We start from the raw sequence: 115343 nt of genomic DNA on the forward strand, positions 1-115343 counted from the left end.
TAATAATCTGAGTTTTGATGAAGATTTTTAAAATCTGAATGTAAAAAATATAATTGGATATGCGATGTGGTTACCGGTGTGCGTTAACGGTAATAGTCAAATATCTAAATCTGTAGAGGAGTTGTTCTAACCTTAAATCACCAACCAACTTTCTACTCTTAACTGTTCACATTAACGCAATAGATTCAGTGGCTTATTCAAAAGCCCAAAACACGTATTTTTCAAACTAAATCAAAAAAATCCCTTTACACTATGTACGTAATTAAACGAGATGGAAAACAAGAAAGCGTAAAATTCGACAAGATTACTGCGCGAATTGAAAAGCTTTGTTACAAACTAAATCCACAGCATGTAAATGCACTAACGGTAGCCCAAAAAGTTATCGAAGGCTTGTACGATGGTGTTACCACTACTGAGTTGGATAATCTTGCTGCCGAAACTGCAGCCACCCTTACGGTGCGTCATCCAGATTATGCTCAGCTTGCCTCCCGCATTGCTGTAAGCAATCTGCATAAGAATACGCTAAAATCATTTAGCGAAACCATGCGTTTGCTGTATGAATACATTGATCCAAAGACCGGAAAAAAAGCACCCTTGCTTGCTGATGATGTGTGGCAGATAGTGGTAAGAAATGCTGACTTGCTCGACAGCACGATTATCTATGACCGTGATTTTGGATACGATTACTTCGGATTTAAGACACTCGAAAAATCCTATCTTCTAAAAATAAACAATAAAGTTGTAGAGCGCCCACAACATATGTTAATGCGTGTGTCCATCGGCATACACAAAGAAGATATAGAGAGCGCCATTAAAACCTATGCCTATATGAGTGAGCGTTGGTTTACCCACGCAACTCCTACCTTGTTCAATGCAGGTACACCAAAGCCTCAGCTATCATCTTGCTTTTTACTTACCATGAACTCGGATAGTATCGATGGTATTTATCAAACACTGCATCAGTGTGCCAAGATATCGCAGAGTGCCGGAGGCATTGGATTAAGTATACACGACATACGTGCTACCGGCAGTTACATACGCGGTACCAATGGCACAAGCAATGGCATTGTTCCTATGTTAAAGGTATTTAATGATACTGCACGCTATGTTGATCAGGGTGGTGGTAAGCGCAAAGGCTCTTTTGCAATCTATCTTGAACCATGGCATAGCGATATTTTTGATTTTCTTGATTTAAAGAAGAATCAGGGTAAAGACGAGATTCGTGCGCGTGATTTATTTTATGCCTTGTGGATACCTGATTTGTTTATGAAACGGATTAAGGAAGAAGGCACCTGGAGTTTATTTTGTCCTAACGAGGCTCCGGGCCTTAGCGATTGCTGGGGTGCTGAGTTCGAACAATTGTTTGAACGATATGAAAGCGAAGGTCGTGCACGTAAAACCATTCCTGCCCGCGAGTTGTGGATGAAGATACTCGAGAGCCAAATGGAAACAGGCACGCCTTACATATTGTATAAGGATGCTGCCAATGGCAAGAGCAATCAACAAAATTTAGGAACTATAAAGAGCAGCAACCTGTGCACCGAAATTATTGAATACACTTCGCCCGATGAAATTGCTGTTTGCAACCTAGCTTCTCTTGCACTCCCACGTTTTGTTATCGATGGCAAATTTGATCACAACAAATTGTTTGAAGTAACGTATGAAGCTACCAAAAACCTGAACAAGATAATTGATGTAAATTATTACCCGGTTCCTGAAGCACTTACTAGTAACATGCGTCACCGCCCTATAGGCCTTGGTGTGCAAGGTTTGGCCGATGCCTTTATCTTATTGCGTTATCCGTTTGAAAGCGAAGATGCACGTCTGCTCAATCGCGAGATATTTGAAACCATGTACTATGCCGCGCTTACAGCAAGTAAAGATTTGGCAAAGCGCGATGGTGCCTACGAAACATATGCAGGCAGCCCGGTAAGCAAAGGCGTGCTGCAGTTTGATATGTGGAATGTAAAACCAACCGACCGTTGGGAGTGGAGTGTACTTCGTGATGAAATTGCCAAATACGGTGTTCGCAATTCCTTGTTAATGGCACCAATGCCTACCGCTAGCACATCGCAAATATTGGGCAATAACGAATGCTTTGAACCATACACAAGCAATATCTATGTAAGACGTGTATTAAGTGGCGAATTTATCATAGTAAACAAGCACCTGCTAAACGACCTTATCAGCCTTGGCTTGTGGAACAGTGATATGAAAAATAAACTTGTAGCAGCTAATGGTAGCATACAACACCTAAAAGAAATTCCGCAGGAAATACGTGACTTATATAAAACCGTATGGGAAATTAAACAGCGCACCATAATTGATATGGCTGCTGAACGCGGTGCGTATATCGATCAAAGTCAAAGTATGAATGTATTTATACAAGACGTTAACTTTGCCAAGCTTACAAGCATGCATTTTTATGCATGGGAAAAAGGGCTTAAAACCGGCATGTACTACTTGCGTACCAAAGCGGCAACCGATGCCATAAAATTTACGGTAGAGAAGAAATACATGGACGAGGCTCCCAATTCCTATCCTACTGCAGAAGCCATTGTACCTAAAGCGGTTGTCGCACATACCGACACCGTTACACATGCCGCTACCGAAACTATTGTTGCCACCGATGTTGATGCACAAATAAGTTGTTCGCTTGACGATCCGGACGGGTGCTTGTATTGTGGCTCGTAATGCAACTTTCATTTAACATCTATACAAAACGCAGGAGTTAACTTCTGCGTTTTTTTTTCGCCTTTATGATAATGGCATCTTACCTTCTTTTGCTTTAATCTTCTTACGATTTAGAACACAAACAATATAATACGTTATTGTCGAAAACCAAGATAACGATGAAACATCAAAATAATTAAGCCATGCAAATAAGCAGATCAACTCAATTTGCCGTTACGGCAAATCTTATTTTATAGGCACCATTAATTACAACGGTATAAACTCCTGGTTTAATAAAACTCACGTCTACTTTGCCTGCGTTGGCTTTTGATTCGTGCACCAATCTTCCATCAATGCTATAAATGCGTAATGTACTTGCAAAGTGCTGTTGCCCTACATACAACATTTGCTCATCGGCATTATAACGTATGCCTGAGTTTTTATAGTCAGGCACATCGTCAATGCCTATTGTAATACCTATTGTAGCCGAAGGCACCTGACAGCCGTTACTATCGCTAATAAGCACAAAATAATTTCCTGCTACCGCAGGCACAAACCATTGGTTTGTGCCAAGCACCTGAGTTGCATTATTTACATTATACCATTGATAACTGAATGCAGTAGAAGAAAACAAGGTATCAAAGTTTGTAGTAAGAACAGGTTGCTGAGGCAATTGAAACTCAGTGATAAATGCTGGTAAGAAAATACTATCGCACCCATTGGCATTGCAAGCCACCAGGGCTACATCAAAACTTCCGTAATTATTATAACAAATATTTTGGGGATGCTGATCGGTAGAAGTAGTGGGCGATGCACCTGCAAAATACCATTGCCACTGTGTAGGAACAAATTGCGACATATCAGAAAAATTAATGCAGTTTTTGTCGCACCATGTGGTATCGCTGCTGCTAAGTGCCGCAATAGGCGGCAGACCACCACAGTTGGTAAATGATAGCACAACACTATCAGTGAGGCTACCACAGGAATTGTTGGACACACTAACCCAATACGTGCCGGGCGTTGTTACCACTATGCTTGCATCGGTACTGCCATTACTCCATAAGTAAGTGTTATAATAGGTACCCGCTTGTAAAGTAATGGTATCGCCATTGCAATAAGTGGTATCGTTACCTAATGCTAGAGTGCTTACCACTTGACTATTGGTAGCAGCAGTATCTATTAGCATTTCAAAAATATTATGCATCAAATTCAAATCATCGATATCAGCAGTGCGAATCCAATCCTGATCGCTGGTTGTTGCTATATTACCAATGCCTGATGCAGCGGGCATAAACATGAAACCCAAATCTTGCCCCAGATGAGCTAATATAGGCGATTCATCTACTCCAGCGCAACCCTTTATACCATACCAAAAATAATTAAGTGGATTTACTACATTTGGTGTAGTGGCAAAGGTGCTGTATGCAATAGTTGGAAAAAGATCGCCCGACAATTCTTGAATCCAACTAAAACTACCACCGTTATTATTTACAATGTATTGATAGGCTTGCGAAGTAGAATATGCCATTTGATATTCTGACTGCAGGTAAACACTTTTTCCACTCAACAGGAAATCTTGAATGGTGGCAACCCTGTTAGCCGGTAAAGTAATTATACCGGATGCTACAATTAGCACATCGGTAGTTGCAAAAAAAGAATTGTTATCAAGAATAGTTTGCGGAGAAATCGTTACGGTATGCCCTAAACTTGTTAGCAACGAATTCCATACGGTATCCATTACATGGCCCGCATACGATTGGCTTTCAACCACAACAACATTCAAACTGTAGGCTTGAATAAAATTGCCAAAAAGCAACACGAAGAATAGATGCAAAAATCTTTTTTTGAAAATGTTTTTCATAAGCGACATCATTAAGAGACTGTTAAAGTTTTAATTTTCGTAAAGCTATAAAATAAAATTTAGCCAACTTAAATGGCCTTAAACTTTTTTCTTAATTTTATCTCTTTCGTTGAGTCACCATTTTATGCGTAATAGTAAATATGAAAAAAAAATTTACTTAGAGCCTGTTGAATGCTGTTTTGGTTGACTCATGATGACAATAAGGGCAATAGAATTTTTTTATTTTTAAAATATTTAGTGTAATGATATTGATAAATTTTCCAATACGCGATTTTCTTATTCTCACCATTTCATTTCCACATCTATTGCAGGTAACACTTTCAATTCTTGCTGCACTATAAAATATTAAAATTGACATTTTATTTTTTTTTCAAAACTACTTACAGGGTATTATTACAAGATGAAACCAATATTATCTTTATACTATTGGTTTTACATTTTAACTTCTTTGCAAATTAATTTTGCAATTCCTAAAATTTCTCATGTATTACGAATTTAATAATTTCACTTGATAAGGTTTTGGTAATCCTAGTATATTATTGATTTAATGTCGCAGTAATACTAACGTAATATCCACAGTGCATTTTTGCGGCATCTTTTAAAAATCAAAAAAAAAATTATGAGAAAAAATTTCGCATTCATCGCTACTGCCATTTTATTAATAATGGCAAATTGGGTACACGCAGCTTTAGTAGGTGTTTCAGCAAACATTACGAGCAACACTACCTGGACAAGTAATAACACTTACTTGCTTCAGGGAAAAATCTTTGTGAAGAACAACGCCATTCTAACAATTCAACCTGGAACAATTATCGTTGGAGAAAATGCTACACAAGGTTCGTTGATTATTACACGAGGTTCACAAATCATCGCAAATGGAACTGCAGGAAGTCCTATCGTTTTCACATCAGAGCAATCTCCGGGATCGCGTTCATACGGTGATTGGGGTGGTTTAATTATATTGGGAAATGCCCCACTAAACAGTCCGGGGGGTACAGCCATTATTGAAGGCGGATTTACAGCTCCAGATGGAGAATATGGTGGAAACAACCCTACAGACAATAGCGGCATATTACGTTATGTTCGTATTGAGTTTGCAGGTATAGCCTTTCAACCAAATAGCGAAATAAACGGACTAACATGCGGTGGTGTTGGCTCGGGAACCATCATCGATTATGTAATGGTGTCTTTTTGTGGTGATGATTCGTATGAATTTTTTGGTGGCACTGTAAATGCAAAACACTTAATTGCATATCGTGGACTAGACGATGATTTTGACACCGACTTAGGTTACAACGGCTTAGTTCAATTTGCAGTTGGGTTGCGCGATCCTAATGCGGCTGATGTAAGCGGCTCTCATGCTTTCGAAAGTGATAATGATGCTACTGGATCTACCAACAGTCCGTTGACTAGCGCACGTTTTTCAAATGTTACACTATGTGGACCTTACCCCACAACAGGCGGCACTGCCAATGCGAATTATAAGGCTGGTGCTCGTCTTAGAAGAAATACAAATCAAAAAATATATAATTCATTGGTGATGGGATGGAATTTTGGTCTGTGGGTAGATGGCACATCATGTGAAAACAATGCAAACAACGGAGCTTTGGAGTGGCAAAATGTTTTAACGTCAGGAGTGCCCAATGCAACTACACATACGCAGAATCCAGGAAGCAGCTTTAATACAACCACTTGGGCAGCGACCGGCAGTTATAATAACCTAACCTATACCAACAACAGCGATATTATGTTGACTGATGCATTCAATCTGGTTAATCCCAATTTTTTACCAATGGTAAACTCTCCGGCTTTAAATAGCGCTGCGTTTACAAACGGAAATTTAAGTGACCCATTCTTTGAAGTAGTCAACTATTGTGGTGCCTTTGGAAATAGCGATTGGACAAAATGCTGGGCAAACTTTGATTGTCAAAATACAGATTACGAAAACTTATATACTAATGCAGGTGTAGGTATTAACAATGCACCAACGGTAACTATTAGTTCTCCTTCACCATTACAATTTTGTAAATCGAAATTGATAACAAGCAGCACCTCTCCTGTAATAGCCTATCAGTGGTTTAATGGCGCCACTCCTTTACTTAATGCAAATGCAGCTACCTACACTGCTACAGCTACAGGCGGCTATAAACTTCAAGTAACCAATGCCGCAGGTTGCAGCAGACTATCTAACAATATCAACCTTACTCGCAAACCAGATCCTGCTACTCCGCAGGTAGGAGCATCATGTTTAAATAACGTAACAAGTTTGGGTGTTACAATTGCATTTCCTGCTTATCAATGGAAGCGGAATGGATTTAATATTAGCAATAGCAACACTAGAACTATTACTCCAACACTTGCAGGAAATTATAATGTAGTGGTTACAGGAAATAATGGTTGCACATCTTCTAGTGTTGCCAAAACCTTTCCGGTAAGTATAACTCCTACGCAATTAACTGCTGCTAAGTGCAATAAGAATTATTCTGCTACCACAGGCTCATTAGCATGCGTTGCAGTAACAGGCACCAATAAGGTGCTTTACGAATTTAGGAACGCCAACAACCCTACCGTAGTGTATGCAACTAAAGTTGGTAATTTAACTGGATTTGTGTTGAGCAATGTTTCTCCTGCATTACAAGTAGGCCAAACATATAATGTAAGTGTTAGAACCATAATTGGCAGAGATACAGCCTGTTTTGGAGCTTCTTGTCCTATAAATATAACTACTGCACGCGAGTCAAACGACTTAAGCTTGCAACTAAACGCTCCAATGTCGGTATATCCTAACCGGGCAACAAACAACGCTAATATTGAGTTCGAGCTAAATGCAGATGCAATGGTAAAGGTTGAGGTAGTAGATCAACTTGGAAAAGTAATAATGTTGAATGCAGATCAAATGCATAATGCAGGCAATAGCTTAATTAATATAACTACTAGTGAATTGCCAAATGGTATTTATACCATTAAAATGTATATCAATGGTGAATTAAACAGCACCAACCTGCTATCCATTGTAAAGTAAGTTTTTTTCTATTTTTAGTTTGGGGGAGCAAAGGCTCCCCCTTTTTTATTTCTTCAATATTAGTATAACCTATGCAATAACAATTTGGTTATTTATTAGTAATCTACATATAACATACCATAAGGTAAATAGGTAAACATTTGCAATCTCTAAAAAACCTAATTAAAAAAGAAAAAACAAAAAAAATGAAAAAAACATTTATTCTAGTATTCACTTTATTCTGCGCATATGTTAATGCTCAAGTACCAAACAATGACTTTGAAGTTTGGACAAATAATGAACCAAGTGATTGGTACACGAGTATTCAAAATGGTTACGATAGTACCATTTATCAATCGGCAAATGCTCATGGAGGTCAATCCTGCGTTCACGGTGTTGTTGCCATAAATAGTAATGGGCAAATAGGCGGACCACAATTAACTTCAGCAACGCTATCAAATAATTTTCTAGGATTTCCAGTAAGTTCGAATTATGATAGTGTACGATATTTTTTTAAGTTTAATCCGGTAGGAGGCGACATGCTCATTATATCTATTGGAATTCATGATGCAAACACACTATCAGATATTTGGCTTGACCAGGAAATTATTACAACCCCTATTTCGAGTTGGACAGAAGTAGCAAAGAAAATTGATTACTCGCAAGGTGGAAACGCCACCAATTTTTATCGATTTCTCTATAGTTGATTATTTAGAGCCTATGACTCACTCCACATAGGTACAGATTTTTATATAGATGATGTTATATTATTTAACACAACAGCTGCTTTATCGGCTGAAACCAACATGGGCAATGTTAAAGTATATCCTAATCCATGCACCGACTTGATTAATGTTACTTTGGATCATGCAAATGAGAATGCTACATATATGTTATATGATTTAAGTGGCAACAGTGTAAATACCCAATATAGCCGCCAAAACCAATCGCTTATAATAAACACATTGGGCCTGCCTAATGGTTTTTATTTTTTGAGCGTATCTACTGACAATAGCATTCAACATATTAAAATTCTAAAAACCAACTAACCCTGTTTTACATTTTGTTCACAAATTGTACATGCGTAAAAGCATGTGCAATTTGTTGTCATAATAATGACTTACCCACTTTTTGTTTTTTATTAATCACCAACTTATTCAATAAAATAAATGAAGTATTTATACTTAGTTTCATTGTTGTTTTTTTTTCTTTTACTTAGTCAAAGTACCTTGGCTCAAGGTACCAAAATTGAAGGTATCGTTATAGACAAGTCAACCAAAGAGTTGCTAATTGGTGCAAGTGTTGTAATAGAAGGAACTACCACAGGCAGTATTTCAGACCTAAATGGCAAGTATTCCATTATTTGTGATTCTACGCAAAAAAAGGTGAACCTAGTTGTTACCTATTTGGGATATAAAAGCACAAAAATTTCTGGCATTGAAACAAAAAATAAATCAACAACCATTGTTTATATTGAAATGGAAGTTGCAGGCGAAGAAATAGCTACCGTAGAGGTTTCTGCAGAAGCAAACAAAAGCTCAACCATGTATCTAGTCAACTTGTTACAAAACAGCATTAGTATGTCTACTGCTTTGGGTCAAGATGCGATTAAAAAATCACCTGATAAAAATGTTGGCGAAGCACTTAAACGATTGAGTGGAGTAAGCGTAGTTGAAAATCGTTATGTAGTAGTGCGTGGCTTAATAGATCGCTACAATTATGCCATGCTCAATAATATGCCATTATCAAGTTCAGAACCCGATCGCAAAGCATTTAGTTTCGACTTACTGCCTTCTAGTTTAATTGACAATGTGATTGTTTCAAAAACGGCCTCTCCGGAAATGCCTGGCGAATTTGCTGGGGGATTAATTCAAGTTAATACTCGTGATGTTAACAATGAAAATTTTATACAAGTCTCAGGCAGTGTTGGTGGCAACACTCAAACCACCTTTCAATCTGCAGTGCAATACGCTGGCAGCAAAAAAAACTGGCTTGGTTATGATAATGGTGATCGCAATTTACCAGAAGATTTTCCGGATGCACTATCATACAAAAAACTATCGTTAACAAATCAAGCATTACAAAGTAAAAGAATAAATAATGATTGGTTGCTTGAAACAAAAGATAAAGTTCCCCTCAATCAAAGTTTTCAAATAGCTACTTCTCTTAGTTTTAATTTATTTAAAAACAAAGGAGGAATATTGCTTAGTGGGTTTCGTACATTAAACAATCGCATGATAATTGCCGAAGAACGCAACGATTTCGATTTGCAAGGCAAATTATTCAGCTTCACCGACACAATTTATCAACAGCAACACAATTCCGGGTTACTTTCTGGTATAACCTATAAGATACGTACTCACGGAAAATTATCTGTAAAATTATTGCTAGGGGGCAACGCTACCGAACGAAACCTGATGCGCGAAGGAATCAGTTATACAGCATCAAGGCTTGAAAGAGCAAACTCAAATGAATATGTAATTACCAATTTTGCCTCAGGACTTTTACAATATGAGCAAGAAATAAAACCATTAAATGCTAAATTGACCTTAGGGTATTCGGTCACTAATCTCTATCGCAGTATTCCCAATTTAAGAAAAATGTTATTTACCACTTCAGACTTGATTGATACCACCACCTATTTTGCACAAGTGCCATTTGGCAGCAGCAATCCCGCCTTAGCCGGTAAATTTTTCAGCACATTAAATGATATTACGAATACGTATAAAGTGGATTACTCCATGCCATTAAATCTTAAAAATAAGAATCAACTTATTAAAGCAGGTTACCTTCAAATTGACCGCGAAAGAAGTTTTGGTGCACGCGTGCTAGGATACGTATTGGGCAACCCACTTAACTATAACCTTACACTTTTGCCTCAGGATTCGCTTTTTTTAGCAGAAAATATAGATGCAAAAAAATTCAGACTGGTTGATATTACAAACGATATTGCCCAATACAAAGCCACTTCGGCAAACAATGCAGGATACTTAATGCTTGATAATACAATATTTAAATCAATTACGTTAAGATATGGAGTGCGTTACGAAAAAAAGTCACAGACCTTGTGTACAACTGTAAATCAAAAAGATTCGGTTGCCACCACAACTTTTAAGAATTGGCTACCTTCAGTCAATGTAATAATAAATACAAGCGCCAAAACGAAAATTCGTTTGGCTTATAGTAATACTGTGGCGCGGCCTGAGTTTAGAGAGCTGGCACCTTTTGCCTTTTATGACTTTATCGAAGTATCATCCGTACGTGGCAACTCGAACTTAAAGTCTACTACTATTTACAATTATGATTTGCGCTTTGATTTCTATCCAACTAATGGTCAGTTTGTTTCTGCCTCGCTGTTTTACAAAAATTTTATCAGTCCTATCGAAGTAGTTTATGATAACTCGTCAGGCGGAGGTTCGCGTATTTTCACCTATGCTAACCTAACCAGTGCGGAGTGTTACGGCATCGAATTCGAAACCAGAATAAAACTCGCGAGTCAAGGTTTTTTAGAGAATAGTAAGTTTTTCAACAACCTTTTTTTGGTTTCTAATATGACCTTTTTACAAAGTAATCTGGATTTATCATCCATACCTAATTCTTATGAGAGCGAAAGGGCACTGCAAGGACAGTCGCCTTATGTGATTAATGCAGGGTTGGATTACCGAACAACTAAATCAGGACTAGGAATCACTATTTTATACAATAAGATAGGACGTAGGGTAATCGTTACCGGAAGCGATAATTTTCCTGACATTATGCAAGCACCCCGCGAGCTGGTTGACATTTCTATATCAAAAACGATTTCAAAATTTGGTGAAATACGATTCACGCTAAGTGATATACTGAATCAACCCGATACCTATTATCAAGACGTAGATAAATCAAAAACATTTATTGCAGAAAATGATAACCTTATGCGTAAATTTATTTATGGCAGCGGTGGAAGTTTGCAGTTAACTTTACGCTGGTAGTAAGTTACCTTGTTGATTTGATTTATGGGTTTCATACAATGCATGCACTATGCCATCGGCCAAACCAATTTCGGGCACCACAAGATAATTGATGCCTGTATGTTCCATTATGGTAATAAATATTTTTAATGCAGGTTCTATTACATCTGCCCTGTCAGGTTTTAGCCCCAAAACTTCGATGCGATCGTTAAGGCTGTAACTTTTTATGTTATCATTTATTTCATGAAGTTTTGCAAGTGTAAGTGGCTTGTTTTGCTTTTTTGCCATCTTTATAATCTTATTGATGTTGCCACCGCTACCAATGCCTACTAGTGCTTTGTAGTCCGCTGTTAATTCTCTTATCTGACTTTTGAATTCTGAAAAATATTCTTTGCTTACCTTGTTTTGCAACATGCGGATGGTACCAATATTATAGGAGCGCGAAAAAATTGTTTTACCATTATAGAATAGGGTGCACTCGGTGCTGCCGCCACCCACATCAATATATAAATAGCCAATGTTGGGTTCGAGCTCTTCTGCAATGTGATTAGCATAAATAAGTTGAGCCTCGGTGCTACCGTCTATCACTTCAACATTAATCCCTGTTATTTTTTTTATCTCCTCTAAAATTTGCTGCCCATTTGCTGCTTCGCGCATGGCAGCTGTTGCACAGGCGCGGTATGAAATTACCTGACCAACATCAATTAACAAAGAAAAAGCATGCACAATTTTTATCAGGCGTTCTTTCTTTTCATCAGATATGTAACCTTTTGAAAAAACATCTTCGCCCAACCTTATAGGAACACGGAACAGCTCTTCCTTTTTAAAAACTATTTCTTTTTCTCTTTCAAAAACATTGCAAAACAGCAGCCTTGCAGCGTTACTTCCTATATCAATTGCAGCAAATTTCATGATTGAAGTTTAATCAATTTTTATTAATGTAATAAAGGCCTCTATGCCTTACTATTTTTAAGACAAAGACAGTTTATTAAGTCTGTAAAATTAGCAGTTAGATAGTTTTGCCGTCTGTAATAAAAATTTGTTTTCAACAACAGGACTTGTAGCTCAACATAATTTTTAATTGAATTCCCTTCAAGCTTTAAGCCGTTGTTTGCATCCGCTATAGACCTTAAGCCTGTGTAGAAAATTTTAATTGCTGATACTGCCATTCCTGATAGTTCAACTTTTTAGCACCGACTTGGTTTGTTTGCAGACGATATTGATTTAATGTAGCAATATTTAGCGACCTTGCCTTTACCTTATCCTGCCATTGCATTTCTAAATTCGAAATAATAAATTTTTTAATTTCTTCATCAAGTATTGGAATTGCTACCTCGGAGCGGTTATCTAAATTTCGCGACATCATGTCGGCCGATGAAATGTACACTTTAGGGTCGCCCTTATTTCTAAAACAGTACACGCGGGCATGTTCCAAATATCGGCCTACCAGACTCATGGCTTCTATGTTATCACTTATCCCCGGTATTTTGCATTGTATAGAGCAAATGCCTCTTACGATTAGCCTGATTTTTACACCCTTTTGTGATGCTTCGTATAATTGCTTTATTATTGATTCGTCAGTAATGCTATTGGCTTTAATAATTATTTCTGCTTCCATTCCCTTTTCGGCAATTTCAATTTCGGTTTTAATAAATTTTTCAAGCTTTGGGCGCATGCTATGAGGAGCAACCAATAGCTGTTGAAATGAATGACGCTTGATATTGTCCATGTAATAACCAAACTGTGATGCAATTTCAGATGTTATTTTAGAATTTTTGGTAAACAGACCATAGTCGCTGTAGATGCGAGCGGTGTCTTCGTTAAAATTTCCGGTACTAATATAAGCGTATCTGCTTAGCTGCTTATCCTCAAGCCGTGTAATAAGCAACAGTTTGCTGTGCACTTTATACCCGGGAACACCATAGATTACATTTGCTCCTTCTTCAATTAATTGTGCTGCTTGCTTTATATTATTCTCCTCATCGAAACGAGCTGTAACTTCAATAATGCATGTCACCTTTTTTCCATTCTTAAGTGCGTGTATTAATGCATTTACAATTTTGCTATTGCGTGCAACGCGATATAAGGTGATAAAAATCTCTTTGGTATTTATATCCAACGATGCTTCAATTATAAACTCGAGTACATGATTAAAGGTGTTATATGGATAATAAAGTAAAACATCCCTTTTCGAAATTAGGTTAAAAATACTCGATTTTAGTGGCATCATGGCATGTCGCACAGGATCGTTTGTGTGAAAACGTAATGCTGCCTTCCCAATATTCGGGAACTTAATAAAGTCTCTGAAATTATGATAAATGCCACCCGGCAGCACATTGTCGCTTTTCATTAGTTGCAAGCCCTTCATCAGCATGTTCAGAATATAGTTTGGCATATTGTCATCATACGCCAGGCGGGTAGGCCTGCCTGTTTTTCGTTTCTTAACACTGTCTGAAATTTTTTTGACAATGCTTTTTTCCAAATCATTATCAATAGTTAGCTCGGCATCACGTGTAATCTTAAATGTATAGGCGTTAATTTCTTCGTAATCCTGGTGATAAAAGATATCTTCCAGGCAATGCCTGATAACATCATCTAGTAGGATAACATATTTATTTTCGGGGGGCAATACAATAAATCTGGAATGCGATGCGGTAACAATTTCAATAATATAAACAGAACGTTTTCCGGCTTTCGAAAAAATTTCTACCGCAAGGTAAGCAGTGCGGTCTTTGATATGAGGAAATTTATTCTGCGAATTTAAAAACACAGGAGCAATGTGCGTGCTAATTTCAGTCTGGAATAATTGCTTAATATAGCTTGATTGTGTTTTAGATAATTGCTTATTGTTAATGATGAAAATGCTATTGAGCACTAGTTCTTTTAATATTTGGGTATAGGTTTCTTCAAACTGCTCGCTTAACTCAAGTACCTTTTCTTGAATTTGATCGAGCAAAAAAGTTGGATCAACAGGTATGTGCAATTTTTTTAAAGTAGTTTTATCGAGGCGCTCCAAGCGTTTATAGAAGGCTACACGTACACGATAAAACTCGTCCTGATTATTAGAGTAAATTCCCAGAAAGCGAAGACGCTCAAGCAATGGGACACTCTTATCTTGTGCTTCCTGCAACACACGCTCGTTAAAAGAAAGCCAGCTTAATTCGCGGTTTATAATTGGAACATCAGCACTCATACCAAGGGTAAATAATGTCTCAACTCAGCTGTATCAAAAAACTTGCTCCACGTTGCTGCTTTTGATTGCAACACCATGGCATCGCCCTTTTGCATGCTATACATTTCCTTAAATTGCAGGGAGGCTATCACCTCATCCAGGCAAGGATTATGACCTACCAAACACATCCTTTGCTGCTTATTATCAAACTTACCTACAACTTGCAGTAGTGTTTTTGAGTCGCACATGTACAACTCTGGAAGAAAGTGGATGCGGCTAAAATCCATATTAAACTCAGTTGCTAAAACCAAGGCGGTATCGTAACATCTTGCTGCAGGGCTTGAGTAAATATGACTAAAGGAAACCTTCTGATTATGTAACTGGGCACTTGTTCTTATAATTTCAGCAACACCAGTTTTCTTAAGGGGCCTGCAAATATCGCCAAAGCTCCCACCCTTTACTGCTGTTCCATGCCTTATTAACACTAGCTGCTTCATATACGTTTTGTTTTTATTCCGGTAAAAATGCCAAATATTAACATAGAAAGCATACTGGTTAATTAAAAACAATAATTAAGTAACGAATACTTAATAATTATTTCACATATACTAATGCCATAATAAACTGCAAGCTAATCTCCAATGCTTGCTTAACCTATTTTTATACACACTAAAAATGAAGTCAGTGTTTATTGGCAACTGCTTTCTACCCATACTGCAACTTGAAACGCTATGCTTGCCGCTATACACATTTTTGTAATAAGTTCGAATTTAACGTAACAATTAAATACCAAGACAATTGAATGCGATTAGGTGGGTAGCGATTTCAATTTAGATTACCCTTCGCTGTAACAATAACCATATACGTTAGGGTACACTTTGCATAAACTAAGTGTAATTAAAAATTTTAATCCTGTTCTTTTAAATAAATGGGTGTTATTTTTTTTAAAATGCACAGTGAGGTAAGTCAAACAAAAATATATGCTTATTGCACGTACATTTGCTGCCAAGATAAAATATGCAGATTGTAAAAATTATTTTTGGTAACCTTTGGCGTTGGTGGTTTTTTCTGGTTGGAATATGCCTCTTTTTACTGTGGTATCCGGTGTTGTATATTTTGTTAAGCAATCCAAAATACTTTCACATTGGCTTTAGGCTCATGCGTTTCAATGCTAACTTGCTATTTGTGCTGTCGGGCATTCGAAAAAAAATTTCGTTTACGGTGCCATTAGATAAGAAAAAAACTTATGTGTTTTGCATCAATCATTCATCCTATCTTGATATTGCAACAAGCTACGTGGCTATCAATCATTACTTCCACATCATGGGCAAGGCAGAATTAACTGCCATTCCGCTTTTCAATATTTTTTTTAAAAAGATGAATATCCCTGTAAACCGAAACAGCATGAAAGAGTCGCATGGCTCATACAAGCGCGCCAATCACGATCTGCAAAAAAATATTTCAATTGTCATCTTTCCCGAAGGCACCATTCCGGTTCATACACCTGAGTTGGGTAATTTTAAGAACGGAGCTTTTCGCCTCGCGCTTGAAAACAAGGTAGATATTGTTCCGGTAATATTTTTAGATAATCATCAACTAATGCCTGACAACCGCACCATGCGCAAGTTTGGCGGCAGGCCGGGCCTTTGCCGCATACACTTTGAAGCGCCTGTGAGCTCCTCCCATTTGCAAAACAGCGATGTAAGCCAATTGCGTCAGCACACATTTAATGCAATTAATAAACACCTTACCCATAAGTAAGATTAATATTTAAACTATTTTTGCATCTCGCAAAATCTTACATGGCAAAGAAAGATACGCTTACCCGTAAGCAAGCATATAACAAAGAAGAGTATAATTTTACATTGCTCGGCATCAATACACCTATGCGCGACTATCGCTTATGTCATGAGATAAACCGCGTACTCGATATAAGCCTCGAAAAAGTGGATGATCATTGCATTAGCTTTGGCCTCAAAATGGCTCCGGTTGGTTTTAGTAAATATGTTTTTACAGATACTTCCAATTTTCAAACCATACTGATACAAAACAAAAGCAACGAACACCGCCTTATTCCCGAAATGCAACTGGCAGATTACTTTATGATTTTTTTGCCTTACTACCCGGGCAATATTGAACCCTTGCATAAGAGTTTGTTTTCGATAAAAAATGTACAAATGGTTTTTGATATCGTTGCCTTAAAACTTCAACACCGCGATAATTTACTATTTTAATAACTAGCAATAACAAAAAGAGATTCTTGATAAATGATAATGAATAAAACAAAAATAATAGCAACCATAGGTCCGGCATCGCAATCGCCAGCGGTGTTGGAACAACTCATATTGGCCGGTGCCAATGTATTGCGAATTAATGCTTCGCATGGTAAGCGCGAAGATCAGAAGCAAATTATTGATGATTTGCGCAAACTGAATGACAAGCTGAAAACCAATGTGGCCATCCTCTTTGATTTGCAAGGCCCCAAAATCAGGATTGGTGAAATTGACAGTGCACACGCAGAACTAACTAATGGCCAAGAAGTTGCATTGACCACCAAAGAAAGCATTGGCAACAACAAGCGCATCTATGTAAAATATCCTTCTTTTATAAAAGACGTCAAAGCAGGGGATAGAATATTGATAGATGATGGAAATATTGAACTCAAGGTACTTAGCAATAACAATCTGGACGAAGTAAAAGCACTGGTGGTTGATGGGGGCATACTCTCAAGTAAAAAAGGATTAAATCTTCCTAACACAAAAATTTCGCTTCCATCATTAACCCCTAAGGATAAAGAAGATCTGGAATTTGCACTGGACAATGATGTAGAATGGATAGGCCTTTCCTTTATCAGAAGTGCGCGCGACTTAGAAGCATTAAAAAGTGTAATACGGTATAAGAATAAAACCAGCAAAACAATAGCCAAGATAGAAAAACCTGAAGCGGTTGCTGATATAGACCAGATAATAGCTGTAGCTGATGGTGTAATGGTAGCCCGTGGCGACCTTGGCGTTGAGATTCCGTTGGAAGAAGTGCCACTTATTCAAAAAATGATTGTGCAAAAGTGCATAGAAGCGGGCAAGCCAGTAATTATAGCAACCCAAATGATGGAAAGCATGATAAGCAATCAGCGCCCAACCCGGGCCGAGGTAAACGATGTGGGCAACAGTGTGATTGATGGAGCCGATGCGGTTATGCTTAGTGCCGAAACATCGGTAGGCAGAGACCCTGTAAATGTGGTGCAGCACATGCTACGTATTATTATGACTGTGCAGAAAAACGAAGGAATTTATTACCACAACCACGCCCCCAACCGGGAGTCGCGCACTTTTATTAGCGACAGCACTACCTATAATGCCTGTGTTATAGCACAACAATGCAATGCAAGCGCCATTGTAACCATGACCCACAGTGGCTATAGCGCGCAGCGCATAGCAGCCCAACGACCCAAAGCCAACATCTATGTGTTTACTGACAATCATTTGCTTCTTACCCAATTCAGCCTTGTGTGGGGCATACAGGGCTTCTTTTACGATAAATACCACCACACCGATGAAAACATTACAGACATAAAAGAATTTATCGAAGAAAAAAAATATGTAAACAAGGGGGATATAGTCATACACATTTTCAGCACTCCGTTGCAAGCGCGCGGCCGTGCCAACACCATAAAGATTAATGCTATTGATTAAATCCTGATTTTAAGACCTCCCGTAATTTTTTATTTCCGTTTTTAAAATAAATCATTACATTTGCACCACGATAATGAAAGGATAAGGGGAACGAAAGTCCCCTTTTTTGTTAGCTATGAATGTGAACGATATAAGCAGCCGGGTGGCATCATTATTAAAAGATGATCAGTTTTTAGTAGAGGTAAAAATGAGCCTCGGCAAAGTAGCTGTAAGCATAGATAAACCTGCCGGTATTACCATCGAAGAATGCAGCGCCCTAAGCAGGGCATTGTACGATCAAATGGAAGCCGTGGGGCTAACCCTTACGCACGAACTGGAAGTAGGTTCTCCGGGCATGGATACCCCATTAAAGGTACCTGCGCAATACTTGCGAAGAATAAATCGCGAAGTGCGTGTATTAGATGCCGATGGAAAAGAATACCGGGGCATACTCAAAAGCGCTAATAATCAAGGATTCAGTGTTGAAGTACAAAGAAAGGTAAAAGAGCAAAACAAAAAAATTACCTTAACCGAAGTTGTCAATTTTGAATACGAAAAGATAAAAGAAACTAAACTGATATTGAATTTTTAAAAAAAACAAAACGCAGGATAACCTTACCAATGCCTGCATAAAAAAGAAACAGCAATGGACCACAAGATTTTAATTGAATCGTTTGCCGAGTTTAAAGAGTTTAAAAACATTGATCGTGCTACCATGATGAACATTTTGAAAGAAGTGTTTTCAGCCATGATACGCAAGAAATATAACTCAGACGAAAATTTTGACATCATTGTAAACCCCGATAAAGGTGACCTTGAGATATATTGGAATCGCGAAGTAGTAGATGATGAATTTGCCGAAGACAGTTTTGACTATGATGAAAATAAACACATCAGTCTGATAGAGGCCAAAAAAGTGGACGATGACTTTGAACTTGGCGATACAGTAACTACAGAGGTAACACTCGACTCGTTTGGGCGCAGGTCAGTGCTTAATGCACGCCAAAATCTTAAAAGCCGAATTCTGGATCTTGAAAAGGAAACCATCTACCAAAAGTACAAAGACCGAGTGGGCGATATTATTATTGGAGAAGTATATCAGATTTGGAAAAAAGAAATTTTGCTTAAAGATGATGAAGGCAATGAATTAATACTTCCAAAAGGAGAACAAATACCAACCGATTTTTATAAAAAAGGAGACAATGTACGAGCAGTTATTTTACGCGTTGAAATGACAAGTGGCACACCAAAAATTATTTTAAGTCGCACCGCTCCTGAATTTCTTGAGCGTTTGTTCGAGTTAGAAGTTCCCGAAGTAGGCGATGGATTAATTACCATAAAGAAAATTGTACGTGAACCGGGAGAGCGCGCCAAAGTTGCTGTTGAATCCTATGACGACCGCATTGATCCGGTAGGAGCCTGTGTTGGTATGAAAGGATCACGCATACATGGAATAGTGCGTGAGTTGCGAAATGAAAACATTGATGTAATCAATTTTACCAACAACATTAATCTACTTATATCTCGAGCCCTAAGCCCGGCAAAAATTTCAGAAATTAAACTTGACGAAAATTCGAAACGGGCTTCGGTATTTATGAAACCCGATCAGGTAAGCCTTGCTATAGGCAAAGGCGGCCATAACATACGCCTGGCAGGAAAACTTACCGGTTACGAAATTGATGTGTATCGCGAAGGCGAAGACGAATCCGAAGATGTAGATTTAGATGAATTTACAGATGAAATAGATCAATGGATACTTGAAGAATTTAAAAAGATTGGTTGCGATACCGCAAAAAATGTACTGTCATTGTCCTTTGATGATTTAGTAAAGCGCACTGATTTGGAAGAAGAAACTATCCGCGAGGTAGTAAAAATATTAAGATCTGAATTTGAATAAAAGGAAGATTCATTTTCAGGAAAAAAGAAGTCATACCACTAAAACATATTAATGTCGGAAGAAAAAAGCATACGATTTAGCCAGGCACTGAAAGAGTTCAACATTGCCAAAGATCATGCAATAGAAATATTGAGCAGAATAGGCTTTGTATTGGACAAAGGCCCCAATACCAAACTGAGTGCTGATGCCTATCAGTTGCTCGAAAAAGAATTTGCGGGCGACCGCAAAGTACGGGAGGCGGCCGACAACCTTGCTAAAGATAAGGGTCGCAGAGAAAATGTTGTAATCGACATTAAGTCGAAAGCTAGCGGCACAGGTCAGCGTCAGGAATCAGACGAAGGTGATGAACTGGACCTTAAGGATATGCTTGATAAGATTAAAGAAGATAGTGTAAAGACTCCAGGTAAAAATGTTATAAATACAAAAGAGGAAACACCCAAGGAAGAGCCAGTAGCCGTGGTGCCGGAAGCACCGGCCGAAAAAGAAGTCGTGCAGGAATTGGAAGTTGTAAAGGCCAAGATTACCAAGAAAGCGCCCAAGGTGCTTGATAAAATTGACTTGGATGAGGTAACACCTTCAAAGAAAAAATCTACGGGCACCAAAGCAGAAGAGACCGCAGAAGCAAAAAAAGAAACCAAAGGCAAGAGTACAAAGAAAACAGAAACCAAAGTTGAATACCCAGTGAGCCTGCAGTAGCTGATAAGGCTGTGGTTGAAGAAGTAATAACACCTGCAGCCCCACCTCCACCGGCAATAATTATTGAGGAAAAGAAAGAGCCGGATGTTATTCGTGCTACCGACCGTGTAGAAAAATCACTCGGGCCAAACGTTATCAGTAGAATCACTCCGGAAGAACTGGCAAAAATAAACGCCAAGCCTATTGGCAACGTTCCTCCCAAAAAATTAGATGACAAAGGATTAAAGAAAAAAAGAAAACGTACCGGTCGCGAAGCTTCGTCCAGCGATACTACGTTTGACAAATACCGCAATAGCGACCAAAGGCCTGCTGGCACAGGAACCGGCCCTACAGGCGGAACCGGCCCAAGACCTCCATTTAATAAGCCACATCCAGGTGGGGGTGCCAAAGGAAGATTTGATAAAAATCGTAAGCCAGAAACTGAGAAGAAAGAAATTACCTCGCAAGAAATTTCGGAACAGCTAAAGCGCGTGCAACAAGCCATGCGTGGCAAGCAAAGTGGTGCCGACAAACGCAGACGTGAAGAAAAAGAACGCGTAAGGGCACAACAATCGGAAGAGGTTGTTATAGACAAGAAAATTCAGGTAACCGAATTTGTAAGTGCCGATAACCTTGCAAAAATGATGGATGTTTCTGTTACCAAAATTATTTCTGCGTGTATGAGCCTTGGTATGTTTGTGTCTATTAACCAACGCCTCGATGCCGAAACTATTACCGTAGTTGCCGGAGAGTTTGGCTATGAAGTAGAATTTGTTTCTGCCGAAGTTCAGGAAGCCATTAAAGAAAAAGAAGATTCTGCTGAAGATTTAATATCACGCGCACCTATAGTAACCGTTATGGGACACGTAGATCATGGTAAAACAAGTTTACTTGACCACGTGCGAAGTGCCAATGTTATAGCAGGTGAAGCAGGAGGAATTACACAGCACATAGGAGCATATGAAGTAACATTAGAGAGCGGCAAGAAAATTTGTTTTCTTGATACTCCCGGCCACGAAGCTTTTACAGCCATGCGTGCACGTGGAGCAAAAGTAACCGATGTGGCAATTATTGTAATCGCAGCTGATGATAGTGTAATGCCTCAAACCATAGAAGCCATTAACCATGCCTCTGCTGCAGGTGTTCCCATTGTATTTGCCATCAATAAGATTGATAAGCCCGGAGCTAATTCAACCAAGATATACGAACAACTATCTGCCATGAATTACCTTGTTGAAGAATGGGGAGGCAAATTTCAAAGCCAGGAAATTTCGGCAAAGAAAGGCTTGAATATAGAAAAGCTGTTGGATAAGGTATTGCTTGAAGCGGAGATGCTTGAATTAAAAGCAAATCCAAATCGTAATGCAAAAGGAACCGTAATTGAAGCAACTCTTGACAAAGGACGCGGATATGTTGCGACCATGTTAGTACAAACCGGCACCATGCAAATTGGTGATGTAGTATTAGCAGGATGTCACAGTGGTCGTATAAAAGCGATGTATGACGAACGTGGGCATCGTTTAAAAAGTGCAGGCCCATCTACTCCGGTAATGTTGCTTGGTCTTAGTGGTGCGCCACAAGCAGGCGATCAATTTAACGTCATGGATGATGAACGCGAAGCACGTGAAATTGCCAATCGCAGAGCACAATTACAACGCGAACAAGGTATTCGTTCTCATAAACATATTACTCTTGACGAAATTGGAAGACGTCTTGCAATAGGTAACTTTAAAGAATTAAATCTGATTGTTAAAGGAGATGTGGATGGATCGGTAGAAGCTCTAAGCGATTCGTTATTGAAACTAAGCACCGGAGAGATTCAGGTAAATGTGATACATAAGTCAGTAGGACAAATCTCCGAATCAGATGTATTACTAGCCTCCGCATCCGAAGCAATTATTGTTGGTTTCCAGGTACGCCCAAGTCCGGCCGCGCGCAAGCTTGCCGAAACGGAAGAAATAGACATTCGCTTATACAGCGTTATTTATGATGCCATCAATGAAGTAAAAGCCGCTATGGAAGGCTTATTGGCACCTGAATACGAAGAAAAGATTATCTGCAATATTGAAATTCGCGAAACATTTAAGATTCCGAAAGTTGGAACCATTGCAGGATGTATGGTACTTGATGGAAAAATAACGCGAAATACTAAAGTCAGAATAATTCGCGATGGTATTGTAGTATTTACAGGCGAACTGGCATCGCTTAAGCGTTTCAAAGATGATGTTAAGGAAGTTTCATCAGGCTATGAATGCGGTTTAAATATTGCGAACTTTAACGATATCAAAGTTGGTGACATTGTAGAAGGTTATGAAAGTGTTGCAGTAAAACGCACCTTGTAACCAAGCATATATACGAAGTATAAAGCCGGAGTTTGTAACTCCGGCTTTTTTTTGTTGCCTTAAAACAACCAATTTGTTAAATTTAAAAAGTATGAGAAAGCATTCAAAAATATATGTAACTTCCATCCGTTTATATTAACATAGCCTTGTTAGTTAAGGGCATCAAGTAGTGCAAACATAAGCTGATATATAGTCTATTATTGCATACCAATGAAGATGACAAAGAACATATCACCAATCTATACCATGCAGATATTTGCATGGCTAATGTTGTTTTGCCTAAACCTAAATGCGCAAGTAGAAGTACCCCAAGAAGGTAACGATTGTGAAGACGAACCCGAATTCATTGCCTTAGACGACACCACCCTCTCTCTCGTACGCGAGGCTTCTGACTACGATTCAAGTTTTATATATACCATTAACGACTCGCTGGTAAAAGACGAAAATCTTATTAGAGCAGGTTTACTGTATGACCTTGAATCAAACACCATTGTTTGGGAGAAGGAAATGAATACAGCCTACCCAATTGCTTCTGTAACTAAAATTATGGTAGCATTAATTATCATAGAGGATATTGAAGCAGGTCGTTTAAAATGGACCGATAAAATTACTACCACACACTACAAGTACGTAGGAAAAAGGAAACGCAAACGTAAAGTATACTTTCACAACACCTACTCGCTGCGCGATATGCTAAAGATGGTAATGATAGAAAGTAATAACTATGCTGCTGAGTTAGTTGCTACACATGCAGGTAATGGCAGTATGTATAACTTTATTAAACGGATGAATACCAAAGCTGCTGAGTTGGGTATGTTAAATACTCAATACTCCAACCCTTCGGGTTTGCCCGCACGTACAGCTGATAAAGATAATCATGCTTCACCTCACGACTTATTACTTCTTGCTAAAGTTGCTTTAAAAAACAAAGCCCTGATGGAGATTGCAAATATGGGCTATGCCGAAGTATACAACGGACGTAACCATTATTGCATACGCAATCACAATGGACTTACTCGTGATTTTGTTAACGAGGTAGATGGTATTAAAACCGGATTTACCACCCGTGCAGGATTTTGTCTTGTTAGTAGTATGCGTAGATATAACCATCGACTTATAGCCATCGTACTTGGTGCACACAGTTCATATAGTCGTAATGCTTTTATCGCCAATATGGCAAGCAACTATTACGAATCAATTAAACTGGGGCCTCTCGGAATTAAATTAAATGACAGTTGCCTGGCTGCAGTAAAGCCAAATTTAAATAATGCTGATTTTAATTACCCTTCTATTCGAATTAACCCTTACTATATGCCACAGTCAGCTCCTATAGACAACACACTGGTAACTTTTAAAACCGTTTATGTGCAGGCCAAGAAATACCATAAAGTAAAATATGGTGAAACGTTAAGTGGCATTGCCGACAAGTATAATGTTGGCATGTCGCAACTCAAGAGCTGGAATAAACTTCGCTCAACTAATATTCGTTCAGGGCAACGATTAGCAATAGTTACTACGATTAAGAAGCAAATTCCGGTAGCCTCACAAGACATGAGCAATTCAACTGCCGGTGTTGTTAACGACACTGAGCCTAATGACAATAATGAAAATACACTAACAGGGACCAATGTGGCCAAGCATACGAAGACTGCTGTTGAATCAAAGGTCGTAGGAAGTGTAAAAGGCCCAAAAGAGGATTCTAATTCAGTTCTAAAAACAGGTGCTATTGCTACTGAAAAAAAATATTCGGTTAAACCCAAAGATGGCCTTTTTGCAATTGCCAAAAAGTATAACTGTACCGTTACACAACTTAAAGAATGGAACAACCTGAAGTCGGAGAATATTGAGGTTGGGCAAGTACTGGTTGTAGCCCCGGGTAACAATACCAACGATAATCTTGCATCAAATTCTTTGGGCGACACGACTAACACTAAAATTACAGCAGAAAAAAAACTGACAAATACAAAGTCGCAAAAAATTAAATTCGTTTATCATACTGTACAACCAGGAGATACCCTTTGGACAATTGCTCAAAAATATGCCGGTGTAACCGTATCAGAAATAAAAAAATTAAACGGAATAAGAAATCACAAATCGCTATTACCGGGTACTAAAGTAAAAGTTCCACTTACGTAAATAATTATTATCCAAATGAACAGATTGCTTATAATTATATTGTTGACATTCGTATGCATGCAGGTAAATGCGCAAAGCAAACCAGAAACAGAGATGCCGATAGATGAGACAACCAAATTGGTTACCTACACCAATGTGATTGAGATGCCTGATAATGATAAAGGAAAAGTTTATGACAAAGCCTTGGCCTGGGCTAATGCATTTTATAAAAACCCTACAGATGTAATCAGAGATAAAGATGTGGCTAGTGGCATCATCATTTGTAAAGCGCGGTTCAAAATTATGAATGTGCCTAAAAAACGTAGTGACATAACAACCGATGCAGGCATGGTACAATATACTTTAAAGATTGAAATGAAAGACAATCGATATAAGTACACACTAACCGACATTAATTGGAAACAGGTTTCTTACTATGCCATTGAGCGCTGGATGGATACACGCGCACCAGGGTATAGTGATAGCTATGCCGACTACTTAAATCAAACCAATCAGGAGTGTAAAAAAATTATTGCTGATTTGGTTTCTACGATGGTCAAAAAAGATGCAGCCAAATCAACTAATGATTGGTAAAAATTTGAAAATACTACTTACATTGTTTAAACTCAATTACTACAAAAACCTTTTTAATATATATTTTTAAAACACTATCAGTTTTACAACACTACGCAAAGTGTGCGCACATTGCTCAGGCTATATTTTTCAGGCTCACAAAATAAATCAAAACCACACAAATTGTAGTTATAAAATTACCATAAGCTTAGCAAAATTTTGATCTTGAAAAAATAACTTGCATTAGAAATTGAAATCCATTTTGGGATATGCTATCTTCGGTAACATTTTTCTTACAAAACTCGTAACCATGTCAAAACAATGTTTATTATTGTGTTGAATTTTACAAGATGGATAATTTTTGACTGCCACACATGAGAATAAAGACAAGCAACACTTACATCAGATTAGCCTAGAGAAAATAGTTTACCGGCCGCAGCCAAAGATTATTTGTACTGAATCTCAAATTTGATTTTTATAATCTAATTATATTTTAGTCTAACAATTTAATACTCTTAAAATGAAAAAGCCTGAAACTGTTTTAAATTCTGCCGCATTGTTTTTTTGTGTGAAGAATAATGCTAAATGCGCTGTGTCTGCTGCTGCCCCCCCCCCCCCGGGTAAGTTCACTTATAATAAAGTTATTAATTTTAGTGATGGCATTATTTCAATTTTCAATTTGTAAAAATTTAAATGCTCAAATCTACAATGACCCTGATGGCAACGCACATGACTCTGTGCTCATATTTGATAGATTTGGAAATACCTACGATATACGAGAGCTACAAATACCAGATAATGCTGCTCTAATAAGCATGTTTAATCCTTGCAACGCAGGTATATTTCGATTAGACTTTATGGATATAGGAAATACAGGTTTCAATAATACTACAGATGGGGCTGCATATAGAGCAGTTGCTTGTCAAGTCTTTACTGATTTATCTGAATTATTAATCGCAGCAAACAACCCCTATACTAATTTGCCTAATCCACCACCATTTGTTGACATCAGTCTCCGCGCACATACTGCGAGTACTGCAGTTGGCATTGGTTCCAGTTTTTATAATGAACAATTTAATAATGTACTATGGAATAACACAACCAATAGAGGTTTACTTGATGGAGAGGTATGGAAAACTATTAATGGAGGTATCAATTCCTTTAATTCAATCAATTTACTAGTGCCATCAAATGTATTTCATGGCTTCATCGAGTTGAATTTCACTTCAGGATTTACATTGAATACTAACTTTAATATTGCTACTCCGCCCGGACAATTGGATGTTTATGAAATTATATTACATGAAGCATTACACATGCTTGGTATTACTTCATTCATTAATAGTGCTGGAAATAGCATTCTTGCGGGTTCAAATTTTTATACAAGATTCGATTCACATTTGTTTTTAAACAATGCAAGCACTCCATTATTGAACCAAGTAAATTCTTGTGGCAATCAGACTTATTCAAATGCAAATTTAACCCCAGGTTTATGTAATATCAGATTCATAGATGGAGGGCTTAATCTGCCTGTTTTTTCACCTGCAATATTCGGACAGGGGCAAAGTCTTTCTCACTTAGATGGAACCTGCGCCCCTGTAACGTCTTATGTTATTAACAATGGAGGCGGTGGTTTTGGCTCTAATAGAAGGCATCCTACACAACAGGAAGTAGATGTATTGTGCGCTTTAGGTTATCATTGCTCAAGTGAATATGGAATTGCAGGCTCTGGTTTTGAAAACCATTTCGACACTTACACAGCATGCGGCAGTAGAATTGCCGGAGTTGATGACTGGTTTCATTTTAACACCACAAATCCATATGTTTATTTACAAGGCAATCCGCCACTACTACTTGATGATTTTTTATTAAATGACGAAGATGAGAGTTCGCCCGATAACAATCCTCATGCTTATGAATGCCCAACTATTATTTACGGAGCCGGTAACATAACGAACCCACTAGCTACATCCTTTGAATTTCAACCACCAGCTAATTATTCTGGATTGGCAGTTATAAGATATATTCCATTGGATGCAAATGGAAGAAAAGGCAATTTTGCTTATATTTTTGTTCAAGTGAATGATCTTACACCCGATGAAGCTTGTGGAAACACTGGTTGTAACATTGTAATTGATGGGTGCCTAGAACAAATACCCCCCTTAGGGCCACCTGCAATGCATTATTTTATAAACACGCACAACCTACAAAGCAATGCCTTTACAATAAATGGAAGTACGACTAATTCACCAGACCGCTATGGATGGGATGGATTTACTTGGTCAAGGTATCCACCTGCTGGTGTCACTATGCAAGGACTTGGCTGCGATGGAAATAATATTATAACAATAGCTCAATCGCATAACGGCCAACCTGCAAATAATTTTTATGCTGGATTGATTAACGCAGGTGCTAATCAAGAAGGGCTTTTCTTTCAATTGAATGCACCATTACAAACCGGAGTTACTTATTCCGGTTCATTTTGGGCATCTAGAAAAGATAGCTGTCCCACAGTTGTTGAAATATACAGCACAATAGGTATTCCAGGTAATGTTAACACGGCAACATTAAATCTAATTAGTTCTAATTCTGTGGTTGCTACCTATAATACCTGGGATAATTATGCATTTAGTTATACTCATAATGTTGTTGGGCCTGCACATGAATATTTAATTGTTCGTGTGGTTCCTACTCAAGGAAACAATTACCCTTATGTATTTTTTGATGACCTTTATATTGAGGCAGAGTTAAATGTTACAGCGAATCTCAATCATCCCTGCACGGGCCAAAATAATGGTAGCATTGATTTAACGGTAATTACACCTGGAGGTCCTTATACTTTCTTATGGAGCAACAGTTCCACCAATGAAGACATTACGAATTTAGCAGCAGGAACATATACAGTATCAGTTACAGATAATCACAATTGCACACATACTTATACTTATATACTTAATGATGGTGGATGCGACCCCGTTTCCATTATCAAAACAGTGCAACCAACTACTACTTATGCAGGAGATCCGGTAACATATGCTATAACAATTTGTAATAACACCACTGCGCCTATAACAGGTACTTTTAGCGATATTTTTGGTAACCCTGCAAATTTTTCAATCAATTGTAATGGCACTGCGAATCCATTCGACCCTCCGATCCCGTTTATTTTGCAGCCGGGATGTACCACTTTAACTTTTACAGGATGCTTTGTAGAAATAGGAAATGACCAATGTAACCTTGCCGTATTTACATATAATGGCAATACAATAAGTTCCGAAGCATGCGTAGATGTATTGGTTGGTTGCCCTATGATAGTTTCTGGTTTTGGGGATTGTGCACCAGGTTCAAAATTAAATATTTGCTATGGATTACATACTGTGGTAAGTAATGTAAATGGTTTTGATGGTATAATAATTTATCCCGATTTTCTAACTCCAACAGCCACTTTAGCAAGCACTTCAATACCTACAAGCTTAGGTGTTATTTCAAATGTTACATTTACAAATGTTGGCGCCTTGTCAACATATACTGATCCATTAAATTGTCCGGGTTGTGTGTATAGAAGCATGCAAGTTCAGTTGGATTATACCGGACCACAAACTTTTACAGCTTGGCCTTATACTTTAGGATGTTTCGAATTTGAGATAACTGGTACAGTACCACTTGGCCACAATCATTTTATACTAAGTTGCCAAGACCCTACTACACTTGTACTCAATAACACACAGCTAAACACCCAAGCTGGCCCGCTGCATTATTGGACACAATCGGGTCATTTATTATTAAACGGATGCCCGGGCATGCCTGCTTTACCTGACGCTGGCTTTAATATCGATAAACTAAGTTGTACCGGCCAGGTGACCGTCACCGCTACAAATACTTCTTCTACTGCAATACATAAATGGGAGTTTGGAGATAATAGAACAACACCTGTTCTTGGTGCCAATCCATATACTTACGACTATTTTGCACCAATTACCCATAGCAGTAACGGTGCAATCATACCACCTATAGACCCAGCGCCTCCGGGCACTTACACAATAACACATACAGTTTTTGATGGAGGGCTATACAATCAATCAACCCAAACAATAGATTTGTATCCTACTTGTTGCCCTGCAGATGTAATGATAAAAAGTGGCGAATCATCGAGCATGTATGGTTCATCAATTCTTGCTAATACCATTGATATTGAAGGTGTATTTAATAGAGATTAATTCAAAAAACTCCCTCCCCCCTCCCCGGGCCCCCCCGCCCCCCCCCCCCCCGCCCCCCCCCCCCCGGGTTTCCCTTTTTTCCCCCGGGGCCCCCCCCGCCCCCCCCGGGGGGGGGCTTTGCCCCCCCCCCCGGGGGCCCCCCCGGCCCCCCCCCCCCGGGGCGGGTTCCTCCCCCCCCCCCCCCCCCCGGCGCCCCCCCCCCCCCGCCGGCGGGCCCGGGCCCCCCCCCCCCCCCGCGCCCCCCCCCGCGCCCCCCCCCCCGCCCGGGCCCCCCCGCCCCCCCCCCCCCCCCGCGCGCCCCCCCCCCCCCGCCCCCCCCCAATATTGACAATAATTTTTCTTTCAATAATAATCAAATTGTTTACATGGAGCCTAAAGCTGAAATATTTGTAAAAGCGGGTGCTACTTTAGAGATTAATAGTGCTATACTTAATAAATGCACATATATGTGGCGAGGAATAACGGTAGAGAGTGGCGGAAATATACAGGTATATAACAATGGCGTTATTGCAGATGCCGAAAAAGCTATGACTATGGAAGATGAAACATCATTTACGCTCGATAATGCCAATTTAGTAAATAATGTAACAGGTGTATTTGTGCCTCAAAATCCGGTAGATGCAATGTGGAACATTAACGGATACTGTGCAGCTTCTTATTTTGCACTTACAGGTCCCTTGGCTTCACCCTATCCCGGGCAAACGCCATTTGGCAAAATACCTTATGCAGGTATGGATATAAGCAATGTGTATATGACCATTGGAGATAATTCAAAAATGTATAATACTTTTGGTGAGTTGAACCTTGGGATATTAACACGTTCTTCTTTTCTCGAAGTACGCAATAGTTTTTTTGCTACCATATTCAAAGACCTTGCTTATGGAAACAACAAACATGATGGCAGTTGCATTGCTGCTTTTGGTGGACATGGTACTTCATTCAGATTAGATGTTTACCCAATTTCTCCACTTGCACAATTTCCTCCACCTACAATGACACAAGCAGACCGCGGAGTTTATTCGAAATTCATAAATACAAAAATTGCAGGAGTAAAAATGAATTCGATGAAGACGGGTGTTGAAACCGAATTATGCACAAACGGTATGGAAACAAAAGTGTTTGATTGTGAAATAAATGCGCGAGATTATGGCATCAATTGGTACAATAATGCAGGGTCGTCAAATATGCTTGCAGCAAATAATAACATAAGGGTACACGGCAACAAGTTCGGTGCATGTGTGCGCATTGCCGAACTTAACCAATTTGCAAACTATAAGATTACCGACAATGATTTGTATGCAGTAGAAATACTAAATGGAATAGTAAGCACTGCTGTAGTGAAACCGCAAATTACTTATAACAGGGTTTATCAAAATACGTTGGGAGTGAATAAGCCTTCGTCAGATGGGATTACCATTAATGGCGGCTTTGGTGCTATGCTTACTTGCAATAATGTATATACCAACTACCCATACTTAGGTAATACAAGAGGCTATGTAATTAATGGCAGCCAATCTTACCTGATTGAATGTAACCATTGCTATGGTCATGTTACCGGCTTTTATTTTGGAGGAGATTGCAGCAATTCGCAAGATGCATTTAGAGGCAACAGCATGAGCAATTGTTTAGAAGGGCTTTACTTGAATAATACCGCATTAATAAGTACTCAAACACTGCGTGGTAACCAGTGGCTCGGTAATGCAGGACCTTACGGTGCAGAGAATCAGAATACTGGATTCTTAAATGCTTCCAAATTTGAAGTAAATAACACGCCAATCCAATTTCCAAACACTCCTACATTTATGCCTAATAATATTGGATGGTTTTCAATAAATCCATTAAGTGTATATGATTGCGCAACCAATTCTACTTGCATTGCACAGGCACAAGATGGCGATGATGATGCAGCCTTTCGATACCAGGTAGCACATGATAGTACAATAACTGCAGCATATATACCCGAAGCAAAAAATATTGCACAGCAAAATTTGTATGATGCATTAATGTCTGTTAGTACAACTATATACAGCGATAGTGTGATGTATAATTTTTATATCAATAATGCTAACGGCAACATAGGAAAGTTATATGAAGCAAAGCAAAAGTTTTATGCTAGCAACGAGCCTAATCCATATAAATTAATGCTGTTAAAGACCTGTGACAGCCTTATACTTGTAAAGAAGGACAGCATTGAACTGATAGATAGCCTAAATAACAATGCAGCATTAATTGGATATGAAACATTGCGCGAAAATTTAATTAACAGTATCAGTTCGATTGTTCAATCACAAGCTATAATTTCTGCACAAATAAAACAAGATGCTGATAATGCAATTAGCATAATGGAAACTGAAAATAGCGCAGTACAAGCAACTGAAGTGCCCGAAACTAACGAGAAATATATTAACGAAATACATGTGTTATATAATGACCAAGGATTAGACGGAATAAAGACACATTATAACGATATACTTGCTATTGCCCAACAATGCCCATACAGTGGTGGCAATGCAGTGTACATTGCCCGCAACTACATAGCTCTGTTGGGTGATACGATTGTTTATGACGATGCAGCTATTTGCTTACTGCAAGGAATATTCCGAAATGCAAGTACCAATACAAATGCAATTGAAATCTATTTAAAACCAAACCCGGCAAATGATTATGTAGAATTGTTTATAGCCAACAACACCGGTACAAATTGTAGTGTAAGTATATCAGATGCAATAGGAAAAGAGCATTTATCAATAAAGGTTGATTGCAAACTGAAAGCTGTAAAAATTAATACACAAAAATTGGCTATCGGATTATATACTGTTTCATTTAGTGCAGAAGGCTTAGTTCTGAAAACTCAAAAATTAATTATTGAGCGATGAGTAAGTTTTTTGCTTTTATTTTTGTCTTGATGGTTTTGCCTTGTGCCTTAAAAGCACAAGGCAAAACGCACCATTGGTTGTTAGGCTATTTACCTGTATTAGTGGATTCAAATACAACATCCACCAAAGCGAGGTTTTTAATAGACAGCATTTCGTTAACAGTAGTACCCGAAAGCCGCAAAATGCCTTTTGGCAGCACACAAGCAACTATGAGTGACGAAAATGGCAATTTAATTATTGCAACCAATGGTTGTTGGATTGCTGATGCAACAGGTGATACTATGTTGAATGGGGGAGGCTTGAATCCAAGTTATATAACAAACGGTGGCTGGTGTAATAGTACGAGTGGTCTTGGAACATCTCATGGCAATATTATCCTTCCATTCCCAAATGATAGTAATAAATTTATTTTATTTCATCATACTTGGGACACTGTTGTAAATAGTTATTATCGGGCATTACGTTTATATTTAACTTCGATTGAAATGAGTTTGAACGGTGGCTTAGGAGCCGTGCCTTTTGGTCAAAAAAATAAAATTGTAATAAATGATACATTAGGTGAGGGATTAGCAGCGTGTAAACATAGTAATGGTAGGGATTGGTGGATAATTGCAACGAAAGATAGTACAGATATTATCTTTCAAATGCTGTTAACTCCTAATGGAATTGATACCATTTTTACCACACATCTTAATGTTCCAGTTGCTTATGTTAATCAATGGCAACCGCAATTTTCACCCGATGGTAAAAAGTTTGCCTATGCTTTTACATATCCTATTCCTTTACCAGGTCCCTGGTATGCAGATGTAAGAATATTTGATTTTGATAGGTGTACAGGGATTTTCAGTAATCCTCACGTAATTGATATTTCTGATACATACCCAGGTATGGGAATACAATTTTCCTCAAATTCAGAATATTTATATTGCGCCACACAACAACATTTACATCAAATAGATATAGCAACACAAACCAAAACATTGGTAGCAACCAACGATGGTTATTATTCTCCATATTTTCCATTTCAAACAGATTTTTGGGCAATGTATCGCGCTGCAAATGGCAAGATTTATATTTCATCGGGTAACAGTGTAATTGATATGCATGTGATAAATGAGCCTGATAGTGCAGGGCTATCCTGCGATGTGCAATTGCATAGTTTGCATTTACCTTGCTTTCAATTTCGCGCAAATGTTTACCACCCAAATTATTATTTAGGGTGCGATACTACGCTGGGCTGCCCATGCCTCTCGGCAACTGGCATACAAGAGTTTACAAAACATGATTTTAAATTTTCGGTTGCTCCTAATCCAACTAATGGTTCCATTAAAATTATATATTTATTGCCGCAAAATGCTACAGGCATTTTTGAAATTACAGATATGCAAGGCAGGGTTTTGTTTACTTATAAATTGCCACCATGGAGTACATTGCAAAATTTTAATTTAAGTTTTTTGAGTGGTGGAGTGTATAGTTGTTGTATAAAAAGTGAAAGCCAAATGGCTACAACAAAACTCATAATAATGCATTAAAAAAAATAAACAAATGAAAACAATTAAATTTTTTATAACACTAATAATCACATTCGCTTGCAGCGTGAATACAGCAAAAGCACAATTTTGCACACTTAAAACAGAAATCAAAGTAGCTACCTATCCTGATTGTGTAAATGGCACAGCAGGCCAGGTGCAGGCAACATCAACAGGAAATAATGGACTTGTAAGTTATAATTGGAGCAATGGTACTACAACTTATTTTCAAACTATAGATACCAGCTTGATAGGATATAAAATTTATTTATATGCATCAGACACGTTAGGCTGCTATGCAACAGACTCTTTATTAATTGGTAATTTTGATGTAGGTTTAACTGCAAATTTTCCAACTTGTAATGTATGCACTGATGGCACAGTATTTTCCAATCCGGTAAGTACAGGCCCTTTTACTTACGTGTGGAGTAACAGTGCAACCACACAAAATATTAATAATGTGGGGCAAGGTACTTATTACGTTACAGTAACAGATGGAAATGGGTGTAAGGGATTCGATTTTATGCACCTATACCTTGATACTTTGGATGCTGTGGTCTATGGTTCCGTATTTTATGATACCGACACTGATGCAATATACAACATCCCAAATGGCGATCGTCCCTTTCCTAGAAAATTATTGATTCAACCCGGGAATTATTATTGCTACCCAAATAACTTGGGCAATTATTTTTTTGAAGCTGGGTTTGGTTCCTCATATACTGTAGGTATAGATTATGATACAGCTTGCTTGCATTTTACTACACCCAATCCGGTTTACAATTTAACTATTACATTACCAACAACAACAGATATAAATTTTGGATTACATTCCGATTCATGCTATATATTTCATCAAAGCGGCATTTATGTTTCAAGCTCCCGATGCGGTCAACCAGCTGAAATAATTAATGTAAGTCGTTTGTTTTCTTATTTCAATAATATGAATGTAGAATTAAAGATTACTGTACCTCTTTTAACCATAAATGGTTATTTGCCTTCTCCCCCTCAAACAATAAGTGGCGATACAAATATTTTCAACTTTCAATTGGGTGATTCAGCGTATATGCATGACACAAAAATTCTTGTTACCATGCCTGGCCCAGGTGTTAAATATGCTGTTCACATGGAAATAAAACTTAGCGATACATTAGGCAACCTAAAATATTTTGATTCGCTTACCATTTATCGCACAGTAACTTGCCCTTATGATCCCAATGAAATACTTGTATATCCAACAGGTGATAGCGTACAACACCTCACACCCCCGGGCACAGAACTTGAATACACCATAAACTTTCAAAATACCGGTACTGATACGGCATACCGTGTAATAATATTAGATACGCTGGATTCAGGATTTGATTTTAATACTTTTGAATTGCTGCATACCAGTCATAATTGCAATACGGTATTGGATTCTAATGGTCAGATTACTTTTACCTTCAATCAAATTATGCTGCCGGATAGCAATATTGATGAACCCAATAGTCATGGCAGCATTATATATAAAATAAAACCCAAAGCAAATCTCACCATTCCCTATCAGGTAAACAATACTGCCTATATATACTTCGACCAAAATGAAGCGGTGCAAACAAATACAGCGTATAATTTGTATTCTTTCGGCTCTATTGGGTTGCCGGAAACTGCCCAAACAGATTTTACTTTTTATCCTAATCCCGGTGATGGAATATTTTATTTTAATAAAAATATGAAAGATGTAATAGTAACGATATATGATGTGTTTGGGCGTGAATTAAATAATCAAGTTGTATTTGAAAACAAAATAGATTTGAGCAATCATAGCGCTGGAATATATCAAGTACAAATCAATAGCAAAACTAAAAGAGAAGTTTATCGGCTGTTGAAGAAATAACAATATTCGTTAATCTCAATACCTGCCTTAGGCAGGTGCGCAACCGCTGTTAACTATAACCATATACGTAGTAAGCGGGTAGGTGAATGGAGCCGGCATAAGACGGTGGAAATTGCTAATTTTGTAAGTGGGTTTTATTTTTGTAAGAAGAGATGGAAGAGTCCCCTGCAGCTATCAGGAGGGTAGTTGCAGGACTATACCAAGCGAATTATTCTTGAATAATTAAAATTAAAATCTCCATTTTCTAAAAGCACTATTCCCGGAGATTTTCCCGTTTCGATACTTCCCAAATAATTTTCACAGTTAAAAAATCTAGCCCCATTGAGCGTGGCAAAGCGTACCAATCTGCTAAAAACTTCCAATGCAGGTAGTTGAATTTTGTGTTGCATTAAATAATCGAAAATGATTTTCAATTCATGTATAATATTCAATTCCGTATTCGAAGCCAAACTATCAGTACCTACCACACAATTATCCTTTTGTAAGAAAAATGTTTCCAATGCCGGTAATTTATTTTCGATAAAAAGATTTGCACCCGGACATAAGCACCAATAGTTTAATGGGTGTGAATAAGCATTAATTAGGTCTGGTGTTGTACAGGTATTGTGCACAAACATTTTTCTTTCGTTATGAGGTAAGCTATCATAATATGACTGAAGTGATGTTTTGCCGGTAGGCTCAAAACCATCAAGATTAATACCCCAGTTGACCAATCGCTCTACTATTTCTCCCGATTTATTCTTAAACATATCATCTTCTGCAGCAGATTCCTGATTATGTATGCTGACTAATTCTTCTTTACCATGCTCTATTAGCGAAAACAATTTGTTAGATACACTATATGGAGCGTGCGGTACTATTGACTTATCGGGAGCACTAATACATGCTTTAAGCGCCTTTATTCTTTCGTAAGCAAATTCTGCCTTCTGCTCATCAATGCCATAGACCTCACAAAAATGATAGTATTTGATTTTGCTTTCTTCCCTTACCAATTGTGCATCAAGCGTATTGCAAACATCGCCTACATACACAATTCCATTTTGGTACATTTCATCATCTGCCTCGTATGCACAATGCAGGATATGGCCTTTATCTGCACTCTTTAGTTTTTCAACCTGCGTTATAAAATCACTTAGGCCGGTGTGCTGGGTGATTCTGCTTTTTAAATACGACAGTTCGAGGTGGCAATGCGCATTTACAAGTCCGGGAATAATTATTCCATTCATCCATTGTACTGATGACTGCTGCCCCGGATGTGCTTTATCAAAATCCGATTTTGAATAAATACCGGCAATACAATCTCTGTGTAAGGCGATTATACCATCTTGTAAAATACCGTTTGTAACGGTATCTATATATGTTGCTCCTAAATATTTTGTTTCTTCCATTGTACTAAATTGAAAAGCGGGTTAATGCCAACAAATCTAACGTAGTAACTTATACAACCTATTTTTATTTTATATAAAATACCAACATCGGAAAATTCACATTGTCGATAAACCCCAATTTCACTTTTTCTACAGAATGCCATCAATTCAGGTATCAGATTTGAATATTGGCTTTAGCCATAAACCTTTGAGCAATGCGGATACTAAAACTTGCCTGTCTTTTAATACTCATTTCACATACAATTAACTCTCAATCAATTGGTAATGGAAAAGATGGCTCGCCATCCATTGCGGGAGTGGTAAATAATTATGCCGGTGTATTATCAATAACTGCATCTAACTGCAACAGCGAAATTCAAGTATCTAACTCAACCGGCTTTGCCATCGGTGACCTTTTTATTATCATGCAGATGAATGGTGCTACTATCTCTCAAAATAATGATAGTACCTATGGAACCATTTCAAATTTAAATGGCGCAGGCAACTATGAGTATGCCCTTGTATTTGATATAGTTGGTAATAAAATTTACACGCTTGCACCATTAATGAAGTCTTATCTCGTATCTGCTGCAGTACAATTAATACGAGTGCCACAATATGCAAATCCTGTGATAGCTGACACCCTAACTTGCCTGCCATGGAATGGCAGTACTGGAGGAGTGCTTGCTTTGGATGCTACCGGAACTATCACACTTAATAATAACGTTCATGCCAATGGGCGCGGATTTCGTGGTGGAGCAAAAGGCACATCAGCCTATCTAGGTAGCCACGTAGGAAATTATTTTTATACCTCTATCTCGGACTCAGGTGCCAACAAAGGAGAAGGCATTGCCTCATCTATGCTGGGCTTAAAAGTAAAAGGGCGTGGAGCACCTGCGAATGGTGGTGGTGGTGGCAACAATCACAATGGTGGTGGTGGTGGTGGTGCTAATGCCGGTTGTGGTGGCAACGGTGGATATGGTTATCAGAATCCTATTTTTGGACCTAACTTTATTATAGCAAATGGAATTGGCGCTAAAGATAATGCCCCGTTATTTCAGTTGAACCAACTCATAATGGGTGGTGGTGGTGGTGCAGGTCATGCAAATAATATTAATGATAATGCTGGTGGAAACGGTGGTGGGATCATTATCATTTCAGCCAATGCAATAGATGCAAACAATAACCTGATTGAATCCAATGGAACTAATGCAGCTGATGTAATTATTGATGGTGCAGGTGGTGGCGGAGCCGGTGGGACAGTTCTGATAAATTGCAATACCTACATATCGCCAGCAAAACTATATGCCAAAGGCAATAATAGTGGAGGTGTAAATCCACAGGCCGGCACAGATCATGGGCCCGGTGGTGGTGGCGGAGGTGGTGTAATTTTATTTAATCAAGCTTCGTTACCATTCAACATTACCGGCATTGAAGTAACAGGTGGTTATAATGGGCTTTGCAACACTGCTGCCCACGGCAGCAGTGCCGGTTGTGATGGTCAGGTATTGTTTAATAAACAAATAAACATTCCAGCACCACAGCTAATATACACAAGTCGATTAGATACTTCCTTTTGCGGAGTTGCTAACATTCAACTAACAGCATCGGCCGGTAATAACTTTGTTTGGTCAGGAGCTACGGGCCTCTCATGCACTACCTGCCAATCGCCAACATTAAACACAACCAGCTCAGGAACATATATAGCTATCGTTAACAATTCCTCGTGCCTGCATATTGACAGGGTAAACACGGCACCTGTTGTAAATTTTAGTATAAACCCAACCTGCATCAATCAGCCTGCATTTGCTCTGTCTAGCGGCATTCCATCAGGGGGTACATATGCAGGCAATGGTATCAGTACAAATATTTTTTCTCCTGCGGGTGCAGGAGTAGGCAATCACATGCTGATATATACTTATAGTGACAATAACGGATGCAGCTCTGCTGACAGCGCGCTAATGACTGTTTTTGACAGTCCTCAATTTCAAATAACTACACCACCGGCTGTATGTGCCAATCACAGTAGCTTTGTACTAAATCTGGTAACGCCTGGCGGAGGAGCATATACCGGTACCGGTACAAGTAATAATATTTTTAATCCCTCGCAGGCTGTAGGGTCTAATACCATAACTTACAACTATACCGATACCAATGGATGCAGCAACGATACTTCATTTACACAAATTGTACATGCGCTTCCTCTTGTAACACTTGCTTCCTTTAACTCTGTGTGTGCAAATGCAACACCCTTACAACTTGCTGGTGGCTTGCCACTAGGAGGAAATTATAATGGTAATGGAGTTTCATCTAACACATTTTTTCCGATGCAGGTTTCAGCAGGGTACAATACAATAGTCTATAGTTATACCGATACAAATGGATGTGTAGCCAGCGACTCTAGTACAATTAAAGTATTGCAAGTAAAGTCCTTAACTGCTATTGCTGCAGATACAATATGCACAGGCATGCAAACTGTGCTAACTGCCACAGGAAGCACGAATGTGCAGTGGTGGCCCGGCACAGGCATCAATTGCACAACATGTACTACAGCAATTGCATCTCCATCTACCACCACAACATACGTTTTGTCTTCGAGTGATTCGTGCACTGTGAATGACACCATCATCATTGAAGTTATTCCGCAAGTTATAGTGCATTTAGGTAATGATACTGCCATCTGCCTTGGAGAAGAAATGCAATTAGACCCCATTTCAAATTATAATTCATTTAGCTGGAGTAGTAACCCCTATATTGCTTGTACAAATTGTGGCGAGCAATGGATATCGCCATTGCAGTCATCAACCTATACGGTTACCGTTACAAATGGTTATTGTTCATCAAGTGATAAAATACATGTAGAGGTAATCGAAGTAAAGGCAGAAGCTATGACCAACTTAAGCCTGATAGTAGCAGGCGAAATGGTTGAATTGTCGGCTTCAGGGGCTAATGCATACAGGTGGGAGCCAGCAGATGTTGTATTGAGCGACAAAGCACAAATTACCACCGCACGACCTTTGCAATCTACCTGGTTTACAGTTACCGGCACTATTGGCAGGTGCAGCGATACTGCTTCCATTTTTGTAGAAGTGTATGATTCAAATGATGGTTTGTTTATTCCAAATGCTTTTAGTCCTAACGGAGATGGACAAAACGAAATCTTTGCAGCCATAAAAGCTGGGGACTATTTATTTTATAATCTAAGTATTTTTAATCGTTGGGGTAAAAAAATATTTGAAACAAGCGACTTACAAAAAGGATGGGATGGCAGTTATGATGGCGAACTTTGTCAAGCGGGTGAATATTACTATCAAGTCTATTTAAAAACTGCACGAAACATTCAAAACAAAAGTGGCAAAGTACTTCTGCTTAGATAAGGTCAAACTTGAAATGCACCAAAGGTGCATTTACTAGAATATTCTAAATGGAATTTCGCATTACAATTTTGCATTTGCACAGCATTCATCTTGGAAATTTATACATCAAATAAATTATAAAACTTTATTGCTGATACGCTAAAAAGAAAAGACCTTAAAGAGAAAGTACCTAAGTGGTCTAAGAAAAGTGCACGCTATTCTATTAGTTTTTTATGCTGACCTAAAATCCCTTTTCGAGATTATCAATTTTCTTTACCAATTCTGGTAAGTTACGGAAAACAACATACGACTTACGATAATCTCCAATAGCAAATGCCGGTGATCCCTGATAAATAGCGCCCTCGTCTAGTATGCTTTGACCTATACCCGATTGTGCAGCAATCTTTACATTGTTTGCAATAGTAACATGGCCCACAATACCTACCTGCCCTCCTATCATGCAATTGCTGCCTATTTTAGTAGAACCTGCAATACCGGTTTGTGCCGCAATCACTGTGTTCTCACCTATCTCTACATTGTGTGCAACCTGTATCAGGTTATCAAGTTTTACGCCTTTACGTATAATCGTGCTACCAAGGGTAGCACGGTCAATGGTAGTATTAGAGCCTATTTCAACATGATCTTCGATAATTACATTGCCAATTTGAGGAACTTTTTTATAGGTACTATCGTTAGGTGCAAAGCCAAACCCATCGCTACCAACTACCACACCTGAATGCAATGTACAATGACTTCCAATTATACTCTGACTATATACTTTTACTCCGCTAAACAGGGTTGTATTATCGCCTATGCTAACTCCATCTCCAATACTAACATGCGGGTATATTTTTACATTATTTCCAATTTTACAATTGGAACCAATGTAGCTGAAGGCACCCAAATAAACTTGATCGCCCACAGTTGATTTACTGCCTAAATAATGCGGCTCTTCAACCCCTGTTTTATTCAGTTGGATGGTACTGTAAATTTCGAGCAGTCGTGCAAATCCCTGATATGCATCGGGAACACGGATTAACGTAGGTTTGATTTCCCTATCAACCACAAAATCATTATTGATAATTACAATACTTGATTGCGTAGTGTATAGAAAGTCGTTGTACTTTGGATTAGCCAAAAAACTCAATGTATGTTCCAGGCCTTCTTCAATTTTAGAAACATTATCTACCCAAACTTCTGCATTTCCTTCTACACTACCGTTAAGTGTTTCGGCAATTTGTGCCGCGGTGAATTTCATTCCCATTATTCATGTATTCTGTATGCACGAAGGTATAAACTTATTTTAATTTGGCGGATACATTATTTTATACTTTTGCCAATAAGTACGTGTTGAAATCATTTGTAATTTATATCTCTGTTGAGATTGCGCCAACCGTTTCAAAACTGTTTTTTTAACCTTTTAAATATTTAAATCGAATAACCAGATCGGATGAAAAAGAATATAGCCAAAGAAAAGCCGGAACAAAAAGCAGCTTCACCAGTAGTTGTCAACCTAACATCCATCCATCGCATGATGCTGATTATTTGTGCAACATGTGCCTTCCTATTGTATATAAACACCGTTACACATGAGTACACGGTGGATGATGGCACTGTTATGGAAAATAATAAAATAGTAAAGAAAGGCCCCTCGGCCATAGGCGAAATTTTTACAACAAGCTATCGCAAAGGATTTTGGGACCGCAGCGAAAGTCTGTATCGCCCAATGTCGGTAGCCATGTTTGCTATTGAATGGGGCCTTGCACCAAAAAATCCGTTGCCCGGGCACATCATCAACATCTTGCTTTTTGTGGTAACAGCAATTGTGTTATTTACCTTGCTCAAAACCATGTTGCAGGCACATCATCCGTTGCTTCCTTTTTTAATTACGCTTTTATTTATTGCACACCCGGTGCACACCGAAGTTGTAGCAAACATAAAAAGTCGTGATGAGATACTTGCATTTTTATTTAGTATAAGTGGTCTGCTGTTTACACTCAAATATGTCCAATCGCAAAATATGCTCAATCTTGGTTATGCTGCTTTGTGTTTATTGGTTGCTAATCTTTCGAAAGAAAATGCACTTACCATGGTTGCTGTTGTACCACTTACTTTATGGTTTTTTACTAAAGCACAGCGTCAGCACATAATTACTGCATCGCTTGCAGCTGTAGCTGCTGCAGCCATCTATTTTGGTATGCGTGTGATGGCAATTGGCAGTGTGAGCAACTTTACCGACATTGAACTGATTAATAATACCATGGTAGGAGCACAAAATATGGGCGAGCGTTTATCAACTGCCTTTATGCTTATGGGAAAATATTTTCTGCTCATGTTTGTGCCATATCCTTTAAGCTTTGATTATTCGTACAGTGTATATAAGGTGGTGAGCTTCGGAAATGTGTATGCCTTACTATCAACCATAGCCATCATTGGCCTGATAGTTTATTGTGTAATAAATTTCAAAAAGAAATCACCCATTGTGTATGGCATTTTATTTTTTGCTCTAACTATTTCTTTAGTAAGCAACATCGCCTTTCTGATAGAAGCAACCTTAGCCGAACGCTTTGCATACATGCCTTCGCTGGGATTTTGCATTGCCATTGTATTTGTATTGGCCGGTTTACTAAAGCTAAATGAAAACAAAAAAACATACACAAGTTTGCCAAGCTTACTTAAAGCCAATGGAAAATTAGTTGCCATCATTGGTGTTGCCTTTGTACTTTTTTCCTTTAAAACCATACATCGCAATACCAAATGGAAAAGCAACATGACCCTGCTTGAAACCGATGTGGTTAGTTATCCCGAAAGTGCTCGTATTCGCTATGCCTATGGCAGCGCTTTGATTATTGAAAAAGGATTGAAAGAAGAAACAGATCAGGCACTTAAAGAAGAATATATGCGCAAGGGAATAGAGCAATTGCGAGAAGGCGTAGCGCTGGTTCCTACTTACAGCGATGCGTGGTATCACATGGGAATAGCATACAAAGAATTAAAAGATAATAAAACAGCGCTGGAGTGTCTGGAGCGTGCAGCAAACGATAAGTATAAAAAAGATCCTGAATTTTTAATAGCTCAAGGAGTTTGCTATGGCGAAACCAAACAATACGACAAAGCATTTGAAGTGCTGGATAAGGCTATTGCGATATTGCCAACTTCGAGCGAGGCATACAATAACAAAGGAATATATTTAACTGATGTTGGGCGATTAGATGATGCCCTGAAGTTGCTAAACAAAGCGGTTGAATTGAAACCTGATAATGAAAACGCCATTTATAATATTGGGAATGTATATGCTAAAGCCGGGCAGTATAAACAGGCCATTGATCAGTATGCAAAGGCTATACAAATAAAACCAAATTATCCAGATGCCTGGAACAACACCGGCAATTGTTATGGTATGATGAAAGATTTTCCAAATGCCTTATCCGCTTACAAGCGATTGTTAGAAATAAATCCAAACAATGCCAATGCCACAAATAATATTGGCATCACTTATATGATGCTTGGAGATAGCGTGCAAGGAAAACAGTACGTAATGCGCGCAAGGCAAATGATGGGGATAAAATAAAACCATACCATTCTATTTTTTTCAGAACACTTACTTATGAAAATAATCACCTATAACGTTAACGGTATACGTGCGGCCATAACCAAAGGATGGATGGATTGGCTTAAATCTACACAAGCAGACATTGTATGTCTGCAAGAAATAAAAGCACAACCCGAACAGCTTGACCTGCCTGCATTTGAAAAGTTAGGGTATCACCACTACTGGCATGCTGCCGAAAAAAAAGGGTACAGTGGCGTTTGCATTCTTACAAAACAAAAACCCGATAAGGTAGAAGTAGGTTGCAACATCAAAGACTACGATATGGAGGGGCGGGTATTAAGAGCAGACTATGGCGATGTAAGTGTGATTAGTGTATATGTGCCATCGGGCAGCAGCGGCCAAGAAAGACAAGACTATAAAATGGTGTGGATTGCTGATTTTAAGAACTACATAAATGAACTGAAAAAGAAGCGCAAAAAATTAATTATATGTGGCGATTATAATATTTGCCACCGGGCTATTGATATACACAACCCGGTTAGTAATGCAAAAAGCTCAGGCTTTTTGCCTGAAGAGCGCGAATGGATGGAGCAGTTTATTCAAAGCGGATTTATCGACTCATTTCGCTATTTCAATCCGGAACCACATCACTATACATGGTGGACATATCGCTTTAGTGCCCGCGAAAAAAATCTTGGATGGCGTATTGATTATGCATTAGTATCTAGCACACTCGAAAAAAGCTTGAACTCGTGCCGCATACTTCCCGAAGCTAAACACAGCGACCATTGTCCGGTTATGCTGGAGGTGGAATTTTAAAGAGAAGGGAAAGTCCACGAAACAATCTACTTGGAAGGAATTGTATCGGTAAGGGTATATGTTGGAGGACGATTAAAGTAAATATTATTTTTCGTTCAAATACTTTTCCATTAATCGTGTCAATAGCCAAAGTCAAAATACTACAGATGATGCATGCGCTGTGCCGCAAGTCTTTACTGGCAGGCGCGAACTTGTTGTTCGCACTTTAGTGTATCAACTCACCCAAGGTGTAGGCATTCGGGATTTTTGAAATTGCAGTTTCAATTCATCCTAAACTATAGAAATAACCAGTTCATATTACTTGTAGTTGTTTGGTGTGAAGTTCAAGTTAGTGCTAGCAGGCGGTTCCCAACCATTCGATATTACAGACAAGTATCAAATCAATTAAATACTAAATAAAAGGGTACGGTTGCGAATCAAATGAAGTCGGTAAATAATTACAGCCAATTAGCCGCAAACAATAGCACTATTTTTGAACAGTTGTAATTAAATAAGCACTTACAACATTCTAACAACAAGGCGGATACTATAAGTAAAGAAGGGATAATTTTAGGCAGGCAGGTTTTTCAACGAAAAGTATTTTACTGTAACTTGCCGGTTAATAAAATTATCCCTCTTACTTTTAAAACGAAACTTAAGGATAATAAGCAATAAAATATAAACAGCCGAAAGAGGGAACGAATAACATCACCCTCTTTTTTTATTTACAACCAGTTTTTATCGGCAAGATACTCGGCAATCTGAATGGCATTGGTGGCAGCACCTTTGCGAAGGTTGTCGCTTACAATCCACATATTTAATGTGTTGGGGCGTGTTTCGTCTCTGCGGAGGCGACCAACGTATACTGCATCCGTATCATGGGCATTAAGCGGCATGGGGTACAATAGCTTTTCAGGATTATCCTGCACCACTATTCCGGGTGCAGCCTCAAGTAAATCGCGTACCTGTTGTAAGTCAAAATTGTTTTCAAATTCGATGTTAACCGATTCGCTATGCCCGCCCATTACCGGAATGCGCACGGCAGTAGCAGTAAGTTCTATGCTATGGTCGCCCAATATTTTTTTGGTTTCGTTTACCATTTTCATTTCTTCTTTGGTATATCCATTTTCCAAAAAAACATCAACCTGTGGTATCACATTCAAGTCAATTTTGTAAGCATAGGCTTTAGGCCCTTCTATTCCTGCACGTTCATTCATAAGTTGATCAACAGCTTTTTTGCCTGTGCCTGTTACACTTTGGTAAGTTGAAACTACCACACGTTTTACGTTAAGTACATCGTGCAAAGGTTTTAATGCCATAACCAATTGAATGGTGCTACAATTGGGGTTGGCAATAATTTTATCAGCTTGGGTAAGCACATGGGCATTTACTTCGGGTACAATGAGTTTATTGGCGGCATTCATGCGCCATGCCGAACTGTTGTCGATAACGGTGGTTCCTGCAGCTGCAAACAAGGGAGCATATTGTAACGATGGTCCGCTACCGGCACTGAATAGCGCTACATGCGGTTTCATAGCTATGGCATCATCTACACTTACCGTTTCATATTCTTGTTGGTTGTAGCTTATTTTTTTACCAACCGATTTTTCGGAAGCTACCGGTATAAGCTCGGTAACAGGAAAATTTCGTTCGCTCAGTATTTCCCGCATTTTGGTGCCCACAAGGCCAGTAACTCCTACTATTGCTACTTTCATACGTATTTATCTTGATGGTTTATTTGAATGGCTATGACGTTATAAAAAAAGAAATGCTAAACATACCTGTACAACCTTCGATAGGAATAATACATTTGGGTTATATCAGGTTTTTTATTTTGATTTTTTATATCAACTAAAAATGGCTTTTAACTCGGTGGCTTCTTCCGGTTTCATTTTGCCTGCAAGTATTAAGCTCAATTCGCGCCTTCGTAAGGCACTTTCATATCGTTTGTGCTCTTCCTCGGTTTCGGGTATCAGTTCAGGTACGTGGATGGGTGCACCTATTTGATCTACAGCTACAAAAGTATAGATGGCTTCGTTACATTTTATTTTTTTGTCATTCACATTATCTTCTACCCACACTTCAATATACACTTCCATGCTACTATTAAATGCACGCGACACTTTTGCTTGCAGCGTAACTATTTGCCCCAACTTAATAGGTTGGTTAAAAGCTACATTGTTAACACTTGCAGTTACTACTACACGATGACAATGCCTGTGCGCGCTTATGGCAGCCACTATATCCATCCAGTGTAACAGGCGGCCACCCATCAGGTTACCTAGTATATTTGTATCGTTGGGTAATACCAACTCGGTTTGTACAGTCAGTGATTCGCTGGCTGTAACTTTTTTTCTTGCCATGGTCTAAAAAATTTTCGCAAAAAGTATCGAATTGTTTATTCTTACTCTAATAGCTGCATCATTCGAATTCCTAATATTTGTATAAAGTTGTAAACTCGTTTGTTATAGCCACGGCCTCTTAAAGGTTCTTAATATTTAAGTTGTGTTTTTGCATTCAAAATTTGTTACTTCACGCCATCAAATGTATTTATTGAAATCTCCTATTTTTAGAAAATGAATTCGCAAAATTTTGAAATAAAGTTACCTGTATTTGAAGGCCCTTTTGACCTGCTCTTATTTTTTATTGAACGCGATGAGCTCGATATTCACAACATTCCTATTGCATCGATAGCCAACGACTTTCTTGATTATATGCATAAGATGGACCAGTTAAACATTGAGCTGGCAAGCGAGTTCATATTAGTAGCAGCTACCTTAATGCGTATTAAAGCAAAGATGCTGTTGCCACGATATACCAAAGATGACCAGGGAAATGAAATAGATCCGCGTCAGGATTTGGTACAGCAACTGCTGGAGTATAAGCGATATAAGGAAGCGGCCGAGGAGTTTCGTGTGAAAGAAGAAGACCGCTTACAGCGTATTGAGCGCGGCAATATTCAAAATGACCTGGCACGCATAGCATTGGAAGCCGATCAGTATAATTATCAAAGCGAATTAGAGACGCTTACCCTGTTCAAATTACTCACCACCTTCGAAAAGGTGATGGACCGTTTTAAGAACAATGCACAGAATAACCATCATACCGTAGTTACCTATCCTTACACCGTAGAAAAAGAAAAGGATTTTTTGATATCGCTGGTTCGCAAAAAACCTCGTTGCAATTTTGTAGAGATATTTGAAGCCTGCGAAAATAAGTTGCATGCTATTTTTACGTTCCTCTCCCTGCTCGAGTTAATACAGCAAGGAGTGCTTTCTGTTGTTACCGGGGATGGGTTTAATAATTTTTGGATAAGCATTGCAGAGAATCAGGCTATCTATGCAAACTAACGATGATAGCATACTCCGCTCGTTTAATGTAGGCAAGGTATTCTTACCAATCCTGCTTGGTTTGGGTGTTGCTACCATACTCTTTATAAAGGATTTTGACCGCGCAGCATTTGAAGCTGTCAACTGGACGTGGTTCAGCACCTGGTGGATTTTTTTAGCCCTGCTAAGTGTTTGTGTGCGCGATTTATTTTACATGATTCGTATTCGCATCCTTACCGATAACCATCTTAGCTGGCGCAATAGCTTCAATGTAATTATGCTGTGGGAATTTGCCAGTGCAATTGTTCCTGGTATGTTGGGCAGCGGATTTTTCTTCGCCATTTTTATTCTCAATCGCGAAAAAATTAACATGGGTAAAAGTATTACTGCCATTATGTTTTCTAGTTTTTTAGATGGCGTTTTTTTAGCAGTGATGGCTCCTCTATTATATTTTACAATTGGGAAGAGTGCATTATTCAATTCGGTAATCAGCAATAACCAGCAGATGACGTTAAGCTTTGGTGCCGGTTTTTTTTATACCTTTTGGTCAGTTTATTTTATCATACTTGCTTATAAATTATTTGTTGCTTACGCCTTATTTGTAAATCCTCATTTTGTAAAACACATCCTGGTAAAAACCTTTAGCCTGCCACTACTTAAACGGTGGAAAGAAAATGCCGTAGAAACCGGAGAACAATTGCTAATAGCAAGCAAAGGATTGCAGGACAAAACGTTTAATTACTGGATGGGCGCACTCTTTACAACTTTTGTTACCTGGACAGCGCGTTACTCTATTGTAAATTGCATACTCAATGCTTTTTCACCGGTCGAGTTGGATCACCTTGTCATCTATGCACGGCAGGTTATTATGGGAATCATTGTATTGTTTAGTCCAACACCCGGTGGCAGCGGCATTGCTGAATATATATTTACAAAATTCCTGAGCGACTTTATTGGAGTGGGTCTGGCACCTTCGCTTGCATTGCTATGGAGGCTTTTAAGCTATTATCCTTATCTCATAATTGGTGCTATTATTTTGCCGCGATGGGTAAGGCGGAGAGTGATGAAGCACCAACATACTAAGTAGTTGTAGCAGTATTTCTTTGCTTCAAAAGGTATTCTGCAATTATTTTTTTATCCGAGGGAATTTTGATTTCTATTTTCTTTACCCTTCACATAATTGCAATCATTTTTTTCACCAATCAAGAGGCGGTTTAAGATTTATCCCGTTGTCATTTTATAGTGAGTTTTCCGATGACCATCGTTAATCATCCAACCGTGTAGACTCAATTGCCCCAGGGCAATTGAACTAGACCTTGATTCGTAACTATAGCCTGCAAGAATGCTTTGCCTTTCAAAAATTTGCTCTTAAAAAATTCTAAATACAAGTCTTAAACAGGCTCTAAACTGAAAGTGGTTTGCACTTTAAATTTTGGTAAGGAAGCTTAAAAAAAAATACCGTTGTTGTGTTTTTATCCTGCTTCAATGCATATCTATTTTACCAACATTAATTTTCGATAAAAGGTATAATGCACATGAAATGAAAAATCGAAGATGCTTAATCAATCTTAATTATTTTTTCTCTATGTAAACTGATGCCATCCATGTCAAGCAGATGCAAATAGTAAACCCCTTGATTTAAAAATTCTAAATTTAATTGATTTGAAAATTTGCCTTCAAAAATTTGTCGACCCGACAAATCAAAAATTGCAATTTTGGAACAATCAACACTGCTTTCAATATTCAACATATACTTGGTTGGGTTTGGATAAATAGTTATGTGCGCTTCGTTATGTAACAACGAAGGCAACTTGCATGGTACTTTGACTTGTACTTCAGTAGATGTTCGGCTGCACCCATTCGGTTTTGTAACTCTTACGGTATACTTTCCAGCGGTTTTGACAGTGTATGTTTGCAATGTTGCATTTGCAATCACATTATTATTCTTGCGCCATTGATACGTGCCTACTCCATTGGTTTGAAGTTTTACACTATCGCCATTGCAAAAAGTAGTGCTACCCAAGGGAGTAAGTGTTATGGCAGGGTTTGGTTGTACCACCACGGCTTTGGTTGCAGACTCAACGCTGCATCCATCAGTATTAGTAATTTTTACCGAATATTTTCCTGCTGTGGTTGCGGTATAGCTGCTTGATGTTGCGCCATTAATAGGAGTGCTTCCTTTGTACCATTGGTAGGTATAAGAGCCTGCATTTGTTGTAAACTTTACACTATCGCCATTACAAAACGTGGTAGAGGCACTAGTATCTATTTTTGCATTTGCATATTTCACTACCAGTTTAGGTCTGCGCGAGGGTGTACCATAATCACCCGATGCAAAATGTACTGCGCCTACAGGATTGCCGGCTTCGTTATACCGTGCAAGCATCCATCCATTATTATCTGCTGGGTGCAGCGACCATTGCTTAACTGAATTCCGAACGTCAATATTTTTAACATCCTGATAGGAGGTAGTGCCATCCGCTATTTCTATTCTGCCTAAATCTTTAAAGGCTGGTTGTGTATTCCAGGTTACGGTTTGTTCATTCCATGGTTGGGTAATTTGTCTTATGACAAAAGATTTATGTATAGTGCCGTAAGTTGAAAGACTGTCGCTGTATAAGCTGAGTTTTGCACTTATAATTGGGACACCGGCAGGAATGGAGTTTAAGTTAAACTTTATCAAAGTGCGATACAACGGATTTCCTGTAACATAATTAATTGCAAGAAGCGAAGGGGTATTTCCATAGTTAGTATTTGGTTGCGATTTTTCAATGTAAGCATCAATTCCTGATGCATTAGGTTGAAGTACTTGGGTAACCGAAGGTAAGCTTGCCGATGATTTTGCTACCAATACCGTAGTGTTCGATTTTTTGGTACAACCTTGGGCACTTGTTGCAATGCAATAGTAACTGCCGCTCTCCGGAACAAAGAGTGTATTGGTTTCAGAAATAGGATACACGTAATTGGTTTTGTACCATTTGTAGCTCGCACCATTGGTTGCAGTAGCTGTAAAGTCTAATCCATTGCCACTACATAGGTTTAGTGTGCCTGAGGGCGAAATGGAAATAGTTGGATTTGCGAAATAGCTAATTGAAACAGGTTGGCTCACACTGCATTGTAATCCACCGGTAACAACCGTATAGCTGCCTGCGGTTTTCACGTAAATATTTTGTTGAGTAGCGTTGGCAATATTAATATTGTTTTTTTTCCATTGGTAACTTACAGCGCTATTGCATGATAATAATAGAGAATCTCCCGGGCAGCCAAGCGTATCATATGCTGTAATTTTCGGTCCGGTTAACACAGAAACCACAATGCTATTTGATGAAGTAACAGAGCATCCATTTGAGTTATAATATCCCATTTTGTATGTGCCTGCTAATTTTGCGTTGTAATTGTTTTGGTTTGCATTTGCTATTATACTACCGTTGCGCTCCCAAAAATAATTTGGCCACGCGCCATTTACAGTAAGGTTTACACTGTCGCCATTGCAAATGGTTGTGTTTCCTAAGGCTGATATTACAGGTGCCGGAGGCAATGTGGTTGTTATATTTATGGTATCGGTTGTTAATTCGGTGCCACAAGCCAAAGTTAGCTTGTAGTAATATTTTCCTTTGTCAGGATTTACTAACTCATGATAACTTGTAGGATGTATTGCTCCATCTTTATACCAATTACCCGTGCGGTTTGGTACATTATATAACAATGCATAAAAAACTATTGGGATTAAAAATTTTCTGCAACCGAAATTATATTCCCAGTATGGAATTTTATTTCCGGGCAATAAAGTAAGATTAGTACCTATCATATAATAATCAAAACCATAAGTAAATCCTGTATTGTTATCTGTAGCAGTAATATTTACGCGGTTACAATAACTCGATGAATATGTAAGCGAAGTTACCCCCGAAGCCAGAAGATTATGTATCATACCTCCGTTTTGGTTAAATGCTGTATAGTCTTCGTCATACCAATCATAGGTATAATTAGGGTCGGGGCTATTTATTGTTAAAGTGACATAAGCAGTGCCATTACAAAAGTCATTTTGTGCAGGAGTAGCTGTCACCAAGGGTTGCTGCGCTGCCACGGTGTAAGTGGTTACAATAAGTAAGGCAAATACTAACCAAAAAGATGATGTTGTTTTTTTCATAATGGTAAGTTTTTAAAATTTGAATTGAGGTTAGGAGCTTTCTTTTGGCATCAAATATCATGCTATTTAATAAACAGATTGTCGCGGGGCTGCGGGCTTCCTGCAGCAAGAAATGGTTGGCATTTTTTTTCTTTCACAAATTTATTGCTCAGCATTTCTTTCTTCGTTTAATAATGCAATATGGCATTGCATTTCGGCACCAATACACCCCAAACCATTTATGGGGCTTGCCTTTGCTCGGCTTGGGCTTTTTGTTTAAAGCGAATTTTTGTACATAAGTGCAACATATCTCACCTACCATCACATCTAGCAGAAATTTTTCATAGTCCGGTAGTTAGCAGTAAAATAAAAAAAGCAAATCATCATTTCGTATTTTATCAAAGAGCAAATGCATGCTTTCTAAAATGGCCAATAGCTAATTTGTTGTGTCTTCTATTTTGGTCGTGCAAAAGTGTTAGTGTATAAATCTTTAGCATGAATTAAATTTGCTTCTATTATGCCTAACTATTTTTTTGACTTGCAAATAGTCGCATACGGCAACCTGAATTTTAATTTTACAACACGTATAGTTATTGATACGAGGCTAGCAAAAGAAACATCACTCCTAAGATTGTAAGATCATTGCTATAAGCTGGTTGGCCTCATACTGTGGGCTCTGCATTATATTTCATAGTTTTGTGAGCAAATTGGTTTTGTAATTATTCATCATGTCCAAGCTCATTCTCATACCAACTCCCATTGGCAACCTAGGCGATATTACATTGCGTGCCATAGAAACCATTAAAACATGCGACTTTTTGTATGCCGAAGATACCCGCACTACACTTAATTTATTGAAGCATCTTCAAATCGAAAAAAAGTTATTTTCATTTCACATAAACAATGAACATAAGGTTTTGCAAAATGCCATAAGCCATATACAACAGGCAACTATGGTTGGTCTTGTAAGTGATGCCGGCACTCCGGCCATTAGCGATCCTGGTTTTTTGCTGGTGCGTGCATGTATTCAAAATAATATTGATGTAGAAACTTTGCCTGGCCCTACGGCATTTGTTCCTGCTCTTGTTAATTCAGGATTTCCCTGCGACCGTTTTTGTTTCGAAGGGTTTCTTCCGGTTAAAAAAGGGCGGACTACACGCCTCAAAGAGTTGAGTGAAGAAAAGCGTACGGTTATCCTTTATGAGTCGCCACACCGGCTTGAAAAGTTGTTGATACAAATTTATGAAATGATGGGTGCAGAAAAGGAAATTTGTGTATGTAGAGAAATTAGCAAATTGTACGAAGAAACCCGAAGAGGCCACGTTAGTGAGCTTTTGGAGCATTTTAAGGCCAATCCTGCCCGTGGCGAAATTGTGGTGTTATTAAGAGGTTGTTCATAAAGTGTGAACTTTTAATGAGCTTAGGGGAGTGTTAATATTATTTAGGCAAACAACCGTTTTTTTTATATTTTCGCAGTTCGGTTTCTAACCGTTCATCTCTTTAAACTTTTTCGTTTATTAATTCCTTTACCTTGTTTGGTCAATCAATATTTGATCATTCAAATCCGTCACATAGGTATTGATATTCTGAAAATCTTAAAAAACAAAGTCTATGAAAAAAATCTTTGCCGGTTTAATCATGATGAGTGCGCTGCTAACAGAATTAAATGGGCAGGCACCTTTGGTTTCTAATATCTGTGATTCAGGCGACCCTATTATTGCCACCATTGATAGTCTGGTAACCATTGATAATGTGGTACGCTTTAGGCAAGCAACCCAAGCCAATAAATATCCATTGAGTACTACCGATGTATATGATGTACCGGTATTTGCCGATGAGGTATATGCTGAACGTATTTCCAAAATGACTTCGCCCATTCCATTTACTTTCAACACTCAGGTTAAGGCTTATATCAATGTATATGCAGTTCAGAAACGTGAAGGCACCAAACGCATTATGGGGTTAAGCAATATCTATCTTCCTTTGTTTGAACATGCCCTTGAGCGCGAAAATCTTCCCCTTGAGTTAAAATACCTGGCCATGGTAGAGTCGGCCCTCAATCCAACTGCCGTATCGCCTATGGGCGCTACGGGTTTATGGCAGTTTATGTATAACACAGGAATATTGTATAACCTCAACGTTAATTCCTATACAGATGACCGCAGAGACCCTATAAAATCAACCGATGCGGCATGTCAGTATTTTAAAAAGATGTACGATATCTATCACGATTGGTTGCTTGTAATTGCTTCTTACAATTGTGGACCGGGCAATGTTAACAAGGCTATTATACGTAGTGGTGGCAAATCCGATTTCTGGAGTATTGCCCCATACCTACCTGCCGAAACCAGAGGATATGTACCCGCCTTTATCGCCATCAGCTACGTAATGAATTATTCGCGCGAGCATAATTTAATTCCGGTACCTCCTTCTATTACCTATTTCGAAACTGATACACTTCATATTACACAAGCAACTTCTTTTGCAGCACTAAGCAATAATCTGGATATACCGGTTGATGTGTTGTGTTTTTTAAACCCTACTTTTAAAAAGAAAGTAATACCACAAGCTAAAGGAAGCGAATACCATGTGCTGCGCTTACCACACGATAAGGTAATTGCCTTCGTGCAAAAGCAATCGATTATTGAGCAGGAAGCAATGGCAGAACTGTCGCGCACTCCTGTAATCAAATTAAGCAATGGTCGCACTAATTATAGCATAGCCGAAGAGGAAGCTAAGTATACTTATGTAACAAAAACCTTAAAAAAATTACACACTGTACGTAAGGGAGAAACAATAGACCGGGTTGCTAGCAGGTATCAGTGCAGTGCAGGAGAGGTAAAAGGATGGAACAAGCTTAAATCAACCAAATTAAGAAAAGGTCAGCGCTTAACCGTGTATGCAAATACACAAGTTAAAGTATTAAAAACGGAGGCAGAAGCATCCATGGCTACGAGTGTTCAAAAACCTGCTATCACTTTTACGGATGCTGCTGTTGCTAACAACAGCGAAAAGCAGGAAATGGTTACGCTCACAAAAAAAATAACATATAAGTGCCGCAAAGGGGAATCGGTAGCGAGCATTAGTAAAAAAATGAATTGCAGTGTTGCTGAATTAAAAAAGTGGAATAATATGCGCAGCAATACCATTCATCCAGGAACGAATTTAATCGTTTACAGAACGGTTAAAGCTCCCGTTGATATTAAGTTTCAAAAAACCGAACCTGCTATTCAAAATCTGGTTTCACGTACCGAATCGCTCGATACCACCATTATGGAATCTAATAATAGTGAACTTGCTGCTAAAGAGCAATCGGAGTTTAAGGTTCAAAACAAGGCAACAAACGATAAAAAAAATCCAACGTATACCTACTACACCGTGCAACCTGGCGATACTCTGTGGAGTATAGCCAAGAGTAAAGGGGTAACGGTAGACCAGCTTAAGAAATACAACAACCTGACAAGCGGTAAGCAAATTAAAAAGGGCTTGCGACTAAAGGTAAAGCTAATCGGATAATTCAAGGACAGATTTCCTATCTTAATTTTTTTGTTACGGTGATGGTATATTCTCCATACCGCTCATTTTTTTTGTACTACATTTTTTAAAGTGGTTATTACGTCCTTATTAAATTACCCAGCTAACTTATTTTCCACAGACCAGAAATAGTGGTTTGCTTACTAACAGTTTTCAGAAGATGGTTGAATAAAATTATTTGGCTAATTCATCCAAGTGTGTAGAATATTCATTACATTTGGATTTGCAATTTCGCAGTATTATCAAGCATAACAGCAAACACACATCAAATGATTACACTTAGAACAAGACTTTATTTTTCATTTCTTTTGCTATTTTTACCACTGGCCAATATGCACGCACAAAATGTGCGCATCGCAAATACCACTGGAGTCGGCAATGCTTCGTCAGTGCTTGATTTGGATGGTATCTCGGGATTACCTCAAGCCAAAGGGGTGCTGTTACCACGAGTAACAGAAGTACAACGAACAGCTATGAATCCTTTGCCGGCAGCGGCACAGGGACTACTAGTTTATCAAACAAATACGGCAACCAATCCCGAAGGTTTTTATTTCAATGTAAGCACTACTATTACACCATCATGGAGGGGATTACTGAGTACAGCTAACGGATGGACCACCACCGGCAATACAGGTACCATTGCGGGCACCAACTATATAGGTACCAACGATGCGCAGGCATTTGTTGTAAAAACAGGCGGTATTGCAGCTACAAACGAACGTGCTCGTTTTTTAAGCACGGGGCCATTTGTAGTTAATAATATTTCTGCAATAGCAGGCGATGTCTTTTCAGTATTTGGTTCAGGTACTACGAATGGAGCAAATACGAACACATCAGCACTTGGCGATTTTCCAATTAATGGATACTCGGCAGCTGCAGGAGCAGGTGTTTATGGCGAAAATGTAGGAACAGGGTATGGTGTAATTGGATTTGGAACTTCCTCTGGTGTATATGCATCTACCAATAGCAATACATTTACAACCGGCTTATTTGCCGAAAACTATAATGCAGTGCAAGCGTTGCCTGCAAATACCAGTATCTATGGAGCATATGCCTATACAAACCGCATAGCCAGCGGCACAGGTGTTGTGCGTGCATTAGCTGCAGTAATAGATGCTACAGTAACTAGTGGTAACACCTACGCATTTCAGGCACAAAATTCAAATCCCTCAAATGGTTCTTATGGCATTGTTGGTATGACCTTAAGTGCAACAGGAAACACGATAGCTACGTATGGACAGGCTTCTTCATCTAACGGTATTGGGGTTTATGGATTGACAAATGTAGCATTATCAAACCCCGCACCGGGTACCTTTGGATATGGAATACTAGGAAGGGTAGATGGTCCCGCTACAATTAACGGAACGCTTTACGGGGTAAGAGGCTTAGCCAATACAACTATTACCAGCGGTGCGGCTTATGGGGTATATGGTTCGTCAAATAGTGTGTCGGGATTTGGAGTTGGCGCTTATAATCTCAATGCAAGTGGAACCGGTTTATTAGCAGGTGGTCAGGGTGTGCCCAGCCTTTTGTATTTAACAGCTGGCAGTGGAATTGCAGCTAGTAGTAATACACTTGGAGTGTTTGCCAAAGCCACAACTGCAGCATCAGGCATAGGGTTATTAGCAGTAGGAAACAATGCCGCCAATTTAACCTCAGCTAATGGAGCAGGCGTGATTGGTGTAGGCACCAAATACGGAGTAATGGGTTTTGCTACCACCACGGTAAATACTGCGGGTAATGGCAACAGTGTAGCCAATGGAGTAAATGCCGCAGCAGGGGGTTATTTTGAATGTCAAAATGCTGGAGCAGCTATTTCTTGGGCCTATGTAGGAGTAAGGGATGGTGCAGGCACCAACTATAAAGTTATAGGCAATGGGGCAGTAGGTACGATTGTAAAAGATACCGAAGATAATTACAGAGCAATGGCATGCCCCGAAGCTCCTGAAGTATTGTTCCAGGATTATGGTCAGGGGCAATTAGTAAATGGAAAAGCACACATTACACTAGACGCTATCATATCCAAAAATATAAGCGTAAACGATCAAAATCCTTTAAGGGTATTTATTCAATTGCGAGGCAATTGCAGTGGAGTATTTGTACAAAATGAAAATGCATTTGGGTTTGATGTGATTGAGTTGAACAATGGAAGTTCTAATACAAAGTTCTTTTGGTCTATTGTGGCCAATCGTGCTGATGAGAAGTTGCCAAGTGGAGAAGTAAATGTTTATGCCAATAATCGATTTATTGCAGCACCGTCTTATCAGATTACCAAGAAAGTTACCGAAGAAAAAAGCGATACTTCGACTGAGCAAATAGCAAATGAAATAAAATTGCTAGCACCAGCTCAGGAAATCAAACCATCGGAAATGCCTATTCCTATCCGCTCTAAATTTAATAAGAACAGGTAATTCACATCTCGATTTATTCCATTGTTTTATTAGCGTTTATTGAAGTTGCCGCTTGTGGGTTATTGGAATGCTTGCATTGCAATTTTTTTTTGAGAACAATTAAATTATATTTGGTGTAAATTTCTAATCCAATTTAATATGAAAAAAGTAAGCGTATTAGCAATGCTGCTAATGGTATTCATTCAAGCAAATTCGCAAAGTGCAAAATGGAGTCATCGGGTTATAACCACTTCACGATGTGGTAGCACCAATGGGCACGATGTAGTTTTTGATAACCTCGGAAATACATTTGGTTTGTTTAATGTAACCAACCCAATTAATAATCCAGTTGGTTGTTTAGATCAAAATGATTTGGCTGTAATTAAATACAACAGCAGCGGTAATCAAACTGCATATTTCGAATACGACCTCGATGGATTAACCTCAAATGATTACCCTGTAACATTAAAAAGAGAGAGCAACGGCAATATTTATACAGTGGCTAATAATGGCCCATGGACATATCTCTTGAAATTGAATTCTGCATTGGTGTTGCAGTGGGAAGCTCGCTTTTATGGCATAACCGGAGTCGATTTGGTAATAGCCAATAGTGGAGCATTTGTTATTGCTAATAATGCTGCCGGTGCTGTTATATTAAAATATCGTAAGACCGATGGGCTACTCCTTGACTATGATATTAATATTGATGCTCAGGTTAGTGAAGCCCGTACCAGTGGGAGTGCCATAGCAATTACAGGATATAAAAATACCGCCACTAATGCCAAAGCCTGTTTTACAGCTTTGTACGATACTACCGTAGCGTTGCAATGGGAGAAATTGCATAACGGACAAAACGGAGCAACAGACGATTTTGGGGTGCAGGTTCAACTGATAAATAATAATGTTTATACGTTGGCAAAGTCGTTTCAATCTGCCTCAGGAAATGACTATGTGGTAATAAAATATGACTTGGCAGGCACACAATTATTCAATAGGAGATTTAAGAATTCGGGCATGGCAGATGATAGCCCGGTTGATATGGAAATAGATGCAGTAAATAACAATATATATTTTGGTGGCAATACTTCCATTAGCAACAATTGGATTTTCTATCGCCTAAATAGTAACGGTACTCAAAGATGGAAAAAAACATTTAATACAAATGCAGGAGTAATGAATCAAATAATGGCCATTACCATTAACGCAACAACAACAGATAGTGCCACTAAAGTATTTGCTTGTGGAAGTTATGATGTAAACTCTCCAGATTGGGGTTCAGGAGCCAGGTATTTTGTTTTGGGTCTAAATGCTAATAATGGCACAACTGCCTTAATTGATACAACCAACTTTTTCGAAAGCAATTCAAGTCTCAATTTAAGCGAAGTGAAAGTTAATAGCAGCGTTTCTCCCAAAGAGCTCGTAGTAATTGGCGGAGGCTATCCTCATCCCGGATTTGCCGTTGATGATAAAGAAATTTATATTAAATGCTATACCAATGCTTCGTTACTCAATCAGGATACCCGAACCATGAATGAGCAGGAAGCGGCTTTTCAAATTGTTCCAAATCCTGCTCTTGATTACTTTGTCATTGATGGCCTTAATGAGGATGTACCTATTACCGTATACGATGCGAAAGGAAGTATCGTTGAAAAATTAGTATATGATGGCAATGCACTTAATTGTAGCACATGGCTCAAGGGCATATACACGTTGGAGTTTACCATCAATAGCAAACCCGAAAGAGTCAAAGTAATTAAGTAGTTGATAATGCCCATCGGGCATTATAATTGTGAGGTGTTTTTTAGTGAGTTTTATTCCACATCAGAATTAACTTTTGTTTTGATCTAGCTGTTTGTACTTGTAGGAAAACAGTTTTATTAGCGAGTATTTATATGAAATCGAAACTGGAGTTAGCGCTTAGTCATTCAATAATTTTTGAAAATTTAGTTTTTGGCAAATCCTGCTTTTTGCTTCCAATAAGCTAACACCTTAACAACACTGCGAAACCAATCGAGCCGCAGCGACAGATAAAGAAACAAGGTCATTAGCCAGATTACAACAATGTTGCACAAGTAGGTTGGATAGTAATGTCCCAAAAAATATTTTTGATGCACGAAAAATGGAGCGCGAAAACACCCCTTCTCACTTATCATATACACTGGTTGATGCAACCTGATTAATTTACTGTCTGCCGCCTTAATTCGCTTGAGTTCCATGTTGTTTAGCACCATGTCGCTCAGGCTCTGATTACTGTAATGTTGTTCAAGTTGATTTAATGTGATGTCATTATCGCCCAGTTGCTTTTCTACCAAAGCCTGCTTTTTTGCATTGGCAAGATTATAGTCATTAACCTTTTGCTTTCTGAACTCTTCGAGTTTTGCTTGCAGCAAGGTAAGGTTATCTGAACTAATCTCATATGTACGATGATTGTAACCTGATAGCGCTATCTCTTTGCTGTTAATCTCATCGGCAAGCATGCACTTGTAATTTATTGGCACCTTTAAATTTTTAGAAACAAAATTTTTATTAATGCTCATTACCGAATCTTGTATAACGGGGAGCCAAATGTCTTTCAGATAATAGGCGTTGCTCAATTGAGCATCGTATGCGAAAAAAAGTTTGTTGTATTGATTGTTTTTAAACTGATGAACGGCCAGACCTTCAAATGCCCAACGCGAAGCCATAATCTCGCCTATCATTGGTACCTTATCATTGCAGGTAATAGCAGGATGCAGATTCTCATATTTTACAATCACCCCGCTCAAAATAATTTGAGGTATTATTAAAAGCGGAATTAAAATATAAATGGTTACTACCGAATTGAATGTTTTTGAAATATTGAGACCGAGCATATTGGCAAAGCAGGAAACGGTAAAATACATCAACCAATAATCGAAATACATTCCTCTTAATTCAAAAATAAAATTTGAAATAACTACAAACAAGGCAGCTTGTATGGCACTGATACCTGCCAGTAAAACTATTTTTGCCAAGAGGTAGCTATCTTTGCTTAGATGCAAGAATGCCTCGCGTTTAATAATTTTTCTGTCACGAAAAATCTCTTCGGCACTTAACATGAGCCCGGTAAATAAATGCACAATTACACCCATAAAAATAAATGCCGGCAGGTTAATATTTTTATAAAAGGAGTATTGCCCTGTGGTATGATAATTTTTCAGGAAAAAAGACAAAATAAAAGCAAGCGCAGGTGCTATACCAAGAGTAATTAGCAAGTATTGCCTATTATTAAGTTTGCTTACTAAATCGCGCTTTAAGTAAATTGTAAATTGTTTTAGGGCTGACGGCTTTTTTGTTTCAACAGGCGGAAGTGTTCCCGAAGGCTTAGTATGCGTGTTCAAAAAATTCCCATTCAATTGCAAATATATTTCGTTCCATTGCTTAGGACTTACTTTACGTTGGTTAAGTTGATTACCAAACTCATCTACCACCTTAGCTTCGGCAATTTCAAAAAGTTGTTCGGCATTTATATTTCCACAGGCATCGCATTCACTTACGCTGGCATCAGCAAAGTTGGCATTCTGTTTAAAGTGCAATACAGCATCGCTGGGATTACCATAGTAAATAGGATAACCGCCATTATCGAGCAGCAAGAGACTGTCAAATAATTTAAAAATATTGGAAGACGGTTGATGTATTACCACAAAAACCAACTTGCCCGAAGCGGTTATCTGCTTAAGCAAATCCATCACTGTTTCGCTATCGCGCGATGAAAGGCCGGATGTAGGTTCATCAACAAATAGAACAGCCGGTTCGCGCACAAGTTCAAGCGCAATATTTAATCTTTTGCGCTGACCTCCACTTATGGTTTTATCTAAAGGTGAGCCCACCTTTAAATTCTTTACTTCCATTAGCCCAAGTGCACCAAGTGTGTTATATACTTTTTGTAATAATGCAATGTTATCCAGATTGCCAAAGCACAACTTAGCATTGTAAAAGAGGTTTTGCTCAACTGATAATTCTTCTATGAGCAAATCATCTTGAGGCACATACCCAATCAATCCTTCAAGCGCTTGCTTATTGGAATGTATGTTGATACCATTAATACAAACTGAACCAGAAGTTGGCGTATGATTAGAGTTTAAAATATTCAGAAGCGTTGACTTACCGGCACCACTGCCTCCCATTATACCTATTAAGTTTCCAGAACGGGCTTCAAAACTAAGCGAATGCAAACCTACCTTGCCGCTACGAAATTTATAGGTAATGCTGCTAACCTGATAAAAGAGTTCGCTTCTATTTTGATTGTAATTAAGGGCATGCTCAACTTCGTTAAAATAAATTGGCTGCATACGTGGTCCGCGTATTACTGCGCCTTGAGCAAATACATGGGCATTTTGATCAACCAACAACAGACCATTAAGTGTAAGCGTGTTGTTGCCAAGGTTGCGAACAATATATAGGTTGGCTGTTTTTATAAATAGGATAAGAATCTTGCCGGTTAATGTTTCGCGCATCATTTGTGGCAACGATAATTGATTATCATTTTTTGCTGTGCATAATAATACCGCTGCATCACTACTAAGAATGTTGTCTGCAGAACTCTTTATAAACAACAGGCATCGAGTTGCATCGGCCAATTCAATGTTAAACGAAGACACAACCGTATCCAAAAATTCTTGTTCATCATTATTTATTTCCTTTCCCGATGAATAGGCAAATTCAAACAAACGCAAAAGCACGATGTACTTTTGCCGAATATTAAGTTCTGCATTTATATCGCTGCATATGCGCAGCACTTTAACAGAATTTACAGATACACGCTTTTTTTGCTTATCAGGGTCCGCCTTGCCTTGTAAAAAAGATAAGTACTCATCAAAAAAATTAAGATAAAAATCGACCAGCGAAGGATTGATTTGCTGATTAAGGAATGAATGAACAACTGCACGGCCATTACGAGCATCCTGCTCAGTGTTTGCTAATATAGCAAACAGTTGCATTAGTGCTTTTACAATTTTATCACTCATAAATGAAATTACTCAAGGGCGAGGTTATGCTGCGAATATACCTTTAGTAATCAGGTTAACAAAAATATTGTGACCTCATTGCGCTTACAGTATCAAGTTGAAATTATCTCCATTGAATTTACTAATGATGAATTACCGATATTCTAATTAAAAAGAATTCCACTATAATATGCTAATGCATTACCCCAGCTGTAATTTTGTAAACCCTAATAACGAAAATACCGAAAACAAAAAAAGGGCATTACGCCCTTTTTCCTTTATCATTTTTAAGCAATTACTTGGTTATCGAGTTGCGTATAGAACTCACTTTGGCAGCCATTTCGGTTAGCATTTCTTTCGTAATGGATTTAGCATCGGCAGGCTTCTTATATAGCTCAAGCAATTCTGCAAGTTCCTTGTTTAAGCCGGCAAGATCTTTATCGCTACTAAACTCTGAAGTGGTTTTTACTATATTTTCAAGATGCAAACGTTGTTCCCACACACGTTGATAAAGTGACTCAATAGCTGCTGTGCGCTCCTGATTTTTTAATGAATTCAACGTTATATGCTGACCTTCTATCCAACTACCAACCAATATTTGACTGGCAGTAGCAAGGCGCTCATTGCTGCGCAGGTACTTGTCAGTAGCTGCATAAGCCATATCGGTAATGCGCATAATTGAATCGCGATTTTCAGCGTTTCGCTGAAACGATTCAGCAAATTGATCAAAAGTAGCACCAAGCCCAAGGTTTTGTGCCAACGTGCGGGTGGTATTAAAATACTTTAATGCATCGGTATTGCGACCGTTTACAACCAGATATCCAAGGTCAACACCAAAAATACCAAAGTTCAAGGCCTGACTGCCGGCTGTTTTATAATTATCAATATTATCTGTTGAATTTATCAGTGAGCCATCGGCTGGTATATTAGCCTTAGCATATTCATCAAGCACCATTAATGGTGGTGGTATATTCGCTATGGTATAGCTAAACTCATAACTGGCTTTTTCGTCAACAGGGGTAGTATCCACCGCTGCTACATTGGCAGTACTATATGTTTCTGCCGTATTGTTAGTGCCGCAGGAGCTTATTGCAACTGCCCCGGCTATAGCTATTGCTAAGCAATATGATGCTTTATTCATTTGGTTTTTCTTTTTGATTTTAAGCGAAAACGTAAGCAAGGCAAACGTAATTGATTTTTTAGAATTGACAAAGCAGGTGCTAAATTTTACAATCTTTATATATCTTTGAGTACTATTCGCGTCAGACCAATACATATCTAGATAAAAATAGCTGAACTTATAATATAAGTTTACCTATGCAAAATATAATTTTTAGCGCTCTCTAAAAATAAACCGGGATTTCTTGCTGCTAATTTGTACTATTAACTATGAAGGCGATTTTTTTATGATTCCATTAGAAAAAAGGCTCACAACAGAAAATTGCGTAATAGCAATAAAACTACTTATCAATAAAAAATGATGTCAAAAAAATATAGCTGGCTCTTCATATTAATGATGTTGCACACATGCCTCAAATTGCAAGCTCAGGTTTTTGAAGAAAAATTTTTCTATGATATAAGCATGAATAAATGCGACAGCACACAAGCATATTACCAGGAAATATTAACGTATTATGACACCACCTATGGCCAAAGCATTGGCAAAATAAAGTTATTAAAAAAATATGGAGGCTTAATTTGGGATGGAGATTACTCAAGTATAGCAGATCGTAGAAAACAAGGAGTAACCACAACCTTTTACGAAAACGGTAATGTAAAATCATTAGCCAACTACAACAGCGATTTGCTCGATGGCGAATTGTTATCTTATTATGCAAATAATCAACTAAGACGTAAGGATTTTTATGAACGAGGCAGGCTGTTGTTTGGCAATTGTTATACCCAAGAAGGAAAAGACACTGCGCACTATGATTATAATATTATGCCCCAGTATCCAGGAGGAAACAATGAATTGCTAAAATTTATTGCCGAACAAATTGAATATCCCGAAGAGGCGTTAGATAAAGGAATAACCGGTGTGGTGTACACTAAATTTACCATAGATCTTAATGGCAAAGTAAAAAATATACATTTAAAACAACCTGTGCACAAATTGCTTGATTCAGCTGCATTAAAAATAATAGGTAAAATAAAATCGAAGTGGCTACCCGGATATCTTGATGGCGAACCCATTGAAATGGAAGTAGAATTACCAATCAGTTTTACTTTATGATATTGGCAAATGCATAAAAAGGAAGCTGTTAACTTAGCCATGCGTGGCAATTGTGGATTCGGCTATACTGTATTTTTAAATATAATTGCCCAGTTATAAACTCAAAATGAAAAATTTTGAGCCACGAGAATTTTAATTATTGTTCGCTATGCATTGAATAATTTTCTGCCTGCAAGCAACTGGTTAAGTTTAAAAAAGCTTGACGAAATTGCACTTTGATTTTTTCTTAGTTAATTCACCAATTCAAACTACAAAATGATGATAGCTACACTTCAAAATTTCAGAAGTCAAATTTCAGGAGTATTAATGCTAGTGACATTTTTTATAAGTTGTAATAAAAAGCAAAAAGCCAACATGCCACCACCAACTTCTGTTGTCAATTTGCTTTCGGAAGAAGAACGTGAAACCAGATTCGAAAATTGGTATGATTGGTTGCACAAAACAGCACCGGGCACTAACTGGAAAAAAATTGAAGAACAAAACATGCTGACCGATGCGGCATTAAAACAATCGCAACCGATGGAAATGATGGACGCATTTGCCAATGGTCAAATACAAGCAACATGGAGTGAGAGAGGCAGCCTAAATCAGGCAGGAAGGTGCATTGCCCTTGACTATTATAAACCGCTAAACCGAATTTATACTATTGGCGATGGCGGTGCTTTGTACCGTGGTGTGCCCGATAGCTCCAATTGGATTTCGGTAAACCATAATTATAAATTTAATAACCGCGTATTAAAGGTTGTAAAAAACAACAATAATCAGCCGCGCATTATTACTGCTGTTGGCGAAAACATTTTGTACAGCGATAACAATGGTACTAGTTTTAATACCTCAACGGGAATTAGTTTTCCGGTTAGTTGGGGCGGCAACTTTGTACATCAGGTAGTTGGCGTAGATGATAGTCTGCGCACGTTGTATGCAGTTACCCGTGCATGGGACTCAGGGCCTTGGGCACCAAGGTACTGGCTTTACAGAAGCACCAATAAAGGAAACTCCTGGACTAAAATATTTACTTTCAATTCAGGTAGCGACAACCGCCTTCAATTGTGGGTGCCCTATGGCAGCACAAAATTAGTGTATGCTTTAACGAACGAATCAGGGGGTTCTACCTCTATGTTATATGAGATAAAAGGAATAAATGTAGCCATCAAAAATACGAGCAATCAATTGCCTGTAAATACCAACCTCGACTTTAAAGGTATTAAGGTTGGCACAAAATATTTATTTTTTGCATTATGCAATAACAGCGTCTATAAGAGCAACAACTTTGGCGCCAACTGGGCATTGATGGGCACTACACCCGAGAATGTTAGTGTAATGGGAGTTTCGATAGTAGATAGCAACCGTATTTTTACCGGAGGGGTAAATGCATTTAGAAGTTATAATGGTGGTTTAAACTTTACCAAAATAAATGAATGGTGGGAATACTACAGCAACATCAATGGTAAGCTTCATGCCGATCTTTTTAACTTTCAGTTTTATAAGAGAAACAATGGTACAGAATTCGGAATTATAAATTGCGATGGTGGTATGTGGCGCAGCGAAAACTACTTATCGAGCGTTACCAACATTAGTTTAACAGGGCTAAATATTTCTCAGTATTACGATGTTTTGTACGATCCTTCGAACAGTAATTATATGTATGCAGGGTCTCAGGACCAAGGCTTTCAGCGCAGCAATACTGCGCTTGTACCAGGTAAAATAAATTTTGAACAAGTAATTAGTGGCGACTATGGCAAGATGCAGCTTACCCGCAACAACCAAACACTTTGGACCGAATACCCGGGCGGAAGTATGTACTACTATTACAATAAGACCGGTCCGTTGTCGGCCACGTACTCATTGCCCGGCAGCACTAAGCCGCTTTACGGTTGGATGCTGGCAACAGCAAGAGCTTATCCGTTAAGCAACAATAAAATTTATATGGGCGGAGGCAACATCAATGGTGGTTCAGGATCATATATAGCCACGTTGACAGGAAGTAGCAACGCAATCAGCGCAACCCAAATTAATTATGATTTCAGAGCGAACTCTTCCAATGGAACATCGGGTATTGCGGCAATTGCTACCACTCCGGTTGATGCCAACCGCATCTATGTGACCACCGAAGATGGCACCATTTTTTACAGTACCAATGCAGGCAGCAGTTGGACAAAAAATTCAAGTTTCACTGGCCCCGGACCTTTTTATATTACCGGCAACGCATTACTTGCTTCAAAGAAAAATGCGAACACCGTGTGGCTTGGTGGCGCAGGGTATAATAACCCTGCCGTGTATGTAAGTGCCAATGGTGGCGCAAATTTTACAGCAATTACTAACGGCTTGCCGGCAACACTTGTGTTTGATCTGGAGGCCAATGCTGACGAAACTGTTTTGTATGCTGCTACCGAAGCCGGCCCGTATGCATATATTGTTGCCGATAATATGTGGTATAATATTCGTGGCACCAAGGCTGCTTATCAATCTTACTTTGCAGTTGATATGGATACTACTGCCAATGTGGTACACTTTGCATCGTACGGTCGTGGTATTTGGGATTTTAAAATAACTTCATCTCCGATGGTTGCCAATCCTGTGTCGCGCAATTCCATGAGTACAAACAGTGCAGACACTGACAACTATCATTTTCCGGAATCTTTAAACCTAGTTAATTTACATAGTTTTGCAGCGCAACAACTAATTGATGACTTCACTATTTTTGATTTAAATGGCAAAGTCTTAATAAATGCAAATTCAAGCCCTGCTGACGTTCAAGCATTACCGGCTGCTGTTTACCTGGTGCGTGTGCAGATAAAAGGGAAAAATTTTGTAAGGAAAATGGCGATTATAATAGACAACTAAAAACCAACTTAGTATAAAAGAAATGAAAATTGATAAGGTTGATAAGATTACACACAAAGAGTTTTACCATGAGTATGTAGTGCCTCAAAAGCCGGTGGTAGTTACCTCTAACGTGATTTCCTATCCTGCATTTGGAAAACTCACTCCTGATTATTTTGCAAAAAAATATGGGCATCTCAAAAAGGAAATTAATGGCATAACCTATACATTGGAAGAAATACTGTTTCTGATGAAAACATCCACTGCCGAAAATCCATCGCCCTACCCATGCGATATGCACATAGACAAAGTTTTTCCGGAAGTACTTGAGTTGTTGCAAAATGATTTTATATATGGAAAGGTAGATCGCATCAATCATCCGTTAATGCCTAAAGCATTTACAAAGGCTACTAAGATTAATGAAATGTTTTTTGGTGGTAAAGGCTCTTTCTTTCCGTTTCTGCATATAGATGCCATGTATTTACATACTCAGATTACGCAATTATGGGGAGATAAAGAATTCTTTATGATACACATTGATCATACCGACAAAGTTTATCCGCGAACAGATAACCCTAAAATTTCATGCGTACGTAATATCTTCAACCCCGACATTGAAAAGTATCCGAAATTTAAAGATGCTGAAATAAGTTCGGTAATGGTTAAAGAAGGAGAAACAGTATTTTTTACATCTCAGTATTGGCACACTACCAAAATACATAGCGAATGTATTAGTTATGGCCGTGTTCATCTTAATCATACTAATTGGGATGGTTTTATGCAAGACAACTACGAATTGTTTAAAAAATACCATCCGGGTTTAACTCCTCTTGCAAAGGCGTATGAGTTTGGACTTGATAAGTTAATGAGATTGCAGGAAGCACTCAAGTAGTACTTCACATTATTTTTTTGAAAAACGAAGCGAAGTAGCAAATCCATCTATAGTGGTTTGCAAATGCATGCTGCTTTTGGTAAGACTTCGGATTACAAAATCAGCCTTTGGCATCATTAAAAAAGCTCCCGTATCGCGCACCAATGAATCTGCCATTACAGGTCCGTATATCCGTAACGATTTCTTTCGCTCTTCAAAATTAAAATTGCAATTAAGCGCTGGCAGCGAGTTGCTCAGCCCGCCCGCAACATATTCCTCCTGATAGCAAGTAGGGCAGTTGATTTTTAAACTTGTATTATTTTCAGTATCCTTTCGTTTAAAAAATTCGAACTCGCAGGTAAAACCATTTCGAATGTAATTTGAGGTAAGATTGTTATTATCGAAATTAATTTCGGTCAACTCCCATTTTCCCTCCAATCTGCCCAAGGGAGTTTTAAGCATAAGCCCACTGTCTTCCGGATATTTTTTACAACCGGCAGATATCAGCAATATGGAAAACAAGGTGAGGCTAAAGAATTTCATCTTAATAAACAATAGATGGCAAAGTAAGCAGGTTAATGGTTAAGTTCAAAATTTGATTTGGTAAGGGTTACAAATATTAAAAGCAAAAAAAGAAGAAGCGAAAGGCAGTTTATATAACCTTACAAGTCGCTTTCATCTATTCCAGTAAGTTCCTTGTATGCACTATTAAGTTCAGTACGTGCGTGATTATTATTTAATCGCTCGGCAAGTTTTATTCCGGCCATATAAATACTTCCTGCTTCAACCGAATTATTAAGTCGTTCGTACAATTTTCCTAAATGATAGTATGCAGCAAGATATCCCGGATGCCGATGCAGCAGTTGGGTAAAATAATTTTGGCTTTCATTTAAATTATCTTCACGCGCATACTCAAGTGCCAATGCATACAAAGTAAAAGCATCATTTGGCTCCATCTGTAGGAAGTCCTTCAGCGATTCTATGCGACTTTTAATTGACATGCTTAACTCCATTTTTAAGATTGCTGTTCTTGCGTTTACCAATATGGTGCCAAAATTAGGCTTCCTCTATATAAATGATAGAATTTTACCATTTTTGAATGTGAATAATACCTACGCTTTGGCGAATCTTATGGATTTCGATTCTTAGTAAAATTTAATAATTCTGGAATTTCAAGGTTAATTTCTTCTTCTTTTTCCTTTTCGATAACTGCCTGCTTTCTTTTTAAAAAATTTTTGTTCAATAGAGTTTTCGAAATGCCAATGTTGTTTCATTTAATTTTGTTGCTACAATGCGATGTTAGGCATTTCTAATTCTAAGATATTAGTTTAATCAATGAAAAATTCTAACATCCCTCTTATATTAATTACAGCCAAAGCAAAATATGCCCATAATTAGAACGGAAGCTTATTTATTTAATCTGCTGACTTGATTATTCTAAATAAATAGTAGTTTTAGGTTTCATTGTTATCCTATTACAAACCCTTTTGAAAAATAAATTGGAAAATGAATTACAACACATCCTCAATGATAACATGCTAATAACCATCCTGTATCATAGATGCTTCAATAAATTATCATTTAGGTTCTGCAATAGTTTGATAATGCGGATATTATCGTATTGTAATATCAGGCAGTGATACCTCATTGCCATTATCCATTTACCCTTTTACGCAAAATCTGAACAAACAACTTGCAAAAGAAATGTAAAACCTGGTTGTAACCGTAAGGGTATATGATGTTCTGGTTAGTATAAAGTTGAAAGTCTAAAAACAAACAGAGGTACAAATTAAATAAGCAGGTAGTAGGAAATATATTTGTCGTATTAAACTTATTATATCAATTGGTAATAAAAGAAATTGTCAATAGTTTTTATTGAGGTTTAGCAGGCACGTAATTGAAAACGCGATATAATATTAAACCCTGCTCAAGAAATAGATTTTTGTTGTTACCTGAGAAGTCGCATTCCAGTAATAAGCGTGGCGAAATATTAATTTCGGGCAAGCCCAAAGTTTTCACTTCATGGTTTATATAAAAGTGTTTTAAGAGCAAGTTTAATTAGATATTTATTTTAAAGTTTATTAAAACCGGACTTAAGAATCAAAGCGATTCAAAAATTACAATTACTAAACCGTGCTAATTTCTATACATTTGCAATCGTTTATAATAAAACAAGTCTTAATTAGTTTTAAAACAAAAGACAATACAGTATGGAACAAAACATCATAAACCTGATAATGTATTTAGCGGTACCACTAATTATGCTGGGAGCTGTGTATGTGTTGATTCAAAAATTTTTGGAACGCGAATATAAACTCAAGCTTATTGAGCTAAAGCGGATGATGATGAAAGACACCTTGCCCATGCGTTTGCAAGCATATGAGCGGATGATTCTTTTTCTTGAACGAATATCTCCAAATATGCTGTTGTTGCGTCATGTTGACCCATCTACCACTGTGCGCGAAATGCAATTGCATCTGATAGAAACCATTCGTTCTGAGTATGAACACAACATAACGCAGCAGGTTTACATTTCACCGGGAGCATGGATAATTATAAAAAACGCGAAAGAAGAAATGGTACGCATCATCAATACTGCTGCCGATAGCCTCAACCCCATGATGCCACATATTGAGCTGGGCAAAGCCATATTCGATATCATGATACGAAACGAAGAGTTTCCAACCCAAAAAGCCATTGATATATTAAAATCAGAAGTTGGACAATTGTTTGGATAAAAAATAGCAAGAACAGAAATGAATATAAAGAACGACTCGGGCATCGAAATTCAGCAAATCTATACAGAGGAATCGGGCCTGAAGCAAGCAGCCGGAGAATTTCCATTTACACGAGGCGTACAAGCGGACATGTACCGTGGTAAATTATGGACCATGCGCCAATACGCAGGGTTTAGTACAGCCGAAGAAAGCAATCAACGTTATAAATTTTTACTAAGTCAGGGAACAACCGGGTTGTCGGTAGCATTTGACTTACCAACACAAATAGGGTACGATAGCGACCATGAATTGTCGGATGGCGAAGTGGGCAAAGCAGGAGTTGCCATTGACTCATTGCGCGACATGGAAATTCTTTTTGATGGAATTCAACTCGAATCAATCACAACATCAATGACCATTAATGCCACAGCAAGTATTTTACTAAGCATGTATATTGCTCTGGCAAAAAAACAAGGTGCCAACCTTGACAATATTTCGGGCACCATACAAAATGATATATTAAAAGAATATGCTGCCCGAGGAACGTATATCTATCCTCCCAAGTCAAGCATGCGTATTATTACCGACATTTTTGAATATTGCAGTAAGGCGTTGCCAAAATGGAATACCATTTCTATTTCGGGCTATCACATACGCGAAGCAGGTGCTACAGCAGTGCAGGAACTAGCCTTTACCCTTGCCGATGGCAAGGCATACCTAAAGGCTGCTATAGACAAAGGTCTCGATATAAATATTTTTGCCCGCAGACTTTCTTTTTTCTTTAATGCTCACAATGATTTTTTTGAAGAGATAGCAAAGTTTCGCGCAGCGCGCACACTATGGGCCGATATTACAAAAGAGATGGGTGCAACCGATGCGCGGGCGCAAATGTTACGCTTTCACACCCAAACCGGAGGAAGCACACTTACTGCCCAGCAACCATTGAATAATATTTCGCGTGTAACACTGCAAGCATTGGCGGCAGTATTGGGAGGAACTCAATCGTTGCATACCAACGGATTTGACGAAGCACTATCGCTGCCAACTGAAGAGGCCGCGCGCATTGCTTTGCGCACACAACAATTAATTGCTTACGAAAGTGGTGTTACTCAAACGGTTGATCCAATGGGTGGCTCGTATTATGTAGAAGCCCTTACCAAAGAAATGGAAAGTAGTGCCAGAGATTATATAAAACGAATAGATGATATGGGTGGTGCAGTTGCCGCCATAGAAGCAGGATATATACAAAATGAGATTGCTGCCTCTTCGTATCGCTATCAACAAGCCATTGAGCAAAAAGAAAAAATTATTGTTGGCATTAATAAATTTGCCATAGACGAAAAACCTGCCATGAATGTGTTTACGGTTGACAATACCATCAGGCAAGTACAAATAGAAAAAATCGATAAACTTAAATCAGAGCGAAACAGTAACGATGTAACAAACACCTTAGCAGCTTTATCACTTGCTTGTATAGATGGCAGTAACCTTATACCTCCAATACTTGCAGCATGCGAAGCCTACTGTACGCTGGGAGAAATTGCAGATGTGATGCGTGAAGTTTTTGGTGAGTATAAGGGATGATTTTTCTTGAAAAAAATCCAGACCAAGCTTTTCGTCCATTAAGTGCTAGTTTCGATATTAGTACATTAAATGCAAATACTTTTTTCATTTAATTAAACGGGATGATAATAGTCATAAATGAATATCCCGGAATAATGTATAAGTTTGCAATTGTAATATCCTACTCCAGCCATGTTTGAAAATATAAATCTGCTGATAGCTGACGACCACGCCATCATACGTAGGGGTCTAAAATTCTTAATCGATACTCAGTTCAAAGGTATACCGATTACAGAAACAGATTCATTATCCGGAATATCCCAACTAATTAATGAAAAAAGATTTACGCACTTGATACTGGACATGCAGTTGCTTGATGGAAACATTCTTGAAATATTTTCGACTATCAAAAATGAACATCCGGAAGTAAAAACTCTTATTTACAGCATGAGTAGTAAGGAGGTTTTTGGAAAACGCATGATTGAGTTAGGGGCAGATGGATTTTTAAGTAAAGAGTCATCAGAAACTGATGTCATAAGTGGACTGGATTTATTTTTTAAAGGGAAAAAGATTTTTTTGAGTATACTCAAGACGAACACACTAAGTGGAAAGTCGAGCAATCCGTTAACCTTATTAAGCGATAGAGAGCTCACCGTATTCACTTACCTCATAAAAGGAATGGGAGTAAAAGAAATATCCAATAAACTCAACTTAAAGCCTACTACCGTAGCCACTTTTAAAGCACGTATTTTTGATAAGCTTGGTGTATCAAATGTGATAGACTTACAGCAGATTGCCGAATTTCATAATATTAAAGGTAGCTGAACTACAGAATGCAACGGAGTTTATTTATTTTAATATCTGCAATATGCATTCTTATTCAAGCGGCCAAGAGTCAGGCTGATTACACGCTTACTAATTACACTGCTAAAAATGGCCTTCCACAAAATAGTGTGAAGTCATTAGAAATAGATAGTTCGGGATATTTATGGCTTACTACCGAAGGCGGTGTGGCGCGTTTCGATGGTAAGCGGTTTTCGATATTTGATTCGCGCAACACTCCTTTTTTAGTTACTAACCGCTTCATTTCGATAGAGCGCGACTGGCAAAACAATATGTATGTGAATGATGCGCATCGCGGGTTATATAAACTGGAATACAACCGGATTGAATTGGTCAACAAAGGTGACCGCTTTAACTATCGGTTTATATTAATGAAAGGTGCCATGCCCTCCTTAAACTTCTACAAACGCATTGTAATTGATAATTCAGATAGAGTATCGGATTGGGGCTGGTTGGAGCAGCCAGCATATATCCTAACAAAATCGGATTCGCACTTTTATGTATCGGGTAAAATTGGTTTAATAGAGTATCGCGACACTTCCATTATAAAAACTCACTATTACCAATCTTTTACACCAACTTATTTTTTCTTACTTAACACATCTATCTATTGCTGTACCAAAGATGGCTACATTTATTTTTTTGATGAGGCAAAAGGAAAATTCAAATTGTGTTTAATAAACAACCAACCAAAATTAGAATTCTTGCCCAGCGATTTTTTCTATTACTACAAATCTTCACTCGCCATTATAAGAAGCGAACGCAAATTATTTAAAATTAAACAGCATGATTTTCCAAATCAACTTCGGGTTGATGCTGTTAATTTAACCTTGCCTGATAACACCCGCATAAATGATGTGGAGTATAGCGATGCCAATCATTTTTTTGCTGTTGGCACCGATACCAAGGGACTTTTAATTTATAAGGAGAAACAGTTTAAATCAATTATCTATCCTACTCCTGAAGAAGGCACTAATAATGCATACTATTGTCAAATGGTGTATGATAGCAATACCGTTTATACTAACTGGCAAAGATTTTTTACTGCCAACGGAGGTACTAAGTCTAGTCTTCCACTCTTTGATTTGCATAGCAACTTGTACAAAGACAAAAACCAATATATCTGGTACAGGCACAATCAGAAATCTTTCATATACCATATACCATCAGGCAGTAAGAGGCAGTTGCCCTTTTCGCCTAACGAAGCGCCAATGGTATTTTACGAAGAAGGCGACACCATGTGGATAGCCAATAAAAAAGGAATTGGATATAGCATCAACTATGATTCTATAAAATATGTATATCAGGCCGATTGGACCATTGAGAATTTAATCCCGTTACAATTACTGAAAATAAACAACCAATTATGGATGAGCAATTGTAATGGACTGCTTACTTATGATATAGCTAATGGCAAAACGCAATATATACGTGAGTTACAAGACCAATGTGTGCGTAATATTACCCTTGCCGATTCGATGCTCTTGGTTGGGACGTATGGCAATGGATATTACGTTATGCTCCATAACAAATTGTTTCGCATTCCGGTTGATGAAAATAATTTTCTTTCGCATGCTCACAGCTTTTTAATTGATAAGAAGAAAAGTCTATGGATAACAACAAACAATGGACTTTTTAAAACCACAATCAGTCAACTTGCCAACTATTGCAACGATACAACACAGATTATTTCGTATCACTATTATGGAGAAGAAGACGGGATTCTGAATACAGAATTTAATGGCGGAGTTATGCAAAATACGGTACGCTTGCCTAATGGCTATGTGTCGCTGTCAAGCATGGATGGACTTGTATGGTTTGTTCCTGAACAAACAAGCGCGCCCGTGCAAAACAATCCTTTGCAACTTGACAAGGTTATATTAAATCACAAAGAAGAAATAAAGACACTCAAAGGAATGCCTGCCGGTGTCGAAAACATTCAATTTGTTTTTAGCTCACCCTACTGGGGAAATAGCGCAAATCAACAGATAGAATATCGCCTGCTGCCTTTTGGCCGCAAATGGATCAGACTCGAAGAAGGAAATCTGGCAATATCATTTAATAACCTACGATCGAAATCGTATACGCTGGAGCTGCGAAAAATTGCTGACATATACAGTAACCGTTATATGACGTTGTCAATACCATTTTCTATAACACCCCATTTTTACGAAAGCAACTGGTTTGCTGTTCTTATGGCCATAATGGCCATGGGGGTGATTGTGCTTGGTGTAAAAATTTATACTAAAAACATAGAAAACCAAAACCGACTTCTTGAGAAAAATGTTGCCGCACGTACTTTAGAACTCAGCACCGCCAACAGCGAGCTAATTAAAATGGTAACCGTAAAGGATAAGTTAATTTCAATTATCTCGCATGAGATTGTTACCCCATTAAAATTTATGAGCCTTGTTGCACGCACCGGTATGCGTGATACTACCTCCGACAATCAACAGTTGGTTTCGGCACTTAATGATATACAAAACACCTCAGAAAAATTACATGAGAATTCGCAGAACATCCTGAATTGGATGAAACACCAACACAAAAATATTGTGGTTTCAAAAAGCAATGTATCTGTTGCTGCAATGATAGATACGGTAAGCGAAGCCTTATCGGGAATGATTAATGCAAATCAAACAGAAATTATCAATGAAGCATCTTACGATGATCTCATCATTACAGATCCTCATCTATTAAATATTATTCTTAGAAATTTAATTACCAATGCAGTAAAGTTTACCATAGGCAAACCCATACAGATTACAACTCAAAAAAAAGGTGAGCACTATTTTATTCAAATAAAAGACAAAGGCAAGGGCATGAATCAAGTTCAATTGTCCCGTCTTCGCGATGTTATAGCTAACAAAAACATTCCGCTTGAGAACCCGATGGAAGGGGCGGGAGGGAATGGTCTTGGCTATGTGATAATTGCAGAACTTATTGAACTAATAGGTGCCCGTATAACTATTGAGAGTCAACCGGGGCAGGGCACAACTGCTACTATCGATATAACACAACCATAAATGGATGTATCTTGCAATTTCAACTTCCCACAAAATTAATTCGCTTGAAGTAAATAGATGCATTTACTTTTTTAAGTGATCATCAAGCCATCTAAAAAATTCTCGTTGCCACAAAATAGAATTTTGTGGTTTGGTTACCCAATGTCCTTCGTCAGGAAAGTATAAGAACCGCGAAGGGATATTGCGCAATTGTGCTGCGTTAAAAGCCTCCATACCTTGAGCCAGTGGGACACGATAATCTCTTTCGTTATGTATAATTAAAATGGGGGTATCCCACTTGTCGATATAATTAGCAGGATTATACACAGTGTACGACTTGGGTTGTGGTTTCTTCCAATAGGGGCCATCATAATCATTATCTACAAACCAGGTTTCTTCTGTTTGGCCGTACATACTTATAGTGTTATAAATACCGCAATGAGCAATAAATGCTTTGAAACGTTTATTATGATTGCCTGCAATATAAAACGCACTATAGCCGCCATAGCTTGCACCAACGCAGCCCAGGCGATTCTTATCTACATATTTTTCTGTTGCAACATCATCAATAGCCGACAACAAATCTGTTATTGCCTGCCCGCCATGTTCCCCTTGTATGGCATCGTTCCACTCTTCGCCAAAACTTGGTAAGCCTCTGCGATTAGGGGCTACTACAATATAACCCATAGCTGCCATTAATTGAAAATTCCATCGATAACTAAAAAACTGACTAACCGTACTTTGTGGCCCACCCTGACAATAGAGTAATGCCGGATAGGTTTTTGTACTATCAAAATCGGGAGGGTATACTACCCACGTTAACATGCTCTTGCCATCGGTGGTTTTTACCATTCGCTTTTCGGTGCGTGCCAATTTTAATGATTGCAGCAGGGTATTATTTACTCCCGTTACCTTATTTACTATTCCTGTTTTAATATCTATTTTACAAACCTCGGTAGGCATGCTGTGACTGCACACAGGCGCTATTATCAATGTGTTTTTATCGTCCCCGCTAATGCTTATATCCTGAATATCATTTCTAACATTAGTTATTTTACGCATGGTGCCGGCATCTTTGCCTGCAAGGCTATACGTTAACACCTGATACGTTGCTTCCATACCTGCAATAAAATACAGCTTCGTACTTTGTGCATTTACAACTACTTTGGTTACGCTGTAATCAAAGTTAATGAGTAATTCTTTTTTATTACCTGTGGCAAGATCATACATCATAAGACGGTTACGGTCGGCTTCATATCCTGCCTTTTCCATACTCAACCAAAAGAGATATTTTCCATTAGGAGAACACACGGGGTCCATATCGTAGCCGGGCATCCCATCGGTAAGATTGCGTGTACTACCACTCGTAATGGTATACTCGTAAATATCGCTATTGGTACTTTTGGTATAAGCTGTTCCTTGCAACTTGCGCGATGCGTAATACAGTTTAAGTCCATCGTGCGAAAATGTAATTTGCTCTTCGCCTCCATCAGGTTTTATAGGGCAATCCCATTTTTCGTTAGGCATAACATCCATGGGAGATCCCGTTATGGCACCCTTATTATATCCTTGAACAAAAACATGTGAGTAGGTATAATCATGCCATACATTCCAATGCCTGTACATTAATCCATCAATGATGCGGGCATCCTTTACTTTTGGCAAATCCATATATATTTCGGCAGGGTTCTTATCAAGTTTAACATCGGCACTATACCAAATATAATTAAGCTGTGGAGAATAGCCAAAACCTGTAACTCCTCCATCAACATTGGTAATCTGCTTTTTGTCAGATCCATCTGCATTCATTTCCCATACTTGCGCACTACCATTTGTATCATCAAGATATGCTATACGTTTGCCCCCATCAATAAATTTTGCCGAACTCTCGTTTCCCTTTCCATTGGCCACCGCCATGTTGTTGGTGCCATCCATGTTGATGCGGTATATATCGCTGTTCCCCTTATTTTCGTTTATGTCCATGGTACGCAGGTTGTAAATGATGGAAGCACCATCCGGAGAAAGCCGTGCTTCGCTTACACGCTTTAGCGTTTGAAGCACCTCAGGAGTGAACGCGGTTTGCATCACATCCGTAGCCATAGGCTTAGTATGCAAGGTAGTTGATTGCACGTTGCGTGACTTAGTTTGCGCAACTAATATGTTTAACACTGATGCAGCTATTAGTAAGCAAGAAATTTTTTTCATTTCAAAATGATTTAGAATTGTGGCAAATGTGCTAAAAAAAAGAAACGTATTTGCTTGTTTTTTTGCGAATGGGTAAGGTGTCAATTTAAGATATAGCAGAGATGTTTGTCGCAGGAAATTTTGCCTGTTCCAAATATATATCCTTTCGATGCCAGACTTTTTTTGAAATAAAGAAAAGAGGCACAAGAGATACTGACACGTATGAATACTATTTTTAAGAAGTGTTTCTTACTGCTGCATGCAACTCACAGGTATCAATTAATGGCAGGCTTGTTTTTCGTGCCTTAATTCTGAGCTTAAATCCTTCAACCAATAAGTACATTACCGGAACTAATATTAAGGTGAGGAAGGTGGCAAACCCAAGCCCAAATATCATTGTCCAGGATAAAGGCCCCCAAAATGCTACACTGTCCCCCCCTAAAAAGAAATGTGGGTTAAAGTCGGTAAAGAGTGTAACGAAGTCGATATTTAAGCCTATGGCTAAAGGCACCAAACCTAAAATGGTGGCAGTAGCCGTAAGTAATACAGGAGTGACACGAGTGCGACCAGCCTCAACTATTGCCGGAAATAATTCCATTCCTTGCTCGCGTAATAAATCAGTAAACTCAACTATTAATATTCCATTTCGTACAACAATTCCTGCTAAGGCAACAATTCCTATTCCGGTCATAACAATTACAAAATCCATATTAAAAATAGCAACACCTAAAAACACGCCTATCATTGAGAAAATAATTTCGGTAAGAATAATGAGCGATTTGCTTATCGAATTGAACTGCGTTACTAAAATTAAAATAATAAGCAACAGAGATATACCCATTGCGTTTCCAAGAAAACTCATGGTTTCTTCCTGCTGTTCAAGTTCGCCACCCATCTTAATGGTTATACCTTCGGGTATCGGATAATTTGCAATAGCTGCCTGCACCCTTGCAACCGTTTCATTAGGATTGGCGCCTTCCAGTACATTGGACGAAAGAGTAACGGTTCGCTTTTGATTTTTACGAATAATGGCATCGTATGTTTTATTATAATCGATGGTGGTAAATGATGAAATTGGTACTTGCCTAACCATACCACCCATACTCATATCGCGGTAGGTTAATCTCAAGTTATTCAAAGCATCGAGATTATTTCGTTGCTCTTCTTTGTAACGAATCATAATCGGATAATCTTCGTTACCATCTTTGAATTTACTAGCCTCGCTACCATAAACTGCATTGCGAATTTCCATTCCAATTTGAGCAGTCGATATTCCTTCGCGGTTGGCTCGTTCGCGATCTATATTAAAAGTTATTTGAGGCTTATTGTCTTGCAGGTTGGTACGTAATTCTTCAACCCCACTTATTTGCAAGGAATCCAGAAAGCGATTTATATCCGAAGATATTATTCCAAGCTCTTCAAAATTATCGCCACTTATTTCTACTTGAATAGGTTTAGAGGTGGGTGGGCCGCCTTGCTCACGGTCAACAGCTATTTCGGCACCGGCAATTCCTTTTACTGCTGTGCGAATTTTTTCTATATAGTCACTTGTATGGGGGCTTTTGCGTTTAGCATATTCTACAAAAGCAACGGTAACTTTAGAACGGTGCGAGTAGGTGGCTCTATCGTTTTCTCTTGGGTCTCCGGCAGCAACAGCTACATTAGCTATAATGCTGCTCACATCGGGGTTGTTATCTCCTACTACTTTAAATATGCGCTCTTCCACAATTTTTGTAACGCTATCTGTATACGCAGTGCTGGTACCGGTAGGCATATTGATATAGGCATAAATAAAGTTAGGCTCTGACTCTGGAAAAAACAAAACCTTTGGACTGCGCAAGCCTAACAACACAATAGAGAAAATAAACAAAGCAAACGTTGCTACTAATATTTTTACCGGATTGCGCAAACTTGCTGCAAGCACTTTGGAATATGCATTCTGTACCCCAGGCCAGGTTCTGGTTTGAAATTTTTTTATCATTCCTTCTAAAATAAATTTATAGAAGATATAGACAAGTAGCATGGTCATAGTAAAATTGCCAATGCCGATAGCACCTTTGTTGCCGGTAGCAAAACCAGGCACGTAAAACATGAGAGCCAAGGCAACGAATACAATCACCGTTACAAGAAGGCCTTTATTGATTTTAGATTTCGACTGACTATGCTCGTCATGCTTTTTCATGAAATCAACTGCAAATACGGGGTTAATGATATAGGCAACAAGCAATGAAGCAAGCAAGGAAATGATCATGGTGATAGGTAAGTAAAACATAAACTTACCAATAAGACCTTGCCAAAAGGCAAGCGGTATGAAAGGCGCAAGAGTAGTTAGTGTTCCGGATAGTACCGGGTAAAAGACTTCGCCCGCAGCGGTCTTGGCTGCCTGTTTTATAGGTACTTTTCCATTATCAAATATTCTGTGTGTATTTTCTATTACTACAATGGCATCATCTACCACTATACCAAGTGCCAGCAGGAACGAAAACAACACAATCATATTTAATGTAAAATCAATACTGGGCAAAACCATAAATGCAATGAACATACTTAAGGGCACACTTAGCGCAACAAACAAGGCATTGGTAGCACCCATAAAAAACATTAGCACAATGGTCACTAATACAAATCCGATGATGATGGTATTAATTAAGTCGTGAAGTGTAACACGTGTGTTGGTGCTTTGGTCACCAGTTAGAACTATATTTAGGTCCTTAGGAAATTCTTCCTTTTGAAGCCGCTCAATTACTTCTTTTATTTTATCTGAAGCATCAATTAGATTTTGTCCTGTTTTACGAATTACATTTAAGGTAATTACGCTTTTGCGGTTTAAGCGGGCAAAACTCTCTGCTTCTTTAGCTGCAAATTTTACCTCTGCCACATCTTTCAAATAGATAGGAGAACCATTTATTGTATTAACAACAATATTATTTATCTGTTCAACATTTTGAAATTCGCCACTAATCTGCAATGAGCGTTTCATTTGATTTACTTCGGCAAGACCTCCGCTAATGGTCATGTTTTCGAAACGGATGGCACGTTCAATATCACCAATCGACAATTGTGCAGCTTGTACTTTATACAAATCAACATTTACCTGAACTTCACGACTTAGCGCCCCACCCATATCTACACGAGTAATTTCTTTGAGCGATTCTATTTCATCCTTTAGCCTGTCAGAATAAGATTCAAGTTTATCGAGGCTGTAGTCGCCACTTATATTGACCTGCATCATTGGGAATTCGCTAAAGTCCACTTCGATAGCCGTTGGCCCTGAGGTAAGGTCGTTGGGCAAATCGCGCTTGGCTTTATCTATGGCATCTTTCACCTTTTGCTTGGCATCGCTTACACTTACATCGGTTCTAAACTCAACCACTACATTGCTAAAATCCTGCAACGAATTGCTTGTCATTTTATTTACTCCCGAAATTCCCTTTAACTGCTTCTCAAGAGGTTTCGAAACCAGGTTCTCCATATCGAGCGGTGAGGTGCCATTATAGAATGTAGTAACAAAAATGGTTGGTATTACGATGTCCGGAAATTGCTCTTTAGGCAATGCCTGATAAGAAAAAATTCCAAACAAGGTGATGATTACTGTCAAAACATAAACACTTGTTCTGTTATCGATAGCCCAACTCGAAATTTTGAACTCTTTAAATTTATCAATCATACTTTTTTATTTTATGTAAGAGGATAGGGTAATATTTGGTGTTGAGAATTGTTATTAAAATTCAATTGCATCCCCTTCGTTCAATCCTTGAAATCCTTTAACTATTAATTTATCACCCTCTTTGAGTCCGTTTTTTACTTCTACCATACCTTGATAGGTGCTTCCCGTTTCTACCATGCTCTTTGCTGCTTTCACTTTATCGCCAGTAGTATTTGCAATAACTACATAGTTGCCGTTGGCATCTGATTGAAGTGTATTGATAGGTATTGTAATGGCTGTTTTATTGTTATAGTCCGCTACCTTCATAATGGCAACCATGCCCGGACGAAGGCCTTCGGTGTTCGACTCCAAGCGTGCCTCTATAGTAAATGTGCGGGATAATGGATTAATGATTTTTGATACGAAAGTGGCCTTGGCAGTAATGGTAGCATTCGCATCAGGAAAAGTTAAAATTATTTCATCGCCAACCTTCACTTTCGAAATATTTGCTTCGGCAAGTTCCCCTTTAATTTTCAATCCAGTTAAGTTTACCACATTAATGCAAGGCATACCGGGTGCAATGGCCTGTCCTTCTTTAATGCTCACTAAATCAACCGAGCCATTGATAGGTGATTGTATTTGTGCCATTCGCCATTGCTCTCTAAGTGTGGCCATCTTTCTTTCAAGCGCATCCTTATTATTTTTTGCGCTCATGTATTGTATCTCACTTCCTATTTTTTGCTTCCCAAAGGTTATCTTGTTTCTTAAACACTGTAGTTGCAAAATCAAGTTGGGTTTGCAATTCATTAATGCCTTGCAATACAACTGCATCATCAAGGGTAGCTAATATTTGTCCTTTGGTTACTGCTTGCCCTTCGCGTACCAAAATTGACTTAATGGTTCCAGGCATTTGAGGCGCTACATTTACATTTTGATCGCCATCCACCTTAGCCTGCACATCTATATAATGTACGAATGGTTTTTGCGTTAGGTCAGCAACCTCTACTTTTCTGGTTTTTGTGCTTGCATCCTTGCCTGCTAATTCTTTGCGCAGGGTATTAATTTTATCATTTAATGCAGCTTGCTCTTTTATTAACTTGTCCAGCTCAGCTTTTTTATCTGTGGAGGTCGATCCACAGCCCACCATTACCAGGGTTAATACAACAATGGATAATTTAGTGATTGAGTATTTCATATATAGTGATGTTTACTTTTTTTTAATAAATGTTATTTTATAGCTCCTATCGATTTATCTAAATCAATTTTAGACACAATGGCATTGTACAATGCATTAAAATAGTTGCTGCTAGCTTCTTGTACAGCTGCTTCAGCATTTACAACTTCAATATTACTGCCAACACCTTCATTATATTTAATGCGCGTTACATTCAAAACCTCCTCTGCAAGCTCCTTGTTTTTCTTTTGTGTTTCTAACGAGGCTAACGCATTTTGAAGATTTATTTTCGCTGTCATGTTTTCTAAACCCGAGGCATTTTCAAATTGTTTAATTCCGTTATCCAGTTTTTTAAGGGTAAGTTTTTCTTGCGAAATTCTTGCACGTTTTTGAAACCCATCAAAAATGGGCAAATTGATACTGCCTCCAATAATTCCTGTTGGATACCATTTTTGCTTTGTATCAAATATATCAAACTCATTTCGCAATGCTTGTCCCTGCCACGAGCCATAAGCCACGATGTTTGGTAAATAAGCGTACTGATTGCGTTTCACGTTTAGCTTTTGCAATTCGCGTGTGGTTAATAGCACCTGATACTCGATGCGATTATTCACATTTACATTTTGCAACGAACTGCTGTAATTAGACAAATCATCATCGGTTAATTCATCGGTAAGTATAATGGAATCATTCACATCCATGCCCATTTGAAATTTCAATACATACTCGCCAAGCAAAAGCATCCGATCAATATTCTCTTTTTCAGTCTTAAGATTATTAAGTGAAACCTCTAATCGCTTTTTATCAATTTCCTCTACAAATCCTTCTTTATACATCGCTTCGGTTTCGGAAAATAGTTTTTGCAAGCGATTGATATTACTAACTAAAATTTTTGCACGCTCGCGACTTACTAAAACATTGTAATACGATTTTCTGATGGTGGCAGAAGTTTCAATTTTAACTTGTTCAGCAGTTTTTGCAGTAAGTTCCTTATACTTATGCGAAGCCTTGAGGCCTATAATGTATGTGCCATCAAATATTAGCTGAGAGGCGCTTATGCTGCCAGTAGCAACATATTTGGTAAAAAAAGTGGCCGGCACTGAACCTGGCAAGTCGGGCGGTGCATTGCTGAGCAGTTGTTCGGCAGCTAATATATCATACACCACCTTACCAAAGTTTGGAAACAACACAATAGGTGCTTTGGCATAATACTTCAAATCGCCCTGAGCCGTTATTTGAGGTAATCCTATCCCGGTTAATTCAGAAATTTTCTTTTTTGCAATATCAATATCAAGCAGAGCGTTTTGAACATTAACGCTATTCTGCATGGCAAATGCCACTGCTTGCTCTGCACTGAAACTATAAGTTTGGGAACTGTCCTGAGCGGCCATTTTATGTATACAGGCCAATTGCAGGAGCAATAAGACAAATTTAAACTTCATATTATTAGTGTATGTTAATCTAGTTTTAATTATTCGGTTTCGTTTACATCAAGCAACTTATTAATCAACTTGTGACCTTTTAATGTGGCAATCCCAAACAGAAAGTGTTTCATAAGTTCAATGTGTACATCAATAAAATTGTATTTATGAACCGGAAAACTTCTTCCATTAATTATCATTTCAATTTGGAGTAAGCGTAACCTGCTAAGTATTTTTATTTTCAAATCACTACGGTAATATCCTTCTTTCATACCTCGCTTCAGATTTAGCTCAATCATACTGTTTACACACTCCTCCATAAAATTATTGAACTCGTTCCATGCCTGATGATGATATTTTATCAAGTCATAAAACATAACCGGATTGATAACACCAAATTCGTTTGACATATAATTCATGGTAGCTACAATTTCTTCAATGGCATTCTTGCTGCTTGTAACAAACGAATTTATTTGCTGCTGATTTTTACTCATTTCATCGTGAAGTAAAGCTAGTACCAGTTCGTTCTTATCATCAAAGGTCTCATAAATTGTCTTTTTACTAATACCAGCATGTCGGGCAATATCATCCATGGTTATTCTCTTAATACCATGCTGATACATCATGGATCGTGCTGTATCAATAATTTTTAGGTGTGCAGGATGTACGTTCATTTTCAAAATCAGGGCACAAAACTATGGAAACTTTATAAGCATGCAAAGTTTATTTTGTATTTTTTCACATTTTCCCCTTAGGTTGACCTTTTAGTTCAAATATATATTTACTTTGCACTACGTTATAATTATAATCAAAAACAAATGAAAAAAACCATGACATTCTTCTTTGGCTTACTTGCATTGGCAAGTCAAGCACAAATTATTGTTGACACCAATACCCCTTTACCTCAAATGGTGCAAACTTTTGTTGGCAACGGAATCACCATTAGCAATGTAGCCCACACCGGTGGCCCAGGTAGTATTGCCTTGTTTTCGGGTGCTACTAATTTGCCTATTCAAAACGGACTTATGTTATCATCAGGGTTTATTGACTCCACTATTAATCTGCCTGCATCAAGCATGGCAAGTGGATATGGCAGTGCCGTTGGAGATGCTGATTTATCTGTATTGACCGGCACGCCCACGTTTGATGCATCGGTTCTTGAGTTTGATTTTGTTGCTTCGGGCACTATTGCAGAATTCCGGTATTTATTTCTAAGCGAAGAATACAACGAATTTGTGGGTTCATCATTTAATGATGCTTTTGCCTTATTTATATCTGGTCCAGGGATAAACGGTGCAGATAACATTGCCTTAATCCCCGGAATCAACCTTCCGGTAGCTATCAATAATGTGAATAATGGCAATGCCGCTGGACTAAGTAATGGCCCTTGTTTCAATTGCGCCTTTTATATTGACAATTACAATGATTCAACATTTATTTTTGATGGCTTAACTACTAAACTTACCGCTTCTCATGCCATTACTCCAGGCACTACTTATCATTTGAAATTAGTGGTGGCCGATGCTTCTGATATGATTCTTGATAGCGGTATTTTGCTTGAAGCTTATAGTTTAAAATCAACCGGCAATTCATCACTTGATGAAATAAAAGATATCAATCACTTCTTTGTTCAATTAGAAAATATAGTTTTGTTTCAAAATATGAAAACAAACAGCACCGTTGCTGTAATTGATGCTGCCGGTAAAACTGCCATAAGTACTTCTGCTACGAATAGCAAGACAATTGACTTAAGCGCACTTTCTGCAGGTATTTATACCTTGCAGATTCATCAAGGTGAATCGTTACTTCGCACAAAAATTCTGGTAAAATAATTGTAGAGCCAATCAAAATGAAACTCGGTACCAATAAGTATCGGGTTTTTTGTTTTTATGAATTCAATTTAGAGCCGCGCGCTTCTATTACTTTCTAATAATTACTTTTACCACCTTACTTAAGTTTATGAAAAGCCACGAAGCAATAAGCGTATTTGATATTTTTAAAATTGGAATTGGACCAAGCAGTTCGCATACACTTGGGCCATGGCGAGCCGCCCAGCAATTTGTAAATGAAATAATGGGGCTGTCTGATTTGGCGTTAGTGAAACAAATAGAGATAACTTTATATGGTTCGCTTGCGAAAACTGGCAAAGGGCATGGCTCTGATATAGCAGTACTACTTGGGCTAACAGGTGCCGACCCGGTAACGTTTGATACTGCGCAGGTTATTCCGGTTTTCGAAAAAATAAAATCTGATAAACGAATTTTGCTAAACCAGCAAACGGAAATACCATTTGACTATAATGTTGATTTGATTTTTTTGCGAACCGAGTCATTGCCTTATCATCCCAATGCAATGAAAATAAAAGCCACCTTTAATAATGGCAACCAACATGCATCGGTTTTCTATTCAATAGGCGGAGGATTTGTAGTTAAGGAAGGCGAGGTTAATCAAACAAAAAATACACAACGGGTAAAATTTGAAATAAATGATGCCGATGACTTACTGCAATGTTGCATGCGTGCAGGTAAGAGTATAAGTAACCTGGTGTTGGAAAATGAAAAGGCATGGCGCAAGCCTGCCGAAACAAAGGATGGTGTGCTACGCCTATGGCAAACTATGCGCGAATGTATGTATCGCGGATGTCATACCACAGGGCAACTGCCCGGTGGACTGCATGTTACACGCAGGGCGGCAAGTATAAATGCCAAGTTGCTGCATGGTAGCACCTACCATAATCTTGAAACTTGGGAACAACAAATAAAAAACACACCACCACTATTTCAAACTATATTGAACTGGGTAAGTTGTTTTGCGCTATCAGTTAATGAAGAGAATGCATCATTTGGCCGTGTGGTAACTGCCCCAACCAACGGTGCAGCAGGGGTTATACCTTCGGTAATGATGTATTATAAACTATTTGCCGGTGGCAATACCGATGAAAAGATGATTCGCTTTTTGCTTACAGCATCCGAAATTGGTAGTTTATTTAAAAAAGGCTCCACCATATCGGCCGCCATGGGCGGGTGTCAGGCGGAAATTGGTGTATCTAGCGCTATGGCTGCCGGTGCACTTACCGAGTGTCACGGTGGTAGTATACGTCAGGTGATGCAAGCTGCCGAAATTGCGATGGAACATCACCTGGGTATGACCTGCGATCCCATTGCAGGTTTGGTACAAATACCCTGCATAGAACGAAACAGCATGGGCGCTATAAAAGCAATAACCGCTTCGCAACTTGCTCTTCAAGGCGACCCGGATTCGGCTAAAGTATCGCTTGATGCCGTAATAAAAACAATGTGGGAAACAGCCTTAGACATGAACAGTAAGTATAAAGAAACAGCTGATGGTGGTTTGGCTACTAATATTCCATTAAGCCTGAGCGAATGCTAGCTTACAACTTTATTTCTTCGCCTGCATCGTTGTAGAAGTGATACGCTAGCAATTGCAATTTTGAATTGGGGACAATGCTAATTCTGCGTTTATAATGCCACATCCATTTAAATTGAATTGAAAAAAATCCTTTTGTAATAAAAGAGGCAATTAAAATTTAGACAGACCCCAAATCTATCAATAAATTAATTCAGCAAAGACGCCACTTAAACTCTATAAAACTTTTGAACCCTTGACTTTTAAACTTTTAAACCCTTAAACCCTTAAACCCTTAATACTTCCCAAACTTCTTATACCCCACCCGTTTTCTTTTATCTGCTACTTGCACTATGTATATACCACGCGCAAGGGTGCCTATGTCTATTTCTATTTTGGGTTGTGGCACGTTGGTATGTTGGCTTAGTATGGTTTTGCCATCCATTGTGATGATGTTATAAGCACTTATACCCTCGCATGTAACGGTGAGTGTATGCGTTGCTGCATTGTTTAATAATTGAATCTCTAATGCAGCTACCTCATTAATGCTGGAGGCAGTGCAGTCTATAACGGAGATGTCGTCTAGGAAGTAGTACCCTAAAGGCTGTGACCAATTATTTGTACTATCTATTGTTAAGTTGCTATCAGGTCTAAAACAACCAATAGTAATAAATTGTTCGCCTCCTTTTGCAATAAAACTTCCTTTTACTTGCATCCAATTTGCTGTATCCAATAGAATATTTCCACTTTGATTCTCGATTTGAGGCAATATTTTAAACATATAATTACTATCAGGATTAAGACTATCCTTTGAAAAATAGGCACCGATTTTATCAATTACTATTTTAGCATTATTGGCGGCATTTACATAAAATGACACTTGATAATTTCTTCCGTATTTACAAGAATCGACTAATTTTGAAGTTATACATTCTCTATCATTGCCATTAGGAAAAATGAGAAATCCAAAGCCTACACAACAGTCACCATTTCTTGGTTTTTGATACCCAAAAGTCGGATTATTGGGAAAAGGTGCTGTGCCACAACCTTGAGTATAGGATAAACTCCAAAAATCGGCTGTACCTATTGATTCATACCATCCAATACACGGTAATGCAGGTAAATTCCCATTATTCCACCAAGTCCAACAATCTAATGTGTCTTCAAATCCTGGATTCGATATTAAATTTTGAGATAAGATATTTTTACTGAATAATAAAAATACCATTATTGTAAATGATCGTATCATTAGTGCTTAACAATGAATGAGCTATAACTGTAAGCTTGATTTTGCAAAATAATTTTCACAAAATATATTCCATCCGATAATTCGCTAACTTGTATATGCCTATTATCGGTTATTTCCTTTCGAATAAGTAAAGTACCCTTGCTATCATATATTTCCAAATTAAAAGCTCCAGATAAGGAAGGATTTAAATAAATATAATCATTTGTTGGGTTAGGGTAAACAATTGATAAAGGCATTTCGGATTCTATATTATTATTTAATCTATTTACATTTGATGTAAAATCAACAAAATCAAGACCTAATAATACGCGCGCTGAATAAACAGCTTCTCCACCATTTAAAGGATTTTGATAGGCTATATTTTCTAATATTGATTGATGTGAAGCACTAGTTGTAAAATTATCTACAGCCCATGTTTGTAAATATACTTCATTAAAATTCTTAAAATTATTCTCAACATTATTTTCAGGAATAATAATATCATTTACCATTACTGCACCTTGCACTAAAGAGTCCATTACAAATTCATTTACCATTTGTAATAAGCCAGCGTTTGAAAAATAATACATGCTATCATAAAAATTTTGTAGGATCAAATCGCTTGATATGCCTGCATACATTAAAGTGCTATCACTACTAAGCTGATTAAAAATATCTATTTTACCATTTATTTTTTCTTCAAAGGATAGGTTTGAAAATTCTGCTGCATCTGATACAAATGCCGCCATTCTTTCATTAGGACACCCAGGACAGGGCACTTCGCAATCATTGGTAATTGTTCCAGTATTTGGTGTTACAAAACCTGTGGGACTCATTTGAATTGCAGTAGATTGGTAAGGCAATGCTATAGGGCCTGGTCTGTAAAACCATGTTGGAAAAGCACTCGATAGATCTTTACTAAAAGCAAAATAACCTGTAGGAAAGTACCACGTATTCTCCTGTGCTGCTGCTGCACTGCCCTGGTCGCCAATATTACTTGCATCAAAGCGCACACCAATGCGGCAGGTATCCATTTGGTTGCAGTGTACGGTGTTTATTTGTTGTGAGTTAAAGAAGCGGATGGCGCTGCCACCAACTGCACTTGTATTTATATGATTAAACATTGTATTTATTTTTATAATCAATAAACCCCCACCTTAAATACCCTCCTCCTATAACGCTTATCCTCCACAACCAACATATACACCCCCCGTGACAAAGCTGCTGCACTTATTTCACTGTTTAGTAGTTTGCCTTGCAAGGTTGTTTTGCCAAGCATATCTATTAGAGTATAATTTTCTATTTGCTCATTGGTGCTAATTACAAGTTTGTTATTTGTAGCATCATACCATACATTAAGTTTTATTTCTTCTATATCCGAAAGCGCGGTGGCGGTGCAGTCTATTACGCTGACATCGTCTAGAAAATAATAAGCTCCAATCTGGCTGCCCAAGATATTACTATCTAACTTAATAGAACTGTCTTTATTAAGGCAACCAATTGTTATCCATTTCTCATAACCTACTGCTTTATAAAAGTACTTTATGTTTGTCCATCCTAACGTATCCACAAAAGGGGGCAAATTATTACTTGTTAACTGAGGTATAATATTAAATAAATAAAAACTATCAGTATGCAAACTATCTTCTGAAAAATAAATGTCTATACAATTAGCTCTGATTTTACTTTCGTTTGCGGCATTAATGAAAACAGAAACCAAATAAATATGGTTGCTTTTCAATGTGTCTATTAATTTACCAGTAATTGCTTCTTTGTAGTCTTTAATAACAGGATACAATGTAGGTGAGTAACCAGCACATGCAACTCCAGTTTTTGGTAATTGATATCCTAAAAAATTATTGGGTAAATTATTCACTCCGCAGAAACTTGTATAAATCATACTAAAATAATCAGGTGACGCTATTGATTGATACCAGCTTTTACTTGGTAAATTTGGCCAAGGATTTTGTATCCATGTATTGCAATCCACAGTGTCTTCAAATCCTCCGTTAAACACTAAATTTTGGGCATTGATTCCAAAATAGGCAAGGCCGGCAAGCCAAATAGTCAAAAAAAGTTTCATTAGTAAATTGAACTATCTATTAACTAATACTTTTTCAAATGCAATGTATTTTCCATCTATATATAGCCTTGCAACATATATTCCATTACTAAAATTGGAAATATCAATTTCATTGTATTCTTTTAGATTGAATTTAAACTTAGTTTTGCTCGAAATATCAATAATTTCAATAGCTCCCGGTTCATCACTTTTTATTTTACAATTAATATACAATTTGTTTTGCGCGGGATTTGGAAAAACATGAAACGACTTGTTTTCATGCATCGTTTCAAGTTTAAGCTGTCTTAAATTAGAATTTGTAAAATCAACTAAATCCCAACCCAAAATTACTCTTGCCGTGTAAACTGCCTCACCCCCACTTAATGGATTTTCACTTGCTATTTGGGTAAGGGCATCTATATGTTCTTGATTAAATATAAAAATCCCAACGGCCCAAGTATTAATGTAAATATCATTTACTGCTTTAGCATTTTCTTCAAAATGATTAATAGGGCTTATCCATGTATTAACTACATTGGCAAACAAAGCTAGAGAATCTGAAATTAAATCATTGACAATGGACAGCATTCCCATATTCGTATTTGATGCACTATCATAAAAATTTTGCAAGATCAAATCTGTTGGAAAACCTGCATACATATAAGTTGGATCGCTATTCAATTGTTCATATACACTATACTTTAGTAAATACTTTTCATCTTCCGAAAAACTTGCAAATTCATTTTGTTCGGTAACGATTTCTGCCATTCGTTGATGAGGGCAGCCAGGGCAAGGCACTTCGCAATCATTAAACTGAAGTCCTGTTTGAGGATTTTCAAAACCAGTAGGGTTCATCTGTGGTGGCAATGGAAAATATGGTATGTTTGAGGAATTAGGTCGATAAAACCAACTAGGAAAAGGACTACCAATATTATAAAAAGCATAATAAGCCCCCACCGGATTCTGTGGAAAATACCAAGTATTCTCCTGTGCTGCTGCTGCACTGCCCTGGTCGCCAATATTGCTTGCATCAAACCTCACTCCAAGGCGGCAGGTATCCATTTGGTTGCAATGTACGGTGTTTGTCATTTGCGTGTTAAAGAAACGGATGGCGCTGCCCATGCGTGAGAGTAAGTTGCTATTTATTATATTATGGGTTATGCTTTGTCCGTTAATACCTAAAACGCGGTCGTCAAGGGCAGCGGTGGGGTTAGCACCATCTTTGTATATGTAGTTTCTTTCAATGCGCAGGTCTTTGCAACTTGCTGCATTTATTCCTACGTAGTCCAAGTTTGGGTTAGCAACAATATCACTATTGGTAAGATTAATTGTATTGTCTGTTATAGTTAGTTGTTCCCAGTTGGTAGCTACAATGCCTCGTCTTACACGTTTAATGGTATTATTGTAAATGTTTTGCGTAGGTGTAAAAATGGTAATTGCATTGGCGGGATTGGCCATGCGTATTCCGGCAAAGGCTTGTGTAGTTGTATTAAGACCTGTGTTTAATGAATTGTTGTTAATATCAATTGTGCTTAATGAAATAAGGCTTCCCCATATGCCAGTACCAAAATTGCTGATGTTGTTATGATGTATATTATAAGTGGAATAATTAGCATCAAACAAATTTATTGCGGTGCCAGTTGAGGCGGCAGTACTACCTGGCTGTAGGCGTATGCGATCCATCTTATTATTAATAATATTGGCCTCAATGGCTCCATTTAAGTTAATTCCATTGTCACAGTTGAAATATGCGTTTTCAAAAATCTTTAACTGTGGTAAATTGTTCATTTCACCAATATTTACAGTGCTTACAGCCCCAACATTGGTAATGTTAATAGCATAGGCTTGCGGGTAGTAAGGTATTTCATGGTGTACTATATTTTCGAAACTGTTGTTATACATGGTTAAGAAACTATTGTTAGCATCTACCCCACAGTTGAGATAGTCAAAATAATTGCGCATATGATAAGGGTTGATGCCTGTTTCATTTTCATTTCCAATTTTTACAAGGCACATGTTTTTAAAACGGATACCACATTCCGGTATTCTGCCTGCATAGGGCGGTATAAGTGTTGCCTTTTGTCCCGACAATAAATCATAAGACAAGAAACGCGTATCTTCTATACTAATGGTACTTGCATTAAGTGCACAATTATTTTCGGCAAATAATGAAATATTATTTTGATTGAAGGTGGTACCCTGTCTAAATTCAATATATCCTTCATTTGTGTAAACAGCTATTTGCGCTTCTTCTATGGTGGAATATCCGGTTACCTTTAACGAAGCATCGTTTTCAACATTTATTCCTGTCCACATATAATCGCGATTGCATGTGTGTAAATGCGAATATTCATTAATGATGAGTTGATTGCCATCTTCTACGTTAATTATTGCATCAGGCCAAAGTAAAATATCCAGTTTGTTAAATTCGCATGACTGATCAATAATAAAAGTGTTGTTAATTGAAATGGTTGAACCAAGCATAGTAGTATGAATGGTAGGAGGTATTGCTTGTAGATTAACGTATATTCCTGTGGGAGGATTATTAATAATATCCGATGATTTTAGTCCAGAAAAATCTACATCAGCCGAGCAACACTCATAAATAATAAACGTAGTACTTTTGGTACAACTTGATATATTATCGCTAACGGTAAATGTTATAGAACCGCTTCCACCAAATTGAGAAACAAAATCTATTACAGCCAAAGGCCCAAATCCTGATATGGTGGGACCTGCACCAACAGCAATCCAACTATATGTATAATTGTTATTTACATTGCTAACCTGATAAGTGTGATTGGGGTTGCATGATGCATGGCTACCTGCAATAATAGGTTGCGGTAGATTGACTCCTTGTGCAACAACAATACAACTAGCTGAAATGGTTGCAGCGTTTGATGCTGTAACGGTAACAGTATATGTTCCAGGCGGTACATTAAGATTATTTTGGGTTACCGCTCCATTACTCCATATAAAAGTATAAGGTGGTGGATAAATATTTTGATCTAAGCATTGCAATGATAAGTATATATTACCTAGGGTGCCTGGACAAGGGTGATCCACTGTAAAATCTATACTGTTGGTAGAAAACATTGTTACATTGTCGCACATAAGCATTCCACCATTAACACCACCTCCTGGAATAACATTTAGAAATGCGTCATCCTCAAAAGTTCCAAGTGTGATGTGATCATAAGGTTGATTTGCAACAAAGTTAAATGCTATGGTGGCCGGAATGCCATTATTGGGTACATTGATAGCGCTCGTTACCATTTGCAAATTAGGTAAAGTGGGGTCTAGAAATGTAGCAGAATTGGGGTCTGTGTATGGTCCAATTGAAAAAAGTGCCTGAACTAATGAGCTGTTTTTAATCATTAATGAAGTACGTCCATCCAATTTCAAGGTGTATTGAACTCCTGGAACTAATGGTTTTACCAATGCTTCTTGAATATACTCACGATAATCATCTTGCCGATTAATATAAAAGTCTGTCATTCCAAAACCTCCAATATAAAAACCAAAATCAAATTGATTCCATATATCTAGAGGGCAACTATAATTGGTTGCTTCTAAGTTATAATCGCTTGAGCTAGATGTTGGCAAATACCATTTATCTAATATCGAAAGTCCATTAGGCTGTTGAGCAAGGTATTGATTATTTGTAGTTGCTGGACACCACAAAAAATCTTCAAATTGGCCGTTTTGTATTAGTTCGCATGGGGGTGCCATATTTGGTTTAGGTTCGAAATCTTTAATTACTACATACGTTTCATAGATGTAATTACTCCCGTTTATTTCTGCTTTTAATTTAATATTAAATCTTCCTGGCATTTTAAACATAAAAGCATAGTTGGTCATACCAACTAAAGAAATATCACAAGTGTCGCCAAAGATGGGAAACTCATTTGAGTCAACTGCGCATGGAATTCCAAGATTTAGCTTAAATATTGTATTTATTGGGCAATTTAATGATTGATTAGTTATCGTAACAGTATCGCCTCTAGAATAATCTGCCTTGTCAAAAGAAAGCCCCAAAACGGGGCCTTGACTAAAGGCGAATTTGCTTAACACTAAACAACACAACATAACAAGAATTGTTAACTGCCTGTTTGTCTTATAAGAATCATGTGTGTGTGTGCAAAAATTGCGCCAAATGTACTGTTATCAATATTTTCAGCTTCGCATACAGCTACCGATACAAGGCCGTATTTTAGATACGTGTATTTCATATTTTGCTTTTTTAAAGTTAATTTTTTTAGACAAAGTGAGAACAAAGAGAACGCGTCATAATTTTTGTAAATACAAAGTAACGAGATTTTTTTAATTGCGGTAGGAAAAATTTGAAGAACTTTACAAAAATATATAGCTAACAATCTATCAAATTTTTATCTCTTCGCGCGCTACATTGAAAAAATGAAATTCAAGTAACTGTAATTTATTATTTGCCTCCAGTATAATTTGTCTTTTAAAGCGCCACATCCATTTGTATCGAATTGAAAAAAATCCTTTGGTAATAAATGAAGCAATAAATGGATGAACCGATAAGATTATTTTCTTTTCATTCTGCTCGTTAAATAAATAACGCAAATTATTTTCGATATCATCCATAATAAGAACACTTGCTTTCACTTCGCCAGTGCCTTCGCACGAAGGGCATTTTTCTGCGGTTACAATTTGCATCTCAGGACGCACGCGTTGACGCGTTATCTGTGCCAGACCAAATTTGCTAAGTGGTAACAAGGTATGCTTGGCCCTATCGCGTTTCATTTCTAATGTAAGGGCTTCGAATACTTCTTTGCGATGCAATGGATTTCTCATATCGATAAAATCAATTACAACGATGCCGCCCATATCACGTAAGCGAAGCTGACGCGCAATTTCGCGAGCTGCCATCAGGTTTACCTGCAAGGCATGGCTTTCTTGTGTTTCCTCGTCCGATCGTTTACGCACACCACTGTTTACATCTATCACATGCATGGCCTCGGTATGTTCTATTATTAAATAACTACCTCCGGGCATGTTCACTGTTTTGCCAAACACACTTTTTATTTGCTTGTCAACCCCATATTGTTCAAAAATGGGTACTTTGCCTTTGTAGGTACTAACTATACCTAGCTGATCGGGCGCAATGGTGCGCATGTAACTTTTTATCTCCTCGCACAGCAAATGGTTGTTAGCTGTAATACTTGAAAAATTGGCACTGAGCAAGTCGCGGAGTATGGTAGAAGTACGATCCATTTCACCCAACACTCTAACAGGAGGATTTACAGTGCGCAATAATTCGTAGCATGCCTTCCAGCGCACCATTATATCTTTAATATCCTGGTCAATGTCGGCTACCTGCTTTCCTTCGGCAGCAGTGCGTATAATGAGGCCAAAGTTTTCAGGCTTTAATGCTGCCCCCATTTTACGGAGTCGGTTCCGTTCTTCGGCACCTTTAATTTTGCTGCTTACCGAAATAAGATCAATAAACGGTGTAATAACTACAAACCTGCCGGGTAAGGATATTTCAGAAGTCAGTCGATGCCCTTTGGTTGAAATAGGTTCTTTGGCTATCTGAACCAATAACCAATTATTCTGTTGTAATACTTCATTAATTTTGCCGGCCTTGTTTATTTCGGGCTCGCACTCAAAATTAGATAAATCGCCACTAGGTGTTTTGTTAGCTGCTGCCCCCTTAATATACTTTACTTGAGAGTTAAGTTGTGGACCAAGGTCGGTATAATGCAAAAAGCCTTCCTTCTCATATCCAATATCAATAAAAGCAGCATTAAGACCAGGAAGTGTTTTCTTTACACGGCCAAGATAAACATCGCCTACAGCGTATACCTGTCCCTTTTTTTCGGTTGTAAGTTCTGCCAGTTTCTTGTCTTCGAGCAGGGCAATTGTAACTTCACTGCCATTGGCATCAATAATTAATTCGTGTTCCAAAGTAAAAATCCAATCATTTATAATGTAACTAAACGGGCCTGGTTAATCCCGAAAAACATATTGCTTCACTAATACGAATGTTACATTTCTAAAAAGGCATTCTAAGAAAAGCGTGCTTTACCAACACCTTAAAAGGCGTTGGTAAAGCAAATTACACGTAGGTTATTTCTTTTTGTGGCGATTTTTTCTAAGTCTTTTCTTACGCTTGTGCGTTGCCATTTTATGTCTTTTGCGTTTCTTTCCTGAAGGCATGATCTTTAAATTTTATTATTAGTTTAATTACTTATCCAAAAATAAGGGGCGCAAAGGTAAATTATATTATTTATAATCCAAGTTTTGAATGAGAATCGGCTCAAAAAGCCAAAATGAGGCATTTGGTTATGATTTCGGGGCGGCTTTGTTTATTAAATAACGCAATATTTGATGTTGCTATTTTAAAACACCTTCAACTCTCCTACCTGTCTTTTAGGTTGTTTTTAATTTTGTGCAAGTATTGAAATGTGCTAGCATATTGAGCTACTAGAATTGTGCTAAATGTGACTGTTATTTGATATTTTATAATTCTCCGAGGTAAGATCCCAATATTATAAATCCCTCCTAACCAAATTTTAATTTTATAACCAAGGGTCAATTAGTTACTTTAGCCGAGTTAAAATTAATCAATGAATAATAAATTTTTATTGTGGTCGGGAAGATGTTCTTTTAATGTTTGCGGGACATTTTTACTTATCCTGTTACTTTCAATTTGTACAACAACCTATTCACAGAAAAAGAAAAAAGACAAACTAAGTGAAGATGCACGAATGACCCTTGACCGCACCTTTGTTGATGCGCACCGTGAAAAAACTACCGGTAGTATAGAAAAAGCAATCACCTTATTTCAACAATGCATTTCAATAGATAAAGAAAATGCTGCAAGCTATTTTGAAATATCAAAACTGTTACGGACGAAAAATGAAAATGCCAAAGCCCTTGAGATGGCCGAGACAGCGTACAAACTAAATAATGCCAATGAGTGGTACGCGATGGAGTATGCTGAACAATTACAAATAAATAATCGTAATGAAGATGCAGCCGAAATATATGAGGCATTAATAAAAAGATTTCCTGAGCAACTCAATTACACGTACATGCAGGTAAGCACTTACCTCAATGCAGGAAAGGATGAAGAGGCATTAAAGATTCTGGATAAAATAGAAAAGCTGTTTGGCATTGACCCTGAGCTTACTCGCGAAAAGCAACGCATTTATCTTAAGATGGGAAAACTTGACAAAGCTGCCGAAGAATTAGAAAAGTTGATAAAACAATATCCAACACTTGACCACTATGGACTTCTTGTAGAGCTATACCAGGTAAACGGAGTTACTGATAAGGCATACGAAGTTATACAACGCATGCAAGCCATTGATGCCAAAGACCCGCGCGTGGCGCTTTCGCTTGCCGAGTATTATCGATCGAAAGGAGATAAAACAAAATCGTACGAACAATTGAAGGAGGCTTTTAAGAGCACTTCGTTACCTGCCGAAACGAAAACAAAAATCCTACTATCGTATTTGCCCACTATTCAAGCTAGCGCTGAAATGAAGGAGCAAGCAACCGAACTATCGAAACTATTTGTAGAAACCAATCCCAATGAAAGCAGTGCACATGCCTTTTACGGAGAATTGCTTATGCAAGACAAAAAGTATGGCGAAGCACGCGAACATTTTCTTTTCTGCACCAACAGTGATAATCAGAATTTTGGCATGTGGCAACAACTGCTGAGTTGCGATCTTCAACTTAGCGATTGGGAAGCACTCAAACTTAACAGCAATCAGGCAAAAGAACTTTTTCCTTCGCAACCAGTAGTTTTTCTGTACAATGGTATAGCGCATTCGCAACTCAAAGAATATGATAATGCTGTAAAATCGCTTACGGCAGGCAGCAAGTTGCTCTTTGCTGGCGATCCTTTGTTAATTGACTTCTACTCCAATCTTGGTGATAATTATAACAACCTGAAAAAGTTTGAAGATAGCGACAAATATTATGAAAAGGCATTAAAAGCAGATTCTCAAAATGAAACGGTTTTAAATAACTGGGCCTATTATCTATCACTACGTAAAGATCGACTTGATAAAGCCGAAGAAATGGCAAAGAAAGTTACAACGCTTTCGCCTAACAATGCTACCTACCTTGATACCTATGGCTGGGTATTGTATATGAAAGGTGACTATACCGGAGCAAAGGGCATACTTGAAGTTGCGCTTAAGCACGGTGGTGACAGCAGTGGGGCTATATTGGAGCATTATGGCGATGTGCTATTTAAACTTAACGATACTGTGCGTGCGCTCGAATATTGGCAAAAGGCAGAAAAAGCCGGTGATGCCAGCGAACTTATTAAGCAAAAGGTGTACGAGAAAAAATTATTTGAACAATAACCGGTAGCAGTTTATTTTTTATGCCAAAGCTACTGACGTATATGGTTATCGTTATTTTATTTGCAGGTACAGGTTGTGCTTCGCGAAAAAAAACTATTACCACCATTACCAAGCCTATTGCATTCGACACTATTTCATTTAAAGGAGTAGAGGCCAATCAATTAATTGATTCGATTCGTTTTTATGGCTTTAATGCGCAATCTTATAGCTTAAAGGCAGATGTAAAATTTGTGTCTGACTCCGGTGAGCAAGAGTTTAATGCCAATATACGAGTACTTCAAGACAGTGCCATTTGGATTAGTATCAACGCCATTTTGGGAATTGAAGTTGCACGGGTCTTGATAACCCGCGATAGTTTGTTTTTAATTGACCGGTTAAATAAACTGTATAGCAAAGCGGATTATGCTATGCTAAACGACTTGCTCCGCCTGCGAGTGGATTTTAATACCATGCAGAATATGTTAACAGGCAATTTTTTTGAATACCGCAATGAGAATAAATTTAACTCCGTATATCTGGAAGACAAATACTACATTGTTAGTACATTAAACAAACGCAAACTACGCAGGTCCCTGGAAGATAAAGACCCCAATAAACCGATTGTACAAGACTTTTATGTGGAACCATTGATTTATAAAATTTTACAATTGCGTATTGAAGATGATAAGCTTAAGAAGACCTTACAAACCGATTATAAGAACTTTCAACAAACCGATGCGGGCCTTTTTGCCACTGAGCACTATACACAAGTGCATGCTGAAAAAAATATTTCTCTTCAAATATCGTTTCACAAAGTAGCTGTAAATTTGCCGATAGAAATTCCGTTTTCTATTCCGGAAAGCTATAGCCAAATGCAAAAATGATATACCAGCACAAAAGATTATTATTACTAAGCATACCCATGCTCATTCTGTTGCATGCTTTCATGCAACCAGCCTTTGCACAGCCATCAAGCAAAGCCAGGCAGGAGTTGGAAAGCAAAAAAGAGCAACTGTTAAAAGAAATAGAAGAAACAAACAGACAACTAAAACTGAATGAGAAAAATCAAAAATCTACAAAAACGCAGCTAAACCAACTTAACAAACAAATACGTACCCGCGAATCACTGATACGCAATATTAATAGCCAAATAAGCAATTTGGGGTCTGAGATTGATCAAACATCAGAAGAGATAGAAACCTTGGAGGCACAAATGACTCTGCTAAAAAACCAATATGCAACTATGCTTAGCAAGAGTCAGCGTAAGCGTTCGCAGTATAACAACATGATGTACATTTTTGCCTCGGCAGATTTTTATCAGGCTGTTAAACGAATAAAATACGTGCAACAGTACACGGATGCCCGCAGGTTGCAAGCTTTTAAAATTGACTCTACCCAAGTAGTCTTAAATGAAAAAAAAGAAATGTTGCTTGCACAGCGAAATGAAAAAAGTACGCTGAAATCGAGTGAGGAACAAGAAAAGAAAAGTCTGACGAGTGAAAAGAAGGTTCAGGAATCTTATATGACCAACCTGAATAAGCAGGAGGAAACCTTAAAAAAACAGCTTGCCACCAAGCAGGAGGCTAAACGTAAGCTTGAGAGTGCGATAGCTGAAAATATTCGCAAAGAAATAGAAGCCGCAAGAAAACGCGCAGAGGCAAGTGGCAAAAAGAAAGATGATATCAATAGCAAAAACGCCTTTAATCAGACACCGGAAGAACAAAAGCTAACGAGTAATTTTTCAGGAAATCGTGGTTCATTGCCATGGCCTGTTGAAAGTGGAGAAATCGTTTCGGAGTTTGGTGAGCACCAACATCCAGTATTAAAGAATATCACGGTAAAAAATGATGGTGTAGATATACAATCGCCTAGGAGTAGCCAGGCCCGTGCTATTTTTAATGGCGAAGTTACCGGAGTAATAAATTTACCGGGAAGCTATACTGCAGTTATTGTTAGGCATGGTGAATACTTGACCGTATACTCTAACCTTGAGGGGGTTGTTGTGCGTAAAGGTGATAAAGTAACTACCAAACAAAAACTTGGTACTGTGCATACAGATGCAGCTACCAATGTAGCTGAGATAAATTTCCAGATATGGAAAGGATATACCAAACTAGACCCTAAAGCTTGGCTAAAAAGATAATGTCATTTATTCTTAAATGTATTAAAAATTTAGCCTCCTGAAACTTTCATGAATGCTCTCCAAAACATACGAATAGACAAATGGCTTTGGGCCGTGCGGATATTCAAAACCCGCAGTATGGCATCTCAAGCTTGCGATAAGGGGAAAATTAAACTCAATGGAGAAGTTATTAAGCCTTCGCGTCATGTGCGAATAAGTGATGCGATAAGTTTGAGTGACGGCACTTTGACACGCACCTTTGAAGTAATGGAATTGCTGAGCACCCGTGTAGGCGCAAAATTAGCTATAAACTATTGCAAGGAAACCACACCCGAAGCGGACATACTCAACCACCTGGCTTTGCGCAAGGCAGCTGAACAATGGCGAATGCCCGGTGAAGGTCGCCCCACTAAAAAAGAAAGACGCGAGCTTGACGATTTTATCTGGGGTGGTAATTATGGCGAATTTTAACCGTTAACCCTCTTTGATTTTTTGTGTATTAGCCTGTTAATTTTTTAATGAATAAATTGATATTTGATTATTGATTAATAGCACCTTTGCCATTTAATCAACTTAGAAAATAAGATTATGGCCGTTACCTTTAACAAACTATCAATAGTAATACCTTGCTATAATGAAGAGAAAACCGTTCACCTTATTCTCGACAAGGTAATAAACATGAAGATGGTTAACGACATTCAAAAGGAACTGATTATAGTTAACGATTGCTCGCGAGATAATACCATTGGTGCTATCGAAAACTACTTTAAAAACAATCCGGCAATTGAATATCAAATATACAGCCACCCTGTAAACAAAGGTAAAGGAGCCGCTTTGCATACTGGTATAAAAATGGCCACAGGTGATTATGTAATTATACAAGATGCCGATCTTGAATATGATCCAAATGAATATAACATTTTGGTGAGGCCCATACTGGATGGTTTTGCCGATGTAGTTTATGGTTCACGATTTATGGGAGGTAAGCCTCATCGCATTTTATTCTTCTGGCATTCGATAGGAAATAAATTCCTTACTTTTTTGAGTAACATGGCCACCAACCTTAACCTTACCGACATGGAAACTTGTTATAAAATGTTTAGGCGCGATATTATACAAGGGCTTGAACTCAAAGAAAACCGCTTTGGCTTTGAACCTGAAGTTACTGCTAAAGTGGCGCGAGTAAAAGATGTTCGCATTTACGAAGTGGGCATTAGTTACTATGGACGCACCTATGCCGAAGGAAAAAAGATTAGCTGGAAAGATGGTTTCAGGGCTATTTATTGTATCATGAAATATAAATTTTTCAGCAAATAATTATTTCTAAAAACAATGCTTACCACCACACAGGGCATTGTATTGCACTCGCTTAAATATGGCGAAACATCGTTAATACTAAATATTCTTACGCGCGATTATGGTCTGCACACCTATATTTACAAGGGTGTGCGTAAGTCAAAGACGCATGCGGCTAATTTGCTTTTTCCGTTATCATGCATCTCACTTACGTCTTATATGAAAGCATCCACAGGCATGCACTTACTTAAAGAAATTAGCGCCAGCCCGTCATTGCCATCCATATTATTAAGTCCGCAAAAAAATTTGCAATCATTATTTTTATCAGAAGTAATTCTCAAAAGCATGAAGCATGAAGATACCGATCAGGCAATGTTCGATTTTCTTCACGACCAAATAATATTGTTAGAAAACACCCATGAGAATGTATCATTGTTTCAACTTAACCTATTAGCCAAGCTGACTTTGTATCTGGGATTTTCGCCTCATGGAAATTATGACCAGCAGCATAACCCCTATTTTGATTTGCTCGAAGGTTACTATTCGGGCCATTTGCCTGTGCATGGCCAATACCTTAGCGGGACTGATGCGGCTTTATTTTCGAGAGTATTTGCAATAGACGAGCGTCTATTGCCGCGCTTAAACATTACACTTGCCGAAACTAAAAATGCATTGCACCTGCTTACCAAGTATTATCAACTGCATGCTTTGCACGGACAGCAATTAAAATCATTTGACATCTTACTCGAATTGCTTTAACTCTTAGAAATCAAATTCGGTTGAAGCCGAATCAATGACCATAGAATCTTTTGGTAAAATTAGTTGAAGCGCCCTACCGTTTATTGCTGCTTGCTTTAGCGATACGGTTGTGTCTTGTTCAGTTATATGACCGCGAGCCAGCATCTTATTCAACATAAGGTTATAATAACTTTGTAAATAGGGTTTGCTTATTCCTGCACTATCTACACTATGGCGAAAGGTTCTTGGATGTGGAACCAAACTGGCAAGGAATATACTTTGGTCAAGTGTAAGTTGCGAAGGACTTTGTTGAAAATAAAAATCGGCTGCTTCTTTTATTCCATACACATTAGGTCCCCATTCAATTACATTAAGATATACTTCCATCATGCGTTCCTTACTAACTATACGATTTCGCTCTAATAACCAAACTAACAAGGCCTCTTCTACTTTGCGCGAAATTGTTTTGTTGCGATAGAGAAAACAATTTTTTACCAATTGCATAGAAATGGTGCTTCCTCCGCGAACAAATTTTTTTTGCTTTATGTTTTCGGCAATAGCTGCACGAAATGCTTCTTCGTTAAATCCCTGATGAAACATAAACGATCCATCTTCACTGGTCATTACAGCATTTATCAAATGCATACTAATATTTTGAAATGGCACAAAATCAGGGTTCTCTTCACTAACCAGAATGGAGCGCATGATACCGGTACCTTCACCTGCATCAAACAAAAAGCCTTCATTCAATTTAGAAAGGTTTGCTTTTCCAAACTTTTCAATTCGGAAATTTTCTCCCTTAAGCTCGCTATCAAAAATAAGACTGTCGGGTTGGGTAAGGTCAACTAAAAAATTCAGCCGATAGGATAGGAATCCTTTTGCCTTTATTCCTTGCAGCGATTGAAACATATTTTCAGGAAGCCCATCAAAAAAATCCTGGGCTTGCATTGAAGGTAGGTTCAATTTAATAACCATTTGCGTGTCAGGATTAATCCGGTAACTAGAATACAAGGTGCTATATATATGGTTGCATTGAATATGCGTATTGCTATCCAATTCAACAGAATGTTCGCCAATGAGCAGATTGCCCTCTAGAGCTGCATCTTTAATCAAAATATCCTTATCACTTAGTCGCCAATGGTTAAAAGCAAGACCAGCTAAAATTACATGGTGCGAGATAACTCGTTTATTACCGGTCTCACTTAATTTTATAGACCCCTTTGCATGTGAAAAATTTAATTTTAATAGGCTGTCGGACGCGAATAAAGGAAGGTAACGATTTTCGCCCGGATGTAAAATTTCGAAATCATACGTTTTGTTTTTCTCTAAAACGGATGCTTTAATTATAAGTGTATCAGAAATAGTTTTATCCAAAATACTTATGCTCGTATAGAAATTACGCAGGTCGTATTTCACCGATGGCGATTTAAAAAAAGTAGTTCCCTTATCTGTTGTAACCGATGCTTTTATATTAATGATTTCAAATCCGGTTTGAAGCATGATGAACATTCCTTCGATTAAAGCATCAATACTGCCTCTCCAACTTGTTGGCCGTATATCATCGTTAGGTAATGGTGTCTTATCGGCTTTAATCAAGTTTTTATAGTTGCATGCAGTTGCTGTATTTACAAAACGAAATTCCGGGTTGTTTAAACTAAAAAAATCGAATCTGACTTTACCTGAAAACAAGCGCAATGCAGCTAAGTCGCAACCAATATATTCCGCTTTGAGTAGGGTATCTAAACTGCTCACGGGCACCAGGCTAATTTTACTTGCTTCAACTCGAAACGGACCATTAAACTCTGCACTTTCAAGTGCCAGGTTTAATCCATACTTGGCTCTTACTTTGTCCTGCACCGTTCCAATTGCATAGCCGAGTATATAATTGCGAAGTGCAAAATAGCCAGTTACTGCTACAACAAAAGAAATGAGTAAAACATAAAATAGGGTACGCAATCGCATTGCTCAAAAATAAAAACAGGATGCACATGGTGCATCCTGTCATATACTATTTATAAGGTGTTAGTTGTTTACAACATCAACCATTCCGTAACCTTCGTTGGTTAATACGCCAATTCCGGTTTTCCATATAAAATCGTGCACATCGGGATGTGCGTATAAGGTAAATGGCAATAAATATCCCAACATGGTAAACCCTTCGCTGCACTTATAAAAGCGTGCGAATTTCTTTCCTGAATCCTGAATTTTTTCAACGTACTCCTTATCGGGTTGGGCTTCAAATTCAGCGTATTGATTCAATTGATCTTCGGTATAACCAGCTTTTTCCATTTGATCCATTACTACATTATATAACGTGTCGGCAAACTCGCGCGAATTGGGATCAATAAGTTCCTGTGCCTTTTTCTGATCAATCTTTGGATCTGCCAATATCATAGGTGAAATACCAATGTATCGCATACGCTTGGTAACGGTTGGATCAGCGATTATCTCTTTAAACTTGGGAATAAGATTTAATTTTCCAACTGAAATATAAGGTCTGGAAAAAATCTCATCGATAATCCGATTACAATTTTCGGTGCTTGTAGCACTTATAACCATGGTAACTTTGGTGCTTAAGAAACGCATATACCCATTTTGGATACGCGATGTGCCTTTGAGCGATGAGAAGTTAAATGGTAATGGCTCTAATGAAAACGCACTCACAACCTCATGTAATGCTGATGAGAGTAGCTTTTGATGATGTAAGGGGATAGAGTTGGATGAGTTAAGGTCCCTTACGAAGGAAATTTTTACACGCATAAGTAAAAAGTATTATTACTGAAAAAAATAAATAAAATTCAAAAATGGAGAGATTAGAATGTGGCAATTACTGTGCCATGTGAGGTTACAAATGTAGATAATTCGCCAAGCAATTTTAATGCTTCACCTTTGACTTATGAACAGAAATTCGCCAAAAATAGTTTAAAAGTAATAATAAGTTGATCTATCAATACCGAGAATAGCAAACTTTTTAAGCATTGACGTAATCTTTAGCCAATGAGAGCTATCCACACTGCTTTTTTTGCCTCGCCACTTAAAACACTTGGCAGCACGCCCGTTATAAACAATATTCATTGCTTAAGTAATTAGTATTTTAGCTTGCCCGAAAATTTGCCCTCTATTGTTGCAAGACTGTTTAATGCTGTTGAAGGATTCCATTTTTTAAACAAAAATAAATGGCAACTACAACAGTGCCAATTATAGAAAACAGAACATGCATTTCGAAATAGAAGTTGGTCTTTAAATCAAGTTGCTATTGATCTGCTTTGCTTACATCGATTATCAAATGCAACCTATTGAGTCAATCAAAACGTAATACAACTTCGAAAGCGAGATTGTGCTTGAGATACTTATCTAGGTATCTTCTGAAAACTTGAGCATATGAGAAAGAAAAAACTGAGTTTGCCTTTATGATAATTTTGAAAAATCAGAAAAGTACATGTTTGAAAAAAAACCAAGCACTCAGGATAGTCTGCGTTTTATAGTAGCCAACAGGTTTTTTGTGCGCCCCAGGTTTACCAATAAAGCAACTGCCAGTTTAATGGGCATAATGAGGTATTGAAAAGCAATTATAACAGGATTGGCGCTGATTTTGGAATCGGGATAATTTAATAGTTGACGCAAGGATGTTGAACTACGCTCACAGATGACAATTTCGCTTTTTGAAAGTCCTTGCAAATAGTTTCCACGGTTGTCGCTATTTATGCCCTTCGCATCGGGTTTGTCATTTCCCAAGCTACTTCCCACTTTTGGAACATTGAGCATATCGCTAGCAAAGTCAATCCCTGCAAATTTACATATTGCCTGCACCGTTTGCTCAGGTTGTGCAAGCAAGTCTTCGAACTTTATAATTATTACCCGCTCATGATTTTTAAACTTTAATATGGAGCGAGTGCTGGCGCACCACAACTTGGTAATGGTGACAGGATGGTAATTAATCCATGACCTTATACTTTCCTTTAAGGGAATTGTTTTTGCCCCGAGAAATCTTCGCTTCCACTTACCCTTTTGCGAAAGCAGCACATCGCGCGGGTCGCGTATCATAGCAACAATATAGGCTCTAGGATATAGGTTTAGAATTTCTTCCATGAACAAGGCATTGCGGGGCGTTTGGTCACAACTAATTTGCTTGCCATTTTTTTTACTCTCATACGATAAAAAAAAACGAAAGACATCAACAGGATGCAGGTTGATTTGGGCTGCAGAAAGGGCTGCAGATGCTTCGTCAATAAACAAGGTTGGATTGCGCTCCTGCAAATATCCCTGACGCTCTATGCTTAATAGTTTACAAAGCAAAGCAACCGCATCATCCATTTTAAAATCCACAACCTCCTTGCCCGGAAAATAGAGTTGCTCAAAAAAATGAATCTCATGAAATGTGAAAACCGCTGAATTGCGCCCGAGTATGCGCCCCATCATGGTGGTGCCACTTCGGCTATATCCTGTTACAAATAATTGTTCGGCCTGCACGTTATTACTTTTTAGGGTGTAGCTACCCTTTGTATTTTTCGACAAAGGTGTTAATGTCTCTCAAGATGACAAGCATAAATCTAAAATATTTTGCACCACAATATGGCGACAACAAAATAAAATGACGAATGCCTTAACCGATTGAATCGTTTAAATAACCATGATGTTTTTTGATGCAAGCCGATAGTGTAAAATTTTAGGTTACAATAAACCTATGCTATTTATCATATAAAAAAATAATTTACATTATGATTCAGATAATCTTGTTTTCGTACATTTGAAACTCTTATTAAATGTACTCGCTTGTTTTATTGCTGAAGGTGAGATCAAATTATAAGAAGAAAAAATCAAAAGTAAATTCAAACTAATATCATCTTTAAATCTAAAATTTAATTTATGGATAAGGCAAATAAACGAGTAGTACTGGTAACAGGAGCCACAGGCGGACTGGGCACAGCTATGTGCAAAGAATTATGTAATTCGGGATTTCATGTATTAGCCAATTACAGAAATAAAGAAAAAGCAGATGCATGGCAAAAGCAAATGTTAAGCGAAGGATACAGGGTAGATATCTATGAGGCTGACGTAACGGACTTCGATTCGGTTGGCGCTATGATTAGTAAAATAGAAGATGAAGTAGGCCCGGTTGATACGCTTGTTAATAATGCAGGTATTACACGTGATGGACGGTTTAGCAAAATGTCGAAAGATGATTGGAATGCAGTAATAAGCACCAATCTTGACAGCGTGTTCAATTGCACCCGTCATGTGATTAATGGAATGATGGAGCGAAAATTTGGGCGCATTATTAATATTAGTTCTGTAAACGGACAGCGAGGGCAGTTTGGGCAGGCCAACTATAGCGCTGCTAAAGCAGGCATGCATGGTTTTACTAAAACACTGGCAATGGAAGTAGCTAAGTATGGCGTAACGGTAAATACCATTTCGCCAGGCTATATAGGCACAGATATGGTGATGGCCGTTCCTGAAAAAGTTCGCGAACAAATAGTTGCACAAATACCGATGGGCCGATTAGGAGGCACACACGAGGTGGCTTATCTGGTATCTTTTCTGGCGGGCGAAAAAACGGACTTTATCACCGGTGCTAATTATAGCATCAATGGTGGGCAGCACGTTTACTAGTAACAGTGCGTATATACGTTTGTCCTTTCATCCAAACTAATTTTACGCGATACTATAATTTGGGGAAGAAAATATAGCGGTGAGCCTCACACCAAAACACCTTGAGGAATTGCCTTTTAAGGTTTTTCAAATCGACCTTGGTGGGCATTTTAAATATCGTGTTTCATGACCACACATGTTTAGTTCAAAAGCCACAAATATGCTAATAGCTATTGCTCACCAATCAAGCTATGTTAAACTATCGGATTAAGAGCTCCGCTAATGGGAAATCTATTTGCCGGAAAAAATCTTCAATTTGACAAACCCATCTTGCAACAAAGCAATTACTTCTTCTTGCAATTGAGCGAGTTCTAAAAAAAGGCTGCTTCGGTCAGTTGCAAACCAATGCCAGGATTAAAATCAGGCAATCGTTTCTTTTAATTGCGCAGCTTAACAATTTTTCGGAAAAAATTTTGGCCTCTTGAAGATGTGATTTGCAAGGTGTAAACACCATTGGCCCAATTGCTTGTATTCAAAGTAAAATTCTCTGCTTTAACACTAACAGTTTGGCTGTGCACCTTTTTGCCCTCAACATCAAATGCCGAAATTATCACCTCATCACCTGAAGGAAACGAAGTGAATATCTGCAATTGATTATTAACCGGATTAGGAAAAGCATGAATGACCATGCTCTCATTTAATTCATTAGTAGATGTAAAAACACCACCGGTAATTGCAACATCGTCAAAATAAAAACCATCAAAGGTATTTCCGAAATCGCTAACTAATACAAACCTGATTTTTACAGATTTTCCTTTGTAAGCACTAAGGTCAATGCGTTCCTGCACCCATTCAGGTTGTAAGCCGTCATAAACCGGATTGTAAGGATCTTGAAAATCACTGCCCTCATCGGTAAAGCGACCGCAAAGCGGATACCAAGTAACGCCATTATTATCAGAAATCTGCAGTTGAGCATAATCAAAGATAGGTTCTATCATCCATCGGGCATAAAATGTGAGTTCGGGAATTCCGGTAGTTGCAATCTGTAAAGCGTTAGCAAGAATAATACTGCTGTTGGCGCCATCGTTATAGTTGCCAAAAGGCGAATCGGTAATGGATGCCGGTGCACTTACATAGTGCTGTGTAGTTGTGTTCCAGGAGGCACTGATCCATTTAGTCATAGTTGAGGCATTGTCACTAAATACTAATGAGGGATAATTGTATACTTTGGTTAGCGTGTCGCGCCAAGTATAATTCCCGTTTGTAACAGCAAGTTCCAGCTCCGCTTCATCACCAATCGAAATATTAGCTTGTAAAACGTATGCTATAGAATCAATAATTACATCGCCCGCTTTTAAGTTACTGTATACTTTGGCAGGCGCTGTGCTTGATACATTTTGTAGCGCGTTAACTGTAACGGTATATGTTCCGGTACTGTCTAGCCCTTTCATGCTCAGCTTATATACCAGATACGGATTTGTTACATACACATCCGTAAGCGTAATGTCTTCGACTGCTGCATACTTTCCAACATGCAAGCCAGCTTGCACGTTAGCATACATGTTTGTTTTTACTATCCAGTCAATATCGCTTTGCGAAGGCCAGAAATCGTAACCTGTTTCGGGTGTATAGGCAAATATTTTATTCTTCGTGTTTTGCTCTCCATACATCCAGTCATCGCTGCTCCCGTTTACAATATAATTTACTGTTTGATTGGCAGTACCTGCTTTGTAATTATTATGCAAGGTGATGTTGGTTGCCATATCTACAAACATGCCCGAGTCGGGTGTGTAGAGGTTGTCTATATAACCCCATGGGTATATTAAAAGATTGCCATAAGAGTGGTAGTTGAGGGCGATTCTGAAGTTATGTGTATTGCAAAAGTCTCTGATCAATTGTGTTTCGGGCTCCGAAAAGGGAGTTGCACCGCGGTATGTGAGCGAGGAGGTGAACGGTGAGGATCCATTATCATCAAACCCCCAATTGTATCCATAATTACGATTAAGGTCAACACCAAAATTACCATCCATATTATCGCGTCTGTTTTTGCGCCACAAGCCTCCACCTGCCGGGTCGGTAAACTCATTATACTTATAGCCATCCGGATTAATGCAGGGAACAAAATATAATTCGGTATGGTCAACCATATATTTTACAAGACTATCGGTGGCATAATTCTCAAGTAAATACCACATATAAAAAATTAGATTTTGCATGCCCATAGGCTCGCGTGCATGATGCACTCCGGTATAGAGTATTTGATTTTCGCCTTCGGCAATGCCGGGGTTGTCGCTTATTTTCAAGTGCCAAATAGAATCGCCCAGTATGGTAGCGTTTGGACCTATAGAGGCTTTATTTGTTATCAAGTTAGGATACAGGATAAACATACTGTCTAACTCATTAATCATTTCGGCATAGGTTAAAAATCCGGCCATGCTGCCTTCGTTGTAATGCACAGGCGATACATAATTAATAGGAAAACAATCTTGCCTATAGCTATTTCTAACTTGCTGATTTTGCGATTTATAAAAATTACGTGCGTTGTCAATTAATGTAAGATATTCAATGGTGTTATCATCTAAAATTTTTCGTTCTGAGGTACTTACCCATGTTTCCAAAAAGTAATTTACTTTTTGCAATCCGTGATCTGTTTCTATACCAAGTGAAGCAAGCTTCCTTATACTTGTTGTTTGAAGGTTAATACGCACCTTGCTGTAATCTTCTTGCGCATTCGAATTATGGCAAACGAAAAACACTAACAAGAGCATTGTTATTTTAATTGACTTTTTCATTCTGTTTTTAAATATAGGTTTCATTATGTAAATTTTCAATAATTATTGAATGGCTATGAGCTAACTCCAATTTCGTATAAAGCAATACCCAATGATAAAACTGTTTACCTACAAATACAAACAGTTAGATCAAAATATAATATAAGAGTCTTTTTAAGATTTACTTAGTTGTTTTCTTTATGCGAATATACTGACTGTCTTAGTTAAGTTTTAAGCCCTTAGTGCGTTGCTATGACTTGAAAAACATGCCTTGCTAATCAAAATATTCGCTTTTAATAGATAAAAAAATAAATCTTGAAAAGGCTCTAAATTTTTTGAATATCAAAAGGTAACTTTATTAATGTACGGTAATCATCTCCGGCCTCCATCATGTCCTCATCTTCTTCTTCATACATCCATTTGATTTGCACTTTGCTTTTGCCACTGTTATATATAGCCTCTAGTTTTCTAAATATATCGAGAAGGCATTTTGAAGACGAAGTGTTAAAATATTCCAGTTGAATGGTTATGATAGTTTCGGCAGCAGGCATTTGCGCATATTGGTCGAGCCACTCGTACACACTTTTATAAAACTCAATCGAATTTTCAGGAATAGATTTTCCCGAAAGTGAAAACGTACCGGCTGCATTAAAGCTTATAGCTGGAGTTTTAATAGTAGGAGTTATATGTAGGTTGTCCATCAATTATTCTGTTATTTAATTAGCACTTCGAGACAAAAGAATGAAAAGGTAGCATTAACCGGATGAAAGCTGTAAGTTAAAGGATGACCAGACTTGCGGGCAATATCAATCATCCCTAAGCCGGCACCGCCTTTGTCCGACAAATCAGTTGAATTTAATTTTTCCAAATAATGAGCGCGCAGCGCGTCAGGGGTCATTAAACTGATTTCGCGTAAGCGTTCTTCTAATCCCGCCACATTTGTATTTAATATGTAATTACCTGTACAAATGGAATAGGCAAGGTCTTCATTTTGACCTACCATAAAAATTGCATTGCCAAAATCGCTCTGCATTTCGGGCGATTGTTCGCCTTGTAGTTTTTCCATATGATGGTAAACATTCTGTAAACACTCAATCAGGATATGATAGAATTTTTTCTTTCGTCTAGTTTCTTCCTGCTTACTATCAAGACGCGACTCCATAATCTGGTATACACTTGTCAGCAGGTCTTGTGTTATCTGACCTTTAAAAGAAAGAATTACATCTTCCTTCTCCATCGTTTTGTATAATGAATATATATCCAAAATTAAGTGGTGCCTTATAGCATTGCGGCAAAAGTAAAAATGATTTTTAAATACATGTTTGTTAAAAGGAATAAAACTATAATTGCAGAGTAAAATAATATTAAAGATTCCTTCGGTGAAAAGGCAAATCGTACTGTGGTTTATAGTGTGCCTCATATTAGGCTGTACTGCGCATTGGATGACATTAGGCCAATCTGATATAAGTGATAGCACCTCCTCTTTCAATGTGAAATACAGCAACAG

The 115343-nt window shown here is 38.1% G+C and carries 76 protein-coding genes (2 of these 76 only partly in view); 45 read left to right on the forward strand and 31 right to left on the reverse strand.

The window, feature by feature from the left end; all coding sequences use genetic code 11:
• Together IPO27_04145 and IPO27_04150 are read left to right on the forward strand one after the other, a co-directional pair.
• Positions 1–31, forward strand: partial view of a ribonucleotide-diphosphate reductase subunit beta gene (locus IPO27_04145; protein MBK8845788.1) — the end only. It extends 965 nt beyond the left edge of the window; 31 of the gene's 996 nt are visible here — the last part of the coding sequence; its start codon lies off the left edge, out of view; the stop codon is at positions 29–31.
• Positions 32–252: 221 nt separating this feature from the next.
• Positions 253–2694 carry a ribonucleoside-diphosphate reductase subunit alpha gene (locus tag IPO27_04150; GenBank protein MBK8845789.1) on the forward strand — a complete coding sequence of 814 codons (2442 nt, stop codon included), beginning with the start codon at positions 253–255 and terminating at the stop codon, positions 2692–2694.
• Between the two features lie 202 nt (positions 2695–2896).
• On the opposite strand, the gene IPO27_04155 is transcribed toward IPO27_04150, so the two are convergent.
• Together IPO27_04155 and IPO27_04160 are read right to left on the reverse strand one after the other, a co-directional pair.
• Positions 2897–4507 (reverse strand): hypothetical protein, encoded by a 1611-nt coding sequence (locus IPO27_04155; protein MBK8845790.1) that lies wholly within the window; start codon positions 4505–4507, stop codon positions 2897–2899.
• 184 nt (positions 4508–4691) lie between these two features.
• The gene (locus IPO27_04160) at positions 4692–4892 is read right to left on the reverse strand and encodes a hypothetical protein (GenBank protein MBK8845791.1); all 201 of its coding nucleotides are present in this window, start codon (positions 4890–4892) and stop codon (positions 4692–4694) included.
• A gap of 261 nt (positions 4893–5153) precedes the next feature.
• Between IPO27_04160 and IPO27_04165 the strand changes: the two genes are divergently transcribed.
• From IPO27_04165 to IPO27_04180, 4 genes are all read left to right on the forward strand, one after another.
• Positions 5154–7556, forward strand: coding sequence for a T9SS type A sorting domain-containing protein (locus tag IPO27_04165; protein MBK8845792.1), 2403 nt, complete (start codon positions 5154–5156; stop codon positions 7554–7556).
• 185 nt (positions 7557–7741) lie between these two features.
• A complete protein-coding gene (locus tag IPO27_04170) occupies positions 7742–8242 on the forward strand; it encodes a hypothetical protein (GenBank protein ID MBK8845793.1) in 501 nt (166 codons plus the stop codon).
• A 99-nt stretch (positions 8243–8341) separates the two neighbouring features.
• On the forward strand, positions 8342–8584 hold the full coding sequence (locus IPO27_04175) for a T9SS type A sorting domain-containing protein (GenBank protein MBK8845794.1): 243 nt from the start codon (positions 8342–8344) through the stop codon (positions 8582–8584).
• Positions 8585–8704: 120 nt separating this feature from the next.
• On the forward strand, positions 8705–11506 hold the full coding sequence (locus IPO27_04180) for a TonB-dependent receptor (GenBank protein MBK8845795.1): 2802 nt from the start codon (positions 8705–8707) through the stop codon (positions 11504–11506).
• On the opposite strand, the gene IPO27_04185 is transcribed toward IPO27_04180, so the two are convergent.
• The 3 genes from IPO27_04185 to IPO27_04195 all read right to left on the reverse strand — a co-directional run bounded on the left by IPO27_04185 (position 11495) and on the right by IPO27_04195 (position 15154).
• Entirely contained in the window at positions 11495–12397 is a 903-nt protein-coding gene (locus tag IPO27_04185; protein MBK8845796.1) for an exopolyphosphatase, read from the reverse strand. The genes IPO27_04180 and IPO27_04185 overlap by 12 nt on opposite strands.
• Positions 12398–12614: 217 nt before the next feature.
• Positions 12615–14678, reverse strand: coding sequence for a polyphosphate kinase 1 (ppk1, locus tag IPO27_04190; GenBank protein MBK8845797.1), 2064 nt, complete (start codon positions 14676–14678; stop codon positions 12615–12617).
• Entirely contained in the window at positions 14675–15154 is a 480-nt protein-coding gene (locus IPO27_04195) for a histidine phosphatase family protein (GenBank protein ID MBK8845798.1), read from the reverse strand. The genes ppk1 and IPO27_04195 overlap by 4 nt, the downstream gene beginning before the upstream one ends.
• A gap of 520 nt (positions 15155–15674) precedes the next feature.
• On the opposite strand from IPO27_04195, the gene IPO27_04200 reads away from it, so the two are divergent.
• The 13 genes from IPO27_04200 to IPO27_04260 all read left to right on the forward strand — a co-directional run bounded on the left by IPO27_04200 (position 15675) and on the right by IPO27_04260 (position 36431).
• Entirely contained in the window at positions 15675–16418 is a 744-nt protein-coding gene (locus IPO27_04200; GenBank protein MBK8845799.1) for a 1-acyl-sn-glycerol-3-phosphate acyltransferase, read from the forward strand.
• 41 nt (positions 16419–16459) lie between these two features.
• Positions 16460–16891: an IPExxxVDY family protein gene (locus tag IPO27_04205; GenBank protein MBK8845800.1), complete on the forward strand. Its 432-nt coding sequence runs from the start codon at positions 16460–16462 to the stop codon at positions 16889–16891.
• A gap of 33 nt (positions 16892–16924) precedes the next feature.
• Positions 16925–18349: a pyruvate kinase gene (pyk, locus tag IPO27_04210; protein ID MBK8845801.1), complete on the forward strand. Its 1425-nt coding sequence runs from the start codon at positions 16925–16927 to the stop codon at positions 18347–18349.
• 115 nt (positions 18350–18464) lie between these two features.
• A complete protein-coding gene (locus IPO27_04215) occupies positions 18465–18920 on the forward strand; it encodes a ribosome assembly cofactor RimP (GenBank protein MBK8845802.1) in 456 nt (151 codons plus the stop codon).
• Between the two features lie 54 nt (positions 18921–18974).
• Positions 18975–20225 carry a transcription termination/antitermination protein NusA gene (gene nusA, locus IPO27_04220; GenBank protein ID MBK8845803.1) on the forward strand — a complete coding sequence of 417 codons (1251 nt, stop codon included), beginning with the start codon at positions 18975–18977 and terminating at the stop codon, positions 20223–20225.
• 51 nt (positions 20226–20276) lie between these two features.
• Positions 20277–20921, forward strand: a complete 645-nt coding sequence (locus tag IPO27_04225; GenBank protein MBK8845804.1) for a hypothetical protein — start codon at positions 20277–20279, stop codon at positions 20919–20921.
• Between the two features lie 182 nt (positions 20922–21103).
• Positions 21104–23242: a translation initiation factor IF-2 gene (gene infB, locus IPO27_04230; GenBank protein MBK8845805.1), complete on the forward strand. Its 2139-nt coding sequence runs from the start codon at positions 21104–21106 to the stop codon at positions 23240–23242.
• A 216-nt stretch (positions 23243–23458) separates the two neighbouring features.
• Positions 23459–25378, forward strand: a complete 1920-nt coding sequence (locus IPO27_04235; protein MBK8845806.1) for a LysM peptidoglycan-binding domain-containing protein — start codon at positions 23459–23461, stop codon at positions 25376–25378.
• Positions 25379–25393: 15 nt separating this feature from the next.
• Entirely contained in the window at positions 25394–25951 is a 558-nt protein-coding gene (locus IPO27_04240) for a DUF4468 domain-containing protein (protein MBK8845807.1), read from the forward strand.
• Positions 25952–26586: 635 nt separating this feature from the next.
• On the forward strand, positions 26587–30147 hold the full coding sequence (locus IPO27_04245; GenBank protein ID MBK8845808.1) for a hypothetical protein: 3561 nt from the start codon (positions 26587–26589) through the stop codon (positions 30145–30147).
• Positions 30148–30512: 365 nt separating this feature from the next.
• Positions 30513–33023 (forward strand): T9SS type A sorting domain-containing protein, encoded by a 2511-nt coding sequence (locus tag IPO27_04250; protein ID MBK8845809.1) that lies wholly within the window; start codon positions 30513–30515, stop codon positions 33021–33023.
• Positions 33020–34555 (forward strand): T9SS type A sorting domain-containing protein, encoded by a 1536-nt coding sequence (locus tag IPO27_04255; GenBank protein MBK8845810.1) that lies wholly within the window; start codon positions 33020–33022, stop codon positions 34553–34555. Before IPO27_04250 ends, IPO27_04255 begins: the two co-directional genes overlap by 4 nt.
• 13 nt (positions 34556–34568) lie before the next feature.
• Positions 34569–36431 carry a T9SS type A sorting domain-containing protein gene (locus tag IPO27_04260; GenBank protein ID MBK8845811.1) on the forward strand — a complete coding sequence of 621 codons (1863 nt, stop codon included), beginning with the start codon at positions 34569–34571 and terminating at the stop codon, positions 36429–36431.
• Between the two features lie 194 nt (positions 36432–36625).
• Here the strand turns inward: IPO27_04260 and IPO27_04265 are convergent, their stop codons facing one another.
• On the reverse strand, positions 36626–37819 hold the full coding sequence (locus IPO27_04265) for an amidohydrolase family protein (protein MBK8845812.1): 1194 nt from the start codon (positions 37817–37819) through the stop codon (positions 36626–36628).
• 194 nt (positions 37820–38013) lie between these two features.
• On the opposite strand from IPO27_04265, the gene IPO27_04270 reads away from it, so the two are divergent.
• Positions 38014–41175, forward strand: coding sequence for a gliding motility-associated C-terminal domain-containing protein (locus tag IPO27_04270; GenBank protein MBK8845813.1), 3162 nt, complete (start codon positions 38014–38016; stop codon positions 41173–41175).
• Positions 41176–41395: 220 nt separating this feature from the next.
• On the opposite strand, the gene lpxD is transcribed toward IPO27_04270, so the two are convergent.
• On the reverse strand, positions 41396–42412 hold the full coding sequence (lpxD, locus tag IPO27_04275) for a UDP-3-O-(3-hydroxymyristoyl)glucosamine N-acyltransferase (GenBank protein ID MBK8845814.1): 1017 nt from the start codon (positions 42410–42412) through the stop codon (positions 41396–41398).
• Positions 42413–42604: 192 nt separating this feature from the next.
• Here lpxD and IPO27_04280 point away from each other — a divergent pair, with 192 nt between their 5' ends.
• Both IPO27_04280 and xth read left to right on the forward strand, forming a co-directional pair.
• Positions 42605–44725, forward strand: coding sequence for a tetratricopeptide repeat protein (locus IPO27_04280; protein ID MBK8845815.1), 2121 nt, complete (start codon positions 42605–42607; stop codon positions 44723–44725).
• Positions 44726–44761: 36 nt separating this feature from the next.
• Positions 44762–45526: an exodeoxyribonuclease III gene (gene xth, locus IPO27_04285; protein MBK8845816.1), complete on the forward strand. Its 765-nt coding sequence runs from the start codon at positions 44762–44764 to the stop codon at positions 45524–45526.
• Between the two features lie 704 nt (positions 45527–46230).
• On the opposite strand, the gene IPO27_04290 is transcribed toward xth, so the two are convergent.
• On the reverse strand, positions 46231–47220 hold the full coding sequence (locus IPO27_04290; GenBank protein MBK8845817.1) for an aspartate-semialdehyde dehydrogenase: 990 nt from the start codon (positions 47218–47220) through the stop codon (positions 46231–46233).
• 132 nt (positions 47221–47352) lie between these two features.
• On the reverse strand, positions 47353–47868 hold the full coding sequence (locus IPO27_04295) for an acyl-CoA thioesterase (GenBank protein ID MBK8845818.1): 516 nt from the start codon (positions 47866–47868) through the stop codon (positions 47353–47355).
• Positions 47869–48081: 213 nt separating this feature from the next.
• Here IPO27_04295 and IPO27_04300 point away from each other — a divergent pair, with 213 nt between their 5' ends.
• Both IPO27_04300 and IPO27_04305 read left to right on the forward strand, forming a co-directional pair.
• Positions 48082–48855 (forward strand): segregation/condensation protein A, encoded by a 774-nt coding sequence (locus IPO27_04300; GenBank protein MBK8845819.1) that lies wholly within the window; start codon positions 48082–48084, stop codon positions 48853–48855.
• A complete protein-coding gene (locus IPO27_04305) occupies positions 48845–49921 on the forward strand; it encodes a flippase-like domain-containing protein (protein MBK8845820.1) in 1077 nt (358 codons plus the stop codon). Before IPO27_04300 ends, IPO27_04305 begins: the two co-directional genes overlap by 11 nt.
• Positions 49922–50392: 471 nt before the next feature.
• Here IPO27_04305 and IPO27_04310 read toward each other — a convergent pair whose 3' ends face one another.
• Positions 50393–52984, reverse strand: a complete 2592-nt coding sequence (locus IPO27_04310; protein MBK8845821.1) for a DNRLRE domain-containing protein — start codon at positions 52982–52984, stop codon at positions 50393–50395.
• Positions 52985–53691: 707 nt separating this feature from the next.
• Here IPO27_04310 and rsmI point away from each other — a divergent pair.
• The 4 genes from rsmI to IPO27_04330 all read left to right on the forward strand — a co-directional run bounded on the left by rsmI (position 53692) and on the right by IPO27_04330 (position 60648).
• Positions 53692–54363 (forward strand): 16S rRNA (cytidine(1402)-2'-O)-methyltransferase, encoded by a 672-nt coding sequence (rsmI, locus tag IPO27_04315; GenBank protein ID MBK8845822.1) that lies wholly within the window; start codon positions 53692–53694, stop codon positions 54361–54363.
• A gap of 211 nt (positions 54364–54574) precedes the next feature.
• On the forward strand, positions 54575–56479 hold the full coding sequence (locus IPO27_04320; GenBank protein ID MBK8845823.1) for a LysM peptidoglycan-binding domain-containing protein: 1905 nt from the start codon (positions 54575–54577) through the stop codon (positions 56477–56479).
• Positions 56480–56829: 350 nt separating this feature from the next.
• The gene (locus tag IPO27_04325; GenBank protein MBK8845824.1) at positions 56830–58908 is read left to right on the forward strand and encodes a hypothetical protein; all 2079 of its coding nucleotides are present in this window, start codon (positions 56830–56832) and stop codon (positions 58906–58908) included.
• 138 nt (positions 58909–59046) lie between these two features.
• Positions 59047–60648 (forward strand): T9SS type A sorting domain-containing protein, encoded by a 1602-nt coding sequence (locus tag IPO27_04330; protein ID MBK8845825.1) that lies wholly within the window; start codon positions 59047–59049, stop codon positions 60646–60648.
• Positions 60649–60830: 182 nt separating this feature from the next.
• On the opposite strand, the gene IPO27_04335 is transcribed toward IPO27_04330, so the two are convergent.
• Both IPO27_04335 and IPO27_04340 read right to left on the reverse strand, forming a co-directional pair.
• The gene (locus tag IPO27_04335) at positions 60831–63872 is read right to left on the reverse strand and encodes an ATP-binding cassette domain-containing protein (GenBank protein MBK8845826.1); all 3042 of its coding nucleotides are present in this window, start codon (positions 63870–63872) and stop codon (positions 60831–60833) included.
• A 274-nt stretch (positions 63873–64146) separates the two neighbouring features.
• Entirely contained in the window at positions 64147–64992 is an 846-nt protein-coding gene (locus IPO27_04340) for a hypothetical protein (GenBank protein ID MBK8845827.1), read from the reverse strand.
• Between the two features lie 336 nt (positions 64993–65328).
• Here IPO27_04340 and IPO27_04345 point away from each other — a divergent pair, with 336 nt between their 5' ends.
• The 3 genes from IPO27_04345 to IPO27_04355 all read left to right on the forward strand — a co-directional run bounded on the left by IPO27_04345 (position 65329) and on the right by IPO27_04355 (position 69799).
• Positions 65329–66084 (forward strand): TonB family protein, encoded by a 756-nt coding sequence (locus tag IPO27_04345; GenBank protein MBK8845828.1) that lies wholly within the window; start codon positions 65329–65331, stop codon positions 66082–66084.
• A gap of 255 nt (positions 66085–66339) precedes the next feature.
• On the forward strand, positions 66340–68928 hold the full coding sequence (locus IPO27_04350; protein ID MBK8845829.1) for a T9SS type A sorting domain-containing protein: 2589 nt from the start codon (positions 66340–66342) through the stop codon (positions 68926–68928).
• 22 nt (positions 68929–68950) lie between these two features.
• A complete protein-coding gene (locus IPO27_04355) occupies positions 68951–69799 on the forward strand; it encodes a cupin-like domain-containing protein (protein MBK8845830.1) in 849 nt (282 codons plus the stop codon).
• Between the two features lie 9 nt (positions 69800–69808).
• Here the strand turns inward: IPO27_04355 and IPO27_04360 are convergent, their stop codons facing one another.
• On the reverse strand, positions 69809–70321 hold the full coding sequence (locus tag IPO27_04360) for a hypothetical protein (protein ID MBK8845831.1): 513 nt from the start codon (positions 70319–70321) through the stop codon (positions 69809–69811).
• A gap of 119 nt (positions 70322–70440) precedes the next feature.
• Positions 70441–70779 (reverse strand): tetratricopeptide repeat protein, encoded by a 339-nt coding sequence (locus tag IPO27_04365; GenBank protein ID MBK8845832.1) that lies wholly within the window; start codon positions 70777–70779, stop codon positions 70441–70443.
• Between the two features lie 1209 nt (positions 70780–71988).
• On the opposite strand from IPO27_04365, the gene IPO27_04370 reads away from it, so the two are divergent.
• The 4 genes from IPO27_04370 to IPO27_04385 all read left to right on the forward strand — a co-directional run bounded on the left by IPO27_04370 (position 71989) and on the right by IPO27_04385 (position 77927).
• Positions 71989–72516 (forward strand): hypothetical protein, encoded by a 528-nt coding sequence (locus IPO27_04370; GenBank protein ID MBK8845833.1) that lies wholly within the window; start codon positions 71989–71991, stop codon positions 72514–72516.
• A gap of 18 nt (positions 72517–72534) precedes the next feature.
• Positions 72535–74079 carry a methylmalonyl-CoA mutase gene (locus tag IPO27_04375; GenBank protein MBK8845834.1) on the forward strand — a complete coding sequence of 515 codons (1545 nt, stop codon included), beginning with the start codon at positions 72535–72537 and terminating at the stop codon, positions 74077–74079.
• 171 nt (positions 74080–74250) lie between these two features.
• A complete protein-coding gene (locus IPO27_04380) occupies positions 74251–74883 on the forward strand; it encodes a response regulator transcription factor (GenBank protein MBK8845835.1) in 633 nt (210 codons plus the stop codon).
• 8 nt (positions 74884–74891) lie between these two features.
• Positions 74892–77927, forward strand: a complete 3036-nt coding sequence (locus IPO27_04385; GenBank protein MBK8845836.1) for a hypothetical protein — start codon at positions 74892–74894, stop codon at positions 77925–77927.
• Between the two features lie 63 nt (positions 77928–77990).
• Here IPO27_04385 and IPO27_04390 read toward each other — a convergent pair whose 3' ends face one another.
• The 6 genes from IPO27_04390 to IPO27_04415 all read right to left on the reverse strand — a co-directional run bounded on the left by IPO27_04390 (position 77991) and on the right by IPO27_04415 (position 87005).
• Positions 77991–80111, reverse strand: coding sequence for a S9 family peptidase (locus tag IPO27_04390; protein MBK8845837.1), 2121 nt, complete (start codon positions 80109–80111; stop codon positions 77991–77993).
• A 214-nt stretch (positions 80112–80325) separates the two neighbouring features.
• On the reverse strand, positions 80326–83757 hold the full coding sequence (locus IPO27_04395) for an efflux RND transporter permease subunit (protein MBK8845838.1): 3432 nt from the start codon (positions 83755–83757) through the stop codon (positions 80326–80328).
• A 54-nt stretch (positions 83758–83811) separates the two neighbouring features.
• Positions 83812–84450, reverse strand: coding sequence for an efflux RND transporter periplasmic adaptor subunit (locus IPO27_04400; protein ID MBK8845839.1), 639 nt, complete (start codon positions 84448–84450; stop codon positions 83812–83814).
• Between the two features lie 10 nt (positions 84451–84460).
• Entirely contained in the window at positions 84461–84931 is a 471-nt protein-coding gene (locus IPO27_04405; GenBank protein MBK8845840.1) for a biotin/lipoyl-binding protein, read from the reverse strand.
• Positions 84932–84963: 32 nt separating this feature from the next.
• Positions 84964–86352 carry a TolC family protein gene (locus IPO27_04410; GenBank protein MBK8845841.1) on the reverse strand — a complete coding sequence of 463 codons (1389 nt, stop codon included), beginning with the start codon at positions 86350–86352 and terminating at the stop codon, positions 84964–84966.
• A gap of 29 nt (positions 86353–86381) precedes the next feature.
• On the reverse strand, positions 86382–87005 hold the full coding sequence (locus tag IPO27_04415) for a TetR/AcrR family transcriptional regulator (GenBank protein MBK8845842.1): 624 nt from the start codon (positions 87003–87005) through the stop codon (positions 86382–86384).
• A gap of 144 nt (positions 87006–87149) precedes the next feature.
• Between IPO27_04415 and IPO27_04420 the strand changes: the two genes are divergently transcribed.
• Positions 87150–88163, forward strand: a complete 1014-nt coding sequence (locus tag IPO27_04420) for a T9SS type A sorting domain-containing protein (GenBank protein ID MBK8845843.1) — start codon at positions 87150–87152, stop codon at positions 88161–88163.
• Between the two features lie 127 nt (positions 88164–88290).
• On the forward strand, positions 88291–89721 hold the full coding sequence (locus IPO27_04425) for an L-serine ammonia-lyase (GenBank protein MBK8845844.1): 1431 nt from the start codon (positions 88291–88293) through the stop codon (positions 89719–89721).
• Positions 89722–89992: 271 nt separating this feature from the next.
• On the opposite strand, the gene IPO27_04430 is transcribed toward IPO27_04425, so the two are convergent.
• The 5 genes from IPO27_04430 to IPO27_04450 form a co-directional block, all read right to left on the reverse strand.
• The gene (locus IPO27_04430; GenBank protein MBK8845845.1) at positions 89993–90946 is read right to left on the reverse strand and encodes a T9SS type A sorting domain-containing protein; all 954 of its coding nucleotides are present in this window, start codon (positions 90944–90946) and stop codon (positions 89993–89995) included.
• Positions 90946–92049, reverse strand: a complete 1104-nt coding sequence (locus IPO27_04435; protein MBK8845846.1) for a T9SS type A sorting domain-containing protein — start codon at positions 92047–92049, stop codon at positions 90946–90948. The genes IPO27_04430 and IPO27_04435 overlap by 1 nt, the downstream gene beginning before the upstream one ends.
• 17 nt (positions 92050–92066) lie before the next feature.
• On the reverse strand, positions 92067–93008 hold the full coding sequence (locus IPO27_04440) for a T9SS type A sorting domain-containing protein (protein ID MBK8845847.1): 942 nt from the start codon (positions 93006–93008) through the stop codon (positions 92067–92069).
• A gap of 12 nt (positions 93009–93020) precedes the next feature.
• The gene (locus IPO27_04445) at positions 93021–97076 is read right to left on the reverse strand and encodes a T9SS type A sorting domain-containing protein (GenBank protein MBK8845848.1); all 4056 of its coding nucleotides are present in this window, start codon (positions 97074–97076) and stop codon (positions 93021–93023) included.
• Positions 97077–97367: 291 nt separating this feature from the next.
• Positions 97368–98921, reverse strand: coding sequence for an Rne/Rng family ribonuclease (locus IPO27_04450; GenBank protein MBK8845849.1), 1554 nt, complete (start codon positions 98919–98921; stop codon positions 97368–97370).
• A 662-nt stretch (positions 98922–99583) separates the two neighbouring features.
• Between IPO27_04450 and IPO27_04455 the strand changes: the two genes are divergently transcribed.
• The 6 genes from IPO27_04455 (at position 99584) to recO (ending at position 105494) form a co-directional block, all read left to right on the forward strand.
• The gene (locus tag IPO27_04455) at positions 99584–101338 is read left to right on the forward strand and encodes a tetratricopeptide repeat protein (protein MBK8845850.1); all 1755 of its coding nucleotides are present in this window, start codon (positions 99584–99586) and stop codon (positions 101336–101338) included.
• Between the two features lie 20 nt (positions 101339–101358).
• Positions 101359–102201: a DUF4292 domain-containing protein gene (locus IPO27_04460; GenBank protein ID MBK8845851.1), complete on the forward strand. Its 843-nt coding sequence runs from the start codon at positions 101359–101361 to the stop codon at positions 102199–102201.
• Positions 102198–103460: a peptidoglycan DD-metalloendopeptidase family protein gene (locus IPO27_04465; protein ID MBK8845852.1), complete on the forward strand. Its 1263-nt coding sequence runs from the start codon at positions 102198–102200 to the stop codon at positions 103458–103460. Before IPO27_04460 ends, IPO27_04465 begins: the two co-directional genes overlap by 4 nt.
• 48 nt (positions 103461–103508) lie before the next feature.
• Complete coding sequence (locus IPO27_04470; GenBank protein ID MBK8845853.1) at positions 103509–103910, forward strand: RNA-binding S4 domain-containing protein; 402 nt, start codon at positions 103509–103511, stop codon at positions 103908–103910.
• Between the two features lie 117 nt (positions 103911–104027).
• Complete coding sequence (locus IPO27_04475) at positions 104028–104756, forward strand: glycosyltransferase family 2 protein (protein ID MBK8845854.1); 729 nt, start codon at positions 104028–104030, stop codon at positions 104754–104756.
• A 15-nt stretch (positions 104757–104771) separates the two neighbouring features.
• Positions 104772–105494, forward strand: a complete 723-nt coding sequence (gene recO / locus IPO27_04480) for a DNA repair protein RecO (protein ID MBK8845855.1) — start codon at positions 104772–104774, stop codon at positions 105492–105494.
• A gap of 3 nt (positions 105495–105497) precedes the next feature.
• Here recO and IPO27_04485 read toward each other — a convergent pair whose 3' ends face one another.
• The 3 genes from IPO27_04485 to IPO27_04495 form a co-directional block, all read right to left on the reverse strand.
• Entirely contained in the window at positions 105498–107435 is a 1938-nt protein-coding gene (locus IPO27_04485; GenBank protein ID MBK8845856.1) for a transglycosylase domain-containing protein, read from the reverse strand.
• Positions 107436–107495: 60 nt separating this feature from the next.
• Complete coding sequence (gene cas6, locus IPO27_04490) at positions 107496–108233, reverse strand: CRISPR-associated endoribonuclease Cas6 (GenBank protein MBK8845857.1); 738 nt, start codon at positions 108231–108233, stop codon at positions 107496–107498.
• A 702-nt stretch (positions 108234–108935) separates the two neighbouring features.
• On the reverse strand, positions 108936–109988 hold the full coding sequence (locus tag IPO27_04495) for a sulfotransferase (protein MBK8845858.1): 1053 nt from the start codon (positions 109986–109988) through the stop codon (positions 108936–108938).
• A 351-nt stretch (positions 109989–110339) separates the two neighbouring features.
• Here IPO27_04495 and phbB point away from each other — a divergent pair, with 351 nt between their 5' ends.
• A complete protein-coding gene (gene phbB, locus IPO27_04500) occupies positions 110340–111086 on the forward strand; it encodes an acetoacetyl-CoA reductase (protein MBK8845859.1) in 747 nt (248 codons plus the stop codon).
• A gap of 416 nt (positions 111087–111502) precedes the next feature.
• On the opposite strand, the gene IPO27_04505 is transcribed toward phbB, so the two are convergent.
• The 3 genes from IPO27_04505 to IPO27_04515 all read right to left on the reverse strand — a co-directional run bounded on the left by IPO27_04505 (position 111503) and on the right by IPO27_04515 (position 115073).
• Positions 111503–113857, reverse strand: a complete 2355-nt coding sequence (locus IPO27_04505; GenBank protein ID MBK8845860.1) for an immune inhibitor A — start codon at positions 113855–113857, stop codon at positions 111503–111505.
• 305 nt (positions 113858–114162) lie between these two features.
• Positions 114163–114537 carry a DUF1987 domain-containing protein gene (locus IPO27_04510; GenBank protein MBK8845861.1) on the reverse strand — a complete coding sequence of 125 codons (375 nt, stop codon included), beginning with the start codon at positions 114535–114537 and terminating at the stop codon, positions 114163–114165.
• An 11-nt stretch (positions 114538–114548) separates the two neighbouring features.
• Positions 114549–115073 (reverse strand): hypothetical protein, encoded by a 525-nt coding sequence (locus IPO27_04515; protein ID MBK8845862.1) that lies wholly within the window; start codon positions 115071–115073, stop codon positions 114549–114551.
• Positions 115074–115215: 142 nt separating this feature from the next.
• Here IPO27_04515 and IPO27_04520 point away from each other — a divergent pair, with 142 nt between their 5' ends.
• On the forward strand, positions 115216–115343 hold the beginning of the coding sequence (locus IPO27_04520; GenBank protein ID MBK8845863.1) for a SpoIIE family protein phosphatase. The gene runs 2170 nt beyond the window's last position; only the first 128 of its 2298 coding nucleotides appear in the window; it begins with the start codon at positions 115216–115218; its stop codon lies off the right edge, out of view.

Source organism: Bacteroidota bacterium (assembly GCA_016714535.1).
GTDB lineage: Bacteria > Bacteroidota > Bacteroidia > AKYH767-A > OLB10 > JADKFV01.

Bases quoted from the DNA above. Each gene is read 5' to 3' on its own strand.
- IPO27_04290 (MBK8845817.1), bottom strand. From the start codon at position 47,220: ATGAAAGTAGCAATAGTAGGAGTTACTGGCCTTGTGGGCACCAAAATG.
- IPO27_04395 (MBK8845838.1), bottom strand. From the start codon at position 83,757: ATGATTGATAAATTTAAAGAGTTCAAAATTTCGAGTTGGGCTATCGAT.
- IPO27_04170 (MBK8845793.1), top strand. From the start codon at position 7,742: ATGAAAAAAACATTTATTCTAGTATTCACTTTATTCTGCGCATATGTT.
- IPO27_04330 (MBK8845825.1), top strand. From the start codon at position 59,047: ATGAAAAAAGTAAGCGTATTAGCAATGCTGCTAATGGTATTCATTCAA.
- IPO27_04465 (MBK8845852.1), top strand. From the start codon at position 102,198: ATGATATACCAGCACAAAAGATTATTATTACTAAGCATACCCATGCTC.
- IPO27_04485 (MBK8845856.1), bottom strand. From the start codon at position 107,435: ATGCGATTGCGTACCCTATTTTATGTTTTACTCATTTCTTTTGTTGTA.
- IPO27_04405 (MBK8845840.1), bottom strand. From the start codon at position 84,931: ATGAAATACTCAATCACTAAATTATCCATTGTTGTATTAACCCTGGTA.
- IPO27_04255 (MBK8845810.1), top strand. From the start codon at position 33,020: ATGAGTAAGTTTTTTGCTTTTATTTTTGTCTTGATGGTTTTGCCTTGT.
- IPO27_04460 (MBK8845851.1), top strand. From the start codon at position 101,359: ATGCCAAAGCTACTGACGTATATGGTTATCGTTATTTTATTTGCAGGT.
- IPO27_04250 (MBK8845809.1), top strand. From the start codon at position 30,513: ATGGAGCCTAAAGCTGAAATATTTGTAAAAGCGGGTGCTACTTTAGAG.
- IPO27_04440 (MBK8845847.1), bottom strand. From the start codon at position 93,008: ATGAAACTTTTTTTGACTATTTGGCTTGCCGGCCTTGCCTATTTTGGA.
- IPO27_04205 (MBK8845800.1), top strand. From the start codon at position 16,460: ATGGCAAAGAAAGATACGCTTACCCGTAAGCAAGCATATAACAAAGAA.
- IPO27_04375 (MBK8845834.1), top strand. From the start codon at position 72,535: ATGAATATAAAGAACGACTCGGGCATCGAAATTCAGCAAATCTATACA.
- IPO27_04280 (MBK8845815.1), top strand. From the start codon at position 42,605: ATGAAAAAGAATATAGCCAAAGAAAAGCCGGAACAAAAAGCAGCTTCA.
- IPO27_04175 (MBK8845794.1), top strand. From the start codon at position 8,342: ATGGGCAATGTTAAAGTATATCCTAATCCATGCACCGACTTGATTAAT.
- recO (MBK8845855.1), top strand. From the start codon at position 104,772: ATGCTTACCACCACACAGGGCATTGTATTGCACTCGCTTAAATATGGC.
- IPO27_04300 (MBK8845819.1), top strand. From the start codon at position 48,082: ATGAATTCGCAAAATTTTGAAATAAAGTTACCTGTATTTGAAGGCCCT.
- IPO27_04185 (MBK8845796.1), bottom strand. From the start codon at position 12,397: ATGAAATTTGCTGCAATTGATATAGGAAGTAACGCTGCAAGGCTGCTG.
- IPO27_04325 (MBK8845824.1), top strand. From the start codon at position 56,830: ATGCACGCACAAAATGTGCGCATCGCAAATACCACTGGAGTCGGCAAT.
- IPO27_04225 (MBK8845804.1), top strand. From the start codon at position 20,277: ATGTCGGAAGAAAAAAGCATACGATTTAGCCAGGCACTGAAAGAGTTC.
- IPO27_04475 (MBK8845854.1), top strand. From the start codon at position 104,028: ATGGCCGTTACCTTTAACAAACTATCAATAGTAATACCTTGCTATAAT.
- IPO27_04180 (MBK8845795.1), top strand. From the start codon at position 8,705: ATGAAGTATTTATACTTAGTTTCATTGTTGTTTTTTTTTCTTTTACTT.
- IPO27_04510 (MBK8845861.1), bottom strand. From the start codon at position 114,537: ATGGACAACCTACATATAACTCCTACTATTAAAACTCCAGCTATAAGC.
- IPO27_04310 (MBK8845821.1), bottom strand. From the start codon at position 52,984: ATGAAAAAAACAACATCATCTTTTTGGTTAGTATTTGCCTTACTTATT.
- cas6 (MBK8845857.1), bottom strand. From the start codon at position 108,233: ATGCGTGTAAAAATTTCCTTCGTAAGGGACCTTAACTCATCCAACTCT.
- IPO27_04345 (MBK8845828.1), top strand. From the start codon at position 65,329: ATGATGTCAAAAAAATATAGCTGGCTCTTCATATTAATGATGTTGCAC.
- IPO27_04160 (MBK8845791.1), bottom strand. From the start codon at position 4,892: ATGTCAATTTTAATATTTTATAGTGCAGCAAGAATTGAAAGTGTTACC.
- IPO27_04390 (MBK8845837.1), bottom strand. From the start codon at position 80,111: ATGAAAAAAATTTCTTGCTTACTAATAGCTGCATCAGTGTTAAACATA.
- IPO27_04415 (MBK8845842.1), bottom strand. From the start codon at position 87,005: ATGAACGTACATCCTGCACACCTAAAAATTATTGATACAGCACGATCC.
- IPO27_04400 (MBK8845839.1), bottom strand. From the start codon at position 84,450: ATGAGCGCAAAAAATAATAAGGATGCGCTTGAAAGAAAGATGGCCACA.
- IPO27_04260 (MBK8845811.1), top strand. From the start codon at position 34,569: ATGAAAACAATTAAATTTTTTATAACACTAATAATCACATTCGCTTGC.
- IPO27_04470 (MBK8845853.1), top strand. From the start codon at position 103,509: ATGAATGCTCTCCAAAACATACGAATAGACAAATGGCTTTGGGCCGTG.
- IPO27_04355 (MBK8845830.1), top strand. From the start codon at position 68,951: ATGAAAATTGATAAGGTTGATAAGATTACACACAAAGAGTTTTACCAT.
- IPO27_04200 (MBK8845799.1), top strand. From the start codon at position 15,675: ATGCAGATTGTAAAAATTATTTTTGGTAACCTTTGGCGTTGGTGGTTT.
- IPO27_04320 (MBK8845823.1), top strand. From the start codon at position 54,575: ATGAAAAAAATCTTTGCCGGTTTAATCATGATGAGTGCGCTGCTAACA.
- IPO27_04240 (MBK8845807.1), top strand. From the start codon at position 25,394: ATGAACAGATTGCTTATAATTATATTGTTGACATTCGTATGCATGCAG.
- IPO27_04340 (MBK8845827.1), bottom strand. From the start codon at position 64,992: ATGAATAAAGCATCATATTGCTTAGCAATAGCTATAGCCGGGGCAGTT.
- IPO27_04360 (MBK8845831.1), bottom strand. From the start codon at position 70,321: ATGAAATTCTTTAGCCTCACCTTGTTTTCCATATTGCTGATATCTGCC.
- IPO27_04305 (MBK8845820.1), top strand. From the start codon at position 48,845: ATGCAAACTAACGATGATAGCATACTCCGCTCGTTTAATGTAGGCAAG.
- IPO27_04425 (MBK8845844.1), top strand. From the start codon at position 88,291: ATGAAAAGCCACGAAGCAATAAGCGTATTTGATATTTTTAAAATTGGA.
- IPO27_04420 (MBK8845843.1), top strand. From the start codon at position 87,150: ATGAAAAAAACCATGACATTCTTCTTTGGCTTACTTGCATTGGCAAGT.
- IPO27_04365 (MBK8845832.1), bottom strand. From the start codon at position 70,779: ATGTCAATTAAAAGTCGCATAGAATCGCTGAAGGACTTCCTACAGATG.
- IPO27_04295 (MBK8845818.1), bottom strand. From the start codon at position 47,868: ATGGCAAGAAAAAAAGTTACAGCCAGCGAATCACTGACTGTACAAACC.
- IPO27_04235 (MBK8845806.1), top strand. From the start codon at position 23,459: ATGACAAAGAACATATCACCAATCTATACCATGCAGATATTTGCATGG.
- IPO27_04455 (MBK8845850.1), top strand. From the start codon at position 99,584: ATGAATAATAAATTTTTATTGTGGTCGGGAAGATGTTCTTTTAATGTT.
- IPO27_04370 (MBK8845833.1), top strand. From the start codon at position 71,989: ATGGAACAAAACATCATAAACCTGATAATGTATTTAGCGGTACCACTA.
- IPO27_04265 (MBK8845812.1), bottom strand. From the start codon at position 37,819: ATGGAAGAAACAAAATATTTAGGAGCAACATATATAGATACCGTTACA.
- IPO27_04515 (MBK8845862.1), bottom strand. From the start codon at position 115,073: ATGGAGAAGGAAGATGTAATTCTTTCTTTTAAAGGTCAGATAACACAA.
- IPO27_04165 (MBK8845792.1), top strand. From the start codon at position 5,154: ATGAGAAAAAATTTCGCATTCATCGCTACTGCCATTTTATTAATAATG.
- IPO27_04150 (MBK8845789.1), top strand. From the start codon at position 253: ATGTACGTAATTAAACGAGATGGAAAACAAGAAAGCGTAAAATTCGAC.
- IPO27_04430 (MBK8845845.1), bottom strand. From the start codon at position 90,946: ATGATACGATCATTTACAATAATGGTATTTTTATTATTCAGTAAAAAT.
- IPO27_04270 (MBK8845813.1), top strand. From the start codon at position 38,014: ATGCGGATACTAAAACTTGCCTGTCTTTTAATACTCATTTCACATACA.
- IPO27_04410 (MBK8845841.1), bottom strand. From the start codon at position 86,352: ATGAAGTTTAAATTTGTCTTATTGCTCCTGCAATTGGCCTGTATACAT.
- ppk1 (MBK8845797.1), bottom strand. From the start codon at position 14,678: ATGAGTGCTGATGTTCCAATTATAAACCGCGAATTAAGCTGGCTTTCT.
- lpxD (MBK8845814.1), bottom strand. From the start codon at position 42,412: ATGAAATTCACCGCGGCACAAATTGCCGAAACACTTAACGGTAGTGTA.
- IPO27_04385 (MBK8845836.1), top strand. From the start codon at position 74,892: ATGCAACGGAGTTTATTTATTTTAATATCTGCAATATGCATTCTTATT.
- IPO27_04350 (MBK8845829.1), top strand. From the start codon at position 66,340: ATGATGATAGCTACACTTCAAAATTTCAGAAGTCAAATTTCAGGAGTA.
- xth (MBK8845816.1), top strand. From the start codon at position 44,762: ATGAAAATAATCACCTATAACGTTAACGGTATACGTGCGGCCATAACC.
- IPO27_04215 (MBK8845802.1), top strand. From the start codon at position 18,465: ATGAATGTGAACGATATAAGCAGCCGGGTGGCATCATTATTAAAAGAT.
- rsmI (MBK8845822.1), top strand. From the start codon at position 53,692: ATGTCCAAGCTCATTCTCATACCAACTCCCATTGGCAACCTAGGCGAT.
- IPO27_04505 (MBK8845860.1), bottom strand. From the start codon at position 113,857: ATGAAAAAGTCAATTAAAATAACAATGCTCTTGTTAGTGTTTTTCGTT.
- IPO27_04245 (MBK8845808.1), top strand. From the start codon at position 26,587: ATGGCATTATTTCAATTTTCAATTTGTAAAAATTTAAATGCTCAAATC.
- nusA (MBK8845803.1), top strand. From the start codon at position 18,975: ATGGACCACAAGATTTTAATTGAATCGTTTGCCGAGTTTAAAGAGTTT.
- IPO27_04335 (MBK8845826.1), bottom strand. From the start codon at position 63,872: ATGAGTGATAAAATTGTAAAAGCACTAATGCAACTGTTTGCTATATTA.
- pyk (MBK8845801.1), top strand. From the start codon at position 16,925: ATGATAATGAATAAAACAAAAATAATAGCAACCATAGGTCCGGCATCG.
- IPO27_04445 (MBK8845848.1), bottom strand. From the start codon at position 97,076: ATGTTGTGTTGTTTAGTGTTAAGCAAATTCGCCTTTAGTCAAGGCCCC.
- IPO27_04195 (MBK8845798.1), bottom strand. From the start codon at position 15,154: ATGAAGCAGCTAGTGTTAATAAGGCATGGAACAGCAGTAAAGGGTGGG.
- phbB (MBK8845859.1), top strand. From the start codon at position 110,340: ATGGATAAGGCAAATAAACGAGTAGTACTGGTAACAGGAGCCACAGGC.
- IPO27_04380 (MBK8845835.1), top strand. From the start codon at position 74,251: ATGTTTGAAAATATAAATCTGCTGATAGCTGACGACCACGCCATCATA.
- IPO27_04435 (MBK8845846.1), bottom strand. From the start codon at position 92,049: ATGTTTAATCATATAAATACAAGTGCAGTTGGTGGCAGCGCCATCCGC.